This window comes from Streptomyces sp. NPDC051921, from assembly GCF_040680975.1.
Taxonomy (GTDB): domain Bacteria; phylum Actinomycetota; class Actinomycetes; order Streptomycetales; family Streptomycetaceae; genus Streptomyces.
On sequence record NZ_JBFAXU010000008.1, the window covers coordinates 169,323 to 279,184 of the forward strand.

The 109,862-nt window shown below is 71.9% G+C and carries 111 protein-coding genes, 1 other RNA gene and 2 pseudogenes (2 of these 114 cut by a window edge); 53 read left to right on the forward strand and 61 right to left on the reverse strand.

The genetic code is table 11. From position 1 onward, the window contains the following. From AB0M16_RS13415 to AB0M16_RS13435, 5 genes and pseudogenes are all read right to left on the reverse strand, one after another. A protein-coding gene (locus AB0M16_RS13415; protein ID WP_365342114.1) for a DUF6119 family protein crosses the window boundary here: on the reverse strand, positions 1-1,717 show its 5' portion. Its footprint begins 20 nt before the window's first position; 1,717 of the gene's 1,737 nt are visible here — the first part of the coding sequence; the start codon lies at positions 1,715-1,717; its stop codon lies beyond the left edge, outside the window. A 166-nt stretch (positions 1,718-1,883) separates the two neighbouring features. Next, a complete protein-coding gene (locus AB0M16_RS13420; RefSeq protein WP_365342116.1) occupies positions 1,884-2,165 on the reverse strand; it encodes a hypothetical protein in 282 nt (93 codons plus the stop codon). Next, complete coding sequence (locus tag AB0M16_RS13425; protein ID WP_365342118.1) at positions 2,162-2,866, reverse strand: GntR family transcriptional regulator; 705 nt, start codon at positions 2,864-2,866, stop codon at positions 2,162-2,164. The genes AB0M16_RS13420 and AB0M16_RS13425 overlap by 4 nt, the downstream gene beginning before the upstream one ends. Further along, positions 2,863-3,087: a hypothetical protein gene (locus AB0M16_RS13430; RefSeq protein ID WP_365342120.1), complete on the reverse strand. Its 225-nt coding sequence runs from the start codon at positions 3,085-3,087 to the stop codon at positions 2,863-2,865. The genes AB0M16_RS13425 and AB0M16_RS13430 overlap by 4 nt, the downstream gene beginning before the upstream one ends. 382 nt (positions 3,088-3,469) lie before the next feature. Then, positions 3,470-3,744, reverse strand: a pseudogene (locus AB0M16_RS13435) (hypothetical protein); the annotation flags it as partial. Positions 3,745-3,822: 78 nt separating this feature from the next. On the opposite strand from AB0M16_RS13435, the gene AB0M16_RS13440 reads away from it, so the two are divergent. Further along, positions 3,823-4,578, forward strand: coding sequence for a GntR family transcriptional regulator (locus AB0M16_RS13440; RefSeq protein ID WP_365342122.1), 756 nt, complete (start codon positions 3,823-3,825; stop codon positions 4,576-4,578). A gap of 727 nt (positions 4,579-5,305) precedes the next feature. On the opposite strand, the gene AB0M16_RS13445 is transcribed toward AB0M16_RS13440, so the two are convergent. After that, on the reverse strand, positions 5,306-6,241 hold the full coding sequence (locus AB0M16_RS13445; protein ID WP_365342124.1) for a hypothetical protein: 936 nt from the start codon (positions 6,239-6,241) through the stop codon (positions 5,306-5,308). A gap of 253 nt (positions 6,242-6,494) precedes the next feature. Beyond that, entirely contained in the window at positions 6,495-7,238 is a 744-nt protein-coding gene (locus tag AB0M16_RS13450) for a hypothetical protein (RefSeq protein WP_365342126.1), read from the reverse strand. 1,191 nt (positions 7,239-8,429) lie between these two features. On the opposite strand from AB0M16_RS13450, the gene AB0M16_RS13455 reads away from it, so the two are divergent. Continuing rightward, entirely contained in the window at positions 8,430-8,582 is a 153-nt protein-coding gene (locus AB0M16_RS13455; RefSeq protein WP_365342128.1) for a hypothetical protein, read from the forward strand. A 51-nt stretch (positions 8,583-8,633) separates the two neighbouring features. Here AB0M16_RS13455 and AB0M16_RS13460 read toward each other — a convergent pair whose 3' ends face one another. Continuing rightward, a complete protein-coding gene (locus AB0M16_RS13460) occupies positions 8,634-9,158 on the reverse strand; it encodes a hypothetical protein (RefSeq protein WP_365342130.1) in 525 nt (174 codons plus the stop codon). Between the two features lie 299 nt (positions 9,159-9,457). Here AB0M16_RS13460 and AB0M16_RS13465 point away from each other — a divergent pair, with 299 nt between their 5' ends. Next, complete coding sequence (locus AB0M16_RS13465) at positions 9,458-10,324, forward strand: tetratricopeptide repeat protein (protein WP_365342132.1); 867 nt, start codon at positions 9,458-9,460, stop codon at positions 10,322-10,324. Next, a pseudogene (locus tag AB0M16_RS13470) lies at positions 10,273-10,500 on the forward strand (CPCC family cysteine-rich protein); the annotation flags it as partial. The gene AB0M16_RS13465 and the pseudogene AB0M16_RS13470, both read left to right, overlap by 52 nt. Positions 10,501-10,520: 20 nt before the next feature. Here the strand turns inward: AB0M16_RS13470 and AB0M16_RS13475 are convergent. Together AB0M16_RS13475 and AB0M16_RS13480 are read right to left on the reverse strand one after the other, a co-directional pair. Then, positions 10,521-11,072, reverse strand: coding sequence for a GNAT family N-acetyltransferase (locus AB0M16_RS13475; RefSeq protein ID WP_365342347.1), 552 nt, complete (start codon positions 11,070-11,072; stop codon positions 10,521-10,523). Positions 11,073-11,456: 384 nt separating this feature from the next. Beyond that, positions 11,457-12,029, reverse strand: coding sequence for a hypothetical protein (locus AB0M16_RS13480; RefSeq protein ID WP_365342134.1), 573 nt, complete (start codon positions 12,027-12,029; stop codon positions 11,457-11,459). A 335-nt stretch (positions 12,030-12,364) separates the two neighbouring features. On the opposite strand from AB0M16_RS13480, the gene AB0M16_RS13485 reads away from it, so the two are divergent. Next, the gene (locus tag AB0M16_RS13485; protein ID WP_365342136.1) at positions 12,365-12,964 is read left to right on the forward strand and encodes a DUF4231 domain-containing protein; all 600 of its coding nucleotides are present in this window, start codon (positions 12,365-12,367) and stop codon (positions 12,962-12,964) included. A 187-nt stretch (positions 12,965-13,151) separates the two neighbouring features. Then, complete coding sequence (locus AB0M16_RS13490; RefSeq protein WP_365342138.1) at positions 13,152-13,958, forward strand: MBL fold metallo-hydrolase; 807 nt, start codon at positions 13,152-13,154, stop codon at positions 13,956-13,958. Here the strand turns inward: AB0M16_RS13490 and AB0M16_RS13495 are convergent. After that, complete coding sequence (locus AB0M16_RS13495; RefSeq protein ID WP_365342140.1) at positions 13,900-14,664, reverse strand: GntR family transcriptional regulator; 765 nt, start codon at positions 14,662-14,664, stop codon at positions 13,900-13,902. The genes AB0M16_RS13490 and AB0M16_RS13495 overlap by 59 nt on opposite strands. Positions 14,665-14,857: 193 nt before the next feature. On the opposite strand from AB0M16_RS13495, the gene AB0M16_RS13500 reads away from it, so the two are divergent. Together AB0M16_RS13500 and AB0M16_RS13505 are read left to right on the forward strand one after the other, a co-directional pair. Further along, positions 14,858-15,082: a hypothetical protein gene (locus AB0M16_RS13500; RefSeq protein ID WP_365342142.1), complete on the forward strand. Its 225-nt coding sequence runs from the start codon at positions 14,858-14,860 to the stop codon at positions 15,080-15,082. 210 nt (positions 15,083-15,292) lie between these two features. Then, on the forward strand, positions 15,293-15,550 hold the full coding sequence (locus AB0M16_RS13505) for a DUF2277 domain-containing protein (protein ID WP_365342144.1): 258 nt from the start codon (positions 15,293-15,295) through the stop codon (positions 15,548-15,550). Here the strand turns inward: AB0M16_RS13505 and AB0M16_RS13510 are convergent. From AB0M16_RS13510 to AB0M16_RS13520, 3 genes are all read right to left on the reverse strand, one after another. Next, positions 15,510-16,181, reverse strand: coding sequence for a VTT domain-containing protein (locus AB0M16_RS13510; protein ID WP_365342349.1), 672 nt, complete (start codon positions 16,179-16,181; stop codon positions 15,510-15,512). The genes AB0M16_RS13505 and AB0M16_RS13510 overlap by 41 nt on opposite strands. Positions 16,182-16,649: 468 nt before the next feature. After that, complete coding sequence (locus AB0M16_RS13515; protein WP_365342146.1) at positions 16,650-17,120, reverse strand: DoxX family protein; 471 nt, start codon at positions 17,118-17,120, stop codon at positions 16,650-16,652. A 272-nt stretch (positions 17,121-17,392) separates the two neighbouring features. Then, positions 17,393-18,043: an HNH endonuclease family protein gene (locus tag AB0M16_RS13520; protein WP_365342148.1), complete on the reverse strand. Its 651-nt coding sequence runs from the start codon at positions 18,041-18,043 to the stop codon at positions 17,393-17,395. Positions 18,044-18,676: 633 nt separating this feature from the next. On the opposite strand from AB0M16_RS13520, the gene AB0M16_RS13525 reads away from it, so the two are divergent. Next, a complete protein-coding gene (locus AB0M16_RS13525) occupies positions 18,677-19,465 on the forward strand; it encodes an ABC transporter permease (protein WP_365342150.1) in 789 nt (262 codons plus the stop codon). Here the strand turns inward: AB0M16_RS13525 and AB0M16_RS13530 are convergent. Together AB0M16_RS13530 and AB0M16_RS13535 are read right to left on the reverse strand one after the other, a co-directional pair. Next, positions 19,431-20,111: an HAD family hydrolase gene (locus AB0M16_RS13530; protein WP_365342152.1), complete on the reverse strand. Its 681-nt coding sequence runs from the start codon at positions 20,109-20,111 to the stop codon at positions 19,431-19,433. The two genes, AB0M16_RS13525 and AB0M16_RS13530, sit on opposite strands and share 35 nt — an antisense overlap. A gap of 222 nt (positions 20,112-20,333) precedes the next feature. Next, a complete protein-coding gene (locus AB0M16_RS13535) occupies positions 20,334-21,335 on the reverse strand; it encodes a peptidoglycan-binding domain-containing protein (RefSeq protein ID WP_365342154.1) in 1,002 nt (333 codons plus the stop codon). 658 nt (positions 21,336-21,993) lie between these two features. Between AB0M16_RS13535 and AB0M16_RS13540 the strand changes: the two genes are divergently transcribed. Further along, entirely contained in the window at positions 21,994-24,048 is a 2,055-nt protein-coding gene (locus AB0M16_RS13540) for an MFS transporter (protein ID WP_365342156.1), read from the forward strand. A gap of 27 nt (positions 24,049-24,075) precedes the next feature. Here AB0M16_RS13540 and AB0M16_RS13545 read toward each other — a convergent pair whose 3' ends face one another. Next, positions 24,076-24,561 carry a GNAT family N-acetyltransferase gene (locus AB0M16_RS13545; RefSeq protein WP_365342158.1) on the reverse strand — a complete coding sequence of 162 codons (486 nt, stop codon included), beginning with the start codon at positions 24,559-24,561 and terminating at the stop codon, positions 24,076-24,078. 53 nt (positions 24,562-24,614) lie between these two features. Continuing rightward, positions 24,615-24,971, reverse strand: a complete 357-nt coding sequence (locus tag AB0M16_RS13550; protein ID WP_365342160.1) for an antibiotic biosynthesis monooxygenase — start codon at positions 24,969-24,971, stop codon at positions 24,615-24,617. On the opposite strand from AB0M16_RS13550, the gene AB0M16_RS13555 reads away from it, so the two are divergent. From AB0M16_RS13555 to AB0M16_RS13565, 3 genes are all read left to right on the forward strand, one after another. Beyond that, complete coding sequence (locus tag AB0M16_RS13555) at positions 24,972-26,720, forward strand: recombinase family protein (RefSeq protein WP_365342163.1); 1,749 nt, start codon at positions 24,972-24,974, stop codon at positions 26,718-26,720. A 535-nt stretch (positions 26,721-27,255) separates the two neighbouring features. After that, positions 27,256-27,591 (forward strand): recombinase family protein, encoded by a 336-nt coding sequence (locus AB0M16_RS13560; RefSeq protein ID WP_365342165.1) that lies wholly within the window; start codon positions 27,256-27,258, stop codon positions 27,589-27,591. A 20-nt stretch (positions 27,592-27,611) separates the two neighbouring features. After that, positions 27,612-27,833, forward strand: coding sequence for a helix-turn-helix domain-containing protein (locus AB0M16_RS13565; RefSeq protein WP_365342167.1), 222 nt, complete (start codon positions 27,612-27,614; stop codon positions 27,831-27,833). 519 nt (positions 27,834-28,352) lie between these two features. Here AB0M16_RS13565 and AB0M16_RS13570 read toward each other — a convergent pair. After that, positions 28,353-28,946 (reverse strand): XRE family transcriptional regulator, encoded by a 594-nt coding sequence (locus AB0M16_RS13570; protein WP_365342351.1) that lies wholly within the window; start codon positions 28,944-28,946, stop codon positions 28,353-28,355. Positions 28,947-29,232: 286 nt separating this feature from the next. On the opposite strand from AB0M16_RS13570, the gene AB0M16_RS13575 reads away from it, so the two are divergent. Continuing rightward, entirely contained in the window at positions 29,233-29,427 is a 195-nt protein-coding gene (locus AB0M16_RS13575; RefSeq protein ID WP_365342169.1) for a hypothetical protein, read from the forward strand. 583 nt (positions 29,428-30,010) lie between these two features. Here AB0M16_RS13575 and AB0M16_RS13580 read toward each other — a convergent pair. From AB0M16_RS13580 to AB0M16_RS13590, 3 genes are all read right to left on the reverse strand, one after another. Further along, complete coding sequence (locus AB0M16_RS13580) at positions 30,011-30,685, reverse strand: O-methyltransferase (RefSeq protein WP_365342171.1); 675 nt, start codon at positions 30,683-30,685, stop codon at positions 30,011-30,013. Beyond that, positions 30,682-31,779, reverse strand: a complete 1,098-nt coding sequence (locus AB0M16_RS13585; RefSeq protein WP_365342173.1) for a DUF2330 domain-containing protein — start codon at positions 31,777-31,779, stop codon at positions 30,682-30,684. The genes AB0M16_RS13580 and AB0M16_RS13585 overlap by 4 nt, the downstream gene beginning before the upstream one ends. Before the next feature lie 318 nt (positions 31,780-32,097). Beyond that, positions 32,098-33,342 carry a cytochrome P450 gene (locus AB0M16_RS13590; RefSeq protein ID WP_365342175.1) on the reverse strand — a complete coding sequence of 415 codons (1,245 nt, stop codon included), beginning with the start codon at positions 33,340-33,342 and terminating at the stop codon, positions 32,098-32,100. A gap of 228 nt (positions 33,343-33,570) precedes the next feature. Between AB0M16_RS13590 and AB0M16_RS13595 the strand changes: the two genes are divergently transcribed. Then, entirely contained in the window at positions 33,571-34,740 is a 1,170-nt protein-coding gene (locus AB0M16_RS13595; protein WP_365342177.1) for a steroid 3-ketoacyl-CoA thiolase, read from the forward strand. Here AB0M16_RS13595 and AB0M16_RS13600 read toward each other — a convergent pair. Further along, the gene (locus tag AB0M16_RS13600) at positions 34,724-35,947 is read right to left on the reverse strand and encodes a nitronate monooxygenase (protein ID WP_365342179.1); all 1,224 of its coding nucleotides are present in this window, start codon (positions 35,945-35,947) and stop codon (positions 34,724-34,726) included. The genes AB0M16_RS13595 and AB0M16_RS13600 overlap by 17 nt on opposite strands. Continuing rightward, positions 35,944-36,726, reverse strand: coding sequence for a flavodoxin family protein (locus AB0M16_RS13605; protein ID WP_365342181.1), 783 nt, complete (start codon positions 36,724-36,726; stop codon positions 35,944-35,946). The genes AB0M16_RS13600 and AB0M16_RS13605 overlap by 4 nt, the downstream gene beginning before the upstream one ends. 123 nt (positions 36,727-36,849) lie before the next feature. Between AB0M16_RS13605 and AB0M16_RS13610 the strand changes: the two genes are divergently transcribed. Further along, on the forward strand, positions 36,850-37,443 hold the full coding sequence (locus AB0M16_RS13610) for a TetR/AcrR family transcriptional regulator (RefSeq protein WP_365342183.1): 594 nt from the start codon (positions 36,850-36,852) through the stop codon (positions 37,441-37,443). 120 nt (positions 37,444-37,563) lie between these two features. Here AB0M16_RS13610 and AB0M16_RS13615 read toward each other — a convergent pair whose 3' ends face one another. The 7 genes from AB0M16_RS13615 to AB0M16_RS13645 form a co-directional block, all read right to left on the reverse strand. Continuing rightward, positions 37,564-37,965 (reverse strand): transglycosylase SLT domain-containing protein, encoded by a 402-nt coding sequence (locus AB0M16_RS13615; RefSeq protein WP_365342185.1) that lies wholly within the window; start codon positions 37,963-37,965, stop codon positions 37,564-37,566. 287 nt (positions 37,966-38,252) lie between these two features. After that, a complete protein-coding gene (locus AB0M16_RS13620; RefSeq protein ID WP_365342187.1) occupies positions 38,253-39,128 on the reverse strand; it encodes an ECF transporter S component in 876 nt (291 codons plus the stop codon). Continuing rightward, on the reverse strand, positions 39,125-41,014 hold the full coding sequence (locus AB0M16_RS13625; protein ID WP_365342189.1) for an ATP-binding cassette domain-containing protein: 1,890 nt from the start codon (positions 41,012-41,014) through the stop codon (positions 39,125-39,127). Before AB0M16_RS13625 ends, AB0M16_RS13620 begins: the two co-directional genes overlap by 4 nt. Next, positions 41,011-42,105 (reverse strand): energy-coupling factor transporter transmembrane component T, encoded by a 1,095-nt coding sequence (locus AB0M16_RS13630; RefSeq protein WP_365342353.1) that lies wholly within the window; start codon positions 42,103-42,105, stop codon positions 41,011-41,013. Before AB0M16_RS13630 ends, AB0M16_RS13625 begins: the two co-directional genes overlap by 4 nt. A 407-nt stretch (positions 42,106-42,512) precedes the next feature. Beyond that, positions 42,513-43,247 (reverse strand): SCO2322 family protein, encoded by a 735-nt coding sequence (locus AB0M16_RS13635; RefSeq protein ID WP_365342192.1) that lies wholly within the window; start codon positions 43,245-43,247, stop codon positions 42,513-42,515. Continuing rightward, positions 43,244-44,497: a prenyltransferase/squalene oxidase repeat-containing protein gene (locus tag AB0M16_RS13640; RefSeq protein WP_365342193.1), complete on the reverse strand. Its 1,254-nt coding sequence runs from the start codon at positions 44,495-44,497 to the stop codon at positions 43,244-43,246. Before AB0M16_RS13640 ends, AB0M16_RS13635 begins: the two co-directional genes overlap by 4 nt. Positions 44,498-44,976: 479 nt before the next feature. Then, a complete protein-coding gene (locus AB0M16_RS13645) occupies positions 44,977-46,029 on the reverse strand; it encodes an MBL fold metallo-hydrolase (RefSeq protein WP_365342196.1) in 1,053 nt (350 codons plus the stop codon). Between the two features lie 308 nt (positions 46,030-46,337). Between AB0M16_RS13645 and AB0M16_RS13650 the strand changes: the two genes are divergently transcribed. The 3 genes from AB0M16_RS13650 (at position 46,338) to AB0M16_RS13660 (ending at position 48,721) form a co-directional block, all read left to right on the forward strand. Next, positions 46,338-47,807, forward strand: a complete 1,470-nt coding sequence (locus AB0M16_RS13650) for an aldehyde dehydrogenase (RefSeq protein ID WP_365342198.1) — start codon at positions 46,338-46,340, stop codon at positions 47,805-47,807. Continuing rightward, positions 47,807-48,040, forward strand: a complete 234-nt coding sequence (locus tag AB0M16_RS13655; protein ID WP_365342200.1) for a ferredoxin — start codon at positions 47,807-47,809, stop codon at positions 48,038-48,040. Before AB0M16_RS13650 ends, AB0M16_RS13655 begins: the two co-directional genes overlap by 1 nt. Before the next feature lie 159 nt (positions 48,041-48,199). Then, positions 48,200-48,721, forward strand: coding sequence for a hypothetical protein (locus AB0M16_RS13660; protein ID WP_365342202.1), 522 nt, complete (start codon positions 48,200-48,202; stop codon positions 48,719-48,721). Positions 48,722-48,740: 19 nt separating this feature from the next. Here AB0M16_RS13660 and AB0M16_RS13665 read toward each other — a convergent pair whose 3' ends face one another. Then, complete coding sequence (locus AB0M16_RS13665) at positions 48,741-49,415, reverse strand: TetR family transcriptional regulator (protein ID WP_365342204.1); 675 nt, start codon at positions 49,413-49,415, stop codon at positions 48,741-48,743. 227 nt (positions 49,416-49,642) lie between these two features. Between AB0M16_RS13665 and AB0M16_RS13670 the strand changes: the two genes are divergently transcribed. The 4 genes from AB0M16_RS13670 (at position 49,643) to AB0M16_RS13685 (ending at position 53,835) form a co-directional block, all read left to right on the forward strand. Next, positions 49,643-50,986, forward strand: coding sequence for a glycosyltransferase family 4 protein (locus tag AB0M16_RS13670; RefSeq protein ID WP_365342206.1), 1,344 nt, complete (start codon positions 49,643-49,645; stop codon positions 50,984-50,986). Positions 50,987-51,095: 109 nt separating this feature from the next. After that, complete coding sequence (locus AB0M16_RS13675) at positions 51,096-51,830, forward strand: class I SAM-dependent methyltransferase (RefSeq protein WP_365342208.1); 735 nt, start codon at positions 51,096-51,098, stop codon at positions 51,828-51,830. Beyond that, a complete protein-coding gene (locus AB0M16_RS13680) occupies positions 51,827-52,903 on the forward strand; it encodes a prenyltransferase (RefSeq protein WP_365342210.1) in 1,077 nt (358 codons plus the stop codon). Before AB0M16_RS13675 ends, AB0M16_RS13680 begins: the two co-directional genes overlap by 4 nt. A gap of 98 nt (positions 52,904-53,001) precedes the next feature. Next, a complete protein-coding gene (locus tag AB0M16_RS13685) occupies positions 53,002-53,835 on the forward strand; it encodes a DUF2690 domain-containing protein (protein WP_365342212.1) in 834 nt (277 codons plus the stop codon). 27 nt (positions 53,836-53,862) lie between these two features. Here AB0M16_RS13685 and AB0M16_RS13690 read toward each other — a convergent pair whose 3' ends face one another. The 3 genes from AB0M16_RS13690 to AB0M16_RS13700 form a co-directional block, all read right to left on the reverse strand. Beyond that, positions 53,863-54,798: a hypothetical protein gene (locus AB0M16_RS13690; RefSeq protein ID WP_365342214.1), complete on the reverse strand. Its 936-nt coding sequence runs from the start codon at positions 54,796-54,798 to the stop codon at positions 53,863-53,865. A 117-nt stretch (positions 54,799-54,915) separates the two neighbouring features. Beyond that, positions 54,916-55,359: a hypothetical protein gene (locus tag AB0M16_RS13695; RefSeq protein ID WP_365342216.1), complete on the reverse strand. Its 444-nt coding sequence runs from the start codon at positions 55,357-55,359 to the stop codon at positions 54,916-54,918. 113 nt (positions 55,360-55,472) lie between these two features. Continuing rightward, positions 55,473-56,168 (reverse strand): helix-turn-helix domain-containing protein, encoded by a 696-nt coding sequence (locus AB0M16_RS13700; protein WP_365342218.1) that lies wholly within the window; start codon positions 56,166-56,168, stop codon positions 55,473-55,475. 390 nt (positions 56,169-56,558) lie between these two features. Between AB0M16_RS13700 and AB0M16_RS13705 the strand changes: the two genes are divergently transcribed. After that, entirely contained in the window at positions 56,559-57,119 is a 561-nt protein-coding gene (locus AB0M16_RS13705; protein WP_365342220.1) for a hypothetical protein, read from the forward strand. Positions 57,120-57,208: 89 nt separating this feature from the next. On the opposite strand, the gene AB0M16_RS13710 is transcribed toward AB0M16_RS13705, so the two are convergent. The 3 genes from AB0M16_RS13710 to AB0M16_RS13720 form a co-directional block, all read right to left on the reverse strand. After that, complete coding sequence (locus tag AB0M16_RS13710; RefSeq protein WP_365342222.1) at positions 57,209-58,219, reverse strand: LLM class F420-dependent oxidoreductase; 1,011 nt, start codon at positions 58,217-58,219, stop codon at positions 57,209-57,211. Positions 58,220-58,337: 118 nt separating this feature from the next. Further along, positions 58,338-59,186, reverse strand: a complete 849-nt coding sequence (locus AB0M16_RS13715) for a hypothetical protein (protein WP_365342224.1) — start codon at positions 59,184-59,186, stop codon at positions 58,338-58,340. A gap of 113 nt (positions 59,187-59,299) precedes the next feature. After that, positions 59,300-60,157 carry an N-acetylmuramoyl-L-alanine amidase gene (locus AB0M16_RS13720; protein ID WP_365342226.1) on the reverse strand — a complete coding sequence of 286 codons (858 nt, stop codon included), beginning with the start codon at positions 60,155-60,157 and terminating at the stop codon, positions 59,300-59,302. Positions 60,158-60,626: 469 nt separating this feature from the next. Between AB0M16_RS13720 and AB0M16_RS13725 the strand changes: the two genes are divergently transcribed. Further along, positions 60,627-62,243: a hypothetical protein gene (locus tag AB0M16_RS13725; RefSeq protein WP_365342228.1), complete on the forward strand. Its 1,617-nt coding sequence runs from the start codon at positions 60,627-60,629 to the stop codon at positions 62,241-62,243. On the opposite strand, the gene AB0M16_RS13730 is transcribed toward AB0M16_RS13725, so the two are convergent. Next, positions 62,240-62,779 carry a PadR family transcriptional regulator gene (locus AB0M16_RS13730; RefSeq protein WP_365342230.1) on the reverse strand — a complete coding sequence of 180 codons (540 nt, stop codon included), beginning with the start codon at positions 62,777-62,779 and terminating at the stop codon, positions 62,240-62,242. The genes AB0M16_RS13725 and AB0M16_RS13730 overlap by 4 nt on opposite strands. A gap of 171 nt (positions 62,780-62,950) precedes the next feature. Here AB0M16_RS13730 and AB0M16_RS13735 point away from each other — a divergent pair, with 171 nt between their 5' ends. Continuing rightward, a complete protein-coding gene (locus tag AB0M16_RS13735) occupies positions 62,951-63,724 on the forward strand; it encodes an alpha/beta hydrolase (RefSeq protein WP_365342233.1) in 774 nt (257 codons plus the stop codon). On the opposite strand, the gene AB0M16_RS13740 is transcribed toward AB0M16_RS13735, so the two are convergent. After that, complete coding sequence (locus AB0M16_RS13740; protein ID WP_365342235.1) at positions 63,721-64,362, reverse strand: class I SAM-dependent methyltransferase; 642 nt, start codon at positions 64,360-64,362, stop codon at positions 63,721-63,723. The genes AB0M16_RS13735 and AB0M16_RS13740 overlap by 4 nt on opposite strands. A 369-nt stretch (positions 64,363-64,731) precedes the next feature. On the opposite strand from AB0M16_RS13740, the gene AB0M16_RS13745 reads away from it, so the two are divergent. Together AB0M16_RS13745 and AB0M16_RS13750 are read left to right on the forward strand one after the other, a co-directional pair. Beyond that, positions 64,732-65,163 (forward strand): hypothetical protein, encoded by a 432-nt coding sequence (locus AB0M16_RS13745; RefSeq protein WP_365342237.1) that lies wholly within the window; start codon positions 64,732-64,734, stop codon positions 65,161-65,163. Further along, complete coding sequence (locus AB0M16_RS13750; RefSeq protein WP_365342239.1) at positions 65,160-66,146, forward strand: alpha/beta hydrolase; 987 nt, start codon at positions 65,160-65,162, stop codon at positions 66,144-66,146. The genes AB0M16_RS13745 and AB0M16_RS13750 overlap by 4 nt, the downstream gene beginning before the upstream one ends. Here the strand turns inward: AB0M16_RS13750 and AB0M16_RS13755 are convergent. Next, complete coding sequence (locus AB0M16_RS13755; RefSeq protein WP_365342241.1) at positions 66,130-66,582, reverse strand: DUF4259 domain-containing protein; 453 nt, start codon at positions 66,580-66,582, stop codon at positions 66,130-66,132. The two genes, AB0M16_RS13750 and AB0M16_RS13755, sit on opposite strands and share 17 nt — an antisense overlap. A gap of 219 nt (positions 66,583-66,801) precedes the next feature. On the opposite strand from AB0M16_RS13755, the gene AB0M16_RS13760 reads away from it, so the two are divergent. The 3 genes from AB0M16_RS13760 to AB0M16_RS13770 all read left to right on the forward strand — a co-directional run bounded on the left by AB0M16_RS13760 (position 66,802) and on the right by AB0M16_RS13770 (position 71,828). Continuing rightward, the gene (locus AB0M16_RS13760; RefSeq protein ID WP_365342243.1) at positions 66,802-68,970 is read left to right on the forward strand and encodes an acyl-CoA dehydrogenase; all 2,169 of its coding nucleotides are present in this window, start codon (positions 66,802-66,804) and stop codon (positions 68,968-68,970) included. A 108-nt stretch (positions 68,971-69,078) separates the two neighbouring features. After that, complete coding sequence (locus tag AB0M16_RS13765) at positions 69,079-70,269, forward strand: lipid-transfer protein (protein WP_365342246.1); 1,191 nt, start codon at positions 69,079-69,081, stop codon at positions 70,267-70,269. 101 nt (positions 70,270-70,370) lie between these two features. Beyond that, positions 70,371-71,828 carry an MFS transporter gene (locus AB0M16_RS13770; protein ID WP_365342355.1) on the forward strand — a complete coding sequence of 486 codons (1,458 nt, stop codon included), beginning with the start codon at positions 70,371-70,373 and terminating at the stop codon, positions 71,826-71,828. A 10-nt stretch (positions 71,829-71,838) separates the two neighbouring features. Here AB0M16_RS13770 and AB0M16_RS13775 read toward each other — a convergent pair whose 3' ends face one another. Then, on the reverse strand, positions 71,839-72,471 hold the full coding sequence (locus AB0M16_RS13775) for a response regulator transcription factor (RefSeq protein WP_365342357.1): 633 nt from the start codon (positions 72,469-72,471) through the stop codon (positions 71,839-71,841). A 103-nt stretch (positions 72,472-72,574) separates the two neighbouring features. Here AB0M16_RS13775 and AB0M16_RS13780 point away from each other — a divergent pair, with 103 nt between their 5' ends. Further along, a complete protein-coding gene (locus AB0M16_RS13780) occupies positions 72,575-72,769 on the forward strand; it encodes a hypothetical protein (RefSeq protein WP_365342248.1) in 195 nt (64 codons plus the stop codon). A 165-nt stretch (positions 72,770-72,934) separates the two neighbouring features. Here the strand turns inward: AB0M16_RS13780 and AB0M16_RS13785 are convergent, their stop codons facing one another. Beyond that, complete coding sequence (locus tag AB0M16_RS13785; RefSeq protein WP_365342250.1) at positions 72,935-73,600, reverse strand: ATP-binding cassette domain-containing protein; 666 nt, start codon at positions 73,598-73,600, stop codon at positions 72,935-72,937. 300 nt (positions 73,601-73,900) lie between these two features. On the opposite strand from AB0M16_RS13785, the gene AB0M16_RS13790 reads away from it, so the two are divergent. The 3 genes from AB0M16_RS13790 to AB0M16_RS13800 all read left to right on the forward strand — a co-directional run bounded on the left by AB0M16_RS13790 (position 73,901) and on the right by AB0M16_RS13800 (position 77,069). Beyond that, positions 73,901-74,758 carry a MaoC/PaaZ C-terminal domain-containing protein gene (locus tag AB0M16_RS13790; RefSeq protein ID WP_365342253.1) on the forward strand — a complete coding sequence of 286 codons (858 nt, stop codon included), beginning with the start codon at positions 73,901-73,903 and terminating at the stop codon, positions 74,756-74,758. Positions 74,759-74,904: 146 nt separating this feature from the next. Beyond that, complete coding sequence (locus AB0M16_RS13795; protein ID WP_365342255.1) at positions 74,905-75,981, forward strand: Zn-dependent alcohol dehydrogenase; 1,077 nt, start codon at positions 74,905-74,907, stop codon at positions 75,979-75,981. A 143-nt stretch (positions 75,982-76,124) separates the two neighbouring features. Continuing rightward, positions 76,125-77,069, forward strand: coding sequence for a 3-oxoacyl-ACP reductase (locus AB0M16_RS13800; protein WP_365342257.1), 945 nt, complete (start codon positions 76,125-76,127; stop codon positions 77,067-77,069). Positions 77,070-77,186: 117 nt separating this feature from the next. Here AB0M16_RS13800 and AB0M16_RS13805 read toward each other — a convergent pair whose 3' ends face one another. Next, a complete protein-coding gene (locus AB0M16_RS13805; protein ID WP_365342259.1) occupies positions 77,187-77,330 on the reverse strand; it encodes a hypothetical protein in 144 nt (47 codons plus the stop codon). 50 nt (positions 77,331-77,380) lie between these two features. Beyond that, on the reverse strand, positions 77,381-78,541 hold the full coding sequence (locus AB0M16_RS13810) for a hypothetical protein (RefSeq protein ID WP_365342261.1): 1,161 nt from the start codon (positions 78,539-78,541) through the stop codon (positions 77,381-77,383). 359 nt (positions 78,542-78,900) lie between these two features. On the opposite strand from AB0M16_RS13810, the gene AB0M16_RS13815 reads away from it, so the two are divergent. From AB0M16_RS13815 to AB0M16_RS13835, 5 genes are all read left to right on the forward strand, one after another. Next, the gene (locus tag AB0M16_RS13815; RefSeq protein WP_365342263.1) at positions 78,901-79,941 is read left to right on the forward strand and encodes an iron-siderophore ABC transporter substrate-binding protein; all 1,041 of its coding nucleotides are present in this window, start codon (positions 78,901-78,903) and stop codon (positions 79,939-79,941) included. Between the two features lie 126 nt (positions 79,942-80,067). Next, positions 80,068-80,886 (forward strand): Nif3-like dinuclear metal center hexameric protein, encoded by an 819-nt coding sequence (locus tag AB0M16_RS13820; RefSeq protein ID WP_365342265.1) that lies wholly within the window; start codon positions 80,068-80,070, stop codon positions 80,884-80,886. Next, positions 80,883-81,626, forward strand: a complete 744-nt coding sequence (locus AB0M16_RS13825; protein WP_365342359.1) for a C4-type zinc ribbon domain-containing protein — start codon at positions 80,883-80,885, stop codon at positions 81,624-81,626. The genes AB0M16_RS13820 and AB0M16_RS13825 overlap by 4 nt, the downstream gene beginning before the upstream one ends. Next, positions 81,626-83,278 carry a bifunctional RNase H/acid phosphatase gene (locus AB0M16_RS13830; protein WP_365342267.1) on the forward strand — a complete coding sequence of 551 codons (1,653 nt, stop codon included), beginning with the start codon at positions 81,626-81,628 and terminating at the stop codon, positions 83,276-83,278. The genes AB0M16_RS13825 and AB0M16_RS13830 overlap by 1 nt, the downstream gene beginning before the upstream one ends. 57 nt (positions 83,279-83,335) lie before the next feature. Further along, positions 83,336-84,136: a GNAT family N-acetyltransferase gene (locus tag AB0M16_RS13835; protein ID WP_365342269.1), complete on the forward strand. Its 801-nt coding sequence runs from the start codon at positions 83,336-83,338 to the stop codon at positions 84,134-84,136. Positions 84,137-84,159: 23 nt separating this feature from the next. Here AB0M16_RS13835 and eda read toward each other — a convergent pair whose 3' ends face one another. Together eda and yaaA are read right to left on the reverse strand one after the other, a co-directional pair. After that, complete coding sequence (gene eda, locus AB0M16_RS13840; RefSeq protein ID WP_365342271.1) at positions 84,160-84,786, reverse strand: bifunctional 4-hydroxy-2-oxoglutarate aldolase/2-dehydro-3-deoxy-phosphogluconate aldolase; 627 nt, start codon at positions 84,784-84,786, stop codon at positions 84,160-84,162. 527 nt (positions 84,787-85,313) lie between these two features. Continuing rightward, positions 85,314-86,081, reverse strand: a complete 768-nt coding sequence (yaaA, locus tag AB0M16_RS13845) for a peroxide stress protein YaaA (protein WP_365342273.1) — start codon at positions 86,079-86,081, stop codon at positions 85,314-85,316. Positions 86,082-86,177: 96 nt separating this feature from the next. Here yaaA and AB0M16_RS13850 point away from each other — a divergent pair, with 96 nt between their 5' ends. Further along, positions 86,178-87,620 carry an RNB domain-containing ribonuclease gene (locus AB0M16_RS13850; RefSeq protein ID WP_365342275.1) on the forward strand — a complete coding sequence of 481 codons (1,443 nt, stop codon included), beginning with the start codon at positions 86,178-86,180 and terminating at the stop codon, positions 87,618-87,620. Here AB0M16_RS13850 and AB0M16_RS13855 read toward each other — a convergent pair. Then, entirely contained in the window at positions 87,565-88,401 is an 837-nt protein-coding gene (locus AB0M16_RS13855; RefSeq protein ID WP_365342277.1) for a hypothetical protein, read from the reverse strand. The genes AB0M16_RS13850 and AB0M16_RS13855 overlap by 56 nt on opposite strands. Then, positions 88,398-89,138, reverse strand: a complete 741-nt coding sequence (locus AB0M16_RS13860) for a MerR family transcriptional regulator (protein WP_365342361.1) — start codon at positions 89,136-89,138, stop codon at positions 88,398-88,400. Before AB0M16_RS13860 ends, AB0M16_RS13855 begins: the two co-directional genes overlap by 4 nt. Positions 89,139-89,275: 137 nt before the next feature. Here AB0M16_RS13860 and rnpB point away from each other — a divergent pair. Continuing rightward, positions 89,276-89,674, forward strand: an RNA gene (rnpB, locus tag AB0M16_RS13865) — RNase P RNA component class A. A gap of 196 nt (positions 89,675-89,870) precedes the next feature. Here rnpB and AB0M16_RS13870 read toward each other — a convergent pair. Then, entirely contained in the window at positions 89,871-90,035 is a 165-nt protein-coding gene (locus AB0M16_RS13870; protein WP_365342280.1) for a hypothetical protein, read from the reverse strand. Positions 90,036-90,226: 191 nt separating this feature from the next. On the opposite strand from AB0M16_RS13870, the gene AB0M16_RS13875 reads away from it, so the two are divergent. From AB0M16_RS13875 to AB0M16_RS13885, 3 genes are read left to right on the forward strand one after another with little or no spacing between them, the layout of a single operon-like run. Next, positions 90,227-90,667, forward strand: a complete 441-nt coding sequence (locus tag AB0M16_RS13875) for a hypothetical protein (RefSeq protein WP_365342282.1) — start codon at positions 90,227-90,229, stop codon at positions 90,665-90,667. A gap of 50 nt (positions 90,668-90,717) precedes the next feature. Next, on the forward strand, positions 90,718-92,160 hold the full coding sequence (locus AB0M16_RS13880) for a hypothetical protein (protein WP_365342284.1): 1,443 nt from the start codon (positions 90,718-90,720) through the stop codon (positions 92,158-92,160). Positions 92,161-92,162: 2 nt separating this feature from the next. Beyond that, positions 92,163-92,666 (forward strand): hypothetical protein, encoded by a 504-nt coding sequence (locus AB0M16_RS13885; RefSeq protein ID WP_365342286.1) that lies wholly within the window; start codon positions 92,163-92,165, stop codon positions 92,664-92,666. 299 nt (positions 92,667-92,965) lie between these two features. Here the strand turns inward: AB0M16_RS13885 and AB0M16_RS13890 are convergent, their stop codons facing one another. Further along, positions 92,966-93,745: an SDR family oxidoreductase gene (locus tag AB0M16_RS13890; protein ID WP_365342288.1), complete on the reverse strand. Its 780-nt coding sequence runs from the start codon at positions 93,743-93,745 to the stop codon at positions 92,966-92,968. A gap of 102 nt (positions 93,746-93,847) precedes the next feature. Here AB0M16_RS13890 and AB0M16_RS13895 point away from each other — a divergent pair, with 102 nt between their 5' ends. Genes AB0M16_RS13895 through AB0M16_RS13905 form a run of 3 tightly spaced genes read left to right on the forward strand, consistent with a single transcriptional unit; the run spans position 93,848 to position 97,813 of the window. Beyond that, positions 93,848-95,494, forward strand: a complete 1,647-nt coding sequence (locus AB0M16_RS13895) for an alkaline phosphatase D family protein (protein WP_365342290.1) — start codon at positions 93,848-93,850, stop codon at positions 95,492-95,494. A 42-nt stretch (positions 95,495-95,536) separates the two neighbouring features. Further along, complete coding sequence (locus tag AB0M16_RS13900) at positions 95,537-96,826, forward strand: multidrug effflux MFS transporter (protein ID WP_365342292.1); 1,290 nt, start codon at positions 95,537-95,539, stop codon at positions 96,824-96,826. A gap of 9 nt (positions 96,827-96,835) precedes the next feature. Continuing rightward, positions 96,836-97,813 carry a small ribosomal subunit Rsm22 family protein gene (locus tag AB0M16_RS13905; protein WP_365342294.1) on the forward strand — a complete coding sequence of 326 codons (978 nt, stop codon included), beginning with the start codon at positions 96,836-96,838 and terminating at the stop codon, positions 97,811-97,813. A 51-nt stretch (positions 97,814-97,864) separates the two neighbouring features. On the opposite strand, the gene ddaH is transcribed toward AB0M16_RS13905, so the two are convergent. After that, a complete protein-coding gene (ddaH, locus tag AB0M16_RS13910) occupies positions 97,865-98,695 on the reverse strand; it encodes a dimethylargininase (RefSeq protein ID WP_365342296.1) in 831 nt (276 codons plus the stop codon). Positions 98,696-98,845: 150 nt separating this feature from the next. Here ddaH and AB0M16_RS13915 point away from each other — a divergent pair, with 150 nt between their 5' ends. Together AB0M16_RS13915 and AB0M16_RS13920 are read left to right on the forward strand one after the other, a co-directional pair. Continuing rightward, a complete protein-coding gene (locus tag AB0M16_RS13915; RefSeq protein ID WP_365342298.1) occupies positions 98,846-99,472 on the forward strand; it encodes a TetR/AcrR family transcriptional regulator in 627 nt (208 codons plus the stop codon). Between the two features lie 107 nt (positions 99,473-99,579). Beyond that, entirely contained in the window at positions 99,580-100,359 is a 780-nt protein-coding gene (locus AB0M16_RS13920) for a bifunctional DNA primase/polymerase (RefSeq protein ID WP_365342300.1), read from the forward strand. 24 nt (positions 100,360-100,383) lie between these two features. On the opposite strand, the gene AB0M16_RS13925 is transcribed toward AB0M16_RS13920, so the two are convergent. From AB0M16_RS13925 to efeO, 4 genes are read right to left on the reverse strand one after another with little or no spacing between them, the layout of a single operon-like run. Further along, positions 100,384-101,394 (reverse strand): hypothetical protein, encoded by a 1,011-nt coding sequence (locus AB0M16_RS13925; RefSeq protein ID WP_365342302.1) that lies wholly within the window; start codon positions 101,392-101,394, stop codon positions 100,384-100,386. Next, positions 101,354-102,232 carry an iron uptake transporter permease EfeU gene (efeU, locus tag AB0M16_RS13930; protein WP_365342304.1) on the reverse strand — a complete coding sequence of 293 codons (879 nt, stop codon included), beginning with the start codon at positions 102,230-102,232 and terminating at the stop codon, positions 101,354-101,356. The genes AB0M16_RS13925 and efeU overlap by 41 nt, the downstream gene beginning before the upstream one ends. Positions 102,233-102,265: 33 nt before the next feature. Continuing rightward, complete coding sequence (gene efeB, locus AB0M16_RS13935; protein ID WP_365342306.1) at positions 102,266-103,537, reverse strand: iron uptake transporter deferrochelatase/peroxidase subunit; 1,272 nt, start codon at positions 103,535-103,537, stop codon at positions 102,266-102,268. Positions 103,538-103,553: 16 nt separating this feature from the next. Next, the gene (gene efeO, locus AB0M16_RS13940) at positions 103,554-104,711 is read right to left on the reverse strand and encodes an iron uptake system protein EfeO (protein WP_365342308.1); all 1,158 of its coding nucleotides are present in this window, start codon (positions 104,709-104,711) and stop codon (positions 103,554-103,556) included. A gap of 344 nt (positions 104,712-105,055) precedes the next feature. Between efeO and AB0M16_RS13945 the strand changes: the two genes are divergently transcribed. Beyond that, positions 105,056-105,718 (forward strand): PhzF family phenazine biosynthesis protein, encoded by a 663-nt coding sequence (locus AB0M16_RS13945; protein ID WP_365342310.1) that lies wholly within the window; start codon positions 105,056-105,058, stop codon positions 105,716-105,718. Positions 105,719-105,721: 3 nt separating this feature from the next. Here the strand turns inward: AB0M16_RS13945 and AB0M16_RS13950 are convergent, their stop codons facing one another. After that, a complete protein-coding gene (locus AB0M16_RS13950; protein WP_365342312.1) occupies positions 105,722-106,375 on the reverse strand; it encodes a biliverdin-producing heme oxygenase in 654 nt (217 codons plus the stop codon). A 124-nt stretch (positions 106,376-106,499) separates the two neighbouring features. Next, entirely contained in the window at positions 106,500-107,357 is an 858-nt protein-coding gene (gene map, locus AB0M16_RS13955; protein ID WP_365342315.1) for a type I methionyl aminopeptidase, read from the reverse strand. 58 nt (positions 107,358-107,415) lie between these two features. Between map and AB0M16_RS13960 the strand changes: the two genes are divergently transcribed. After that, positions 107,416-107,646, forward strand: a complete 231-nt coding sequence (locus AB0M16_RS13960) for a hypothetical protein (RefSeq protein ID WP_365342317.1) — start codon at positions 107,416-107,418, stop codon at positions 107,644-107,646. A gap of 3 nt (positions 107,647-107,649) precedes the next feature. On the opposite strand, the gene AB0M16_RS13965 is transcribed toward AB0M16_RS13960, so the two are convergent. Beyond that, positions 107,650-108,399 carry a zf-HC2 domain-containing protein gene (locus AB0M16_RS13965; RefSeq protein WP_365342363.1) on the reverse strand — a complete coding sequence of 250 codons (750 nt, stop codon included), beginning with the start codon at positions 108,397-108,399 and terminating at the stop codon, positions 107,650-107,652. 5 nt (positions 108,400-108,404) lie between these two features. After that, positions 108,405-109,016, reverse strand: a complete 612-nt coding sequence (locus AB0M16_RS13970) for a sigma-70 family RNA polymerase sigma factor (RefSeq protein WP_365342319.1) — start codon at positions 109,014-109,016, stop codon at positions 108,405-108,407. Positions 109,017-109,252: 236 nt separating this feature from the next. Here AB0M16_RS13970 and AB0M16_RS13975 point away from each other — a divergent pair, with 236 nt between their 5' ends. After that, positions 109,253-109,693: a plastocyanin/azurin family copper-binding protein gene (locus AB0M16_RS13975; RefSeq protein WP_365342321.1), complete on the forward strand. Its 441-nt coding sequence runs from the start codon at positions 109,253-109,255 to the stop codon at positions 109,691-109,693. Between the two features lie 6 nt (positions 109,694-109,699). On the opposite strand, the gene AB0M16_RS13980 is transcribed toward AB0M16_RS13975, so the two are convergent. After that, a protein-coding gene (locus AB0M16_RS13980; protein WP_365342323.1) for an MFS transporter crosses the window boundary here: on the reverse strand, positions 109,700-109,862 show its final stretch. Its footprint extends 1,127 nt past the window's final position; the window shows 163 of its 1,290 coding nt (coding positions 1,128-1,290); the start codon falls outside the window, past its right edge; it ends in the stop codon at positions 109,700-109,702.

Genomic DNA, 109,862 nt, shown 5'->3' on the forward strand with positions numbered 1-109,862 from the left:
CTTGCTCAACCATCTGCACTCGGGCCAACGACGGGTATACCTGCATCCTCTGTAGCTTTCGAGCGAACCCTCGCAGGTTTACCTTGCTGAAGGTCGGCAGACTCCGGGATATGTCACGATTCCCTTTGACTGCAATTGCATAAGTGACTCTGGTGGGCGCCTTTCGCGCCACCTCCTCCATGGCGGGATTAAGGGCCCTGACTTTTTCGATGAATTCAAGGCGATAGTCCTGGTCTTCCGTTAGGACCTGCGCTGCTACGTAACCCTGAGAGAACAAGTGGCTGAGGGTTTGGCTGTCTGTATATTTCTTTACATGTATCAAATACCCGTCAGAGTGCAGCAAGTCGCATGCCTCGATTTCGCCACCAGCCGATGCGATCGTGTCTCTATCCAGGCATACAATGTCTCCGCGCCCATCGGCCGCCGCCTTATTGAAATCCTTCTCCTCGTATTTCTTACCCTCTGAATTCAGCCCTATGGTCCAAACTCCAAGGTCGAGCAGATCTGTTACGTCATCAAGTTTGGAGATGTCCTCGTCGAGCTGCTTGGCGTAATCTTCGGCAAGGGCGAACCACTTCCCTAGGGTCAATAGGTATCGTCTGTCATCTGATCCGGCCTCAAAGATGAGCCAATTCTTCAGGGGTGTCGATTGGCTTGCCGGGTTACCTTCTGAGTCAACGGCAGTCACCTTGATCTCCTTAAGGGCTGTTCGCCCAAAGGAGCCACGGAAGTCGGCTAGTGCTTGGATTAGCGATGTCGTACTCATGTCATAGAGGGATCCGAGTTCGTCACCCCTCTTGAGGCGAATCTCGTGTACGTTTTCAATTGTCAGATCGTCTGGCGGGGCAAACGATAGAATGTACGGGTCCAGGCTGGCCACATCCTCATCGCGTGGCCTACTTCGCGCGGATGCGCGCTCCTGGAAAAGCTCTCGAACCAACAATCTTTCAAGCTCTTCGGTCAGGTCGGAATTCGACCTCAAAGGCTCAAGGGCATCGATGAATTGAAGGTCCCCCTTTATTTCCGAGTTGTCGACGCTCGTCAGCATGCGTTGCAGAATATCGTGAACCTTGTTAAGGTCGGTCTCTACCTTGAAGGCGACAGAGTCTGTTGCGACGACTGCCCCTAGATCCGGGAAATCTAGGCCCTCGTCTAGCTCCCCCACCATTCGCCTGACGAATTCTCCATCCAGTTCAACGTCAAAATCTCGCAATCCAGTTCGGTTTGGAATCGAGACGGATTGAGTTCGAGCTGAGGGGTCGATGCGGCGGCTGCGGATCTCATTCAAGGCGTCGGTGTCGTAAGACCTCGCCGCGAAACGCAGGCCGAAGTTGGGCTCGATCCACGACCATTCCAGGGTCGAGCTACCGTATCCGAAACATACGGCAAATACTCTCTCCTTGACAGGCAGGAATATTACGAGCCGGTGAGAGATGCTCGTAACCGCTTCGAGGTCAGGGAAGATGGGAGTAAGCGAGCGGGCCCACGGGGGAACATTGTCAGATTTCGTCCCCAGGAAGGCCCGACAGCCCTCGGGTGCGTTGGCGGCGGCAGGTACCTCTGTTAGTTCGGAAATCCCGAATTCCCTGTACGGAGTGCGTAGGGCCTCTTGGAATGATGTGAGGCCCTCTCGCAAAAGGAAGCAGTTGAACCGCAACTTTGGCGAGCCTGACACCTTGCCTCCTTTGGTGGGGTTAGATGGTTTTACCACCAGCATGCCGGTTAGGGGAAGATGGCGCGAGTAGGGGAAAGTTCGCCTCGACCGCCGTGTCAGAGAAGCCCCCGGCAGAGATGCCGGGGGCTTCATGGTCGTGCATGCGGGGCCCTGTGCCCCTTGTCGCTTCGAGGCGGGATGGCCTTGTTGGGGCGGTTGAAGATCCCGTCTATGGGAGGCGCCGGCCGCGGCTCTCCGCAACGCGTAGCACCTGACCCAGGGCTTCCGTGAGGTCTGCGGACGCCGCACGGAGGTCCACCGGGTCAGACTCCGGAAGGCTCAGCAATTCGATGGCGTGGTCCAGTACCTCGGCGGCCTGGTCCAGGTAGGTCGTCTCGAGGGTGTCGGCCAGGCGAGACAGGCGACTGCTGTCGTCGTCGGTGCTCAGGAAGCACGGTTTGCCGTCAGGGCCGGACCACGGGAGGAGTCGCAGTTCGTCACGGGAGGTCATCTGTCCGTCTCCTCCTTGAGGGTCGGATGGGTGGTGAATACCGCGTCTGCGGCGTCGCTGGGGAGGGCCAGGAGCGCGGCTTCGAGTACGCGGCCGGTGGAGTTGAGGGCGATGCGCGTGATGGTGAGGACCGTCCGCGTGGGGCTGATGCGGAGGGCGGTTGCCTCATCCGGGGTGGGGAGGCGGGCGGTGACCGTCTCCTGGGTTTTCGAACGGTCCGCGTCTCGACCGCCGGGCCAGGAGGACGAGGCGAGTTGTGCGGCCGGGGCCAGGTCGCGGGGGATGTAGATGCGGGCCACGCTTCGGGGAGTCTCGCCCTCGTAGGTGGTGCAGTGGAACTCCGTCAGGGGAGTGTTGGACGGGACTTTCAAGAGGGTTCTGATGTAGCCGCGGGCCCGAATGTTGGTCGTGCGGATGGTGGTCTGGAGGTCGGGGGCGAACGGTATGCCGGCGCCGCCTGTATAGGTGATGCGGCGTAGCGGAGTGCGGACGAAGTTGCCCTTGCCGTGGGTCTTCTCGACGAGCCCTTCCGCCTGGAGGAGGGCGAGTGCCTGGCGGATGGTCGGGGTGCTGACCTTGTAGTGGGTGGCCAGTTTGGGTTCCGAGGGGAGGCGGTCTCCGGGCTTGAGGTGGCCGGTGGTGATCTGGTTTCGGAGGTCTTCGGCGATGCTGTCGCGGAGGGTCGGCAAGGTCGTAGTCACCACCTTTTCTGGACTCGGAGGGCGACCAGGCGGGTGCGGGGGTGCATGGTCAGTTGCTCGCCCGTTTCGAAGAGGAGGCGCTTGGCTCCGAGGGGGAGTTGGCGGAGGTCGGCCACTCGGCAGGGCATGCCGCCGATCTGGATGACGTCGCCTCGCTGGACGCTGATCGAGGTGATCTCGATAGGCGCGACCACGGCGCCGGCCGGGGCCCAGGACTTCATGCCGTTGCCTCCGAGTGAGGCGGGGCGGTCGCCGGCATGTGGCAGGGACAGGCGCACGCCTCGTAGATCACCGGGATGTCGACAGGCGCCGTTACCGGGGAGGAGTGGGCGCACTCGTGGTGGGTGCCGATCTGGCACCGGGACGAGCGGTACGGGGTGGGCTTCGTGTGGGGCATCAGGCCGTCTCCGCCTGGGTGAGGTGGGGGCGCTTGATGGTGGGGGCGTACCGACTGACGCAGGGCGTGTTGGCGCCGTGGCCGATGGTCCGCCCCAGTGGAGTGGTACGTCGTAAGGGCTTGTGAGGGTGGGCGGTTCGGGCGGGCCGCGGTCTGGTGAGGTGGAGTGCGCGGCGGATACGGTTGCGCATGCTGATCAGCTCCCATCGCTGATGGCCGGGTCCCCGGACGTCGCGTGTCGCGGGGACCGCTTGTTCACGGCGGCCCAGAGGGTTCGGCCGCCCAAGCTGGTGGCGAGGAGACCGAAGCGGTCTGCCTGTGCCAGGACTTCCAGGACCTCCCGCCACGCCTCGGCGGGGAGGGTTTCCGGTACCTCCGCTTCGATCGACGTGTGCCTGGTGTGAGCGAGCACGCGTGTGGTGAGTCCGAGGGCGGACAACCTGGTGGCGAGAGCCTCCGCGCTTACTTCAGGAGCAGGCACAGGGCAGCCTCCGTTACCGGTGATCACTTTAAGTGAAGCTAGTTAACTAGATTAGAGCTAGTGGACTAGATTTTCCATATGCCTGAGCAGCCGCCATACCTCCGTATCGCCGACGAACTGCGGCGGCGGATCGCGGAGCACGAGTGGAGTCCTGGAGACCGGTTGCCCTCGCGGGCTCAGATCGGCCAGGAGTGCGGGGTGGGCGAGAACGTTGTCCGCCGGGCCCAGGAGCTGTTGATCTCCCAGGGTGTGTTGGAGGGACGGGCCGGGTCTGGGACCTACGTGGCCGAGCCCCGTCAGCGGGTGCGGATGGTGCGGTCTGCGGCGCGCGAGCAGCCTGACGGGTCGCCGTTCCGGGCAGATATGAAGGCCGTCGGGCGGAACGGTGGCTGGGAGAGCCGGACCGATGCGAAGGTGCCCGCGCCGGCGGAGATCGCTGCGCGGCTCGGGGTCGGCGAGGGCGAACTGTGCGTCCGGACCGTCTACGAGTTCCTCGCCGACGGGCGTCCCGTGCAGCTGTCGACGAGCTGGGAGCCGTACGACCTCACCGGCGGGACCCTTGTCGTTCTGCCCGAGGGTGGACCGCATGCCGGGGCCGGCGTTGTGAACCGAATGGCCCAGATCGGCGTCACCATCAGCCACGCCGTCGAGCAGCCCGAGCCGCGGCAGGCGACTGCCGAGGAGGCTTCCCTTCTCGGGATCCAGAAGGCCGCGCTCGTCACGCACATCCGGCGGACGTACTACAGCGACGAGGGTCGCCCCGTCGAGACTGCCGACATCATCGTGCCCGCCGCCCATTGCGAGATCGTCTACGAGATCCCGATCAGCCGCTGAATAGGCTTCGCGCAGGGGGTAGAGTCGCTTGGCTCAGTATCTGCAGCAGCAAATGGAGGCAATGGCCGTCATTATTGCCAGCCTCTCCTGGCCACCAGGCTAGCTTTATGTACCGCTTAGGGGCGATGCGTCGTGGACCCGGACAGCGGATCGCTAGGCGGCTCGCCTGCTAGCCGAATTGCGGGAGACCGTGCGGGCTCGATCGCGTCTCGGTCCGTGACGCCAATTAGTGCGTTGAAAAGCCAAATGAGGCGCATGGAGCGAAGGGAGCCCAGGAGCAGCAAGCCCTCGGCCGGCCAAGCCGAGAATCCCGGTTTGGGGTTCCGGTCGATCAAAAGAAGGATGATGCACCCTCCGGCAATCAAGAGCATGCTGCTCAGGATGCTGGACCAATTCCGTCGCAAGCTAGGCCCGAACCGCTGACGCATGGCTTGAATTGTATCGCCGCGGGAACTTGCGTACTGTGCGATGGCTGCGGTAGCGAATCCGCCAACCAAGGCCGCAACAGAAGCAGTCGTCGTGTAAACATCCTTCCTTCTATCCAGGCTTGGGCTCTCGAAGAAAGCTGGCGTCCCTCCAGCTTTCCACCAGACTGCGTGAATAGCGAGTACGAGCGCTGCGGCCAGCCAATCAAGGCCCGGCGTTTCGCTCCATATATTCTTGATTCTTGTGACGACCCGGAACATAGCTGCCACACCCCCTCGACCCAAGGAGTCCAACACTAGCCCTAGGCACTGACAGCGGCCCTCAGGTCCCTTTCGCGGTCGCGAGCCACCTGTAGGATTGCCTCCACGGCGGACTCGTAGCGAGGACGCGGGTAGTTTGAGCCCACTTCAATGCGGCACTTGACCGTAATGTGGTGCTTTATGAAGTCGAGTGGCTCATCAGTTACTTCGCCATCTTCATCGATCGATGTGATGTTGGCCTGCGCGCGATCGATCCCGCTAGGCTCCTCCAGGTAGCCGAGTTCTGACATCAGGGAGTGGATGTCGCCCTGCAATCTGCGTTGTGCACGGAAGCGTGCTACTGGCCCGGGCCCATTCTTCTTGGGGACTTCCAGCTTCAGTGAAATGCGATGATCCGGGTAGCGTTCGGAGCTAAGTCTTACAAAGCTTGCCAATCCCTCTCCGTCGGGGGGCGGGATGGCGGGGCTCGGACGGTAGCTGAACTCGAAGCTGTGAACGGCGTCTGCCTTTTCGAGCTTCTCCCATACATTCTGCCCGATTACAGGCCAGAGGGCGATTTCCTCACTCGCGACGTTGCATCCGTTGAGCCACCGTTGAATAGAAGACGCTCGGGGGGAACCTGGCTTCCCTTGTAGGACACCGATGATATTTCCGTAGTCCAGGAAGCATACCGTTGTCGTGTCGATGGTTCCTTTGTTTCCCTCAAGTCTCATCTCCTCGATTCGCCCCAAATCGAGATCCACTGTCTGGAGCTCACTGGTTCCTACTCTTCCGACGAGAAGATTGAATCGACCGGAGGCGTGGACAGATTGGCCGATGTAGCTGTGTTGGGTGTGGGACAAAATTCGATCGGAAACTGGTCGATTCTCAATCTCCATGAGAGGTGCCTGCCAATTTGCATGTTCCATGCGGGGGTTAACCCCATCCTTGGCGCGCACGATCTCAAAGAAGGCAACCGTTCCTGTCCTCGTCGCCATGGCCCCCACCTCGTTCGCTGTACAGCTGCGTAGCCACATAGCGTGACGGTCCGTGACGATCTCCGCAAGGAGTTGTCGTAAAGCGAGCTGTAGCCGCGTGCGCGCACGTGTGCTTTGGCTTGATCGGGACGGCCAGGTGGCCTGGTCCTGCCTAGTGGGTGCCAAAGCGTGGGCCCGTCGCCGTCGCTGGCTACGAGAGGGGCACGTAAGTTCAATCGATGGCAGAGTCGGCTTGTGTGCGCTTCCGTCACGGCTAGGAGGGTGGATGGTCCAGGCGCTCCAAGGTGAGCTGGTAGGCGTTCCTCAGCCGCGTGAAGTCGTAGAAGTCCCCCTGCGGCTCGCGCTTGACGGTCAATAGCCCCTGCGCTTCGAGTTCCTTGCGGCCCTTGGTCCACGTGTCCGAGGACAGGTTGTAGCGCTGACGCCTCGCCGTGTGGATGTATCGAGGCTCCGAGTGCCCTCCAAGGGCTTCTCTGAGGGCAAACAGTAGAGCCGTTGCCGTTGGCGACAGCTGGAGGAGCCAGCCCCGTGTCCAGAACTCGACCGGCATGCCGACGTAGCGGCCTTCCTCCCTTGGTTGCGTGTACACCCCTCCATCGCCGGTGGCGCTCCGCAAGGTGATCGCCGAGGGCCGCCCCCACTGCGGCTGGAGGTCGATGAACTGGTTCTCTTCCAGCCACTTCAAGTTGCTGGCCACCCGCCTAGGCCCCGTCCTCGGGGCGAGTGCGAGCATCTGTGTCCAGCCGTTCGGGCCCGGCGGTCTGCGCAGGTCAAAGGGCTCTTTCGTGGCCATCATGGTGATGCACAGGTAAAGCTGGAGACGCACCTTGCCGCCGCGCCCGCCTTGGATGAGCCGAGCAAGCGGCGGAGGTGAGTCGCCGTCCTCAGGTGCGATGACGAACGCCGGCGGGAAAGGGATGTGCCCCCGCCTCTTCGCCTTGTCCGCCGCCCCCTGCAAGTAGGCGAGCGCCTCAGACTGGCGTCCATCGAGCGGCACGACTTTTACCTTCCTGCAGGAGAAACAGGGATATGGGGCTAACAGGGGTACACGGGGGTGCTTGGAGCTTCTCTATGGATCCCGTCACGGGGGTCGAGAGACTACAGCAAGAGCGTAGACCTATACGAGACAAAGGAAGACTACTCATCTGTTGATGTCAGGTGACTCCTGCACAGACGGCAAACACCCCTTTTGACCTGCTGTTTTCTCCCTGCCAACATCGCCTCAGTCAAGCCGGAGATCGTCGCGTGGCCGACCTGGGATGCTGCCGCGATTCCACGGATGAGGGGATTGATAGAGGTTGTCCAACCACGACTCATCGCTCCGAGGCCTCTGGGCGGCGGTCATCGTGCTCGGTGCACTCATGGCCGCCATGCTCAGCACCGCCGCTCTCTGGACGGTGGGAGCGCCTGCGTACGCCGCGCTGGGGGGAGGGGGCGTCACCTTCATCGGTGTAGCCACCCTGGGGTTCACCCTGAGGAAGTTCTTGACCGAGTGAGGAGTAAGGCGTGATGCCGTGAGGCTCTGAGTAGCCGACGTGGGTGCTCAGGGCCGTCCGGTCGGTACGGCGGGAGAAGTCTGAGCTTGTTCTCTGGAGCCTGTGCTGTCGGCGTGCTGCTGTCCGCCGCGGTGCGCCTCCCCGCTCTGCGTCGCGCGCTGGAAGCATTCCAGCGTCCGACGACGACGGGGACAGGATGGTTCAGCCGACGTGCAGTGCTCCTACCCAGAGCGGAGGTCGCTGCCGGAACAAGGCGATGACGGGTACCTCGCGGTGTTCCAAGCACCAGGGGGCGTGGTCCCCGTACGGCGTCGAGCAGCGGAAGAAGAAGGAAGCCGAAGCTAAGATGAAGAAGCTTCGGAAGAAGCGGTAGCGGGCCGTCGAGTGCGGCCGGCTGACATCCAAAACTGACATCAACGGCGGCGGATGACGGTGGTCGCACGCGAACCGCCGTGGCGGTGGTGACCAGCGATCCGCCCTTGGCGAGAGCGCCCCGCACGAGCTTACAAAGCAGATGTCGGCGGTTCGAAACCGTCCGCGCCCACCAGCACAAAGGCCCCTCGCCGATCATGGCGAGGGGCCTTTGGCATCTCCTTCTGACGTCAACGGGGACGTTCGGTCATGACTGGGGGACGCCTCCTGAGGAGCCGGTCGCCCATCGGGGCAGCGGCACCGACCTCGAAGGAGCACCCATGGCCTGCACCGACCCCCAGTGCGACGGCGGCGTCGTCCCCAACCCGTACTCCGACGACCCTGGGGACCTCACCCTCACCCTCACCCTCACCCTCTGCCCAGCCTGCAACCACGGCTGCGACCCCCGCGACCACCACGACTACGCGGGCTGACGCTCCCGGGGACCCGGCGCGAGTCGGGGGCTGTTCGCCGGCCGGATGTGGCTACACGTGGCGGGCGTCCGGGCTGAGGGTGGCTGGATCTTCGGATCGCAGCCGGAACTTTGCATGGACGCCTAGGCTGTTGCGTGCGGCAATGTAGAACTCATCACGCTTATCCTGAAACTCCCGGAACGCCCTCATCCAGTCGTCTGACGTACATGGGCGCATGTCTCGGACGAACTGTTCCAGTACCCAGGCGTGTCGCTGTAGCGATCTGGCTGCCGAGATGGATTCCGCGTCTCCCATGAGGAGCACGGCTTCGAACGCATAGCCGCGCTCGAGCTCAGCTTCGGCCAGCAGCTCCAGGCCGGCCTCCCTGGCGAGTGGCTGAGGCAGGTCGAAGAGTCCCTTGCCTGCAGCCAGGCGACCTGCCAGCGAGGTGAACCTCTTGACCGCGTCGGCAAACCGGAGGTAGCACTCCAGGCGGCGTTCGTCCCACCGTGTGGAAAGTTGGCGCCGCCACCGAGATCTCTCCATCAGGGCTCCACCGACGTACGACGCAACCGCGCCGACGAGCACACCGATCAAGGTGAACAATTGTCCTGACATGCCCCCGCCTATCATGTATCTGTCAGGAGAGAACATATGGCCGGAGGCTCTGACGCGTAAGGGCCTCAGGCTGGTATGAGAGCTGAACGGCCTCTCGGCGGAGCCGGGATCAACGGCCGGATGCCACCGCATCTCCGGAGCCATCTGACTTTGCTGGCCCCGGATCAGGCCGAACCCGTACACCCCTCTCCCGGACGCAACCGTTTCGACACCCCTTTCCAGCGCCCCTTCAGTCGTCGTGCGAAACTCCCGGCCTGGTCAGAGGGAGGGGCAGGGGCGTGGAGAAGTCCGAGGCGAAGCGGTTGCTGGAACGGGCTCGCGAGATGTGGGATGCGGAGGAGTGGCTGCGTTCCGCCGAGCTGTACGAGCAGGTCCTTGCTCACTATCCGGACGAGGGTCCCAGCGCGGAGTGGTGGTACGACGCAGCACTGGCGTACAAGTTTCTTCGTAACTGGGCAAAGGCCTACGAACTCGGCCGTGAGGCTGCTGCCCGCTCGCCGCGCGGCGAGCAGGACCCGGCGTTTTGGAACCTGGGGGTCGCTGCCACGATCCAGCGTGATTGGTCGACCGCCCGTGACGCTTGGGAGGGTTTCGGGATTCCGATGCCAGAGGGCGAGGGGGAGATCAACGGCAGCTTCGGCCCGGCGTGCGTACGGCTGGACACGGGCGGCGAGCGCGAGGTGGTCTGGATCCAGCGGCTCTGCCCGACGCGAGGACGCGTGATGAACGTTCCTGCCACGAAAGGCCGGCGCTTCGGGGAGATCGTCGTGCACGATGGGGAGCCGACTGGCGAGCGGACGTACGACAACCAGAGAGTCGCTGTCTTCGACGAATTGCTGCTCTTCGAGGCCTCTCCGCTGCCGACGCTGCGTGCGACCGTAAACGCAGCGGATGCATCCGACGTCGATGCCTTGGTGGCTTCATTCTTCGCGCAGGACTTCGGTGCCGAACCGGCGAGCAGCTTCCACATGCTGTGCGCATGCTGCAGCGAGGGGCGGGTCGACTGGGATGAGGCGAGCGTGCCGACACATGGTGGCTCACAGACTGTGTGGCTGGCCGCCCCTGAGGCCGAGGCCTCGCGGCTACTGGATGCATGGGCGATGGCCAGCGAACGCAGCTGGAACGGACTGGAGCTCTTTGGTTGAGCCCTGGGAGTGATGGGAAGGCCGAGGCCAGTCCGTACCGATGTCCCTGTCCCTGCTGCAGCTTCCTGACGCTCGATGAGCGTGGCAGCTCCGACATCTGCCCTGTGTGCTTCTGGGAGGACGACGGACAGGACGATCACGATGCCGACCGTGTTCGAGGTGGTCCAAACGGTCGACTGAGCCTCAGGGGGGAGTGCTACGGGGACGGTGGGGTCGAAGGGGGGCGTACGGCGAACCACTGTTCTGCGCCGTATTCCTCGAAGCGGGCCACCTCCGTGAACCCCAGTTTCTTCGCGAGGTGCATCGCGCGGGTGTTGGCGGTCTGGGTGGAGAGGACCACCGGCTCGCCGGGGAGGGTGGCCGTGAACCAGTCGAGTGCCGCGGCGCACGCCTCGGCGGCGTAGCCGTGTCCCCAGGCCTTCGGGAGGAACAGGTAGCCGAGCTCGGCCTCGTCGGCGTTCGGGCGGACGTGGCCCGGGCGCTCCGGGTCGCGTCGTTCGAGCGTGACCATGCCGATCATCGATCCGTCGAGGTCGATCACGAAGACGCCGGGGCGTCGCCCGGGCACCTCGGGCATCGCGCGTTCGAGCTCGTCGCGCGGTTGGGCGCCGCCGATGTAGGTGCCCACCTCCGGCGAGGCGAACAGCTCGATGAACGCCGCGCGGTCCTGGGACTCGGACGCGCGGAGCACGAGCCGTTCGGTCCTGATCGGGGCGGGCGGCCAGGCGTAGGAGCCGAGTTCGGTCATGGCGGGCAACTTATCGCACGAACGTGTGGGGCATCCGAGAGTCTGATCGCTCCCATCCACCCACCCCGGCTTCGTGGTCGCCTGCCAGGTGATCGCGAGTGGACTGCCGGTCATCTCCTCGGCCTTGGCCAGCGCCTGGGCCTCGGCCGGTGCGCTGTCCGCCGGCGGGTGGGGCAAGCAGCCGTCCGCGACGGCGTCAGGGGCCGAGAAGTACGCGGCGTAACGCCATGCGTCCGACGTGCGGTGCAGGACTACCTGCGTCGGCGTGCCCAGACCGTCCCGCCAGCTCCTCCGGCTCTTCTCCATGGCTTCACGCCAGCGTTCGCGGCGGGCCCTGGAACGCGTGCCTCGATGCGGCTGCGCGGGTCGGATCGGGTTTCTCGTTCACCGTCGTGCGACGGTCACCTGCACGGTGTCCTGGCCCGGCGTGGTCGTGAGTCGAAGGATCCGGGCGTCGGGTGGTGACACGACTTCGGCGCCCTGGACCTCGACCTGGTAGCCGTCGGGGTAGTTGCTCTGCGGCAGGTTCACCTCGGTGACGACACCCGGGGCGAAGGGCCGGCCGGAGTCGGCGCGGCGAGTGCTGTACTGGAGCGTGAACGTCCCGGTCGTGGTGTCGTAGTTCCACTGCTGCGGGGTGCCCGCGACCGCCTGGGGACAGGGGCGGACGATCGCCGGGTCCATCAGGTTGGGGCCGGTCGGCGGCTCCTGGGGGTGGTCGGGAGTCTGTTTCTGCGGTTCGGACCAGAACATCCAGGAAGCCATGTGGTCGTCGAATCGATCGGTGAGAGCGGTCAGTCTCGTCGCGTCCGTGGTGGCGCCGAACTCGGTCACCACCCCGACGACGCCCTCGGCGGCGGCGCGGTCCAGTCCGTTGCTCACGCACGTGTCGACCGAGCCGACGCAGTAGTCGTGAAAGCTCATGCCCGCCTTCGCGTCACCGGTCGGGTTCGGCATCCAGTTCGGCGTACCGAAGTCGTTGGTGAGGGACGGTTCTGATCCGCGAAGCGCTGCGCGTCGGTTTCGGCAGCGACATCCCGCGGGGAGATCGAGAGGGCGCCTGTCGGCGTACGGGATGCGGAAAGTCCGATGTCGGCTGACCGGCTGACCGGCCGACCGGCTGATCGGCCAGTCAGCTGATCGGTCGATCAGGTCGGTCATCGCTGGACCAGGGTCTGGGCAGGGCGAAGTCGGAGCCCTTCCGCGCCGACCGCCGGGTCCCGGCGGGCCCCGTCGGGACCCGGCGTGACCTGCCTTGACGTGCCCACGCAGGGGGAGATGTACTCCGGCGTATGGAAGACGTGGGGGACGCGCCCGAAGTCGAGGCGCAGAGTGGTGAGATGACGCCGCAGGCCTACATCGACGGGCGGCTTGCGCAGTACCAGGAGTGGTACGACCGCAAGGCCACCAAGATGAAGGCGATGCATCTGCGGATGCGGACCGTTTCGGTGGTCGGCGGCGCGCTCGTGCCCGTGCTCGTGAACCTGGACCTGGGCTTCGCGCGGATCACTGCGACCGTGCTCAGCCTCGTCGTGGTCGCCTCCGTCTCGCTGGAGAGCGTCTACCGCTATCGCGAGCAGTGGAAGAACTACCGGTCCACCGAACAGCTCCTCGGGCACGAGCGGGTGTACTTCGCGGCCCGCGTCGGGCCGTACCACGGGCTCTCCGAACGGGACTCGTTCACGACGCTCGTCGCGCGCGTGGAGAAGGCCATCGCCAGCGAGAACTCCGCGACGCTCAACGTCATGACCCTCGGCGGGCAGGTCAGCGCCGAACTGCAGCAGTACGGGCTGCCCGCACAGCGGGTCGAGAGCGGAGGGGGAGGGAGGGAGAGCGGGGCGGAGTCGGAGGCCGCGGGGAAGATGCCCTTGGTCCCTGCGCCCCCTTCCTAGAGCCCTGAAGGCCTGAAGGCCTGAAGCCTTGAGGTCCGGAGGTCCGGAGGTCCTGAGGCCTTCAGGCCCTCAGGCCTTTAGGGGCCTGACAGCCCCGGGGCTCCTGGGGGCATCGGGTGGCTCCTCGGGTCCGGGCTCCGGGGGCTCCTCTGGTTCCTCGGGCTCCTCGGGCTCCTAGAGTTGCCCCATGGGTAGTTCGCTTCGCCTGACCGTGCTCGGTTCCGCCACCCCGTACCCCGCCGCCGGCAACCCCTGCTCCGGGTACCTCCTTGAGGGCGGCAGTGTCCGTGTGTGGGTCGACGCCGGCAGCGGCACGCTCGGGGAACTACGGCGGTACGTGGGGCTCGGCGAGATCGACGCCGTGTGGATCTCGCATCTGCACGCGGACCACGCGGCTGATCTGCTGACCGCCTACTACGGGCTGCTCTACGCCGATGTCCGGCGCGACGCGCCGCTCCCGCTGTTCGGGCCGCGCGGCATCGCCGACCGGCTCGCCGGGTTCCTCACCAACGGGCCCGCCCGGAGTCCCGTCGAGAACGCCTTCGAGGTCGTCGAGCTGTACGACGGGCACCACGTGCGCCTCGGCGGGCTCACTCTCGTCAGTCGCGGCGTCGAGCACGGCGGCCTGGACGCCTTCGGGCTTCGTGTCGAAGGTCCCGACGGGGTGGTGCTCGCCTACTCCGGCGACAGTGAATCCTGCGCCTCGCTCGTCGAACTCGCCCTGGACAGTGATCTGTTCCTCTGCGAGGCCGACGGTGACGGGGTCGGTCACCACTCGCCCGAGCAGGCCGGCCGGACCGCCGCCCAGGCCGGGGCCGGGCGGCTGCTCGTGACCCATGTCGGGCCCGCGATCGCGCCCGAGGCGGCCGTCCGGCGGGCGGCCGCGGTGTTCGGCGGACCCGTCGAGTACGCCGGGCCCGGGCGGACGTTCACCGTCACGCGTCGAAGCCGTACTCCAGGACGTACGACGACGAGTCCAGCGTCATCTCGTTGAGTTCCACCGGAACTCCCGTCTCCGACAGGGCCGTTCGCGCGATCAGGATCACCGGGGTGCCGAACCCCAGGTCAAGTCGGGTGGATTCCTCCGCCGTCGGCATCCGGCAGCGGATCTCCTCGCGGAAGTGCACCGGCCGGTGCCCCAGCTCCGTGAGCCGGGCGTAGGTGCCCCCGGGGCCCGTGTCGGGTTCGGTGATCGCGGTCCCCTCGGCGAGGCGCGCCGGCAGGTAGGAGACCGACAGCAGGACCGGCTTCTCGTCCAGTACGAAGCGACGGCTGCGGACGCAGACCGGGTCGTCCGGAGAGGAGAGGTCCAGCACCCGCGCCACCCTCGGGCCCGCGGGCGTGGCCGCGGTCACCTCGATCTGGTCCACGACGAGGGCGCGGTCCTCGATGTCCGCCGACCAGACCGAGCGCCCGTTGCCCCAGTGGTCCCGGGCGAGTCGTGGGATGCCGCGGCGGCGCAGCGGGCGGAACGAGCGGACGAACACCCCGGCGCCCTTACGGGCCTCGGCGAGCCCCTCGTTGCGCAGGACGGACAGGGCCTGGCGGGCGGTCATCCTGGCCACGTCGTACGTGGACATCAGATCGTTCTCGCCCGGGAGCCGGTCGCCCGGCGCGAAGTCGCCCGACTGGATCGCGGTTCTCAACTCGTCGGCGATCCGCTGGTACTTGGGCCGACGACCGCTTTCCTGGTCAGTCATGGGTGGACCACTCCCTTCCGTCTGCGGGACACCCTACGGCGCACTTCTCGGCGGCCGTGCACGCGTGTGCGCCGTCTCGCGGCGCCGATCCATCCTTCGGGGGACATCTCTAGAGATGCGTTGACAGAGGGGGGTCTCGGGGCTTCTCTGGGTGTATCTATCTGATCTCTGTGAAAACGGAACGGAGGGATGCGTGCAGCCAACGCCCGAGGTCGGTGACCTCGTCCGTGACATCGCCACCGGACGGGTCGGCTTCTACGTCGACAGCGTCGCCGGCCGCTTCCTGATCCGGCCCGTGCAGGGCGGCTGCGAGTGGGAGGCCGATCCCGCCGACGTCCAGCTCGCCACCCCCATGCGGGAGCTACGCGCCCGCGCCGCCGAGATCAACGCCCGCAGTCGCCGCAGCCTCGGCCCCTGAGGTCGTCGGGGCCGGGCCTGGGGCGTCGGACTCCAGCAGATTCCGCGGGCTCCGCAGGTCGTGCGGGCCCTCGGCGGCCGGTAGGTCAGTCGGTCGGTCGGTCGGTCCGCCGTTGCCGGGTGTGGTGTGCGCCGTGCTGCCGGTGGTCGCGGTGTCGGTCGCCGTGTCGGTGTCGGTGGCGTTGTCAGTGGGGCGCGTCACACTGGAGGCATGTGCCGCAGCATCAAGACACTCCGACCGCCCGCCCTCCCCCACGAGGCCACCGAGGACGACGTTAACGCCGCCGCGCTGCAGTTCGTCCGCAAGGTCTCCGGCTTCCGCGCGCCCGCCGCGCACAACCGGGAGGTGTTCGACCGGGCCGTGGAGGAGATAGCGGAGGCCACCGCGCGGCTCCTCGGGGGCTTGGAGATCCGCGGGGCCCACCCGGTCAGGACGCCGGAGCCGGAGCCGCAGCCGGACGCCGTATGACGTAGGCCGCCAGTGTGCCCGCCAGGAAGAGCGCCAGGACGGGTACGCAGGCGCCGAGCCAGGTCGCGCCCAGCCAGCGGCCGCTGAGCCAGCCGAGGCCCACGCCGTACGTCGCCCAGATCGCGGCCGCCAGCGCCGACCAGGGCAGGAAGTCGCGCAGTCGGCGCCCGGTGGCGCCTGCGCCCAGGGAGACCACCGAGCGGCCGGCGGGGGCGAAGCGCGCCAGGACGACGAGCAGACCGCCGCCCCTGGCCAGCGTCTCGCCGAGACGTTCCTGCGCCACCGTCAGGCGGCGCGAGCGGGTGACGAAGCGGCCGATCCGGGGTCCGCCGCGCCGGGCCAGGTGGTACGCGGCGAGGTCGCCGAGCACGGAGGCCGTGGCTGCGCAGAGGAGCAGCGGAAGCAGGGAGGGGGCGTAGGCGGCGCCCGTGGCCGCCGTGCCGGCCGAGGTCGTGGCCGCGGCCGACAGGGACGTGGTCGCCGCGGAGGCCGCCGTGGCGGCCGTGACCACGAGGATGCCGCTCGGCAGCACCGGCAGGAAGACGTCGAGAAGGATCGACGTCGTCACCGCCGCGTAGATCCACGGGCCCGCGGTCAGCGACTGCAGTGACCACCCCGTGCTGTCGAGCACGTTCACAGCGCCAGAGCCTACGCGGGGGCCACCGCCGGAACGCCGACCGGGGCCGGAATCCGCTGAATCGCGGGTCCCGGCCCCGGCCTGGGTGGGCGCCGGCACGCTCGCCGAAGCGTCTGCCGAAACGTGTGGGGAAGCGCGCCCGAGGCGTCTGCCGAAGCGTCTGCCGAAACGCGTGGGGAACGCGTCCTCCGAAGCGTCCGCCGACGAGGTGCGTGGGGACGCGCCTCGGAGGCATCTGCCGGCGTCCCTGGGCGCCCGCCCGCCCGAAGCGTCTGCCGACGCGCGGGGCGGGGGTGGAGCGCCCGCGGCCGGCTCGCGCATCATCCGCGGTTCGTCCGCCGCCGGTCCGCCGCCGGCACGCGGCTGGCTCAGCCGGCCCGCGGGACGCCCGCGGAGCGCTCATGGGACGCCCGCGGAGCACTCGCGGGGCGCTCACGGAACGTCCGCGCAGTGGCCCTGCGGTCAGGCGGTGACCGCCGAGGGCCTCTCCTCCGACCGCTCGCCGGAACCGGAGGCCGCGCCGCGCGCGCCGAACAGCCCGTCGAGCCCCAGTGCGCCGGACCCGGTGAAGACCAGCAGCAGGAAGGCCCAGCAGAACATGGCCGCCGCCTCACCGCTGTTCTGCAGCGGGAAGAGCGCCTGCGGCTGGTGGACGTCGAAGTACGCGTACGCCATCGAGCCGGAGGCTATGAACGCCGCGCCGCGCGTGCCCAGGCCCACCAGGACCAGGCCGCCCGCGACGAGCTGGATGACGGCCGCGTACCAGCCCGGCCAGGTGCCGCTCGGGACGGTGGCACCGCTGCCGCCGGCGCCGCCGAGCACCCCGAACAGGGAGGCGGCGCCGTGGCAGAGGAAAAGCAGACCGATCACGATCCGGAAGAGACCGAGCGCGTAGGGCTGGGCCTGATTCAGGCGGCTCGCAAGCGAATTCATGAGGGGGGACTCCTTCGGTCTGGCCGGGCGGTGGGCCCGGACCGTGGGGACGGGAACCGATGAGGCCCACAGGTTAGGCACCCCTCACTATTGCTTGCAAGTTCAACATTCGGCTCTTTCTCGCCGTCCGTTTCCGGCCACCTGTTTCCGGCAGCCCCGTTACGCCCGGCCCTGAGCCCGGACCGAGCCCGGCCCTGAGCCCGGCCTGGGCCCGTACTGGGGCCGGATCGGGTTCGGCCCTGTGCCGGATCCGGTTCGGCCCGCTGTCCGGATCAGCAGCCGTTGAGGATCGACTGCAGGGCGCTCTTCTCGGCCGAGTCGACGCTGAGGTCGTAGTAGTACTTGACCTGCACCCACATCCGGGCGTAGGTGCAGCGGTACGAGGTGACGGAGGGCAGCCACTCCGCCGGGTCCTGGTCGCCCTTGGCCTGGTTGACGTTGTCGGTGACCGCGATGAGCTGCGGGCGGGTCAGGTCGTTGGCGAAGCCCTGACGCCGGCTGGTCGTCCAGGAGTTGGCGCCCGAGCGCCAGGCCTCGGCGAGCGGGACGACGTGGTCGATGTCGAGGTCGGAGGCGACGGTCCACGTGGCGCCGTCGTAGGCGGAGTACCAACTGCCGCTCACCGAAGCGCAGCTGGAGTCGGTCACGACGTTCACGCCGTCGCGCTTGAGGACCACCTCGCGGGTGTTGCACGTGCCGGACTGGGTGATCCAGTGGGGGAAGAGGTCCCGGCTGTAGCCGGTGGAGGAGCCTTCCGCCTTCACGGTGAGGGCGGCGAGGTAGGTGCGGGCGGTGGCGGCGCTCACCGGGGTGGGCGGGGCGGCCTGCGCGGCCGGGGCGGTGGCGAGGAGGCCGGTGACGGTCAGGGCGGCGGAGGCGGCGAGGACGGCTATTCGACGCGCGTAGACACCTGCGGCGGACATGTGAACTCCCTTGATGTGGGGGGACCTTGGCCGTTGCCGACGCCTCGGGGCGCGGCCCCGGGTGCCGGGCGGCCCGGTCATCGTGGTGGCGCCAGGTTTCTGTGCGGGGTGCGCCAGGTAACAGAGTGGCGACATGAACACGTCACATCAAGGGTGTGTGTGTGAAGGACTGTGTGGGGGCGGTGACTTGCCGGTCGGGCGGGAGCGCGTACGGAGGCGGATCGCCGAACTGGAGGGAGGGTGTGGGGGAGTGTCCCGCCCGGTCGGGCAGGAGGGCGCGCGGAGGCGGACCGCCATGGCGGAAGGGGGGCGAAGGGGGAGCGTCCCGTCGGTCGGGCCGGAGGGCGCGCCGGGGTGGATCGCGAACTCGGAAGGGGGGCGTGGGGGAGTGCCTCGCCGACCGGCGTGACCGCGTGCGGAGGGGTTCGCCCATCCGGAAGGAGGGAGGGTGTGGGGGAGTGTCCCGCCCGGTGGGGGTCGGAGGGCGCGCCGGGGTGGATCGCCGGACCGGAAGGGCGCGTGGGGGCCCGCCCGGTCGGGCGGGAGCGCGCCGGGGTGGATCGCCGGACCGGAGCAGGGCGTGAGGGGGTGTCCCGCCGGTCGGGCTGGGCTCGCGGCGCCTAGGGTTGGCGCGTGCTGCTGGACGTGAACGCGACCTTCGGGGCGGTGCTCGCCGTCCTGCTCGCCCTCGCCGCCGGAGTGGTCGCGCTCGCCCGTCTCGGCCGGGCCCGCGACACACTGATCGCCGGAGCCCGCGCCGCCGTCCAGCTCGTCGCCGTCTCGCTGGCCATCGGCTGGGTCGTCCGCGCGCTACCGCTGCTGATCTGCTTCCTGCTGCTGATGTACGCGGTGGCCGTACGGACCGCGGGCCGGCGCGTCGTCCCCGCGCCCGGCCGCGCCTGGCCCTGGGTCGGCGTACCGATCGCCGCCGGTGTCGTCCCGGTCGTCGCGGTGCTCCTGCTCACCGGCATCGTGCCGCCGCGCGGCATCGCGCTCGTCCCGGTCACCGGCATCCTCATCGGCGGCGCGCTCACCGCCACCGTCCTCGGCGGGCGGCGCGCGCTCGACGAGCTCGCGACCCGGAAGGGGGAGGTGGAGGCGGGGCTCGCGATCGGCCTCCCGGAACGGGACGCCCGTCTGGAGGTGGCGCGCGAGGCCGCGTCCGACGCGCTGCTGCCGGGCATGGACCAGACCCGGACGGTCGGGCTCGTCACCCTGCCGGGCGCGTTCGTCGGCATGCTCCTCGGCGGCGCGTCACCGCTGCGGGCGGGCGCGGTGCAGCTGTTCGTCCTGGTCGCGCTGTTGCTCGTGCAGGCGGTGGCGGTCGCCGTCACCCTGGAGCTGGTCGCCCGCGGGCGGCTCGTCCGCGCGGAGCGCGGAGCGGGGACTACGCCTCGGGGGAGGCGGCGAAGGTCAGGGTGATCGTGCCGTCCGTGCCCGGCTCGACCCGCAGCTCGGTCAGGTCGCGTACGTGTACGTCGGGGCCGAACGCGGCCGCCCGCGGACCCACACCGACCACACGCATGCCGGCGGCGCGGCCCGCCTGGATGCCCGCCTCGGAGTCCTCGAAGACGACGCAGTCGCCGGGCGCGAAGCCCAGCTCCGCCGCGCCCTTCAGGAAGCCCTCCGGGTCCGGCTTGCTCGCGCCGACGCACTCCGCGGTGACCCGCGACTCCGGCATCGGCAGCCCCGCCGCGCCCATACGGGCCTGGGCCAGGGCCTCGTCGGCCGACGTCACCAGGGCGTGCGGCAGCCGGCCGAGCGACGCCAGGAACGCGGGCGCGCCCGGCACCGGCACGACCCCGTCGAGGTCGGCGGTCTCCTCGGCCAGCATCACCCGGTTGTCGGCGTGGTTCTCCTCCATCGGGCGGTCCGGCAGGAGGACGGCCATCGTGGCGTACCCCTGGCGTCCGTGCACCACCTTCAGCACCTCGACGGGGTCGAGGCCCTGCCGCTCCGCCCAGCGCCGCCAGCAGCGCTCCACGACGGCGTCGGAGTTGACGAGCGTGCCGTCCATGTCGAGCAGGAGGGCGCGGGCGGTGAACGACGCCGGGGTGGTGGCGGTCATCGGGGATCTCCAGGAGGGGTGTCGGAGATGGGGGCGATGGGGGCGGGACGGTACGAAGCGGCCCGCTCGCCGGTCAGGGGGTGCGAGCGGGACCACTTTGTTCCTCCACGATACAAAACGAGGGGGCGTGCCGCCAACCCCGTCCGCATCGCGGGCGGACGCGCTCCCGTCACCGCCCCGTCGGGGCCCCCGGGCCCGGCTGGTAACGGGGCCCCGGGCCCGCTACCAGCCGCCGTCTCCGCCGCTCCCGCCGTCGCTGCCGTCCGTCTCCGCCTCCAGGGCGAGCCGGGTGTACGGGCCGTAGACCCCCTCCGGGTCCTCGTCGATGTACTTGTACGACTGGTAGACCTCGACCGCGTGCTCGACCTTCCGGGAGTACGAGCCGTTGATCGGGCCGTTGTAGAGCCACAGTTCCCGCAGGCGCACCTGCAGCTCCTCCACCTCCGGACCCGAGGAGCCGAGGCTCAGGGTCGGCCCCTCCGCGGGCTGCGCGGTCGCGGTCGGGGTGCGGGGCGGTCCGGTGGGCTTCGTGGTCGGGGCGGCGGGAGCGCTCGTGGAGGCGGGCGCGCGGGTGCCGGCGGGGGAGGGCGAGGTGGACCTCGGGGTCCGTGAGGGGCTCGCGGAGGTCGGGGGGGAGGAGGGGGTGGTGGTCGGCGCCTCGGAGACGGCGACGTTCTCGGAGGCGCTGGTGGTGACCTCGGGCACGCCGGCCCGGTCGTCGGAGTCGTCACCGCCGATCAGCGCGGCGGCGAGGGCGGCGGTGCCGACCACGGCCGCCGCGACGACGCCCGCGATCACGGCCCCCCGGCCGCGACCCCGGCCGCGCCCCCGCCCCTCGGGGGCGTACGCGATCGTGTGCGCGGGCCCGCCGTCGTAGGGCTCGCCGACCTCGCCCTCGTACCCGGCCGCGGCCTCGGCGCCGTACCCGGCTCCGGTCCCGTACCCGGCTCCGGTCCCGTACCCGGCTCCGGTCCCGTTCGCGTACCCGGCACCGTTCGCCTGCCCGGTCCCGCCCACGTACCCGGTCCCGTCCGTGTCCGCGTATCCGTCCGCGTCCGCGTGCCCGGTCGCGGCCTCGGCGCCGTACGGGGCCCCGGGCTCGGCCCCGGCCCCGTAGGCGTACCCGGCCGGGGCCCCCGTCCCGTGCGCGGCGGTCCCGGACGCGTACGGCGTCCCCTCGTCGTACGCCACCGCCGGGTCGGTCCCGTGCAGGAGCAGCGGCATCGTCGCCGGTCCCCCATCCGGACCATCGGCGCGCGGAACATCCTCGTCCGGGCCTCCGGTGGGCGGCACCGGCGCCTGCGCCACGGGCGGCGTCACGGGCGCCACGGGCATCGGAGCCGGAGCCCCCGGCGCCCGCACCTGTGCAGGCGCATGCGTCGCCCCCTGCGTCGACCCGTGCGTCGCCCCGTATGTCGCCCCCTGCGCCGGTCGCTGCGCCGGTCGCTGCGTCGGCACCTCCGGCGGCAGCGGTCCGGCCGGCGGCCCGGCCGGCTGTCCGGTCGCCACCGGTGGCAGGAGGGCCGTTTCGGCCGCCCCGGCCGCCGAGTCCTCCGTCGCGCCCAGCGTCACGTACGGCCGGATGCGCAGCGGATCGAAGTCCTCCGCCGCCGCCACCTCGGCGGCCTGCGCCTGTGCCCGCTCACAGGCGCAGCCGGGTCTGTGTACACCGCATTCAGGACAGACGTGTCCGGACATCGTTGGGTCCCCTCCCCATTTCAACTGCGAGCGATTATGCAGTCAGCTCGCGGCGACAGGGTGAACACCTGTGCCCCTCCGCAGGCCGGAACGGGACAAACACCCCAGGATGGACCCCAGAACGGACCCAGAACGGACGCAGGACGGCCCCAGAACGGACCTGACGGAGGACGAGGAGGCGCCCATGGCCCAGGAGACACGCGTGCCGCAGGCCGGCGGCGGCCCTGTGCCGGGGGAGGGACAGAGCCGCCGCACCGTGGTCGTGGCGATCGGCGCGCTGCTGCTCGGCATGCTCCTCGCCGCACTCGACCAGACCATCGTCTCCACCGCGCTGCCGACCATCGTCAGCGAACTCGGCGGCATGGAGCACCTCTCCTGGGTCGTCACCGCCTACATGCTGGCCTCGACCGCCGCCACCCCGCTCTGGGGCAAGCTCGGCGACCAGTACGGACGAAAGAAGCTCTTCCAGGGCGCCATCGTCCTCTTCCTCATCGGCTCCGCCCTCTGCGGCATCGCCCAGGACATGCCCCAGCTCATCGCCTTCCGCGCGCTCCAGGGCCTCGGCGGCGGCGGCCTGATGGTCCTCTCGATGGCGATCGTCGGCGACCTCGTATCGCCCCGCGAACGCGGCCGCTACCAGGGCCTCTTCGGCGCGGTGTTCGGCAGCACGAGCGTGCTCGGCCCGCTGCTCGGCGGACTGTTCACCGAGCACCTGTCCTGGCGCTGGGTCTTCTACATCAACCTCCCCATCGGCATCGTGGCGCTGTTCGTCATCGCCGCCGTGCTGCACATCCCGGTCGGCACCACCCGCCACACCATCGACTACCTCGGCACCTTCCTCATCGCCTCGGCCGCCACCTGCCTGGTCCTGGTCGCCTCCCTCGGCGGCACCGCCTGGGCCTGGAACTCGCCGCAGCTCATCGGCCTCGCCGTACTCGGAGCCGTACTCCTCGTCTGGTTCGTCCAGGTCGAGCGACGGGCCGCCGAACCGGTGCTCCCCCTCAAGCTCTTCCGGATCAGGACCTTCACCCTCGTCTCCGTCATCACCTTCGTCGTCGGCTTCGCCATGTTCGGCGCGATGACCTTCCTGCCGACCTTCCTCCAGGTCGTGCAGGGCGTCAGTCCCACCATGTCCGGCGTCCACATGCTGCCGATGGTCGTCGGCGTGTTCCTCATGTCGACCACCACCGGGCAGATCGTCTCCCGCACGGGCCACTGGAAGGTCTTCCCGGTCGCCGGCACCGCCGTCACCGCGCTCGGCCTGCTGCTCCTGCACCGGCTGACCGAGACCAGCTCCACCTGGGAGATGAGCGTCTCCTTCTTCGTCTTCGGCGCCGGACTCGGCCTCGTCATCCAGGTCCTCGTCCTCGTCGTACAGAACGCCGTCCCCTATCAGGACCTCGGCGTCGCCACCTCCGGAGCCACCTTCTTCCGCTCCATCGGCGCGTCCTTCGGCGTCGCCGTCTTCGGCACGATCTTCACCAGCGGCCTCACCGACAAGCTGACGGACGCCCTCGCCGGACAGGAGGTCCCGGCCGGCGCCGGATTCACCCGACTCACCACCGACCCGCGCGCCCTCGCCGAACTCCCGCCCGAACTGCGCCCCGCCGTCCTCCACGCCTACGCCACGTCCATCACCGACGTGTTCCTCTACGCGGCGCCGGTGGTCCTCGTCGCCTTCGTCGTCGCCTGCTTCCTCAAGGAGGACCGGCTGCGCGGCTCCCTCCCCCCGCCCGACACCGGCAGGACCGTGCCCTCCGGCCCCGTCGAGCGGTCCTCGTACGACGCGCACGCCCGCGCCCTGTCCGTCCTCGGCTCCCACGAGGGCCGCAAGAAGTTCTACGAGGCGATCACCCTCCGCGCCGGGCTCGACCTGCTGCCCTCCGCGAGCTGGCTGCTGCTGCGGGTCCGCCACCACGGCGCCGTGGAGCCGGGGCGGCTCGCCGAAGCCACCTCCGTACCCCTGAGGGTGATCACCGAGGGCGCCCGGCAGCTGGAGGAACGGCACCTCGTGGCCCGGGAAGGGCTCCAACTGGCGCTCACCGAGCAGGGGACCGAGACGGCGGTACGGCTCGCCGCGGCGCGCGAGGACTCGCTGTCCGAGCTGCTGGGCGACTGGTGGGGGCCCGACCGGCCCACCGACCTCGTCCACCTGGCCGACGAGCTGACCGCCGAACTCGGCGGCCCGGACGCGGAACACCCCGGCGCACCGGAGCCGCCCCGCGACCACCGGGCCTAGGCAGACCCCGGCGAGCCGGGGCGTCCCCTAGAGCTCCTTCCCGTACCAGATGTCCATGTACGGCCCCGTGCAGTACGCCGGGATCTCCGCGTAACCGTTCCGCGAGTACAGCGCCCGCGCCTCCACCAGGTCCAAGCGCGTGTTCAGCACCATCCGGCGCGCGCCGAGCGCGCGCGCCGCGTCCTCCAGGAGTCCGAGCAGCGCCCCGGCGCCGCCCTTGCCGCGGAAGTCGTGGCGCAGGAACACCCGGGTCAGCTCGGCGCGGTCCTCGTCCAGCAGGAGCACGCCGCCGCAGCCGGCCGCCGCGCCGTCGTACCGGGCCACCAGGAACTGCCCGGTCGGCGGGGTCAGCAGCTCGGCCCCGTCGTCGGTCAGGCCCTCGTCGATCTCCTCCTCGGTCGCGGGGCGCCGCCAGTAGCGGCCCGCGACATCGCCGTAGTAGTCGCGGCGGAGGGCGGTGGCGTCCGGGGTGTCGACGCGCTCGGGGGAGAAGAACCAGGTCATGCGCGCCATTCTCGGCGCGCCCGCCCCGCGCCGCCGCCGAATTTCCGGGGGGCAGCCGCCCGTTACGCGGGGGACGCGGGGGATGCGGGGGACGCCTGCTGGACGACCTCGAAGGACCACAGCGTCGAGCCGGTCGCGGCGGGCTGGGGACGCTCGCCGCCCTCGCCTGATTCACCGCCGGAGGTGCCCTTGTGGGCGGCCTGCATCGAACCCTTCATCCAGTTCTGGAAGTCCTCCTCGCTGCGCCAGCGGGTGTACACCAGGTACTGGTCGGTGCCCTCCACCGGGCGCAGCAGCTCGAACCACTCGAAGCCGTCCGAGCCCTCGACGGCGCCGGCACGGGACGCGAAGCGCTGCTCCAGGACCTCGCGCTGCGCTGCCGGCACGGTCAGTACGTTGATCTTTACCACACTAGGCACATGACACCTCTCAGGAAGCACAGGCCGGGCGCTGCGCCGAGCCTTGATCACGTACGTGCAGTCTCGTACATCCGCCAGTCAAAGCGGCGTGAGGACGACTCGCAGGCGTCGCCCGTGGCGCAGCGCGAACGGTGCTCCTCGCTGATCGCGTCGAAGGGGTGGAGCGACGCGGGCCACTTCGAGGACGTGGGCAAGTCGGGGTGGGACCCGAGCATCCACCGTCCCGGCTTCGAAGAGATGATGACGGCTGTGCGCGGCGGGCACGTGGACGCGGTGGTCGTTTTCTCCCTGTCCCGGCTCACTCGCCGTGGCGCGCTGGAAGCCATGCGGATCATCGAGGAACTGGAGACGCACGGCGTCCGGCTGGTGAGCGTCGAAGAGCCGTACCTCGACACGTCCACCCCGGTCGGGGTCGGCATCCTCGCCATCATCGCGGGTCTGGCGCAGCAGGAGTCCGACATGAAGTCGGCGTACGTGTCCGCCACCAAGGACACGCTCCGGCGGGCCGGTAGCCATGTCTCTGGCGTCGCCCCGTACGGCTTCACTGCGGAGAGGACGACCAGCGGCAAGCTGTCCGTCGTCCGACTCGTCCCGGACCCGGTGGAAGCCCCGCACGTCCGTGACATGGCTAAGTGGGCGGCGGAAGGCATGTCTGCCTCGCAGATCGCCAAGCGATTCAACGAGGACGGCGTGCCCACGAAGGCGGAGTCCCTGGGGGAGTCGGGGGCCAAGCGCCTCGCCTCGCGCCGTGCGCGCGGAGTCTCGGAAGCCGTGGAGCGCCCCGCGTGGGTGTCGTCCACCGTCCTGCGCATCCTGCGGGACCCGCGCCTTGCGGGGTACGCGATCGAGTGGCAGGGACGGGTGCAGGCGACCAAGGACGCCGATGGCAACCCCGTCCCTGGCAAGACGGGGAAGCGCGTCATCCTGCGTGACGACGAAGGGCAGCCGGTCCAGTCGCACGAAGCGCTGATCCCCACGGAGGAGCGGTGGAAGCTTCAGGACGTATTGGACGGCCGGACACAAGTGGTCGTACGAGCGGGCCGACGCGTCCCCACTCTGCTGGCCGGACATGGACTGCTGTTCTGCGACGTCTGCGGATCGGTAATGGTGACCGACCGGCGGGCCGGGAAGTTCTACTACAAGTGCAACCGGGCCGGGGGGGTGGTCCCGGGTCATGGTGGTCTCGTCATCGGCCAGGACGCAGCGGACAGCGAGACGGCGGGGCGGGTGTGGGCTCGTCTCATGGCCATGGACCCCGACGACCCCGAAGACCTCGAATGGCTGGCCGAGGCCTCACGGCGCTTCGCCCGCCAACACGACACGTCCCAGCGAGACGCGGAACGTGCGGCGGTACGAGCCGAGTTGGAGCACGTACGGGAGTCCCGCCGCATCCTTCACGTGGACCGGCTGGCCGGCGTCTACGCCGACGAGACCGGTGCGCAGATGTTCAGGGAGTCCATGGCGCGGTTGGCTGCCCATGAGGAGCGGACGGCCGAACGGCTGGCGGAACTGGAGGCGACCGGCAACCGAAGCATTCAGATCCCCAACGAGTGGACGAGCGTGGACGGAGACCCCATCAGTGAGGGGTCGACATGGGCGGCGTGGGATCTGGAGAAGAAGCGGGAGTTCCTGGCGCTCTTCATCGACTCCGTGAGGATCGCCAAGTCCGTAGGCAGGGGCCGGAACGCGAACACACGGGACCGAGTGATCGTACGGTGGGCTGAGTCGCCGGAACCGGCGGACGCCTGATCCTGCCTGGGTGCGGTTCGCGGCCCGCTGCTGGGGAAACCCGGTGGCGGGCCGTCCGTGCTCTCTGGGGGCGCCGCCGGCTTGCTGCTCTCTCAGCGGCCGAGCGATGACGGAATGACGGTTCTCCCTACTTTTTTGATTGCACATAGAAAAATAAGAGAAAAACAGATCAGGGGCTCCACCCGTCATCCCGTCATCGCGCTATGTGCCGCTGAGGGTGAGCCACGCACACCCGGCTCGTGTGGGAGCGGGCGGTCGGGAGCCGCGACCGCGCCCGTTTGCGTGGGAGGGGTAGGCGGTGGCCCCCCTTCTGCCCTTGGGCTGCGCGTGTGGAAAGGAAAACTCTCGCATGGCTGATTGGGGCTTTTGCGCGGGGAGTTGCTGAGTGTGACGGTCGGCAGGGTGTCTATCAAACGATGGTTATTGAGACGACTCCGTTGGCCGACCCAGACTCTCGAAACCCTGTAGCAAAACCCGTCTCAGAACTCACTCAAACCGCCTGAGGTTCTGAGACGGGTTGTGTGACTGTCTCGTCATGAACACGAATACGGGTCACATGATCGGGTACGCACGCGTCAGCACGGACGACCAGGAGGCGCAGCTTCAGCTTGACGCGCTGACCGAGGCGGGCTGCGCTCGGATCTTCACCGACAAGGCGAGCGGGAAGAATGCGGATCGCCCGGAGCTTGCCGCCGCTCTCGACTATGCGCGCCCCGGTGACACGGTGTGCGTGTGGAAGCTGGACCGGTTCGCCCGTTCGCTGATCGACCTTGTGACGATGGTGGACGCGCTTGCGGCCCGGGGCATTGGCTTCAAGGTCCTCACGGGTGCCCTGGCGAGCGTTGACCCGAACACGCCGGACGTCGGCTGATGCTTCAGGTTGTCGGAGCCATGGCCGAGTTCGAGCGGGACCTGATCGAGGACCGTACGCGCGCTGGTCTGGCTGCCACCCGCGCTCAGGGGCGCACCGGAGGCCGACCGGCCGTCATGGATGCTGACAAGCTCGCTGCGGCCAAGGCGCGCCGCGCCAAGGGTGAGAGCGTCACGGCCATTGCCAAGGCGCTCGGGGTGTCCCGCGCAACGCTGTACCGGGCGCTTGCGGGCGCCGAGTAGCGCGGCTGCGAGACCCCTGCCACTCCCGGTCAGTGTGGCGGAGTGGTCGATGGTGACGTGTCAGGATGCGTTCGTGGATTGTGACGTGTGTGGTGGCGTGATGTGGCGGTGGCCGGCGCCGCCGAGTCAGTGGGAGCAGGAGATCTGGTCCTGCTCGTGGTGTCACGCTGCCACGCATGTGGGTGGCGAGTGGTTCGAGATTGCTCGACCGCCCTATCTGCCCATGGAGACGCGATGGGAGAGAGCCGTCGCGGACGGCCTTGGCGCCGACGTCTCCCACGCGTTTGGCGCCTTCGACAAGACCCTATGCGGCATTCACCTTTCCGGCATGTCTCCGTCCGACTACTTGTGGGTGCCGGACCGGGAGAACGCCTGTGGTGCCTGTCGCGCAGCAGCGGTGATCATCGATGAGCGATGGCCGCAAGCCGTGAGGGGCGAGGACGCTCGGGTGAGCATCGCGCGCTAAAGCGGCCATCCGAGAGAAGACGGTCCGTAAAGGGTCGTCGGCTCGGTGACAGCTCAGACGTGAGGGGTGGGCTCGCGAGGCTCAGCCCGCTCCCATAGTTCCTCGCCGTGCTCCGCGAACCGATCGAACATGCCCCCGCTGTTGTGGCGACGCAGGTGCAGGAGTGGTGAGTCATGGCCCACGAGCCGGGCGAGATGCGGTGTCACCAGGGCCTCGTCATCGAAGCGGAACACGGACAGGCTCACGTGGTTGATGGCGTCCAGCGGCGCGGAGACCCGCACCTCCACTCCGTCCAGCGGGCCGAGCCGGTCAACGTGCTCCAGCGTGATCCTGATGCGGGTGGAGACCGACAGGGCTACGTCCTCGATCGTCTCCCGCTGCCGGGTCACCTCTCCGTCCGGGTCTCCCACAAGGAACCGCACCCGGCATCCGGCCTCAGCTTTGCGCCGGATCGTGTCCGCGAAGTGGGGTACCTGGGTCCAGAAGAAGTAGTTCGTGTAGCCGGCGAGGAAGAGGTCCGTGTGTGCCGACTCGACAAGTTCCGTCCAGACCGTTGACGGGCACGCGGACCGATACGGGTAGCTGTGGACCAACTCGCGGTCGGTGCCGGTCTTCACGCGTTCCTGTACAGCCTTCGGCCACAACATCTCTTCGTCCACTCCCAGCGCCCGACAGGCGCCCGCTCGGTTCCTTGCGTGTGGTGTCAGATCAGCATTGCTCAGCCATCGTTCCACCTGCTTCGCGGATACCCCCACCCGGTACGCTAACTGGCGCGGGGACAAGCCTGCGTCATCCATTGCGGACTGAAGAGCGGCGTTCAAGTCAACCCCCTCGCCGTGGCCTTTTGGGCCTTCTTCGACCCTAGCGTCGAACGTCTCAACTGTCCGCTGTGTGGGCGGAGATACGTCTGCAAGGGTGGGCCACGCTCCCGCCATGACCGAACCCACGCGATACAGCACCCCGCCGATCGAGCTGCCGTTGCCTCTGGACCGGGACCCGGACCCTGTCGACGGGTGCGCGGGATGCATTGAGCTGGCCAACGTACGCTCCCGCGCCCGTGCCGGGGGCGACATGACGACCGTGTCCGACTGCAACGTCTTCATGCGGCGGCATCCCGAGGGGCACTGATGGTCACGGCTAAGGACATCGGGCAGCGCGTGGAAGACGGCGCGGGACGGGTCGGCATCCTGCGTGATGTGATCCCGGACCATGAGGACCCAGCCGCCCCGCCCGGTGAGCGCCGGAAGTGCCCTACGGCCTTCCTGTGTCCTGAAGGTGGGGGCCGCGAGTGGCTGGTCCCGCCCGATTCGGTGAAGCGCGCGTAGTGCCCCCATGCGGCCCCGTCCGGCGATGGCGAGCAAAGCAGCCGGGCGGGGCTTCTACGCTGGTCCGACCCGGGTGGACCAGGGGCAGGGGGCCTATGTGAGTGACTTGACCCATTCGTTGATCTTCACGATGCTCATGGAAGGCAGGATATGACCGGGCGGACGCGGTCACGCGGTCGACGACCCACGCGGCATGGCGGGGCCGGTCACGGGCCGGTGGCCGTACCGGCCGGTGGTGGTACGACTGGTGGTGGCCGTATGGACCGGTGGCCGCGCCCGCCGGCGGGTGACCGCGTCGGCCGGTGACCGCGTCGGCCGGTGGCCGTACGGACCGGTGACCGTGCCGGCCGGTGGCTGCTGGCCGCCCGTCGGACCGGCCGTGCGGGCTAGCTCACCACGCGGGCGATCAGCAGTCCGTCGTAGCCCTTCGTCCCGACGACCTGGAAGGCCGTGGCGTCCAACCGGGTTTCGCGGGCGACCAGTTCGAACATCTCGCGGGTGCCGGTGACCGCCGGGTCGTCCGGGTGCGGCGTGGCCACCTTGCCCGCGCGTCCGACGTTGTCGACCACGATGAGCGTGCCGGGCCGGGAGAGCTTCAGGGCCCAGGAGACGTAGTGCGGGTTGTTGACCTTGTCCGCGTCGATGAAGACGAAGTCGAACGGGCCCGCGCCCTCCTGCTCCAGGAGCGGCAGGGTGTCCAGGGCGGCGCCGGTGCGCACCTCGACGACCTTGTCGAGTCCGGCGCGGGCGAGGTTGCCGCGGGCGACCTCCGCGTGCCTGGGGTCGTACTCCAGGGTGATCAGCCGGCCGTCGGCGGGCAGTGCGCGGGCCAGCCAGATGGTGCTGTAGCCGCCGAGGGTGCCGATCTCCAGGACGTTCCTGGCGCCCTGCGCGGCGACGAGCAGGTGGAGCAGTTTGCCCTGGTTGGGGGCGACGGCGATCTCGGGCAGTCCGGCCGCCGTGGAGTCGGCGAGCGCGGCGGCGAGCGCGTCGTCGGCCGGGGCGAGCAGGTCGGTGAAGTAGCGGTCGACGGTGGTCCATTGCTCTTGGTCGTTGCTCATGGGGCCGAACGTACACCGGCCCGCGCGCGCCGTGCCCGAGCCGCGGCGAAGCCGCCCGCCGTGAGGAGCAGGAGCCCCCCGGTGACGCTGATGAGCCAGACGGGGACCTCGCCGACCGTCCACAGCCGGTCGTCCCAGATGATCTCGCGGTACGGCGTGTCGGTGGCCGCCCGGACGAGTTCGTGGTCGCCGTCGATGCGGGACGGCTCGGGGAAGGACTGGTCGACGGCGGTGAGGAACACCGGTCCCGTGCCGGTGAGTTCGGCGAGTGCGCCGGACGGTTTGCCGATCGTGCCGGCGAAGAGCACCTCGGGTCGGTCGCCGCCGATGCTGTCGCGCGGCTCCATCCGGTGTCCGGAGAGGACGAAGAGACCCAGGGACTGCGGGGTCGTGGCCAGCCGGGAGAGCCGCATCGGGTAGACGGGCCTGTCGTTGGCGAAGCTGATCCGCAGCGGGTCGAGGACGCCGTACAGCGTCTCGCCGGTCTTCTCGGGGGCGAGGCGGACGGCGACGTACTCCCACTTCCGCTCGACGTACGGGCGCAGTTCGGTCGCGAGGCGGTCGGACAGCTCGAAGCCGTTGCGGTGCAGCCAGGTGCTCAGTGCCGTCGGGTCGGTGGCGGTGAGGCGGGCCACGTCGAAGGGGCCGAGGCGCTCGCGGCCGACGACGCCGACACCCGAGCCGGCCCTCGCCGGGGGTGCGGCGGCGGCGCCGTCCACGTCCTCGTCGGCGAACGGCCAGTCGTCGCCGCGCGGCCAGAAGTAGTCGCGGTCCCGGTGCTCGGGAGCGGTGAGCCGGTCGAGCTCGTCGAAGAGCTTCGGGTCGCCGAGGGTGACGTCCGCGCGGTGCGGCACGGGCATGATCCAGGCGGCCTGGTCGGCGTCGCCGTGGACGGTGAAGCGCATGACGATCTGCTCGGTGCCGGTCCGTTCGTCCCAGCGCACGGCTGAGGTCTCCCGGTCGACGCCGATCCGCGCCATCTTGTTGGTGACCATGGCGCCGCAGCCGCAGGCGTAGGCCGGCGCGACGAGCGAGCCGAGCTGGAGCGCGAGCAGCGCGACGATCGTGGTGAGAAGTCTGTGTGTCCCCCGCATGCCTGCTCGGACGCGCAAGGGGAGCACCCGGTTCCACCGGAGGGGCGCCCGCTTCCACGGGGGTGAGCGGCCGGATCCGCCGGGAGTGAGCGCCCGGATCCTCCGGAGTTGAGCACCGGGTTCCACGGGAGGTGAGCCCGGATCCACTGGAGTTGAGCACCGTTTACACGGGAGGTGAGCGCCCGGTTCCACCGGGAGGTGCGTGGGGGGCGTCCGTGCTGGAGGTGCGTGGGGGGGGCGTCCGTGCCGGAGGTGCGTGGGGGCGTCCGTGCGGGAGGCGGGGCGTGGGCGTGGGGGTGGCGCCCCGCCTCCCCGGGCTCAGGCCACTCTGACCTGGAGCTCCTTGATGCCGTTGAGCCAGGCCGCGCGGAGGCGGCGCGGGTCGCCCGCGAGGGAGAGGTCGGGCAGTTCGTCGGCGAGCGCCTCGAAGATCAGCTCGATCTCCTTGATGGCGAGGGACTTGCCGAGGCAGAAGTGCGGTCCGCCGCCGCCGAAGCCGAGGTGCGGGTTGGGGTCGCGGGTGATGTCGAAGGTCCCGGGGTTCTCGAAGACCTCGGGGTCGTTGTTGGCGGAGGAGTAGAAGAGGCCGACGCGATCGCCCCGGCGGATCTTCTGGCCGCCGATCTCGGTGTCCTGGGTGGCGGTGCGCTGGAAGGAGACCACCGGGGTGGCCCAGCGCACGATCTCCTCGGCGGCGGTGGCCGGGCGCTCCCGCTTGTAGAGCTCCCACTGGTCGGGGTGGGTGAGGAAGGCGTGCATGCCGTGGCTGATGGCGTTGCGGGTGGTCTCGTTGCCGGCGACGGCGAGCAGCAGGACGAAGAAGCCGAACTCGTCGGAGGAGAGGTTGCCCTGGCCCTCGGCGGCGACGAGCTGGCTCACGATGTCCTTGGCGGGGCACTCCTTGCGGGTGGCGGCGAGGTTCATGGAGTAGCCGATGAGCTCCATGGCGGCCTCGGCGCCGATCTCCTCGGTGATGGCGTACTCGGGGTCGTCGTACGCGACCATCTTGTTCGACCAGTCGAAGATGCGGGCGCGGTCCTCCTGCGGTACGCCGATGAGTTCGGCGATGGCCTGGAGGGGCAGTTCGACGGCGACCTTGGTGACGAAGTCGAAGGCACCGTCGGGCCCCGCGGCCTCCTTGGCCTCCGTGACGATGGCGCGTGCGCGGTCGCGCAGCGCGGTCTCCAGGCTGCGGATGGCGCGGGGGGTGAAGCCGCGCTGCACGATCTGGCGGACCCGGCTGTGCTCGGGCGGGTCCATGTTGAGCATGATCAGCTTCTGGACCTCGATCTGGTCCCGGGTGATGTGCTCGTTGAAGCGGATGACGGCGGTGTTCTCGTTGGAGGAGAACAGCTCGGGGTGGGTGGAGACGTACTTGACGTCGGCGTGGCGGGTCACCGCCCAGTAGCCCTCGTCGGCGAAGCCGGTGACGCCGGGGGGCTGGGCGCACCACCAGACGGGGGCCGTCTGCCGCAGCTGCGCGAACTCCGGATGGGGGACGCGACTCTGGAGCAGATCGGGGTCGGTGGCGTCGAACCCTTCGGAGAGATGGGGGCAGGGCATCGGCAACACACTCCATATCTGATGGCCCATCAGAAGTTGCCGGGAAAGGTAGTAACGAGTTCTACAAGTAGCAAGGCGCGCGGCGGGAACTGTTGCGTCCCGGACCCTTGCGTACCGGCGGTAGCAGTCATAAGACTGCACTCAGAACTAGAACGCGTACTAGTTCCACGTGACGTCGACCGGCGGGGGTGCCGGGACACCCCCGCCGGGCGAGGAGAGGACGAGCTCATGGCCGCGGAACCCGTCATCGTCGAAGCCGTACGCACTCCGATCGGCAGGCGCGGAGGCGCGCTCGCCAACCTCCACCCCGCCTACCTCCTCGGCGAGACCTACCGCGAACTCCTCGGCCGCACCGGCATCCACGCCGACTGCGTCGAGCAGATCGTCGGCGGCACCGTCACCCACGCCGGCGAGCAGTCCATGAACCCCGCCCGCACCGCCTGGCTCACCATGGGCCTTCCGTACGAGACGGCCGCCACGACCGTCGACTGCCAGTGCGGATCCTCGCAGCAGGCCAGTCACATGGTGGCCAACATGGTCGCCGCCGGTGTGATCGACATCGGCATCTCCTGCGGCGTCGAGGCCATGTCCCGCGTGCCGCTGGGCTCCGGCTCGAAGCACGGCCCGGGCAAGCCGTTCCCCGACGAGTGGAACGTCGACCTGCCCAACCAGTTCGAGGCCGCCGAGCGCATCGCCCGGAAGCGCGGCCTGACCCGCGAACGCGTCGACTCCCTCGGTCTGCTCTCCCAGGAACGCGCCGCCGTCGCCTGGTCCGAGGAGCGGTTCAAGCGCGAGACCTTCGCCGTGCAGGTCCCGACGACCGAGGAGGAGCAGCACGCCGGGCAGGGCATGTGGCGGCTCGTCGACCGTGACGAGGGCCTGCGCGACACCAGCATGGAGGCCCTGGCCCGGCTCAAGCCGGTCATGCCGACGGCGATCCACACCGCCGGGAACTCCTCGCAGATCTCCGACGGCGCCTCCGCCCTCATGTGGGCCTCCAAGCGCATGGCCCGCGCCCTGAAGCTGCGGCCGCGGGCCCGGATCGTCGCCCAGGCCCTGGTCGGCGCCGATCCGCACTACCACCTCGACGGCCCCGTCGACGCGACCCGGGCGGTGCTCGGCAAGGCCGGCATGTCGCTCAAGGACATCGACCTCGTCGAGATCAACGAGGCCTTCGCGTCGGTGGTGCTGAGCTGGGCACAGGTCTTCGACCAGGACCTGGAGAAGGTCAACGTCAACGGCGGCGCCATCGCCCTCGGCCACCCCGTCGGCGCCACCGGCGCCCGGCTCATCACCACGGCCCTCCACGAACTGGAGCGCACGGACAAGGAGTTCGCGCTGATCACCATGTGCGCGGGCGGGGCGCTGGCGACCGGCACGATCATCCAGCGGCTTTAGCCGGGGTCGGGCCCAGGGCCGGGGCCGGGGTCGGGCCCGGGGTCGGGGCCGGGGTCGGGGCCGGCCCCGGGCCGTCGGCGGGGATCGGAGCGGTCTCCGGGGTCGGAGCCGTGGTCGTAGCCATGGCCGCGCAGGCCGCGCCCCCTGTCCGCGCGTCCGCGTCCGCGGCCAGCGCCGCCAGGTACTCCGCCGCCGGTACGCCCGGCCGGCTGAGGGCCGCGGCCTGGCCGGCCCACAGGTTCACGTACTCCGGCCGTTCCTGCTCCGCCGCGGCCCGGCGGATCGGCTGCATCAGTGCGTTCTGCAGCGGATACGGCGGCACGTGCTCCTCGTGAGCCGCCATGTCACGGACGAAGCGGTTCGGGATGCCGCGTGCCGTGCGGCCGGAGAACAGCCTGGTCAGCACGGTCGTGCCGGCCTCCGGGGTGCCGAGTGCGCGGCGGTGCACGGGGCTGGCGCCCGATTCGCGGGTGGCGAGGAAACCGGTGCCGATCTGGACCGCGTCGGCGCCCAGGGCGAGGGCGGCGGCGACGCCCCGCCCGTCGGCGATGCCGCCCGCCGCGATCACCGGCACCGCGACCGCGTCGGCCACCTGCGGGACCAGCGAGAACGTGCCGACCAGGGACTCCCGTACCGGCCGCAGGAACGCTCCCCGGTGCCCACCGGCGTCGCTGCCCGAGGCGACCACCGCGTGCACCCCGGCCGCTTCGAGCGCGACCGCCTCCGCGACCGTGGTCGCCGTGCCGATCAGGACGATCCCGCGCCGCCGCGCCTCCGCCGCGAGGCGGCGCGGCGGCAGCCCCATGACCAGGCTGACGGCCGGTGGGGCGGCGGCGAGGAGCGCGTCGAGCTGCGCGTCGAAGTCCGGCCGGGCCGCCGCCTCGGCGGCGGTCGGGGCGGGGACGCCGAGCTCGTCGTAGTACGGGCGGAGCCGTTCGACGTGGGCGGTGAGGTCCACGGGGGTGACGTCCTCGCCCTCCTGCGGCACCCACAGGTTCACCGCGAAGGGCCGGTCCGTCGCCGCCTTCAGCCGGGCAACGAGGGTCGTGATCGCCACCGGAGACAGGACATGGGCTCCGTACGAGCCGAGCCCGCCGCCCTCCGACACCGCGACGGCCAGCTCGACGGAGGACAGGCCGCCGCCGAACGGGCCCTGCACGACGGGCAGTTCGAGGGGGAGCAGCTCGCCGAGCCGACCGGGCCTCACGCCGCCACCTCCATCGCCGCGCGCCCCAGCGCCTGACGCAGGGCCGCACGGGCGACCCGGGCGCCCCGGTGGTGGGCGGTGCGCAGGTCCGAGTCGGCGGGGGCCTGCTCGGGGCCGAGGTCGGAGGGCGACCGGGCCGTCGCGCCGACGAAGCCGCCGAGCCGGTTGAGCTCCTCGGGGCTGCCGTCGGACGCGTAGATCCAGCCCGGCGCGAGGCCGAGGGGGACCCAGGTCATGCCGTGCTGGGCCGCGAAGACGGTCAGGGACAGGAGCGCGTTGGCCTTGTTGCCGTTGACACCGGCCGAGTTGGTGAAGCCGGCGGCGAGCTCGTCCTGCCGGCCGCGCGCCGCCCAGACCGGCGTGCCGGCCTCGGCGAACCGCTGGAAGGCGGCCGAGGTGGAGCCCATGTGGGTGGGGGAGCCGAAGGTGATCGTCTCGGCGGCGTCGAGCGCGGCCCACAGGGCGTCGTCGAGGACGGTGACGTCCAGGAGATCGGCGAGGACCCCCGGAACGGATTCCGCGCCCTCGGCCAGGGCGGCGGCCTGGCGGGCTGTGTGGCCGTAGCCGCTGTGGTGGGCGACGGCCCCGCGGATCGGGGGGAGCGAGGAGGGCGAAGGGGGCGAGGAGGGCGAAGGGGGCGAGGAGGGCGAAGGGGGCGAGGAGGGCGAAGGGGGCGAGGAGAGCGAAGGGGACGAGGAGAGCGGGGAGCGCGGGGAGAGCGAAGGCGGTGAGGGGTGCGGGGGGCGCGGGGGGCGCGAAGGGGGCGGGGATGCAGCCATGGGGCGGGCCTCCGGGGTCGCGGCGGGCTCGGTGCCCGCCGACGCCGAGGACACTAGACGACCGGTCAACTAAAAATCCAGACCCGACCGCCCCGAATGGTTGACCGCTCGTACAGTGGCGTCATGGGACGCACCAGCACGGCAAGGGAACGGCTCGTCGACGCCACCGGCGAGCTCATGCGCAGCCGCGGCTACGGCAGCCTCGGCGTCGCCGAGATCTGCGCCCGCGCGGACGTGAAGAAGGGCAGCTTCTACTACTTCTTCGAGTCCAAGCAGGCCCTGACCGTGGAGGTCGTCGACGCCTACTGGCGCGAGGAGCGGGCGACCTGGACCGCCGAGCTGGCCGCCTCCGCCCCGGCCCTGGAACGGCTGCGGAGCCTGCTCGAACTGGCCCCGGTCGTGCAGCGGCGGGGCAAGGAGGTCACCGGCACCGTCGACGGCTGCCTCCTCGGCAACCTCGCCCTGGAGCTCAGCACCCAGGAACCGGACGTCCGGGACCGCCTGGACGGGATCTTCGACGAGCAGATCGAGCTGATCGCCGGAGTGCTCGCGGAGGCGGCCGCGGAAGGCGCGATTCCTGCGGACCGGGCCGACCTCGCGGCCGCCCGGGCGGTCGTCGCCCAGCTCGAAGGGCTCGTCCTGCTCGCCAAGCTCAAGAACGACCCGGCGGTCCTGGACGCACTGTGGCCGCAGGTCAGGATGCTGCTCGGGGCGTGAGGGAGTGCGGGCGGACGTCGGAGAACGCCGCAGGCCCCGCCCCTCCGGAAGGAGGGCGGGGCCTTGCGACGTCTGTGGAGCGCTGGAGCGCGCGTCCGGCCTGCCGGCTCGCTGTTCGGCTCAGTACCAGCCGTGGGTCTGCCAGAAGGCCCAGGCGGCGTTCGGGGAGCCGTAGCGCTCGTTCATGTAGTTGAGGCCCCACTTGATCTGGGTGGCGGGGTTCGTCTTCCAGTCGGCACCGGCCGAGGCCATCTTCGAGGCCGGGAGGGCCTGGACGAGGCCGTAGGCGCCGCTGGAGGCGTTGGTCGCGGTGTGGTTCCAGCCGGACTCGTGCTCGACGATCTTGCTGAAGGACGCGAACTGCGCCGGCGGGACGATCTGGCGGGCGATCTCCTGCTCCGTGGCGGCCGAGGCCGTACCCGTCGAGCCGAGCACCGCACCGGAGGCGCCCAGGAGGACGGCGGCGGAGACGGCGAAGGTCTTCTTGCGGGAGTTGACACGAGTGGCGATCGAGCGGAACAAAACGTCATACCTAACGTCGGGGGCAAAGGTCGCGCCAGGCGTTTTCGGCATGCCGGAACCAGGGCCCGGGAGTCCCGGGAACTGGGGGGAACCGGCCTGCCGTGGTGCTGCGCTGAGCACCGGCTGCCTGGCGACGTCCACCAGACAAACAGGCCTGGCGCGGCGACGCAACGACCCCCTGTACGAGGTTGGTTCGGACAGTGCCCGGAGGTCCCGATACCGTCCCGGACCCTGTTTCCGCAGGTCAAATCGCCGTATGGGGTGATTTGACCGCCCTGTCCGGTCTCCTATTTCCCTTCGTAAGTGACCTGGGTCCTATGAGGCGCCTCACCCCGGAGGGCCCTCCCAGGGCCCTCGAATGTGACCTGGGCCTCGAAGTTCGCGCGCCGGGTCGCCCGCCGCAGCGCCTTCAGGAGGGCGCCGCCCACGGTCAGGGTGAGGACAACGGTGAGGACGGCGCGGCCCAGGTCCCAGCCGAGCGACGTCGTCGCCACGAACGCGAGGAAGCGCACCAGGTTCTCGTGCGCCGGATCCCCCGGTACGAAGAAGATCCCGCCCGCCTCGGGCACGCGGCCGCCGCCGACCGTCACCCACCCGTACAGATTGGTGACCGTGCCGTACGCGAACGCCGCCACGAAGCCGTACGCGGACAGCACCAGCAGCTCGGCCCGGCCCCGGAGGCCCGCCGGCAGCAGTCCGGCGCCCATCGCGAACCAGCCCATCGCCAGCATCTGCGTCGGCATCCACGGCCCGACCCCACCCGTGAGCAGGGCGGACGCGAACATCGTCACCGCGCCCAGCACGAAGCCGAAGCCCGGCCCTAGGACCCGGCCGCTCAGCACCATCAGGAAGAACATCGGCTCCAGACCCGCCGTGCCCGCCCCCAGCGGCCGCAGGGCCGCCCCCACGGCGGCCAGCACCCCCAGCATCGCCACCGCCTTCGCGTCCATGCCGCAGTCGGCGATCGTCGCCACGACGACCGCGATGAGGAGAGGAAGGAGAAGGGCGAAGAACCACGGCGCGTCGGCGGCGTGGTCGGTCAGCGCGGAACCGGCGTCGGCGAAGAGGGGCCAGCCGATGGCGACGAGCCCCACGGCGGAGACGAGGACGAGAGCGGCGACGGAGCGGGGCCCCAGCCGGATCGGCCGGCCGGCCGCCCTCACAGCGCGCCCTCCCGTGCCTTCGCCACCTGCTCGACGGTCAGCCACGGCTCCGGCGCGAGGATCTTCGCCACCTGAGGGGAGAAGGCGGGCGAGGACACGACCACCTCGGCCGTCGGGCCGTCCGCGACGACCTCACCGCCCGCGACGATCACCACACGGTGCGCGAGCTCCGCCGCCAGCTCCACGTCGTGCGTGGCGAGCACGATGGCGTGCCCGTCGGCGGCGAGGCCGCGCAGGTGGGTGACCAGGCGGGCCTTCGCCGCGTAGTCCAGACCGCGGGTCGGCTCGTCGAGCAGGAGCAGCGGCGGGCGGGCGGTCAGGACCACGGCGAGCGCGAGCGCGAGCCGCTGCCCCTCCGACAGGTCGCGGGGGTGCGTCTCGTCCGCGACCCCCGGCAGCAGCTGCGACACCAGCGCCCGGCAGCTCCCCGGCTCGGCCCCCGCGTCCGCGTCCGCCGCGGCGCACTCGGCCGCGACGGTGTCCGCGTACAGCAGGTCCCGCGGTTCCTGCGGCACGAGCCCGACCTGGCGGATCAGCGCGCGCGGATCCGTGTCGTGCGGCACGAGACCGGCGACGCGCACCGTTCCGGACGTGGGCGCGATCATGCCGACCAGCGTGCCGAGCAAGGTCGACTTGCCGGCCCCGTTGCGTCCCATGAGGGCGACCGTCTCCCCGGCCTCGACCCGCAGGTCGACATGCCGCAGCGCCTCGACGCGGCCGCGACGGACGGCCAGGCGGTCGGCGTGGACGAGGGGGGCGGTGACGGACGCGGGCCCGGGGGAGGTGCGGCGCCGTCGGAAGAGGGACCTTCCCCCGCCCCGCCCCTTCCCGGGACCGGGACTCCGCCCCGGACCCCGTACGGCGGAGGGCTCGGGGCCCGGGACGGGCGCGAGCGCGGGGCAGGCGGCGGCGTCCGCGACACCCGGTGCGAAGGCCGGGCCCCCGGACCCTGCGCCGGGCGTGGCTCCGGGGGCGGCGCCCCCGGTTTCCGCGTACGCGCCCTCGGGCCCCGGAGCGGGTGTGGTGCCGGCGCGCGTGCCCCCGGTTCGTGGGGGCGGCGGCAGGTGTGCCGCCGGGGTCCGACCGGCCAGTCGCTCCTTCAGCGGGCCCGCCGCGCGTCGCGCGTCGCGGACCGTCAGCGGAAGGGGACGCCAGTCGGCCAGCCGCCCCAGGGCGACCACCGGAGGGTGGACGGGGGACACGGCCATCACGTCGGCGGGCGGGCCCATCGTCGCCTCCGGCAGGAGCAGGACCTGGTCCGCGTACTGGACCACCCGCTCCAGGCGGTGCTCCGCCATGAGGACCGTCGTGCCCAGGTCGTGGACCAGACGCTGCAGGACGGCCAGGACGTCCTCCGCGGCCGAGGGGTCGAGCGCCGACGTCGGCTCGTCGAGGACGAGGACCTTGGGGTGCGGGGTGAGGACCGAGCCGATCGCGACGCGTTGCTGCTGACCGCCGGACAGGGTGGCGATCGGGCGGTCGCGCAGTTCGGCGAGACCGAGGAGGTCCAGCGTCTCCTCGACCCGGCGGCGCATCACGGAGGGCGCGAGCCCCAGCGACTCCATGCCGTACGCGAGCTCGTCCTCGACCGTGTCGGTGACGAAGTGGGCGAGCGGGTCCTGCCCCACCGTGCCCACCAGGTCGGCGAGCTCGCGCGGCGGGTGGCTGCGCGTGTCCCGCCCGTCGACCGTGACCCGGCCCCTCAGCGTGCCGCCCGTGAAGTGCGGGACGAGCCCGGACACGGCGCCGAGCAGGGTCGACTTGCCGACACCGGACGGCCCGACGAGCAGCACCAGCTCGCCCTCGGGCACGGTCAGGTCGACGTCCTTCAGCGTGGGCCCGGCCGCGCCGTCGTACGTCACCGACACGTTCTCGAAGCGGATCACGGGCGGTGACTCTCCTTGGGTACGGGGGCCACGAAGGCCGGCAGCAGCCCCAGCAGCACGGACGCCGCCGGCCACACCGGCAGCTCGGGCGCCTCCAGGGGGACGACTCCGGGGTGCATCGCCCCGGGCACGGTCGCGCCCGTCAGGATCACCAGCACGGCCACCGCCACTCCCGAACCGGCGACCAGCCACGCCCGCACGCCCCACCGGTCCGGCCGGTAGCGGGTACGCACCGTCCGCCGGCCGCCCAGCCGCAGCCCACCGACGGCCGCGAGGACACCGGCCACGAGCAGCGGCAGCCCGTAACCCGCGCCCTGCGCGGCGAGCAGCCCGTACGAGCCGGCGCACACCCCGAGCAGGCCGCCGAGGGTCAGGACGTCCGTCGTACGCCGCACCGCGGGCGGCACCTGCGCCGTGCGCCCGTAACCGCGGGCGTCCATCGAGGCGGCCACCGCCACCGAGCGCTCCAGGGCGCCCTCCAGGACCGGCAGGCCGATCTGGAGCACGGCCCGCACGCCGCCCGTGGGACGCCCGCGGAGCCGGCGGGCCGTGCGCAGCCGCACCACGTCGGCGACGAGGTTCGGCGCGAAGGTCATCGCGACGACGACCGCGACCCCGGCCTCGTACAGCGCGCCCGGCAGCGACTTGAGCAGCCGCGCCGGGTTGGCGAGGGCGTTCGCCGCGCCCACGCAGATGAGGAGCGCCGCCAGCTTCAGTCCGTCGTACAGCGCGAAGACCAGCTGCTCCGCGGTGACGCGCCCGCCGATCCGGATGCCCTGCATCCAGTCGGGCAGCGGCACCTCGGGCAGCGTGAAGAGCACGTGGAAGCCGGGGATCGGCGAGCCGAGGAGCAGCGAGAACACGACGCGCAGGGCGACGACGAACAGCCCGAGCTTCACGAACGCGCCGTACGAGCGGGCCCAGGGCGCGTCGGTACGGCGGGCCGCGACGACGTAACCGGCGACGCCGACGACCAGCCCGAGGAGGAGGGGGTTGGTGGTGCGCGAGGCGGCCACGGCGAGCCCCAGCGCCCAGAGCCACCAGGCGCCGGGGTGCAGGGCGTTGGACCGGTTCGCCTCGGGCGCGCGCAGGCGGGAGACGCGGCGCCCGGCACCGCCGGCCCCGGCGGGGCGGTCGGCCCTGACGGGCCGGTCATCCCTGGGGGGTCGGCCGGCACCGCCGGGACGGGCGGGGCGGTGCCGCGCCGCGGTCGGGCCCGGTGCCGAGGTCCGCCCCGCCGTGGTCGGCGCGTCGTGCAGGGCCGTCCGGCCCCGCGTGGTGGGCGTGCCGGGTTCGGCTTCCCGGCCTCGTACGGTCGCCGCGACGCCGCAGGCGCCCACGCGGTCTCGCGGGGTCGGCGCGTCGGGCCCGGTTTCCGTGCCTTGCCCGGGCGTCGTGCCGTGTCCGGCCGTCGTGTCGTGGTCCGTCGCCGGGACCGCCGCCGTCGCCGCCTCGCGGGCGTGCGGTCCGGCCCCCGGGTTCGGTCGGTCCTCCGTCGTCATCCGCGACGGCGGCGGGCCTGCACGACGCCGGCCGTGCCGAGGAGGAGCACCGCGGCGCCGCCCACGACGAGGCCCACGGACGGGCCGTCCGAACCAGAGCCGGAGTCCGAGGCGGTGCCCGTCCCGGCCGCGCGCGTCGCCGACGGCTTCGCCGTAGCGCTCGGCTGCTCCTCCGGCAGGGCGACCTGCTCCCCGCAACCCTTCGCCGGGTAGCCCGCGATGCCGCAGAGCAGCGCGTTGCTGTCGTAGCGCAGCGGCTTGGCGACGGCCGCCAGCGCCTCCGCGGCGGTGGCGTCCTCGCGGACCTCGGGGCAGCCGACCTCGAGGACCGGCTTCGGCGGGGTCTCGCCGGGCGGGGCGTCCGTCGGGCCGCCGAAGTCGACGACGACCGCGACCCGCTTCGTCCCGTCCTTCTTCGCCACGCCCGTGCAGATCGTCGCGAAGTCCGGCGCCGTGGACGGCCGGCTCGCGTCGCTGGAGTCCTTGCTGACCGCGAAGCGGAAGCCGATGACGTCGCCGTCGGCGGGCCGGGCCGTCGCCGGACCCTGGGTGGCGTAACCCCACTCCTTGCCCTGGTTCTCCCAGAAGGACCAGTAGCGGTAGCCCGCGGCCTCGGCCGGCGCCGCCACGGCGAGCGTCAGGAACGCGGCGCCCAGGCCGGCGGCGAGCCCGCTCGGGGCGAGCCTGCTCGGCGCGCGCCCGCCCGACGCCGGCCTGCGCAGCGGGCTCACTTCTTGCGGCCGCTCAGGAGGAAGCCGATGCCGACGCCGACGACCATGCCGATGCCGATGATCCACCACACGTCGAAGCCGGACTCGTCGTCGGCGGCGCCGGCGGAGGCCTGCGAGTTGTCGGGCGCCTTGGGGGCGGGGCCGGTGGCGTTCAGCTGCTCCAGGAGGTCGGCCTTGCCGAAGCTGCGCGGGTCGGTGTCCATGGCGTGGGCGGCGAACACCAGCTGGGCGTAGGCGGCGGGCCCGCTGGACCTGGCCCAGGTGGCGGAGTTGTTCTCCAGCCAGGTGAGCGCGCCGGTGGCCTCCTTCCTCGCCCCGGCGGCGGCGAGCGCCACGACCGCGTCGGCGGTGTTGCCGTAGTCGGGCAGCTCGGCGGTCTCGGCCGCGCCGGGCATCGGCGGGGCGGTGAGGTGGCCGGTCCCGGCGAGCTGCGCCGCGAGGTAGGAGGCGCCGTTGAGGGCGGCCCGCTCGGCGGTCGGCTTCGGCAGGTCGGTGCAGGCCGGCGGCTGCTGGGGCTGCGCGCCGCGGGCGGTGATGCCCTTGCCGAGCCCGGCGAGGGTCGCCGCGGCGGTGGCGTCGGCGTTCGCGAGGAGCTTGCCGTTCTTGTCGGGCTGGTAGGCGAAGGCGCCGGCGCCGCCGTCCTTCTCGGTGCAGGGCAGGGCGAAGGTGAGCAGCGCGTCGTACGGGGTCTTGCCGCCGGCGGACGTCACGGCGCCGGGCCGGACGCCGGCGGAGGCGAAGGAGCCGACCACGATCGCGGTGGAGTTCGCGTCGCTGGGGCCGCCGGGTACGTAGCTCCAGCCGCCGTCCTTGTTCTGGACGCTCTTCAGCCAGTCGGCGCCCGCCTTGGCGGCCTTCTCGGTCTTCGCCGGGTCGGCGGACTGGCGCTTCACCGCGGTGAGCGCCTGCACGGCGACGGCGGTGGCGTTGCTGTCGAGCATCGTCCTGGCGTCGCAGGCCTTGGCCGGGTCGGGTCGGTAGGAGGCGAAGGCGCCGTTGGCGCACTGCTGGCCGAGCAGCCAGTCGACGGCCTGGTCGGCGGGCTGGATGCCGGAGCTGCGCTGGGCGAGGAAGGCCAGCGACTGGCGCCAGACGCCGTCGTAGGTCGGGTCCGTGGTGCCGTACAGCCCGGCCGGGATCTTGGCCGGCGAGGGGGTCGGCGAGGGCGCGGCGGCGGCCACTCCGGCGGCGGTGGTGCTGAGCACGGCACCGGCCGCGAGTGCGGCGGCGGCGCGGCGAACGCTGATCATGGGTCCCTCTCCTGCGGGCACCGGAAACCGGCACCCCGGGGGGCCGGCCTCCGGCGCCGTATTCCTCGACGGTGCCGGCGCTCACGTCCCGTACCGGGCGTTCCGACTCGCCGCCCGGCAGGGCGGCTCACGGCTTGGGGCGTCCCCTGCTCGGGCGAAGCCGAGAGCTTGGGGAAGGGGCAGTGCCGGATTCCCACCGGCTTCCCCCCCGTACGGGCATGACGACGACCGCCGAGTCTACCGGCCGGTCCCTCCCCACTCCCGGAGCCGTACGTCACACCGCCCGCACCGCACCGCTCGCACCGCACCGCCCGCGCCGCACCGCTCGCTCAGACCGCCGTATCGCGCGGCCCACGCGAACGCCCCGCGTCCCACCGCCGCGCCTCACGCCCGCGTCGCAACCGTCCACGTCGCACCGCCCGCGCCTCAGGCCCGCGTCGCAACCGCCCGCGCCGCACCGCCCGCGTCGCACCGTCGCGTCAGACCGCCACGTACGCCACCGGGTCCGTCCCCGCCACCGGCTCCGCGCGGCCCAGTTTCACCAGGCGGCGGACGTGCGCCTCCGCCTCGCTGACGGCGATGTTGCGGGAGCCGTGCGGGATGCGGTCCCAGGGGCGGTTCCACTCCATCCGTTCGGCGAGCTGCCACGGGGTGAGCGGCGTCGCGAGGAGGGCGAGGAGTCCGGTGAGGCGCTCCTCGTGGTGGGCGAGCAGTTCGCGGACCCGGCCGCCCGCGTCGGCGAAGGCGTGCTGGTGGGCGGGGAGCACCTCGGCGACGCCGAGCCGGCCGATGCGTTCGAGGGAGTCCAGGTAGTCGCCGAGGGGGTCGGTGACCGTGGCGTCGTCCGGGTCCTCGTACAGGCCGATGTGCGGGCTGATGCCGGGCAGCAGGTGGTCTCCGGAGAAGAGCCGGCCGTGCCCGGGCAGCCCGGCCGGGTGGGCCTCCTCCAGGTGGAGACAGACGTGGCCGGGCGTGTGGCCGGGCGTCCACACCCCACGCAGGCGGCGCCCGGCGAGGTCGAGCAGCTCGCCGGGGACGATCTCCCGGTCGGGCAGGGCGGAGCGCAGCCCGGGCAGGGTCCGCATCCGCCCGCCGGCGGCGCGGGCGGCGAGCAGCGGGGCGGTGTGCTCGTCGGGGGCGCCGACGGCGGCGAGCTTGCGGGCCAGGTAGTCGAGCCAGGTGCCGGGCTCGGCCTCGCGGGTGCGGCGGACGACGGCGATGTCGGCGGCGTGCATGGCGATCCAGGCGCCGGACTCCTCCCGCACCCGGCCGGAGAGGCCGTGGTGGTCGGGATGGTGGTGGGTGACGACGACTCCGTGGACGTCCTGCACGCCGATGCCCAGTACGCCGAGTCCGGCGGTGAGTTCGGCCCACGAGCCGGGGTCGTCCCAGCCGGTGTCGACGAGGACGGGGCCGCGGTCGGTGTCGACGACGTGCACCAGGGTGTGGCCGAGGGGGTTGTCGGGAATGGGTACGCGCAGCGACCAGACGCCTCCGCCGTGGTCGGTCACCGTGTCGGTCAGCTGCGTCATGAGCACCCTCGTCTCTGCGTACCGATACGGCCGCCGTTCACTATAACGAGAACTGACGCTCCGTCAGAGTGCTGTGTGTCGCATTGTCTTCAGGCTGCCCGCCCCGCCGGTGCACGGTCATCACCCCCCGTCGCCCCCCGTTGCCCGGCAGGCTCGCCATCGCCCACCGCCCATCGCCCGCCGCCACCCGGCGTCGCCGCCGTCGCCCGGGGGTGCGGAAGTCTGGCCAAGCCAAACTAGAACTGGTATCAGTTCTGAAACACAGTCAGATATCGGAGTCGACGCGTCGTTCCGGGAGGCAGTCGGTCATGACCGAGCTTGTGGAGCACGGAAAGCTGTTCATCGGGGGCGAGTTGACCGACCCGCTCGGCAACGGGGTCATCGAGGTGATCTCGCCGCACACCGAGCAGGTCATCGGCCGCGTCCCGCACGCCGCCGAGGCGGACGTCGACCGGGCCGTCGCCGCCGCCCGACGGGCCTTCGACGAGGGGCCGTGGCCGCGGATGACGCTGGAGCAGCGGATCGAGGTCGTCGGGCGGATCAAGGACGCGATCGCCGTACGGCACGAGGAGATCGCCCGCTCCATCAGCTCCCAGAACGGCTCCCCCTACTCCTGGTCGGTGCTCGCCCAGGCGCTCGGCGCCATGATGGTCTGGGACTCGGCGATCACCGTCGCGCGGGAGTACGCGTACGAGGAGCGGCGCTCCGGCGTCCTCGGCCCGCTGCTCGTGCGGCGCGAGCCGGTCGGCGTCGTGGCGGCCGTCGTACCGTGGAACGTCCCGCAGTTCACCGCCGCCGCCAAGCTCGGCCCGGCCCTGCTCGCCGGCTGCACGGTGATCCTCAAGCCCTCGCCCGAGTCGCCCCTCGACTCGTACATCCTCGGCGGGATCGCGGCCGAGGCCGGGCTGCCGGAGGGCGTGCTGTCGATCCTGCCCGCCGACCGCGAGGTCAGCGAGTACCTGGTCGGGCACCCGGGGGTCGACAAGGTCTCCTTCACCGGTTCGGTCGCCGCCGGCAAGCGGGTCATGGAGGTCGCGTCCCGCAACCTCACCCGCGTCACCCTCGAACTCGGCGGCAAGTCCGCCGCCGTGATCCTGCCCGACGCCGACCTCGAGGCGGCCGTCGCCGGGATCGTCCCCGCCGCCTGGATGAACAACGGCCAGGCCTGCGTGGCCCAGACCCGCATCCTCGCGCCGCGCTCCCGGTACGAGGAGATCGCCGAGGCCTTCGCGGCGGCGGCCGGCGCGCTCGTGGTCGGTGACCCGCTCGACCCGGCCACCCAGGTCGGCCCGCTGGTCGCCCGGCGCCAGCAGCAGCGCTCCCTCGACTACATCGGCATCGGCCAGGCCGAGGGCGCCAAGGTCCTCACCGGCGGCGGCCGTCCGGCGGGCCTGGACCGCGGCTGGTACGTCGAGCCGACCCTCTTCGGCGGCGTCGACAACTCGATGCGGATCGCCCGCGAGGAGATCTTCGGCCCGGTCATCTGCCTCCTCCCGTACGGGGACGAGGGCGAGGCGCTGCGGATCGCCAACGACTCCGACTACGGCCTGTCCGGCAGCGTCTGGACCGGCGACGTCGAGCACGGCGTCGACTTCGCCCGCGGTGTCCGCACCGGCACCTTCAACGTCAACACCTTCAGCCTCGACATGCTCGGCCCCTTCGGCGGCTACAAGAGCTCCGGAGTGGGACGGGAGTTCGGCCCCGAGGGCCTCTCCGAGTACCTGGAGCACAAGATGATCCACCTGCCGGCCGGCTACGAGGGGCCCGGGGGCAACTGATGGGCGACCGTTGGCACGTGGAGGTCGACCGGGGCGTCTGCATCGGCTCCGGCATGTGCGTGAACCACGCCCCGGACGGCTTCCGCCTGGACTCGGCCCGCCAGTCCCACCCGCGCGACCCGGAGTCGGACGCCAACGAACGCGTCCTCGCGGCGGCGGAGGGCTGCCCGGTGGAGGCGATCTCGATCGCCCTGGCGGGCGGCGGCGAGCAGGTGTTCCCTCCCGAGGAGTAGCGGCCGGTCGGACCCGCGGCCCGCGGTGTGCGGAGTCACCCACGGGCCCGGACGCCGACGGGCGCACCGGTTCCCTTGTGCAAAACTACTCCCTTGGTCACGGGGGCAAGAGGCCTTCGTGCGCACGTATTTGGGAGTGTTGTGCGCAAGGCGACGTGGGTGGCTGCGGCTGCCGGTGTGGTGTTCCTGGTCGCGGGCTGCGGAAGCAACGGCGGTTCGGACAAGGGTGGTTCGTCCGCCACGACCGGCGGTTCGGCTTCGGCCGGTTCCGGCGGGGGCTCGGAGGCCGGGGGTGAGGACCTCACCGCCGACGCCGTGAAGACGGAGATCGAGACCGCGGCGACCGGTGCCGGCTTCGTCCAGGACGCCACCGGCGACCCGGTTCCGGCCGGTCTGGAGACGTGCATGGTCTCCTGGACCGCCGACGCCGAGAAGGCCGCCGACCCGAAGAAGTCGTACAACGACACGGTCGGGTCCCTGGGCAAGGGCGGCTGGAAGACCGGCCAGACCTTCTCCCAGGGCGGCTCCACCGTCCAGACCCTCACCAAGGGCACCTGGCAGCTGAAGGCCAGCGACCACAGCATGGGCGCGCTCAAGATGGTGATGTTCATCGCCAGCGACGCCACGCCCGAGTGCGAGGCGCTGTTCAAGGCAGACCTGGAGAAGAACAAGAAGTCGTGACGTCAGCCACGTCCTGACGTCAGCGGCGTCCGGCCCCCGCGCCGCGTCCGGCCCCCGCGCCGGGCGCGGCACCCGTACCGGCCCCGGGCGCGGCCCCCGGCGCGGTCAGCTCGATCAGCCGGCAGACCATCTCGATGTCGATCTTCACCTGTGCGATCGACGCCCGCCCCGACAGCCAGGTGATCAGCGCCGAGTGCCAGGTGTGCTCGATCACCCGCACCGCCGACAGCTGCTCCGGCGTCGGCTGCTCCGCCCCCATCGCGTCCAGGATGATCGCGGTCGTCAGCCGTGACACCGTGTCCACCTCGGGGCTCACGCTGCGGTCCGCGAAGGTCAGCGCCCGCACCATCGCGTCCGCGAGCTGCGGCTCGCGCTGCAGCGCCCGGAAGGCCCGCATCAGCGTCTCCGCGACCCGGTCCGCCGGCTCCGCGCCCGCCGGCGGACGCTTGCGCAGTGTCGTGTGCATGTGCTGGAGCTGGTCCTGCATGGTGGCGACCAGCAGATGGATCTTGGACGGGAAGTAGCGGTAGAGCGTGCCGAGCGCGACCCCGGCCGCCTCGGCGACCTCCCGCATCTGTACGGCGTCGAAACCGCCCCGCCCCGCGAGCTGCGCACTGGCGTGCAGGATGCGCCGGCGGCGTGCCTCCTGGCGCTCTGTCAGAGGCGGTGACGCAGGTCTGTCTTCCGCGGTCATGAGGTCCCGTTCCGTGCGGTGGCGGAGCGACAGTATGGCGGGGCTCCCGCCGTGGCGCGAATCACCTGTTCCGGATCTCGCGGCGGGGCTACCTGCCGGTAGATTCTGTGCTCCTTGAGGATCAAGAGCATGGTCAAGAAGATCATGAACGATCAAGTCTGTAACTTGTTCTAGATTAGCGCGGGCGGATACGCTCGCGCGAAAAGCACGCTCGAAGGGGGTCGCAATTGACCGCGGAGGCCATAGAGGCAAGCCCCCGACAGGGTGCCGGCCCAGGCGGTGACCGTCCGTTGCGGATCGCTCTCCTCACGTACAAGGGGAACCCGTTCTGCGGCGGTCAGGGCGTCTACGTCCGCCACCTCTCGCGCGAGCTCGCGCGCCTCGGCCACAGCGTCGAGGTCATCGGCTCCCAGCCGTACCCCGTCCTCGACGAGGCCGTCGACGGCGCGGACCTGAAGGGCCTCACGCTCACCGAGATCGCCAGCCTCGACCTCTACCGCCAGCCCGACCCCTTCCGCACGCCGAAGCGCGAGGAGTACCGGGACTGGATCGACGCCCTCGAGGTCGCCACCATGTGGACCGGCGGCTTCCCCGAGCCGCTCACCTTCTCCCTGCGGGCCCGGCGCATGCTCGCCGCCCGCCGCGGCGAGTTCGACGTCGTCCACGACAACCAGACCCTCGGCTACGGGCTCCTCGGCGGCCCCCGCGCGATCGGCGCGCCGCTGGTCACCACGATCCACCACCCCATCACCGTTGACCGGCAGCTCGAACTCGACGCCGCCGCCGACTGGAAGCGCCGCGCGTCCGTCCGCCGCTGGTACGCCTTCACCCGCATGCAGAAGCGGGTCGCCCGCCGGCTGCCGTCCGTCCTCACCGTCTCCGGCACCTCCCGTCAGGAGATCGTCGAGCACCTCGGCGTCCGCCAGGACCGCATCCGTGTCGTCCACATCGGCGCCGACACCGACCTGTGGTCACCGGACCCGTCCGTCGCCGAGGTCCCCGGCCGGATCGTCACCACCTCCAGCGCCGACGTCCCGCTCAAGGGCCTGGTCTTCCTGGTCGAGGCGCTCGCCAAGCTCCGCACCGAGCACCCCGCCGCGCACCTCGTCGTCGTCGGCAAGCGCGCCGAGGACGGGCCGGTCGCCCAGGCCATCGAGCGGTACGGACTCGAAGGCGCCGTCCAGTTCGTCAAGGGCGTCACGGACGCCGAGCTGGTCGACCTCTACCGCTCCGCCCAGGTCGCCTGCGTGCCCTCCCTCTACGAGGGCTTCTCGCTGCCCGCCGCGGAGGGCATGGCGACCGGCACGCCGCTCGTCGCCACCACCGGCGGGGCGATCCCCGAGGTCGCCGGGGCCGACGGCGAGACGTGTCTGGCGGTGCCCACGGGGGACGCGGGGGCGCTCGCGGTGGCCCTCGGCCGGATGCTGGGCGACCCCGACCTGCGGGCCCGACTCGGCGCGGCGGGCCGTGAGCGGGTCCTGGCCAACTTCACCTGGGCCCGTGCCGCCCAGGGGACCGCGGAGCTGTACCGCGAGGCGGTGGCCCGTCAGGGCGCCGGAGCCCGCCGGTGACGCTCAGCTCCGTGCGCCGGGCGCGGCCCGGTGGTGCGGTCGTGCCCACCCGTTCCGCCCCACCGGAACGACTGCCCGCAACCTCCGTCAACCCCGAAAGGCAGACCCCGTGCTGACCGTCGACTTCACCCGCTTCCCGCTCGCCCCCGGCGACCGCGTGCTCGATCTGGGCTGCGGTGGGGGCCGGCACGCCTTCGAGTGCTACCGGCGCGGCGCCCAGGTCGTCGCCCTCGACCAGAACGGCGAGGAGATCCGCGAGGTCGCCAAGTGGTTCGCCGCCATGAAGGAGGCCGGTGAGGCCCCGGCCGGCGCCAGCGCCACCGCCATGGAGGGCGACGCGCTCAACCTGCCCTTCCCCGACGAGTCCTTCGACGTCGTCATCATCTCGGAGGTCATGGAGCACATCCCGGACGACAAGGGCGTGCTCGCCGAGATGGTCCGGGTCCTGAAGCCGGGCGGCCGCATCGCCGTCACCGTGCCGCGCTACGGCCCCGAGAAGATCTGCTGGGCGCTCTCCGACGAGTACCACGAGGTCGAGGGCGGCCACATCCGCATCTACAAGGCGGACGAACTGCTCGCCAAGATGCGCGGGGCCGGCCTCAAGCCGTACGGCACGCACCACGCGCACGCGCTGCACGCCCCGTACTGGTGGCTCAAGTGCGCCTTCGGCGTGGACAACGACAAGGCGCTGCCGGTCCGCGCGTACCACAAGCTCCTCGTCTGGGACATCATGAAGAAGCCCGCCGTGACCCGGGTCGCCGAGCAGCTGCTCAACCCGGTCGTCGGCAAGAGCTTCGTGGCCTACGCGACCAAGCCCCACCTGCCGAAGGCCGACGCCCAGTGACCTCTCCCGAGCGGATGGCGGAACACCTCGTCCTGCCGGGGGTCCTGACCGCCGAGCAGGCCGCCGCCACGGTCGCCGGAATCCTCGCCGTGCAGCGCGAGGACGGCGCCATACCGTGGTTCCGGGGCCACCACCTCGACCCGTGGGACCACACCGAGGCCGCCATGGCCCTCGACACCGCGGGCGAGCACGAGGCCGCGGCCCGCGCCTACGCGTGGCTGGCCCGGCACCAGAACGGTGACGGCTCCTGGTACGCGGCCTACCACGACGGCGAACCCGAGAACGTCACCGACCGCGGCCTGGAGTCCAACTTCGTCGCGTACATCGCCGTCGGCGTCTGGCACCACTACCTGTCGACCGGCGACGACGCCTTCCTCGACCGCATGTGGCCCGTCGTCTACGCGGCGGTCGAGTTCGTCCTCGGCCTCCAGGAGCCCGGCGGCCAGATCGGCTGGAAGCGCGAGGCGGACGGCACGCCCGTCCGCGACGCGCTGCTGACCGGCAGCTCCTCCATCCACCAGGCGCTGCGCTGCGCCCTCGCCATCGCCGAGGCGCGCGAGGAGCCGCAGCCCGACTGGGAGCTGGCGGCCGGCGCGCTCGGCCACGCGATCCGCAGCCACCCCGAGCGTTTCCTCGACAAGTCCCGCTACTCGATGGACTGGTACTACCCGGTCCTCGGCGGCGCCGTCACCGGCCCCGCGGCCAAGGCCCGCATCGACGAGAAGTGGGACGACTTCGTCGTGCCGGGGCTCGGTGTGCGCTGCGTGCTGCCCAACCCCTGGGTCACGGGCGGCGAGAGCTGCGAACTCGCCCTCACGCTGTGGGCGATGGGGGAGTCGGACCGGGCGCTGGAGATCCTGAAGTCCGTCCGTCACCTGCGGGCCGAGAACGGCAACTACTGGACCGGCTACGTCTTCGAGGGCGACCGGGCCGTGTGGCCGGAGGAGCAGACCACCTGGACCGCCGGTTCGCTGCTGCTCGCGGTGGCGGCGCTCGGGGGTGACGAGGCGACGGTCGCGGTCTTCGGCGGCGAGCGTCTGCCGAGCGGTCTGGAGCCGGACTGCTGCGGTTGATTCGTGCCCGATGCACGTAAAACCGGCTGCTCAGCCCGCCCTAGGATGTGCACGTTCATGACTGGCATGGACATGCATAACAGGGGGAATCGGTCAAGATGGACCGTGCGGGGTCGGTCAAGGACCTTGCGGGCGAGCTGCTCGCGCTGAAGAAGGCGTCGGGAGCGAGCTTCGCCCAGCTCAGCGAGAAGACCCACTACGCCAAGTCGTCCTGGGAACGGTGGGTCAACGGAAAGCAGTTCCCGCCGCGCGACGCGGTCGAGAGCCTCGCGAAACTCTGCGAGACCGACCCGGCCCCCCTCCTCGCCCTCTGGGACGAGGAGGACGCCCGGCGCACGGCCCCCGGTGCGGAGGCGCCGCCGGCCGGGACGGACGAGGGCGCGGACGCGACGGCAGCCGAAGAGGCCGGCCCCGCACCCCGCCGCCGGCGCACCCTCTGGGGCGCTCTGGCGATCGCCGCGCTCCTGGTGGCGGGCGCCGTCACGTACGGCGTCGTCGCCCTGTCCGGCTCGGGCGAAGAGCCGGCCGCCCGCCCGAAGCCCACGGCGAAGGTCCCGGCGGCGCGGACCGGCTGCACGCTCACCGGTTGCGAGGGCCGCGACCCGAAGAAGATGAACTGCGGCGCCGACGCGGTCACCGTGCGCACCGGCTCCATCCCCAAGGACCTCGTCATCGAGCTCCGCTACAGCCGCGCCTGCAAGGCCGCCTGGGGGCGGATCTCCTTCGCCGAGGTCGGCGCCACCGTGGTCGTCAACAACTCGGACGGTGCCGCCCAGGCCGACGTCGTGCACTTCGACCGTGACGTCTACACGCCCCTGATCGCCGCCCCGGACGACAGCTCCGTCTGGGCCTGCGCGTCCCTGCCGAAGAGCGGAGAGCCCAGCTGCACGGGCGATTTCGTGCCGAGCCGGGAGAAGGCGCAGCAGCCGTAGCGGCCCGCCCGCCTTCCGGGGCGGGTGTCAGCCCTTGGCCGCCAGCACCTCGCGCGCCGCCCCGTCCTGACGGGCCAGCAGGGCCGTCCAGTCCTTGGCCACGGCCGGGTTGGCGTCCAGCCAGCGCTGCTGGACGGCGGCGAGCCGGGTGTACGCGACGGTGAGGTAGCCGGTCTCGCTCTTGCAGCGAAGATCCGCCTTCAGGATGTCCCGTCCGTTCAGTCGGGCCTTCTGGCTGGGCAGCGTCTTCAGCAGCACCTGCGGATCACGCTGCCCGGAGAAGCCGGCCCGTTCCATGCACTGCTGCCAACGCGCGGTCGCGTTGCGGAAAGCCGGGTCCTTCTCCACGTCCGTACGGGCCTGTTCCTGGCCCTCGAAGAGTTCGATGCGCACCTGGAGCCAGCGCAGCCGGCCGTCACCGAGGACCCGGGTCTCGGCCTCGGCGAGGCACCCGTTTCCGGGCCGGGACACGCTCATGCCGCGGGTTCCCTTGACCGTCACCCGCTTGCTCTCGTCGCCGAACAGGGCCTTCGCGTACGCCGGGGAGGCCTCGGGACTTCCGGGCTTCGGGGGCGTCTCACCGGCGAACGACGGTGTGGTCGTGGTCGCGGAAGGGGCGGTCTCCAGGCCGAAGGGCCGGGGCCGCTCGTCCTCGCCGGAGCCTGCCGGGGGAGTGGCCTTCGGAGCGTAGCGGAAACCCTTGCGGGCCATGCAGTCGATGGCGTGCCGCCGCTGGGCCTCGGCGCTGCGGGCCTGGACGGCGTCCCAGCTGAAGACCTTGTCGGTGACGGGCGGCAACTCGTGCAGCCGCTCGAGTCCCGCCGTCGTGGCGAGAGGCTCGTCGGACCGCGCGGGTGCGCCGCCGGCGGTGGCCAGCAGCGTTCCGCCGACGACGGCCGCTCCGCCCGTCAGGACTGCGGTGAGCGTGAGCAGGGCGCGGCGGGGACGTCGGGTCCCGGGCATGGTGACGGATGCCTTTCGTCGGTGTACGAGGAGCGGGGGAGAGGGACGTGGCCCGGTGCACCCCTGTAGCACCGGGCCACGTTCACGCGCGAGGCGCTCGGACCGGCAGGTGCCGGATCAGAAGCATTTGATCGTCGTCGACGGGCGCAGCAGGAGAGAGCTGGCCTGGGCCTCCTGCCAGCTCTCGAGGCCGCCGTACCAGATCTGGCTGCCGGGGTTCACGCAGAACAGCAGGCCCCCCTTGTAGTCGATGTCGCGGTAGTAGTGGCTCTCGTAGCCGCCCGTGCTCGAGTTGCTGGCGGCGCGGACGTTGTCGTTGACGTTCTCGTCGCTGCCCGGCTCGGGGCGGGCGGCGTCGAAGTAGTCGTTGGTGAAGTCGCGGTCGCTGTTGTAATAGTCGTGCTGGCCGCTGTCGCCGATCGTGGCCCAGTACACGCAGTGGTAGCCGGCGCCGCACATGTAGCCGGCCGACGCCGAGGTCGCGGCGGCGACGCCACCGCCGACGAGCAGCGCGGTGGAGACGGCCACGGCCGCCGCCCTCTTGCGGAGCCCCATGCTCATGCTCATTCCGTTCCTTGTCTCTCGACAGTGCGTACGCCATCGCACGCGTGCGTCAGACTCACATCCACCGCACGCCCGCGTATTGGAGAAAACCGCAGTGGTCCGAAGCGCCGTCAGCCCGCGATCCAGGCGCTCGACGTCGCCCGGTCCGCGAGGAAGCGCCCCGGCGCCAGTCCCGTCATCGACGTGAACTCGCGGCTCAGATGGGACTGGTCGTAGAAGCCGCACCGCGCGGCCGTGTCGGCGGCCCCCGTGCCCGCCGTGAGTTCGCGGATCGCCCGGTTCAGGCGCAGGATCCGGGCCAGCCGCTTCGGTGTGAGGCCGATCTCTGTGCGGAAGCGGGCCTCCAGGTGCCGCAGGCTCCAGCCGGTGGCGGCGGCGACCTCACGGATCGGCAGGGTGCCGGCGGACCGCTCCAGGAGGTGCCACGCCTCCAGGACGGGAGACGCAGGACCGGCGGTGCCCTCGGCCGTCCAGCGCAGCAGCGTCTCGTCGAGGAGCGCGAAGCGCTCGGGCCAGGCGGCGGCCGCTGCCAGCCGCTCGGCCAGGTCCCGGGCACGGGGGCCCAGGACGTCCGCCGGATCGGTCAGGGTGTCGGCGAGCTCGGCGAGGGAGGCGGCGCCGAAGAGCCGATGGGCCGCCCACGGCGCCAGGGTGAGCTCCACCCCGTGCACGTCACCGCCGTGTTCCAGCACCCGGGAGCGGGTGTGGAGACCCGACACCAGCGAGGCGTGCCGACCGGCGCCCCCGCGGACCCGCATCTCGCCGCCGAAGCCGATGAGCAGCGACACCCGCCCGCTCGGCACCACGAGCCGCTCCTGCCGCACGCCCGCCGTCGAGCGGAACCCGCGATACGTGCCGACGCCCGCCCGCAGCCGGGCGTCCGGCCTCCCGTAGAACCACTGACACCGACCGCCACCAGTACACACACGGCCTCTGACCATCGCTCTTCGAACCTCCCGCGCCCGGATCCGTCCCGGGCCGGTGATCCACTGTCGGACGCGTCCCCAGCGGAGGCCAGGGGCGTCGGCGTCCCAGGGACGCCGTGGGACGTCCCACGGCTCTGACCTGCGGAGATGACGGGAACGAGGGACGGTGGAACCCGTACGGACTCACTGCGCTGGCGCACTCCCGCGCCCCGGGCGAGGCTGGCGCCACCGTCCCCGGAGCAGTCTCCGGGGCTCCAGGGAGGTCCCACCGTGCCCAGCCTCGTACGCGCGCGTCGCGCCGTCGTCGCCCTGTTCCTCTCCGGCGCGCTGCTCGTGACGACCGCGGCCTGCGGCGGCGACAGCTCGCAGAGCATGACGACGAGCTCGGACAGCACCCCGACGGCCTCGGCGAGCTTCGAGCGGCAGAAGCTGGCCAAGACCCGGTTCGTCGCCAACGCGGGGCTGGCGGCGGGCGCCACGTACCAGTGGATCATCAAGCCGTACCGCGAGGGCAAGTTCAAGAAGGGCGCGGACGGGCGGACCTTCGCTCTGGTCAAGGCGGGCCTCGCGGGTGCCTTCACCTACAACCGGCTCAAGGCGGCCGTGAACAACGCCAAGGGCGATCCGTTGCTCTCCAAGGCGGTGGCGCCGCTCACGGCGGGCATCGAGTCTTTGAAGGAGCTCGGGACGAAGCTCCGCAAGGGCGAGGCGACCGCCGGCGACGTCGGGGCCTTCGAGAACGTGATCACCGGCATCAAGGACGCGGGGAAGAGCGCGGGCGCCGAGGTCGTCGACAAGGTGCCGAGCGCGGCGCAGCTCGGCGGCGGCTGACCCGCCGCGCGGGCTGATGCCGCGAGAGCCGATCGCGGCGGCGGCCGATCGCTACGAAGGCCGACCGTCGCGGCGGCCGATCGCCGTCGTCAGGCGACGAGCTCCGCGAGCGTACGGAGCGTGGCGGGGTCCGGTGCGGTGACCAGGAGGTCCGTCACGGGGCCCTTCCGCCATTCCGTCAGGCGTTCGGCGATCCGCTCCCTCGGCCCGACGAGGGAGATCTCGTCGGCGAACGCGTCCGGCACGGCGAGCACCGCCTCCTCGCGCCGCCCGGCGGCGAACAGCTCCTGGATGTGCCGGGCCTCGGACTCGTAGCCCATGCGTGCCATGAGGTCGGCGTGGAAGTTGCGGGCCGCGTGCCCCATGCCGCCGATGTAGAAGCCGAGCATCGCCTTGACGGGCAGCAGCCCCGCGGCGACGTCGTCGCACACCTGGGCGCGGACCATCGGCGCGACCAGGAAGCCCTCGGGCAGGGCGTCGGGGAGGGCGTAGACCTCGGCCCAGCGGGTCGGCGACCAGTAGAGCGGCAGCCAGCCGTCGGCGATGCGGAGGGTCTGCGCGATGTTCTTGGGGCCCTCGGCGCCGAGGAGGAGGGGCAGATCGGCGCGCAGCGGGTGGGTGATCGGCTTCAGCGGTCTGCCGAGGCCGGTGCCGTCGGGGCCGGTGTACGGGTGGGGGTGGTAGCGCCCGTCGAGCGCGACCGGCCCCTCGCGGCGCAGCACCTGCCGGATCACGTCCACGTACTCGCGGGTCGCCGTGAGGGGCGAGCGCGGGAACGGGCGCCCGTACCAGCCCTCGACGACCTGCGGCCCGGACAGCCCGAGCCCGAGCATCATCCGGCCGCCGGAGAGGTGGTCGAGGGTGAGCGCGTGCATGGCGGTGGCGGTCGGCGTGCGGGCCGCCATCTGCGCGACGCCCGTGCCGAGCCGGATCCGGGAGGTGTGGGCGGCGATCCAGGTGAGCGCGGTGAAGGCGTCGGAGCCCCAGGCCTCGGCGGTCCACACGGAGTGGTAGCCGAGCCGCTCGGCCTCGCGGGCGAGGTCGAGGTGGGCGGGGGAGGGGCCGCGGCCCCAGTAGCCGAGGGCGAGTCCGAGTCGCATGCCGTGCAGCCTTTCTGACGAGATGTCAGTTACGACAGGCTGGGACTGTACGGCAACGGCCCCCCGCCCGGAAGGGATCCGGGCGGGGGGCCGTCGGGAAGAGCGCGCGTCCTGCGGATCAGCCGCGCTGGATGCCGGTGGTGTCCTGGAGGACACCGCGGCGGCCGTCCTGGGTCTGCGCGACCAGGGCCTGACCCCGCTGCTCGACCGCCAGGTACCAGGTGCCGGGCGCCAGCTCGGCGATCGGCGCGGCGGAGCCGTCCTCGCCGTACAGCGGGCGGGCCACCGGAACGGCGAACCAGAACGGAGTGAAGTCCCCGGCCGGCGCCGGGGCGGCCTGCGCGGTCTGCGGCTGGGCGTCGTGCGGGGCGTGCGGCTGCTGGGCCTGCTGCGGCTGGCCGCCGTAGGGCTGGCCGCCGAGCGACGGGTCGGGCTGGGCGCCGTACGGCTGCTGCTGGGCGCCCGGGTAGCCGTAACCGCCGGGGACGCCCGGCTGGCCCGGCTGCATGCCGTACGGCTGCGGGGTCTGCGGCTTCGGGGCCCCGAGGAGCGGGCCCTGCAGGGCCGGGACCAGCGGGCCGGCCACCGCGGCGGCGGCCAGGACCAGCGCGGCGATGAGGCCGAGGATCAGACCGGCGCCGGCGTTCGCCGCCTCGAAGACCCACATCAGCAGGGTCCAGGCGGAGGCGATGGCGAACGCGGCGCCCACCTGGCCGAGGTCGAGGCCGACGACCTTGCGCGGCTGGGGCAGCGCGCGCGAGGCGACCACGAGCGCGGCGCCGGCGATGCCCAGGAAGAAGGACCCCCAGCCGAGCGGCGACATCTCCCACGAGTACGCCGAGTCGACCTGGTCACAGATGTTGGCCGGCGCGTCGCAGCCGGAGATGCCGAGGAACGAGGCGATGAACAGCACCACCGCCGCGCCGATCAGCACGCCATCGCCTCGGGTGAGGGAGCGGATATTCACGTAAGAGTCCTTCGTCGGGTCGTCTCGTCGGGGTGGCGCGAAGCACGGGGGCGGCCCCATCGTACGGAGCGAATCTATCGTTCGCCCGATCGCCGCTCGGTCCGACCCCTTGCCTACCCCTTGAGGTAGGCGCCGATGCCGTTCGCGATCCCCTGTGCCGCCTTCTGGCGCCACGTGGCGTCGGTCAGGAGCGCGGCGTCCTTCGGATCACGCATATTGCCGCATTCGAGGAACACCTTGGGGACGGTTGAGAGATTGAGTCCCCCGAGATCGTCACGCACGTCCAACCCGGTGCCGGATCCGATGTAGTTGGCGGGTTTTGAGCCGGTCGCGCGGGCGAACTGTGTGACGAGTTTCTCGCCGAGGGTACGGGAGGGGCCCATGATCTTCGCGGTGTCGGCGGAGCCGCCGCTCACCCGCGCCGGCAGGATGACGTGGAAGCCCCGGTTCCCGGCCGCCGAGCCGTCCGCGTGCACGGACACGACGGCGTCGGCCCTCGCGCCGTTGCCGATCCGGGCCCGCTCGTCGATGCACGGCCCGTAGGGGCGCTCGGCGTCGTGGACGAGCACCACCTTCGCGCCCTGCTTCTTGAGGAGATCGCGAAGGCGGTGTGAAACATCGAGGGTGAAGGCCGCCTCGGTGTAGCCCGCGTTCGTGGAGGTGCCGGTGGTGTCGCACTCCTTGCGGTTCGTTCCGATATCGACCTTCTTGTTGATTTCCGTTGAATGCCGGAAATTACCCGGATTGTGCCCGGGGTCGATGACGATCGTCCGCCCGGCGAGCGGCAGCCCGCCGGTGCGTACGGCGCTCGGGCTCGCGCCGGTCGTCGCGGCCGGGCTCGGGAGGGCGTTCGAGGCGGTGGCCTTGGCGTCCGCGGTACGGGAGGACTGGGGGACCGCCTCACCGGCGCAGCCCGTCAGGGCGAGCGGCAGGGCGAGGGCGGCGAGGAGCTTCCGGTGGGCGTACGGCACCCCGCGACTGTAGGCGTTCCGCGGCGCGAATGCGCGCAGCGGAGCCGTGAACGCGGAACGTGTGTGAGGGGACGGTGAAGGGTAAGTCGGAGGCACCGTCGCGACGACCAGAGGGGGATCGGTGTCGGGGGAACACGAGAATCGCACCAACGATCCACGCAATCCATCGCCTTGGGAGTGGACCGGCCCCGGGGCGCAGGGGAGCGGTACGCAGGGATCCGGCCCGCCCGGGTCGGGTACGGCGGGGTCTGCCATGCCCGGGTCGGGTACGGCGGGGGGAGACGCGCAGGCACCGACGCCCGGAGGTCCGGCGCCCGGAGGTCCGGCGCCCGCGGGCCCGACGGCCGAGGTTCCCGTTTCCCCGGGGCGGCCGCCCGGGGAGCCGACTCCAGCCGGCCCGCCTCCGCCGCCCGCGCACCCGCCCGTCCACGACGCGGTGCCGACCGGCCCCGCACCCGCGCCCGATCCGGTGCCGGGATTCGGACCCGCGCCCGGATTCGGGCCCGCCCAAGGATCCCAAGGATTCGCGGGCGCGCAGGGATTCGGACCGCCGCCGCCCGGACCCGTACCCGCACCCGCGCCGCCGCCCGGACCGGCGAACCCGGCACAGGCCGCCGCCGTAGGCCTCCTGAACCTGTCCTGCCTGGGACTGGGCTACGTCCTGCTCAAGCACGGGAAGTCCGCGGCCGTCTGCTGGGTCGCCACCGTGGCGCTGCTCGTCGTCGCGCTGCCCGCCGACCCGGACGGCGTCCCGCTCTGGGCGCTCCTCGCCTACGGCCTCTTCCTGCTCGCCGTCGCGGCCGACGGCGCGCGGCGCGGTCTGCGCGCCGCACCCGAGACCCTCGCCCTGCCGGGCCGGCGCGGCCTGGTGCTGCCCGCCGCGCTCGCGCTGCTGCTCGTCGTCCCCGGCGGCGGCACCTTCGCCTACGGCGCGGCGCGCGACGAGGCCGTCGAACGGTTGCTCCTCGACCGGCTGGCCGCCGCCGACGCCCAGGTGAAGCAGAGCGAGGGCCAGTCCTTCACGAGCGTCGAGTCGACCTACGAGCGGGCCCTCGCCACCTACCAGGACCTCGGCACGAAGCACGCCGGCTCGCGGGCGGGCAAGCAGGTGCCGGACCGGCTGGCCACGTACTACAGGACCGTCGCGGCGCCGTACGACAAGAAGGACTACTGCTCCGCCGTCCCCGCCCTCGAGCACCTGCGGGCACTGCCCGACGCCGTCGACCGCGAGCTGCTGGGCAGCCTCGTCGGCAAGGCCGACGAACCGCTCGCCGAGTCGTTGTTCGAGTGCGGGACGAAGACGATCGGCTCGGCCGGCCAGGAGACCTCGTCGGGCGACCACCTGAACGCCCTGCTCAGCACCTTCCCGCAGTCACCGTTCACGCAGAAGGTCGAGCCGACGCTCCGCGAGGGCCTGCGCACCCGCGACAAGGCGCTGGCCACCGCGCCCTGTGACGGGATCGCCGAGCTGCGCCGCTTCGACACGACGGTGGGTCTGCTGCCGAACGCGACCTTCGCGCCCCTCGGGGCGGACACGAAGCGCGCGATCCAGCGGGGCGACTTCGCCTGCGGGATCGACCACTTCAAGAAGAAGGAGTACAGCGAGGCCGTCTCGACGATGGACGACTACGTCAAGGCGTATCCGTCGAGCCCGCAGACCGCGCAGGCCCGCAACGTCGCCATCGCCGCCGAGATCGCCCAGGAGAGCCCGGCCGCCGGCAACAGGGTTCCCTCGGGTGCCACGGCGAACGGATCCGGCATGGTCATGGTCGTCAGCAACGACGGCCCGGGCGAGGTCGAACTCCTCTACACGGGCCCGGTGACCGGCCGCATCACGATCCCGGCCTGCGCCGGCTGCCGGACGTACTCGACGCTCATCATCCCCAAGGGCGGCGGCCCCAAGCCCTGTTCCGGCCCGTCGTCGAAGTACCCGAAGCGGACCCTGGCACTGCCCCCGGGCAACTACCAGATGCTGCAGAAGCGGGACGGGACGGGCTCCTCGGCGGGCATGAAGAAGCCGAGTACGGCCAAGATCGAGTCCGGCTACAGCTACACCAACTGCCTCTACGTGACCTCGGGGTTCTAGGGGGCGTCGGAAGCACGCTCCAGTTCGGCGAGGGTGGCCCGGAGCCACGCCAGCTCCGCCTCGGTGGTGGCCCGGGCCACGGTCAGCACGCCGCGCCGGAAGGGGTCGTCCAACTCCTCGGCGCGCAGCGGCCGGTCGCCGTCGTAGAAGAAGCTCGCGGGCTCCTCCAGGAACTGCAGCCTGCGCCGCAGCACCCCGGCCTGAGCGGCCGGGTCGTCGAGGTGGCGCAGGAAGGTCAGCAGGGCGAACCAGCGGTTCTCGTCCGTGATGTCCGTGCCCTCGGGCTCGGCGAGCCGCCGGCGCAGTTCCAGCCTGCCGGCGGCGGTGAGGCTGAGGACGTGCCGGGGCGCGGCGGCCGGCCCCTGCTGGGTCTCGCGCACGAGGAGGCCGGCCTTCTCCAGCCGCTTGATCGCGGGGTACAGAGTGGACTCGCCGACCGGGCGCACGTGGCCGGTGAGGGCGGTGATGCGCTTGCGCAGCTCGTAGCCGTGCAGCGGGGCTTCGTAGAGGAATCCGAGGATCGACAGTTCCAGCACGGGGACATTCTCCCGCATCAGCCATGCCTCTCGTAGTACCTCGTTGACGTAGTACTACGTTGTCGATGTATGGTCGGGGTGTCGGTGGCCCCGAGCGCGGATGCGCGGGGTCCGGGCGGCCGCGTGCGCGGCCGGCGAACGGCCCCACGGGGGCGGACGGGGGAGTGGGCGGTGCGTGAGGCACGAATCGACGCGCGGGGCAGCGTGGTCCGGTGGACCGAGGCGCCCGGAGACGGGCCGGCGACGGTGTTCGTGCACGGCCTGGGCGCCGCCTCGACCGTCTACCACGCCCACATCGCCGCCCGCCCCGAGCTGGCGGGCCGCCGGGTCCTCTTCGTGGACCTGCCGGGCCACGGCATCAGCGACCGGCCCGCGGACTTCGGCTACACCCTGGAGGACCACGCGGACGCGCTGGCCGCCGTGCTCGACGCGTCGGGAGTGCGCGGAGGCGTCCTCGCGGGGCACAGCATGGGTGGCGCGGTGGTCATCGTCCTCGCGGACCGCAGGCCCGACCTCGTGTCCCGCCTGGTCGTCACCGAGGCCAACCTCGACCCGTTCCCGCATCCCGGGGCGGGCAGCAGGGGCATCGCCTCGTACACGGAGGACGAGTTCGTCCGGGGCGACGGTTTCGCCCGGGTGCTGGAGCGCGTCGGGCCCACCTGGGCGGCGACCATGCGCCTCGCGGACCCGCTGGCGCTGCACCGTACGGCCACCCACCTGGTCCGGGGCACCGAACCCGCCATGCGGGAACTGCTGATCCGGAACACGCGCGTCGAGCGCGTCTACCTCCAGGGCGAGCTGAGCGGCGAACTGCCCGGAGCCGACGGCCTCAGGGCCGCCGGCGTGGAGGTGGTGAACGTCCCCGGCGCCGGGCACAACATCATGTTCGACGACCCCGACGCCTTCACGCGCGCGGTCGCGGGCACGGGGACGGCGCCCGCCTAGGCGGCCGTGCGGCGCAGCACCCGCATCGAGTCGGTGACGGAGATCTCCTCGAAGTCGCCGGACTCCAGGGCGCGCCGGTAGATGCGGTACGGGGCCTGGCCGCCGTCCTCCGGGTTCGGGAAGACGTCGTGGATGACGAGGACGCCCCCGGGAGCGACCTTGAGGGCCCAGCCCTCGTAGTCGTTGGTGGCGTGCTCGTCGGTGTGCCCGCCGTCGATGAACACGAAGCCGAGCTGCCCGGCCCACACCTTCGCGACCTGCGGGGACCGTCCGACGACCGCGATCACGTGGTCTTCCAGACCGGCCTTGCGGAGGGTGCGCCGGAACGTCGGCAGGGTGTCCATGACACCGACCTCAGGGTCGACCACGGTCGGGTCGTGGTACTCCCACCCCGGCTGCTGCTCCTCGCTGCCCCGGTGGTGGTCCACGGTGACGGCGACCGTCCCGGCCGCGCGGGCCACATCCGCGAGCAGGATCGTCGAGCGCCCGCAGTACGTACCGACCTCCAGCAGCGGCAGCCCGAGCTCCGCGGCCCCGGCGGCGGCCTCGTACAGTGCGAGCCCTTCCTTCACCGGCATGAATCCCTTCGCGGCCTCGAAGGCGGCAAGGATCTCGGGAGTGGGCTCGACGGCGGCCATGGGCGGATCTCCTACTGGCTGGTACGGGTGTACGGGCGCCCATCGTGCCCTACGCGTCGCACGCGAACCACACCGTCTTCCCGTCGGCGCTCTCCGCGCCCCCAGCGGTCGGTCTTCCCCGTGCCGGTATCCGCGCGCGGCGGTCATGTCGCCGCCCGTCCGCAAGAGATCGGGAAACGCACCGTCAGTTACGCTCGACCGCAGGCCGCGACCCTCTCCCGAGAGGACTCGGCGGCGCTGATCACCCGCGTGACGGAGGAACGGTTTGGGCAGCAGCCAGGTCTCGCGGTGGCGTACGTCCCCCCGCCCGGCCGCCTTCGCGGCCTTCGGGACGGCCGCGGCCGAGGGCCGCACCGGGCGCTGAGCGCCGTGGCCACGCTCGTCGGGATGGTCGTCCTCGCCGTGGCCCTGCCGGCCTGGGCGGGGATCGCCGTCGTCGGATGGGTGCGGCGCCGCAGGGGTGACCGGCACCGGCCGGTCCGTACCGCGCCCTCACCCGCCGGACTCGCCGCCTGGACCGCCGTGCTCGCGCTCGCCGCGGGCGGCGCGGTGCACCTCTACGGGCTGTCGTACCTCCCCTTCCTCTTCCCCGAGGACGCGTGCTGGTTCAACGCCGGGGTGAAGGCCTCGCCCGACTCCTCCGGTGCGCTGCCCGTCAGCCTGGTGTGCGACGGCGTCGAGGTCGTCCCGGCCTGGCTCAATCCGACGCTCCTCGTGCTCGCGGTCACCGCGGTCGTGGCGACGGCCGCGGCCGTGGTCCTCGGAGTGCGCGCACGGGGCGCGCGTCGGGTGGCCCGATGAGTGGGCCGCCGACCCCGTTCGACCCCGAGGTGGCGGCGGTCCTCGCCGGCTCGGAGCGCGCCGGCAGGGAGCCCATGACGCCGGAGAACCTGGCGGAGCGGCAGCGGCGGGACGCCGCTTCCCGGCCCCGGCCCTCGGTCGACGTGCTGCGGGACGGCGGCCGGTTCGAGGTGGCCGGGCTGCGGGTGCCGGGGCCGCCGGGCGGGCCGGACCTGACGCTGGTGAGCGCGCGGCCGGCCGGGGTCGAGGAGCCCCTGCCGCTGCTGTACTACCTGCACGGCGGCGCGATGGTCATGGGGAACGCGTGGTCCGTCCTGCCGACGGTGCTGCGTGAGTGGGCCGAGCCGCTGGGCCTCGCCGTCCTCTCCGTCGAGTACCGGCTCGCGCCCCGGGCGCGCTACCCGGAACCGCTGGAGGACTGCTACGCCGGGCTCGCCTGGGCGGCCGGTCACGCGGCCGAACTCCGCGTCGACCCCGACCGTGTCGTGATCGGCGGCAAGAGCGCCGGCGGCGGGCTCGCCGCGGCCCTCGCCCTGCTGGCCCGGGACCGCGGCGGCCCCGGCGTGCTGGGGCAACTACTCCTCTCCCCGATGCTCGACGACCGCTGCGACACGTACTCCGCCCGTCAGATGTCGGGCGTCGACGTGTGGGACCTCACCTCGCACGAGACCGCCTGGCGGGCGTACCTCGGGGAGCGGCACGGATCGGCCGACCTGCCGCCGTACGCGGCCCCCGCCCGCGCCACCGACCTGTCCGGGCTGCCCCCGGCCTACCTCGAGGTCGGGTCGGCCGAGATGTTCCGGGACGAGGGCGTGGCCTACGCGAACGCCCTCTGGCGGGCCGGCGGCCGGGCCGAACTCCATGTCTGGCCCGGAGCCTGCCACGGCTTCGACGGCCTGGCCCGCCACGCGGCCGTCACCCGGGACGCCCGCGCCGCCCGCACCCGGTGGCTCCGCCGCCTGCTGCTCACTCCGGCCGACTAGCCACCGCAGGTCCGCCCGGCTCCGTCGCTCCAGCCGGTCCCGCCAGGACCGCCCGCAGCCGCTGCACCCCCGCCTTCCACTCGGTGCCGTCCGACTCCTCCCACAGCTCAAGGAGTTCGGAGTCCGGGCCGAGCACCCGGTCGAGGGCGGCGACGGCCGCCGGCCGGAGCTCGACCGGGAGCGGCGGTACGGCCTCGTCCGGGCCGTACGAGGTGGTGACCGGGTCGCCGCCGGGGCACTGCGCGGCGACGAGGGCCGCCGCCGCGACGGCCTTGGCCGCGAAGTCCGAGTCGAGGAAGTCCTCGCCGGTCTCGGTCACCTCGCGGAACGCCGCCAGCAGCACCTCCGCCTTCCTGTCCCCCTGAGCCTCGTCGACCGCGTACGTGAAGTCGGCGGCGGCGTCGTTGTCGAAGGGGCCGATGTCCCAGGTGCCCATGGTGTGCTCGCTTCCTGACTGGCTCTCGGGCGTTCACCCTTTCCGGCATCGTGTCAGGAGCCACTGACAACGGCCTCCGTCGCGGCCCGGAGAAGGCGAGGGCTGCGGCCCCGGAGGTCCGGAACGCGGCGTCCGTGAGGCCGGCCGAAGAATCCGCGTCCGCATCCGCAACGCTTCTGACCTTCCGTCAGATTGGAACGTGTTCTAGTCTGCCGTGCCATGGGCATCGCCATCACGCACGAACAGCGGGAGCTCGCCCGATCCGTCCGCGGCTGGCTCACCCGCGCCGTACCGCCGGAAGCCGTACGGAAGCTGCTCGACGCACCGGACGCCGGCCGCCCGGCCCACTGGGACGGGGCCGCCCGGCAGGGCCTGCTCGGGATCCATCTGCCGGAGGAGTGCGGCGGCGGGGGCGGCGACCTCGTCGACCTGGCCGTCGTCCTGGAGGAGGCCGGGCGGGCGCTGCTGCCCGGGCCCTACCTGCCGAGCGTGCTCGCCGCCGAGCTGCTGCACCGCGCGGGGCGGGGCGAGGAGGCCGCCGCCGTCGCCGCGGGCGAGCGGATCGCGGCCGTCGCGCTCGGCCCGGGCACGCTGACCGCGCTCCGCACCGACGGGGGGTACGTGCTCGACGGCGCCGCCCCACCCGTCCTCGGCGGCGCCGGGGCCGAGCTGCTGGTCCTCGCCGCCGCCACCGCCGACGGCACCGTCTGGCTCGCGGTGGACGCCGACACCCTCGCCGTGCGCCCGCACGACAGCGCCGACCCCACCCGGCCGACCGCCGAGGTCACCGCCGCCGACGTCCTCGTGCCCGCCGGGCGCCACCTGGACGCCCTCAACTCCGTCCTCGTCCGCGACCTCGCCGCCGTCCTCCTCGCCGCCGACGCCTGCGGCACCGCCGCCCGCGCCGTCGAGGTCGCCGCTGAACACGCCCGCACCCGCGTGCAGTTCGGCAAGCCCATCGGTCAGTTCCAGGGCGTCAAACACCTGTGCGCCGACATGCTCGTCCGCCTCGAACAGGCCCGCGCCCTCACCTGGGACGCGGCGCGCGCCGCCCGCGAGGCCACCCCCGACGTACGGGCGCTGACCGCCGCCCTCGCCGCCGCGACCGCCCTGGACACCGCCTACGGCTGCGCCAAGGACTGCATCCAGATCCTCGGCGGCATCGGCTTCACCTGGGAGCACGACGCCCACCTCCACCTGCGCCGCGCCCTCGTCGCCCGCCAGCTCCTCGGCACCGGCGACACCCACCGCGCCACCGCCGTACGCCACGCCGCCGGCGGCACCCGTCGCGAACTGCACCTCGAACTGCCCGAGGAAGCGGCGGAGTTCCGCGCGGCAGCCCGCGAGGCACTCGCTCCCGCCGCCGGCCTCGACCCGTCCGCCGCCCGTCGCGCGCTCGCCGGCACCGGCTACGCCGCGCCGCACCTCCCGGAGCCGTACGGACTCGGTGCCGGGCCGGTGCAACAGCTCGCCGTGCAGCGGGAGATGCAGGCACTGGGCATCGTGCTCAGTCCGCTGTCCATCGCCACCTGGGTGATCCCCTCCCTCCTCGCGTACGGGACCCCGGAGCAGCGGGAGCGCCACCTCGGCCCCACCCTGCGCGGCGAACAGCAGTGGTGCCAGCTCTTCTCCGAGCCCGAGGCCGGCTCGGACCTGGCCTCGCTCCGCACGCGGGCCGAGCGGACGGACGACGGAACGGGCTGGCGGATCAACGGCCAGAAGGTGTGGACGAGCGCCGCCCAATGGGCCGACCACGGCATCCTGCTCGCTCGCACGGACCCCGACGCGCCCAAGCATCGCGGCCTCACCTACTTCGTCGTCGACATGAAGAACACCCCCGGCATCGACATCCGCCCGCTCAAGGAGATCACCGGGGAGTCCCTCTTCAACGAGGTGTGGTTCGACGACGCCGTCCTGCCCGCCGACGCGGTCGTCGGCGACGTGGACGACGGTTGGCGGGTCGCCCGCAACACCCTGGGCAACGAACGCGTCCACATGGCCGACCAGGTCGCCTTCGACACCGGCCTCGAAGCGCTCATCGACGCCGCCGTGACGGCCGACAGCTCCGTACGCGTCCGGATCGGCGCCCTCCTCGCGGAGGCGCACGCCCTCGCCTGCATCGGCCTGCGGACCACCCTCCTCCAGGTGTCCGGACTCGAACCGGGCCCGGGTGCGAGCGTCCGCAAGCTCGTCCAGACCCTGCACCAGCAGAAGGTCGCCGAGCTCGCCCTCGAACTCCTCGGCCCGGCGGGCGCGGTGGGGGAGGGGCCGGGGCGCCGGGCCGTGCACGGACTGCTGATGTCGCGCTGCCTGACGATCGCGGGCGGAACGACCCAGGTACAGCTGAACGTGGTGGCCGAGCGCCTGCTCGGCCTCCCGAGGGATTGACCGGAGAGCGACCGGAGAGCGACCGGAGAGCGACCGGTGACCGACCGGTGACCGACCGGTGACCGACCGGTGACCGACCGGACTGACCAGAGACGGAGAGGCCCTGCCGTGAAGAGCTACATCGTCGGCGTCGGCATGACGAAGTTCGAGAAGCCGGAGACCCGGGACTGGCAGTACTGGGACATGGCGAAGGAGGCCGGCACCGCCGCCCTGGCCGACGCCGGCATCCCGTACGGCCTGGTCGAACAGGTCCCGGTCGGCTACTGCTTCCAGCCCTCGACGGCCGGCCAGCGCGCCGCGTACGAGCTGGGCCTGACCGGCGTTCCCGTCTACAACGTCAACAACAACTGCGCGACCGCGTCGACGGCGCTGATGATGGCGCGGCAGTTCGTGGCGGGCGGCATCGCGGACTGCGTCCTGGCGCTCGGCTTCGAGAAGATGGCGCGGGGCGCGCTGGGCGGCGGCTCGGACGGCGGGGACTTCAAGACGTCACCCGTCGCCCGCCACTACGGGATCATGGCGGCGGGCCACGGCTTCGAGATGACCCCGCCGACCGCGCAGATCTTCGGCAACGCGGCCCGGGAGCACATGGACCGCCACGGCACGACGGAGGTCCAGCTCGCGGCGGTCGCGGCCAAGAACCACCGCCATTCGTCCCGCAACCCGAACGCGCAGTTCCAGGACGTCTACACGGTCGAGGAGATCCTCGCGGCCAAGACCATCCACCGGCCGCTGACCAAGCTCCAGTGCTCCCCGACCTCGGACGGCGCGGCGGCCGCGGTGGTGGTGTCGGAGCGCTTCGTCGCCGAACACGGCCTGGCGGACCGGGCGGTGGAGATCGCCGCCCAGGCCATGACGACGGACACGAACGAGTCCTTCGCCTCGGGCTCCTGCATCGACGTCGTCGGCCGCCCGATGTCGCGAGCGGCGGCGAGGCAGGTGTACGAGACCTCGGGCCTCGGCATCGAGGACGTCGACGTGATCGAACTGCACGACTGCTTCTCCATCAACGAGCTGCTGACGTACGAGGCCCTGGGCATGTGCGAGGAGGGCGCGTCCGGCAAGCTCGTGGAGTCGGGCGCCACCACGTACGGCGGCCGCTGGGTCGTGAACCCCTCCGGCGGCCTGATCTCGAAGGGCCACCCGCTGGGCGCCACGGGACTCGCGCAGGCGGCCGAGCTGGTCTGGCAGCTGCGCGGCGAGGCGGGCCCGCGCCAGGTGACGGGCGCCCGGGTGGGCCTGGCGCACAACATCGGCCTCGGCGGGGCAGCGGTGGTGACGATGCTGCGGAGGCGGTAGGAGCGGCGCGCGGATCCGGGGAACGCCCGGCGGTGGACGGGTCGGCGAGGTACAGATCACGGTGATGTACGGGTCGGTCAAGGTCTGCGACCATGACACGCATGCCGCGCCCCGAGATCACCCGGAACCCCACCGACCCCACCAACCCCGCCGCCCCCTCCATACCCACCCCCGGCCGCGTGTGGCCGGTGGTCCTGGTCGCCTGTGCGGGCCAGTTCCTCGTCATCCTCGACGTGTCCGTCGTGAACGTGGCACTGCCGTCGATGCGGACGGAGCTGGGGCTCACGGCGACGGGCCTGCAGTGGGTGGTCAGCGTGTACTCGATCGCGTTCGCGGGCTTCATGCTGCTGGGCGGACGGGCGGCGGACCTCTTCGGCCGCAAGCGCATGTTCGTGACCGGCCTCACCCTCTTCACCCTGGCCTCGGTGGTCGGCGGCCTGGCGCAGGAGGGCTGGCAACTGCTCGCGGCCCGCGCGGTCCAGGGCCTCGGCGCGGCCGTCCTGTCCCCGTCGACCCTCACGCTGGTCACCGCCACGGTCCCGGACGGCCCGGCCCGCAGCCGGGCCGTCGGCACCTGGACGGCGGTCGGCGCGGCCGGCGGCGCGGCGGGCGGCTTCATCGGCGGAGCCCTGGTGGACCTCCTGTCCTGGCGCTGGGTCCTCCTCATCAACGTCCCCGTCGGCGCCGTGGTCCTCGCGGCCGCCCTGCTGTGGCTCACCGAGAGCCGCGTCGAGGGCGGCCGACGCCTCGACCTGCCGGGCGCGGTCCTGGTGACGGGGGGCCTGGCGACCCTGGCGTACGGCATCGTGCAGACCGAGGAGTCGGGCTGGACGTCCCCGGCCACCCTGATCCCGCTGGCCGCCGGCGCCCTCCTCCTGACCGCCTTCGTCCTGGTCGAACGCCGAACGCCCGCCCCCCTGATGCCCCTGCGCATCTTCCGCACGCGCGCGGTGTCGGCGGCGAACGTGACGATGCTGCTGTGCGGTTCGTCGTCCTTCGGCATGTGGTTCTTCATGACGCTGTACGCCCAGAACGTCCTGGGCTACCCGCCGCTGCAGGCCGGCCTGGCCCTGATCCCCAGCTCGGCCAGCGTCATCGCCGGCTCGAAGCTGGCCCCCCGACTCCTCCCCGTCCTCGGCCCCCGCGCGGTCGCGGTGGCGGGCGCCCTGGTCGCGGCGGCGGGCTTCGCCGGGCAGTCCACGATGACGCCCGACGGCACCTACCTCACCGCGATCCTCTTCCCGGGCATCTTGATGATGTTCGGCATCGGCATGGCCTCCACGCCCCTCGCCGTCCTCGCCACCACCCAGGCACCCCCTTCCGAAGCCGGCCTCGCCTCCGGCCTCATCAACACCTCACGCACCATGGGCGGCGCCTTGGGCCTGGCCACCCTCTCCACCGTGGCCGCCACGGTCACCGCCGGCGCCACCTCCGCGGAGGCCCTGACCTCCGGCTACGCGGCGGCCTTCCGCACAGCGGCATGCGTGCTGGTGGGGACGGCGGTGGTGATGGCCGTGTGGCTGCCGAAGGGGGAGCGTCGGCAGACACGGAAAGGCTGACGGGGACCGCTCACAACCACCCCTGCCGGCGGGCCGCCCGGACCGCCTCCATCCTGTTCCGGGTGCCCGTCTTGCAGATGGCCGAGGACAGGTAGTTGCGGACCGTCGACTCCGAGAGGTGGAGGGTGGCCGCGATGTCCGCGATCGTCGCGCCGTCCACCGAGGCGCCCAGGGCGTCGCGTTCGCGGGCCGTCAGGGGGTTCGGGCCGGCGCTGAGGGCGGCGGCCGCGAGGGCCGGGTCGATGACCGTCTCCCCGCGGAGGGCCTTGCGGATGGCCTCGGCCAGCTCCTCGACCGGGCCGTCCTTGACCAGGAAGCCCGCCGCGCCGGCCTCCATCGCGCGGCGCAGGTAGCCGGGGCGGCCGAAGGTCGTGAGGATCAGGACCCGGCAGTCGGGGACCTCGTCACGCAGGTCCGCCGCCGCCTCCAGGCCCGAGCGGCCCGGCAGTTCGATGTCCAGCAGGGCCACGTCGGGGCGGGCCGTCAGGGCCGTGCCCACGATCTCGTCGCCGCGGCCGACCTGCGCGACGACCTCCAGGTCCGGCTCCATCCCGAGGAGCAGCGCCAGCGCGCCCCGCATCACGCCCTGGTCCTCGGCGAGGAGGACCCGGACGGACTTCGAGGGGCGCTGGTCCCGCGGCATCTCGTTCACGGGATCAGCGTAGGGCGGGGGGCGTTGGGGCGCGCGTTGGCATGTCCGCTTCCCCTCGACGCATCCCGCCGCGGGGGCCCGTCGTTGGGTGGGCGTGAACGACATCAAGCGCACCCTCGCCATCTTCTTCCTCGCCGGTGCCGCACTCTCCGGGGCCGGCGCCGCGCCGGCCGCGGCCGAGGACGGACTCGGGCTCGTCGGACTGCTCGGGCTCCACGACGGCAGCAAGGGGGGTGACGGGAGCTCCGTGACCATCGGCGGCAACGACTCCGTGTCCGAGATCGGCTAGCAGGCAGGAGGAGGCAGCAGCTCGGATCGCGTCCGCCGCTCCGGCACGGCGTCCGTCCGCGTGCGGTCCTCCACCGGGATTTCCGCCGTCACGCGGAAGCCGCCCTCGGGGCCGGGCCCGAGGACAGCGCGCCGCCCGCCGCAGCGACGCGTTCGGCCAGGCCCTTCAGACCGCTGCCCCCATGGATACCGCGGCGTGCGCGGGCTCGCGGGTGAGGGCGAGGAAGGCGTCGTTGAGGGAGACCGGAGCGACCTCCAGGCTCCGTACGGCGTCCCTCGCGGCCAGCGCGAGGACGGTCGCGTCGGAGTCGTCGCTGCGCAGGTGGGCGCGGCTGCCGCGGATCTCCACGGAGGTGACCCCGGGCAGCCCGGTCAGGCCCTCGGTCGGCATCCCGGCCAGGTCGAAGGAGACCACGTTGCCGCCGGTCGCCCGCTTGAGCTGCTCGCTCGTGCCGTCGGCCACGATCCGCCCGGCGTCCAGGACGACGATCCGGTCGGCGTGGGTGTCGGCCTCCTCCAGGTAGTGGGTGGAGAAGAGGACGGCGTCGCCGCGCCGGGCGTAGCCGCGCATCGAGTCCCAGAAGGCCTCGCGGGCCTCGACGTCGAGGGCGGCGGTCGGCTCGTCCAGGACGATCAGCTCGGGGTTGCCGATGGTGGTCGACTTGCCGGCGCCGTTGCGGCCGAGCAGGGCGACGGTCTCGCCGCGGCGGATGGTGAGGTCGACGCCGTCTACGGCACGGACCTGGCCGAAGGCCCGGGCGACCCCGGTGAAGGCGACCGCGGTCCCGTCGGCGACCGCCTGCCCGGCGGTCCTTGCTGCTGCTGTCTTCATGCCCTCGAAACTACGGAGCGGGGGCGGGGGCCTGGCAGGCTCAGGTGTACGGACCTGGCCGTGACAAATGTCCTGGGTCCGGCCTGCCCCGCGAGACGCGACACCACTTCTGACGTTCCGTCAGGAGGGTTCACAACCACCGGGCCCTCCGCTATACATGGGTCACCGAACTGGAACGCGTTTCACTTTCGCGATCCTCCTTCGGTCCCGCACGGCCTCGGCGCGGTCGACGGTGCGGACGGCCGCGCCGAGGTCTTCACCTGCCAGGGCCCCCTCAGGCCACCAAGGAGCAGCAACGCGATGCCCATTGACGCCGCCAAGGCCGTCGCCGCCGAGCCCCGCAGCGCGGAGATCGGCTGGGACCACAAGGACGTCCAGCTCTACCACCTCGGCCTCGGCGCGGGCGTCCCGGCGACCGACCCCGACGAGCTGCGCTACACCCTCGAATCCCGGCTCCACGTCCTGCCCAGCTTCGCCACCGTCGCCGGCGCCGGCATGGGCGTCGTCGGCGGTCTGTCCGCTCCTGGCATCGACATCGACCTCGCCGCCGTCCTGCACGGCGGGCAGTCGATCACCCTGCACCGCCCCCTGCCGGTCTCCAGCAGGGCCGTCTCCACCTCCCGCGTCGCCGCCGTCTACGACAAGGGCAAGGCCGCCGTCCTGGTCCTCCGTTCCGAGGCCGCCGACGCCGACGGGCCGCTGTGGACCAGCGACGCCCAGATCTTCGTCCGCGGCGAGGGCGGCTGGGGCGGCGACCGCGGCCCCTCCGAGCGCCTCGACGTCCCCGACCGCGCGCCCGACGCCACCGCCGAACGGCCCATCCGCGAGGAGCAGGCCCTGCTCTACCGCCTCTCGGGCGACTGGAACCCGCTCCACGCCGACCCCGAGTTCGCCAAGCTCGCGGGCTTCGACCGGCCGATCCTGCACGGCCTGTGCTCGTACGGTATGACCCTCAAGGCGGTCGTCGACACCCTCCTCGACGGCGACGTCACCCGCGTCCGCTCCTACCGCACCCGCTTCGCCGGAGTCGTCTTCCCCGGCGAGACCCTGCGGATCCGGATGTGGCGCCAGGGCGAGGGCCGGATCCAGGTCGCGGTCAGCGCCGTCGAGCGCGACGACGCCCCCGTACTCGCCGACACCGTCGTGGACCACGCCTGACGCCCGACGCCGTCGAACGGCACGACGCACGACGCCCGGCGCCCGACGTACGACGCGACGTCCGGCGCCTGACCGTCGGGGCCTGACCGTCCGGCGCCCGCCGCCTCACCGCACCGATCGCCAGATCGTCTGATTGGAGCCGCACCATGCGCGCAGCCGTACTGCACGAGATCGGCCAGGACAAGCTCGAAGTCCTCGACGACGTCGAGGCGGTGGGCTTCGGCCCCGGCAAGGTGAAGATCCGGGTGCGGGCCACCGGCCTGTGCCACTCCGACGTGTCCGCCATGAGCGGCGTCCTGCCGCAGCCCGCGCCCTTCGTCCCCGGGCACGAGGGCGCCGGCGAGATCGTGGACATCGGCGACGGCGTCGCCGGGCTGAGCGAGGGGCAGCGGGTGCTGCTGTGCTGGCTGCCCGCCTGCGGCAGCTGTCCGTCCTGCAAGCGCGGCCAGACCCAGCTGTGCCTGGCCGGCTTCATGAACGCCAGCATCCCCAACTTCAAGCGCCCCGGCGGTGACGTCTTCGGCTTCGCCGGGACCGGCACCTTCGCCGAGGAGGTCGTGGTCGACGCCGGCTGCGCCGTCCCGATCCCCGACGACGTGCCCTTCGACATCGCCGCACTCATCGGCTGCGGCGTGACCACCGGACTGGGCGCGGCCATCAACACGGCCAAGGTGGAGGCCGGTTCGTCGGTCGCCGTCATCGGCTGCGGCGGCGTCGGCATCTCCGCCATCCAGGGCGCCAAGCTCCAGGGCGCCGCCCAGATCGTCGCCGTCGACCCGGTCGAGTCCCGGCGCGAGGCCGCCCTCCGCTTCGGCGCCACCGAGGCCGTCGCCCCCGACGCGCTCGCCGACGCCAAGCAGCGGGTCACCGGCGGCGAGGGCTTCGACTACGTCTTCGAGGTCGTCGGCAGGTCCGCCACCGCGCGCACGGCGTACGAGACGACCCGGCGCGGCGGCACCCTCTGCGTCGTCGGCGCGGGCGCCCTCGACGACCACCTCCAGCTCAACATGTTCGAGCTGTTCTTCGACGAGAAGCGGATCCTGCCGTCCATGTACGGCGGCGGGGACGTGCTCCGCTCGTACGAACGGGCCATCGCGCTGTGGCGGGCCGGCCGCATCGACCTGGCGTCCCTCATCACCCACCGGGTGCCGCTCGCGGGGATCAACGAGGCGCTGGAGCAGATGCGGACGGGTGTGGCGCTGCGCACCTGCATCGAGATCTGACCACTGGATCCGATCTCCGGGATCCGATCTCCGGGATCCGATCTCCGGGATCCGATCTCCGGGATCCGGCCTCCGGGATCAGATGTCCGGATGTGGGATCCAACATTGTGGATCCAAGAGTCGCTGAGAGGACTTGATCTTCCATGTCACTCCCTCTTGAGGGCCTGAGCGCGATCGTCACCGGCGCCGGTCGCGGTCTGGGCCGGGCCGAGGCCCTGGAACTGGCCCGGCTCGGCGCGGCCGTGGTCGTCAACGACTACGGGCAGCCCGGGCGCGACGGCTCCGGCGAGGCGTCCGCGGCCCCGGCCGAGGAGGTCGCCGCCGAGATCCGCGCCGCCGGCGGCAGGGCCGTCGCCCACCTCGGCGACGTCTCCGACTTCGAGACCGCCCGCGGTCTGGTCGACCTGGCCGTCACCGAGTTCGGGAAGCTGGACGTCCTGGTCAACAACGCGGGCATCCTGCGCGACCGGATGGTCTTCTCGATGAGCGAGGAGGAGTGGGACTCGGTGATCCGGGTCCACCTCAAGGGGCACTTCAACACGACCCACTTCGCGGCCGTGCACTGGCGTGGCCGGGCCAAGGCGGGCGAGGGCGGCGTCTACGGCAGGATCGTCAACACCTCCTCCGAGGCCTTCCTCGCCGGCTCGGCCGGACAGCCCAACTACGCGGCGGCCAAGGGCGGGATCGTCGGTCTCACGACCTCCACCGCGCTGGCCCTCGCCAAGTACGGGGTCACCGCCAACGCCATCTGTCCGCGGGCCCGCACCCGGATGACCGAGGACGTCTTCGCCGGCTTCGCCGAGCCGACCGCCGAGGACGAGCTCGACCCGCTGTCGCCGGAGCACGTGGCGCCGCTCGTCGGCTATCTCGCCTCCCCGGCGGCGGCCGGCGTCAACGGGCAGCTCCTCGTCGTCCACGGCGGCATGGTGGCGATCGTGGACCGGCCCAAGGTGGCCGCCAAGTTCGACACGGCGAAGGACGCCTTCACGTACGAGGAGCTGGACGGGCTGCTCACCCCGCACTACGCGGCCCGGCCGGCGGGGGAGACCTTCGCGGCCGCCGAGGTCCTCGGCCTCAAGAAGGGCTGACGGACCGCGGCCCGAGGCCCGAGGGGGCTCACCGATCGACCACATGGGGGTGTGGTGGGGAAGGCGAACGGCCCCCGGACTGCTCGTCCGGGGGCCGTTCGCCTGTACACAGGAGTCTTACTGCGCTTCGGGCTCGCGCCGGTGGCGGCCGTGCGGGGAGGACGAGGAGTCCTCCGCCGGCGCGGCCGGACCGCGGTGCTTGCCGGAGCCGTTCGGCTCCTCAACGTTCGTCCTGCTGTCCGACATGGCCGTCGTGGTCATGGTGGAACTCACCCCGTAGTCGTCGCTCTTGCTTGTGCGGCCCGGAGAGTCTAACCAGCAGGTTTACGGTCCGTCAGCGGAGCCTGTTGCAACGGCACCGGCCGGCACACCTTGGGCTCCTGAGCGGTCGCTTCCGCCTCCGCCGGAGGGAGCTCGTCCGGCTCCTCCAGGGCGGCGAGTCCACAGGGCGCGTCGGCCGTCGCGTACGGCAGGCGCAGCACCCCGGCGGCCGTCCACAGGCCCGCGCCGGCCAGCCAGCCGGCGGGGACGGCCAGGTGGCGCATCCGGCGCCGGGCGGGCCGCCACACGCCCACCCAGCTGCCGGCCGCCGCGTCGATCCGCAGGGCGACCGCGCAGCTCTCCGGCATCAGCACCTGCCCCGGCTGCACCGCGAACGGCGTCACGGCCGCGTCGTCCAGCCGCAGGCAGTCCGGGAAGCGCACCGGCAGCAGGCTCCCGAGGACCCCCCAGCCCAGCCGGTCGTGCCCCGGAGACGGCGCGTCGGAGCGGATGAGGAGCAGCCCGCTGTCCGGGTCCGCGAGCAGCAGCCGGTCGTGGCTGTCCTCGGTGATCTGGAGCAGGGGCGTGGCCTCCCCGCCGCGCTCCAGGTCGATCGCGACCGCCTTCACGGGGCCGTCGTCGAGCTGCCGGTCGAGGGCCAGTATCCGCCCCGTCCGGTCGAGCCAGACCCCGCCCGTGCAGCGGCCCTTGATCTCGGCCACCTGCTCCGGGCCGAAGGCCCCGCCCGCCACCAGCCACAGCGTGGTCGTGTCCGCGCCGACGCACATGGCGTACGCGCAGATGCCGTCCGGCGACGGCGGGAGCAGCACCAGCCGGCCGGGGCCGGGGGCCTCGACGGCGCCCAGGGTGAGCTCGCCGGTCTCCGGGCCGGTCGGGTAGAGCAGCGAGAACGTGTACCGGTGCCCGTCCACCGCGCGGCCGATCAGAACCCGGCCGTCGGCCAGCGGGCACAGCAGCGCGCCCGGCTCCTCGGGCTGGGCGAGGGGGAGCGGTACGGCGTACGGCTCGGGGCCGTCCAGCGTCCAGCGCTCCACGTACAGGGCGTCCCCCGAACCGGCGAGCCGCGCCGCGTAGGCGCCGTTCGCGGTGATCGTGAAGCCTTCCGGGCCTTGCGGGCCTCCCCGTCCGGCCGGCGTCGGCCACAGGGCGTCGCCGTCCCCGGTGGCCGTCTCGATGGCACAGGCTGTCATCAGCTCGTCACCTCCGGCCACGAAGCTAGTTTTCGCACTTCCAGCCGAACAACACGAGCCATCCCACTTCACCCCAAAGGGTGGCCGTCCGGCGGTTCTCCACAGGGGTGGGGGCGGGTTGTGCTGGTGGGGCGCAGGGTAGGTAAGGTAAGGCGACCCTAAGTGGAACCTGTGGCTCCGCTGACCGGTCGCCAGCTGCCGTTTTCCCGAACCCGGCCGCGCCCGCCCGCCCCGTCACCGCCTCCGGTCGCTCGTCCGACCGGTCCGGCCGGGCGGGTGACGGGCCGGCCGGCCGCCGCGCATTCGGCCGCACGCACGCTTGTCCGAACGCCCGACCCGTACGCGTACAGGAGACCCGCATGTCCCTCCGCCGCCGCGGCACCGCTGCCGCCGCCCTCAGCCTCGCCGCCGCGCTCACCCTCGCGGCCTGCGGAGGCGGTGACGGCTCCTCGGACGGTGCCAAGAAGGACGAGGGCGGAAAGAAGAAGGACGTCGCCGTCGGCGGCAAGGACTTCGGTGACGCCGCCGCCAAGACGGCCGCCATGGGCACGGACGCCAAGCCCGGTCAGTTCCCGCGCACCCTCACCCACGCCCTCGGCAGGACCGAGATCCCGGCCGCCCCCAAGCGCGTCGTGGTCCTCGACGTCGGCGAGCTCGACAACGTCGTCTCGCTCGGCATCAAGCCCGTCGGCTACGCACCCTCCGAGGCCGACGACGGCATCCCCGGCTACCTGAAGAAGGACGCCGGCGACCCGAAGTCCGTCGGCACCATCAACAACCTCAACCTGGAGGCGATCGCCAACCTCCAGCCCGACCTCATCCTCGGCAGCCAGCTGCGCGCCGCCGACAAGTACGACGAGCTGTCGAAGATCGCCCCCACCGTGTTCTCCATCCGTCCGGGCTTCACCTGGAAGGAGAACTACCTCCTCAACGCCGCGGCCCTCGACCGGACGGGCGAGGCCAGGTCCAAGCTCGCCGCGTACGAGACGAAGGCCGAGCAGCTCGGCAAGGACATCGGCCCGAACAAGCCGACCGTCTCCATGGTCCGCTACCTCCCGGGCAAGATCCGCCTCTACGCGAAGGCCTCCTTCATCGGCACGATCCTCGAGGACGCGGGCCTGCCCCGGCCCGCGAACCAGCAGGTGAACGACCTCGCCGTCGAGGTCAGCCCGGAGAAGATCGACCAGGCCGACGGGGACTGGATCTTCACCGGCGTCTACGGCGACGCCAAGGCCACCAAGCGCGACACGGCCCAGGCCAACCCGCTCTGGAAGAACCTCAAGGCCGTCAAGGCGGGCCGGGCGAAGGACGTCCCGGACGAGACCTGGTACCTGGGACTCGGCGTCACGGCGGCGAACAGCGTCCTGGACGACCTGCGCGCGGACCTCGTGAAGAAGTAGGGCACGTCACCCGCCCGGGGGCGTCCCGCAGGGGGGTTGTCCACAGGGGCGGCCCCGTGGTGGCGGCGCCCGGCGTCGTCCACAGGCCAGGGCGGCGGGGCACGGAGGACAGGTAGCCTTTCCTCCGTGCCCCGTCTGTCTGAAGTCATCGCCGAGCTCGACGCCCTCTGGCCGCCCGAGCGGGCCGAGCAGTGGGACGCCGTCGGCACCGTCTGCGGCGACCCCGACGCCGAGGTCCGCCGCGTGCTCCTCGCCGTCGACCCCGTCCAGGAGATCGCCGACGAGGCGATCGCCCTCGGCGCCGACCTGATCGTCACCCACCACCCGCTCTATCTGCGCGGGACGACGACCGTCGCCGCCTCGCACTTCAAGGGCCGCGTCGTGCACACGCTGATCAAGCACGACATCGCCCTCCACGTGGCGCACACCAACGCCGACACCGCCGACCCGGGCGTCTCCGACGCCCTCGCCGGCGCCCTCGACCTCCGGGTCACCGGACCGCTCGTCCCCGAGAACAACCTCGGCCGGATCTGCGAGCTCGACCACCCGGAGACCCTCGCCGAGTTCGCCGCCCGCGCCGCCAAGCGGCTGCCCGCCACCGCGCAGGGCATCCGGGTGGCCGGCGACCCCGACATGGTGCTGCGCCGGGTCGCCGTCAGCGGCGGCTCGGGCGACAGCCTCTTCGACGCCGTGCGGGCGGCCGGCGTGGACGCCTTCCTCACCGCCGACCTGCGCCACCACCCCGTCTCCGAGGCCACCCAGCACTCACCGCTCGGGCTCGTCGACGCCGCTCACTGGGCCACCGAATGGCCCTGGTGCGAGCAGGCCGCCGCGCAGCTCGACACGATCTCCGACCGTCACGGCTGGGACCTCCGCGTCCACGTCTCGAAGACGGTCACCGACCCCTGGTCCTCCCACCACACCTCTTCTGGAGCCCCCAACTGAACGCCGCGCCCGCCGACCAGATCCGACTCCTCGACGTCCAGGCCCTGGACGTGCGCCTCCAGCAGCTCGCGCACAAGCGCAAGTCGCTGCCCGAGCACGCCGAGATCGAGTCGCTGAACAAGGACCTCACCCAGCTGCGCGACCTGCTCGTCGCCGCGCAGACCGAGGAGAGCGACTGCGCCCGCGAGCAGACCAAGGCCGAGCAGGACGTCGACCAGGTGCGCCAGCGCGCCGCCCGCGACCAGCAGCGCCTCGACTCCGGTGCCGTCTCCTCCCCGAAGGACCTCGAGAACCTGCAGCGCGAGATCACCTCGCTCGCCAAGCGCCAGGGCGACCTGGAGGAGATCGTCCTGGAGGTCATGGAGCGCCGCGAGTCCGCCCAGGAGCGGGTCGCCGAGCTGACCGAGCGGGTCTCCGCCGTCCAGGCCAAGGCCGACGACGCGACCGCCCGCCGGGACTCCGCCCAGGCCGAGCTGGACGCCGAGAGCGCCTCGGTCGCCAAGGAGCGCGGGCTGGTGGCGGGCTCCGTCCCCGCCGACCTGATGAAGCTGTACGAGAAGCTGCGCGAGCAGCAGGGCGGGGTCGGCGCGGCGCGGCTGTACCAGCGCAAGTGCGAGGGCTGCCACATCGAGCTGAACATCACCGAGCTCAACGAGGTCCGCGCGGCCGCGGCCGACACGGTCGTGCGCTGCGAGAACTGCCGCCGGATCCTGGTCCGTACCTCGGAGTCCGGCCTGTAATGACGACGTCGAGGGAGCTGATCGTCGAGGCCGACGGCGGCTCCCGGGGCAACCCGGGACCCGCCGGCTACGGCGCCGTGGTCCTGGACCCCGCGACGGGGGAGACCCTGGCGGAGCGGGCCGAGTTCATCGGTGTGGCCACGAACAACGTGGCCGAGTACAAGGGCCTGGTGGCCGGCCTGCGGGCGGCCTTCGAGCTCTTCCCGGACGCCATGGTCCACGTCCGCATGGACTCCAAGCTGGTCGTCGAGCAGATGTCCGGCCGCTGGAAGATCAAGCACCCCGACATGAAGCCGCTGGCCGCGGAGGCCGGCCGGGTCTTCCCGGCGGGCCGGGTCCGCTACGAGTGGATCCCGCGTGAGCGCAACAAGCACGCGGACCGACTGGCCAACGAGGCGATGGACGCCGGGCGGCGGGGCGAGCAGTGGTCGCCGTCCGCCTCGACGGCGGCCGTCGACCACACCGCCGCACGCGCCGCCGCCCGCAGCGCCGCCGGCGACGCGACGGCGGGCGCGGCCAAGGCCCGCGCGGCCCTGGCGGGCGCGGGCGCGCCGACCCCGGGTGCCGCGACCGGGGGCGCGTCGACCGCGGGTCCCTCGTCCGCCGGTGCGGACGACGCCCTCTTCACGCCCGACGAGGCGCTCGGCGCCCGGGCGCGCGCGTCGCTCGCCGCCGCGGCGGCGGCCGACCGCGAGGCCGCGACGGGTGACTTCGAGGCGGAGGCGGGCCGAAACGCCCCCACGGGCCACGCCGCCCGCGCCAGGGCCGGCACGAGCGCTGCGGCGCCGGCCCCGGCTTCCTCCCCGGCCCTGGCACCGGCCCCGGACTCGACCCTGGCCGGCGCCGGCGCCGCGGCCCCGGTGGCGAGCGGCGCGGGTGCCCCGGCCGCGACCGCGACGGGCGTTGCGGCTCCGGCCCGTACGGCGCCCGCAGGCACGTCCGCGGCCACGGCCGGAGCGGGTGCCCCGGCCGCGGCCCCGCTCACCGCCCCCGCCCGGCCCGCCCAGGGCTGGGCCGGGCCGGACATGGGTGCGCCGGCGACGTTCGTGCTGCTGCGGCACGGCGAGACGGCGCTGACTCCCGAGAAGCGCTTCTCGGGGAGCGGCGGCGCCGACCCCGAGCTGTCGCCGGCCGGGCGCCGGCAGGCCGAGGCCGTGGCCGCGGCGCTCGCCGCGCGCGGCACGATCCAGGAGATCGTCAGCTCGCCGCTCACCCGCTGCCGCCAGACCGCCGAGGCCGTCGCCGCCCGCCTCGGCCTCGACGTGCGGATCGAGAACGGGCTCCGCGAGACCGACTTCGGCGCCTGGGAGGGCCTGACCTTCGGGGAGGTCCGCGAGCGGTACAAGGACGACCTCGACGCCTGGCTGGCCTCCCCGAAGGCCGAACCGACCGGCGGCGGCGAGAGCTTCGCGACCGTGGCCCGCCGCGTCGCGGCCACGCGCGACCGCCTCACCACCGCGTACGCGGGCCGCACCGTCCTCCTGGTCACGCACGTGACCCCCATCAAGACCCTGATCCGCCTCGCCCTCGGCGCCCCGCCGGAGTCCCTCTTCCGCATGGAGCTGTCGGCGGCGTCGGTCTCGGCCGTCGCCTACTACGCGGACGGCAACGCGTCCGTACGGCTCCTCAACGACACCTCGCACCTGCGCTAGCCGGGTCCACGCCGAAATCGGCTGGATCAGGGCGGGCGAGCGTACCAACATCGTTGTATGAGCTGGCACTTCACCGAGGACCCGGCGGTCTTCCGGGATGTCGTCCACGATCGCCTGGCCGCCGATCCGGCGCGGAACACCACGCTGCTCGGCATGCTGGAAACCACCGGGCCGCGAGGCTGGTGGGGCGAGCACGGGGACGTGGGCGGGGCCTTCGTCGTCGGGGCGCCCGCGGGCGTGCTGCTGCTCGGGGTGATGCCGGACGCCGCCGCACGCGCGCCGGCCGCCGAGCCGCTGTGGGACGGCGGCGAAGTGACCGAGGTGCGGGGCGAGTCCCGGACCGTCGAGGCGTACGCGCGGGCAACCGGCCGGTCCTGGCGGACCACTCGCCGACTGCGCCTGTTCCGGCTGGGCGAGCTCACTCCGCCGCACCCCGCGCCGCCGGGCGCTCCGCGCGTGGCAGGGCCGGGGGACGTGCCGCTCGCCCTCACCTGGATGCGGGAGTTCGCCCGGGACGTCGGGGAGGACCCCGACGCCGACTACACCGCGAACGTCGAGGCCCGCGTCAAGGAGGGCCGGCTCCACCTCTGGGAGGTGGACGGGCGGGCCGTGGCGATGGCCAGTGTGTCGCGGCTCGTCGCGGGCCAGGCCCGCGTCTCGCCCGTCTGCACCCCGCCCGCCCACCGCGCCCGGGGCTACGGCGGAGCCGTGACCAGTGCGGTCAGCCGGTCCGCCCTCGACGGAGGCGCCGCACAGGTGCTGCTCTTCACCGACGTGGCGAACCCGACGAGCAACGCGCTGCACCAGCGCCTCGGCTACCGCCCCATCGGCGACCACTCCTCCGTGGCGCTCGACTGATCGGAGGTCAGCGGGCCGGCGGCTCAGCCGGCCAGCCCCGCGGCCTCCCTCGCCAGTGCCTCCACCCGGCCCCAGTCGCGGGCCGCGAGCGCGTCCGCCGGGAGCATCCAGGTGCCGCCGACGCACGAGACGTTCGGGAGGGCGAGGTAGGCCGGGGCCGAGGCGAGGGTGATGCCGCCGGTGGGACAGAAGCGGGCCTGGGGCAGCGGGCCGGCGAGCGACTTCAGGTACGGGATGCCGCCCGCGGCCTGGGCCGGGAAGAACTTCATGTCCGTCACGCCGCGTTCGAGCAGGGCCACCACCTCCGAGGTCGTCGACACGCCCGGCAGGAAGGGGACGCCCGAGCCGCGCATCGCGTCGAGCAGTCCGTCCGTCCAGCCGGGGCTCACGAGGAAGCGCGCCCCCGCGCCGACCGCGTCCGCGACGCCGGCCGGCGAGACGACCGTACCCGCGCCGACGAGCGCCTCCGGGACCTCGTCCGTGATGGCCCGGATCGCGGCCGGGGCGGCCGGGGTGCGCAGGGTCACCTCGATCGCGGGCAGCCCTCCGGCCACGAGGGCGCGGGCCAGCGGCACGGCGTCGGCGACGTCCTCGATCACGACGACCGGGACGACGGGGGCGGCGGGGGCGAGGTCGAGCACGCTCGTCATGCCGCCCATCCTGCCGACGGTGAGCGGCACCTGCAACGAGCGTTGCGCATGCTGCAATGCGCCGTCCGTCGCTCGCGGGGCCGCCCGCAGCGTCGAGTGCCGGATGCGGTGCCAGGGGCCGGGCGCCGGTTGCCTCGTGACAGGTGCCCCGGCGCGCGGCCCCGGATCCCGTCCGCGGTGCCGGGATCCGGGATCCGGGATCCGGGATACGAGATCCGGGGCCGTATGCGGTGAGAGGTGCCTGGTGGCGCAGAGGCCGGGATCCCGGATCCCGGATCCCGGATCCCGGATCCCGGATCCGGAGCCAGGTGCCCGGGGCGCCGGGACCAAGTGCCTGGCGCCCGGGATGCTCGGCACCACCCCGTGCACCGCGCGCGGCACCGGGCCTCAGGACTCGGATGTCAGGTCCCGGGTGTCAGGTCGCGGGTGTCAGGTCCCGGGTGTCAGGACTCGGATGTCAGGTCCCGGGTGTCACGTCCCGGGTGTCACGTCCCGGATGTCAGGCCCCGGGTGTCAGGGCCCGTCGGTCAGTGGATCTCGTCCACCAGGACGTCCAGCATTCCCGCCTTCGCCCCGTCCTCCACCACGTACCCCAGGTCCCGCAGCGCCTCCGCCAGCTCCGCGCGGCCCGCCGGCCGTGCCCCGGCCTCCAGGAGGCTGCGGACGATGCGGCCCTTCGTCGCCTTGTTGAAGTGGCTGACGACCTTGCGGGTCGGCGCGTGGAGGACCCGTACCGTCGCCGTCCGCTCCGCGAGCTCCCCCTTCGGCTTCCACGCCGCCGCGTACGCCGACGAGCGCAGATCGAGGACCGGACCGTCCCCCGCCGCCTCGGGGAGCACCGAGGCCATCGCCGTGCGCCAGTGCGCCCCGAGCGCCCCGAGGCCGGGCAGCTTCACCCCCATCGAGCAGCGGTAGGAGGGGATCCGGTCGGTCACCCGGACGGCTCCCCACAGGCCCGAGAAGACGAGCAGGGAGCGGGCGGCCCGCTGCTTCGCGGCCGTGTCGAGGGTGGCCAGGCCGAGGGCGTCGTACAGGACGCCGGTGTAGATCTCCCCGGCGGGCCGCGCCCCCGCGGTCCGCAGCTCGGTGTTCTTGGCGACCTCGCCGCGCAGGCCCTCGCTCAGGCCCAGCACCTCGCGCGCCTTCTCCTCGTCGGCGACGCACAGCTCGACCAGCTCGTCGAGGACCGCCGCCCGCGCCTCCGCCAGCCCGGGCAGCGACAGCGACTCCGGCTTGAGCGGCGCCCCGCGCCCCGAGGAGGCCTTTCCTTCGGAGGGCGGCAACAGGACGAGCACGGCGGTTCTCCTTCGTACGTACGGGGGGTGGGGGTGCGGCCCCAGAGAGCCAGCGTACGAGGTGCCGGGCACCGGGCCCCGCCATACGCTCGGTCCATGCCCCGCCGCCACGTTCACGTGACCGCCGCAGCGGACACTCCGCTGCGGGCCGCCCTGCGCGCGCTCCGCACCGAGCTGGGGATCCCCGAGGCCTTCCCGCCCGCCGTCATCGTCGAGGCCGAGCAGGCGGCCAGGGAGCCCGACCTCCCCGACCACGACGTGACCGACATCCCCTTCTTCACCATCGACCCGCCGGCCTCCCGCGACCTCGACCAGGCCATGCACCTGGCCCGCCGCGCCGACGGCGGCTACCGCGTCCACTACGCCATCGCCGACGTCGCCGCCTTCGTCAGGCCCGGCGGCGCGATCGACGCCGAGGCGCACCGGCGGGCGACGACCCTGTACCTGCCCGACGGCAAGGTGCCGCTGCACCCCGCCGTGCTCTCCGAGGGCGCCGCGAGCCTGCTGCCCGGCAACACCGCGCCCGCCCTGGTGTGGCGCTTCGACCTGGACGCCGAGGGGCGCACGGTCGACACCGACGTGCGCCGCGCCCTCGTCCGCAGCCGCGCCAAGCTGGACTACGCGGGCGCCCAGGCCCAGATCGACGGCGGCACCGCCGAGGAGCCGCTCGCCCTCCTCCCGTACGTCGGCCGGCTCCGCGAGGCGCTGGAGGTCGAGCGCGGCGGAGTCTCCCTCAACGTGCCCGAACAGGAGGTCGTCGAGGCCGACGGCACCTTCACCCTCGCGTACCGCGCCCCGCACCCCGTCGACGGCTGGAACGCGCAGATCTCCCTGCTCACCGGCATGGCCGCGGCCGACCTGATGATCGCCGCAGGCACCGGCATCCTGCGCACGCTGCCGCCCGCCCCGGACGGTGCCGTCGCCCGGCTGCGACTCTCCGCGAAGGCCCTCGGCATCGACTGGCCCCACCACGTCTCGTACGCGGAGCTCATCCGCGGCCTCGATCCGCACAACAGCCGCCACGCCGCCTTCCTCCAGGACGCGACGGCCCTCCTGAAGGGCTCCGGCTACACCCCCTTCACCGGCGGGCACACCCCCTCGCCCGCCGTCCACGCCGCCGTCGCCGACGAGTACACCCACTGCACCGCGCCGCTGCGCCGGCTCGTCGACCGGTACGCGGGCGAACTGTGCCTGGCGGCCGTCGCCGGCACGGCGCCGCCCGAGTGGGTGCTGAGCGCCCTCGACGGTCTGCCCCGGGACATGGAGAAGGGCGCGAAGCTCGCCAACAAGGCCGAGCGGGAGAGCGTCGACATCGTCGAGGAGGCGCTGCTCAGCAACCGCGTCGGCGAGACCTTCGACTCGGTCGTCATCGACGTCAAGGAGCACGAACCGGATGTCGGCACCGTGCACCTGGAGGATCCCGCGGTGATCGGCCGCGTGCTCGCCGACGGGGCGCCGCTGCCGCTCGGCGACCGGCTGCGGGTCAGACTGACGCAGGCGGATCCGGGACGGGCGAAGGTGCAGTTCGCGCCCGCGTGAGGGCCTGGGTCAGGGCGCGGTGGAGCGCCTTGGCGTCGTCGGCGTGCAGCCGTACCGTCCGCACGGGGCGGGGCGCGCCGAGCAGCCGGGGTGCGTCGACCGGTTCGGTGAGCTCCAGGGTGAGGGAGGTCTGCGAGCCGACGGTCAGATCGAGCTCGTCGTCCTTCTTCTCGTGCGTGAAGAGCGACTCGTGCCGGACGGCGGCGATCCGGTCCAGCGGGATCCGCACGTCCACGTGCGCCGCCTGCCGCACCCGCAGCGCGTCAGCCGTCAGTACGTGCGGGCGGGTCGCGGAGGCGGCGTGCAGTCCGAGCACGAAGAGCACGGTGTACACGTCGAGGACGAGCACGATCGCGTGGACGACGGGCCAGTCGGCCAGCAGGTACGACATCCCGATGGTCTCGACGCCGCACACGAAGGCGAAGCCGTACATGAGGGCGGCCTGGTCCCGCGCGTGCGGGAACGCCTCGGCCCCCGGCTCGCCCACCCCGTGCGGCCGCCGCGCGACCCACCGGCCGAGGCCGCCCATCAGCCGCAGCTCATGGCGGACGAGCCGCAGCGCGGGCTCCGGCGCGAGCGCGCACAGGGCCTGCCGGCCGGACAGCCCCCGCCGCCGCAGCCGCAGGTACGCGAGGCCGTTGGCGAGCAGCAGCAGGCCCACGGCCGCCTCGGCACCGGCGAGGACGGCCGGCGGTATCCGCACCCCCGCCACCAGGCACACCACGAGCACGAACTCGAAGGGCAGCAGGGCGTACGCGAACCAGGTCGACGCCCGCCTCACCGCGCACGCTCCGCCACGAGACGCAGGGCGTGCCGCACGGCGGCGGCCTGCGCGGGGGCCAGGTCGCCGAAGAACACGTCGGCGAGACCGCCCTCGGGAACCTCGATCCCTGCCTCGCCGGGCAGCACGGCGGCGAGTGCCGCGGCCGCCTCCGCGACCCGTGGGTCGTCCACCGCGGCCTCGGCCAGGTCGTCGAGGCGCCCGTAGATCTCGGAGGCCTGCCCGGCGGCCCCGCGCATCAGCTCGATCAGCCTGTCCCGCTCCTCGTCCGCCACGACGGTGTCGAGCAGCGTCAGCAGCTCCCGGTCCTTCGCGGCCATCGGCGACGCGGCCGCCGTCGCGAGGTCGCCCAGTTCGGCGAACAGCCCGGCCAGCTCCGGCGACACGGGCCCGTCGGCCGTCAGCCGTCCGGCCCGTGCCTCCCCGAGCAGCTCCGCGAGCCGCGCCCGCCGCTCCCGGATCACCCGCTCCTGCCGCCCCAGGTCCGCGTCCAGCTCCTCCAGCACCTCCACGAGTTCCCGCCCCTCGTCGTCCGCGAGCACGTCCCCGACCTCGTCGAGCCCGAGCCCCAGCTCGGTCAGCCGCCGGATCCGAGCGAGCAGCACGGCGTCCCGGACCCCGTACTCCCGGTACCCGTTCGCCCGCCGCGCCGGCTCGGGCAGCAGCCCCAGCCGGTGGTAGTGCCGCACGGCCCGCGGGGTCACCCCGACGAGCCCGGCGACCTCGCCGATCCGCATGCCCCTGGTCATGCCTCCAGTAGAAACCTTGACGCTGCGACAAGGTCAAGGGAGCTCTTCGGCTTCGGCCTGAAGACGGCGGACTTCCTCCGACCAGCTCCGCCCGGTTCGGCAGGTAGCATGGTCGGCACGGCAGACGAGCCGGGCGGGCGGCCGCGTGGGGATCTTCGGATCCTCCCGAGGAACGTCCGGGCTCCACAGGGCAAGGTGGTGGCTAACGGCCACCCGGGGTGACCCGCGGGACAGTGCCACAGAAAACAGACCGCCGGGGACCTCGGTCCTCGGTAAGGGTGAAACGGTGGTGTAAGAGACCACCAGCGCCTGAGGTGACTCAGGCGGCTCGGTAAACCCCACCAGGAGCAAGGTCAAAAGGGGACACCTCGGTGTCCCTGCGCGGACGATCGAGGGCTGCCCGCCCGAGTTCGCGGGTAGACCGCACGAGGCCGGCGGCAACGCCGGTCCTAGATGGATGGCCGTCACCCCGACGACCGCGAGGTCCCGGGGTACAGAACCCGGCGTACAGCCCGACTCGTCTGCCCCCACCTGGGGCTTTGCCTCGGAAAGGGCCTCTGACCTGCGTCGGAGGCCCTTTCCGGTCTTTCGGTGGCTTGCCGCGTTGGGCGGCGGAAAGACCCTCGGAAGTCCCTCGGACAACACTGAAAGTCCCTGAAAAATCCCTGGCGCGGGGGCGCGGAGGGCGCCTCGGACCTGGGTAATCAGGTTCCTCTGGCCTCAGCGCGCGGCCTGCGGGCGCTCGGTGGGAATGTACCCATGATGCGGCGGGTCGCAACGCTCGTCGTCGAGATCACCGAGACCCCCGGAGTCCTCGCGCCGGCCGAGCTCGTCCAGAGCGAACAGGGTGATGACGCTCTTTGAAATGATTTCAAAGATTCCCATCAAGGGTGGCCAGGTCCGATCTCCAGGAACAAGAGCCACTCGGTCCTGACCCCGCGAACCCGCACAGTTCCAGGAGCGTGCACCAGCCGCGGCGCGATTCAGCCACTCCAACGCCCTCTGTCCCGATCTAACTTTCTGTGCGCGGCCCCCGTTCCGTAAGTTACTTAAGGGACTACCAACGGGGGAGATCCATGGCTTGGGGCGAATGGGAGCAGATCAAGGCAGGCGCGGCAGCAGGGCCGTCCGCGTCGATGCGGCTGAACCAGCTCGCGCCGACTGCGGGAGGTGGCGGTGCCGGCGAGCCGGACATGGCCTCCAGCCCAGCGGCTAAGAAGGCGGCGGCGAAGGCGATCGACGACGACCTGGAGCCTGGGGTCGCGAGGGACGGCAAGCACGCGGCCGAGACCACGAATGCTGCGGTCAGGGCTTTCGGGGCGAAGGACGGCCACGGATGGGACACCTCCGGTGCGCTGAAGAGAGCCCACGAGGCGTGGGAGAAGCAGGTCAAGATGCTGCTCGGGCGCCTGTCCTCGGAGAAGCAGGCCCTCAGCGCGACCGGCATCAGCGTACAGAACAACGAACTCGACATCGCCGCCCGGCTGGCCCGCCAGTCGCGGATCCAGGGCATCTGACGGGCCGGTAGACCGGTCTCAGGGGAGTCATGCCGAGCTATCACGAAGCCATGAGCACCGACCTGTCCACGCTGACCGCCGCCGCAGGCACGTGGGAGGAGATGGCCGCCAAGTTCAAGACGCTCGAGGACCAGTACGAGAAGGACGTCCACGGCGTCTCGCTCGGCGAGTCCTGGATCGGACTGAGCGCGAACGCCGCCAACGCCAGGTTCACCATCACCCTCAAGGAACTCCAAGGAGCGCAGAAAGAGGCGAAGGCAGTCGCACGCATCCTGCGTGACGCGCACACCCAGCTCACCGACCTGCGCAACCGCCTCAAGGCGATCCGTGACGAGGCGGTCAAGGCGGGCATGCGCGTCTCCGACCAGGGCACGGTCGCCTTCGACACGGAGCGGCTCAATCAGGACGAGCGCACGGCCTACGTCCACGACCCCGACTTTCAGCAGGCCGCCCGTACCCAGGCGAACGAGTGGGCCGAACGGCTCGTCAAGGCGGTCAAGGCGGTCACCGACGCCGACGACGGCATCCACCTCGCCCTCGACGCCGCCGTCCTCGACTCCGACCCCATGGACGGAACCTTCAACGGCTTCAACCGGAGCCACCAGGTCAGCCCCTACCCGTCCCTGGAGGAGGCCGGCAAGGCCGCGAACATGCCCAAGGACCGCAAGGACGTCCCCGCGTGGTGGCGCAGCCTCGACCCGGTCACCCGCGGCATCCTGCTGAAGGAGAAGGGCGACGAACTCCGAGCGGCCGGCGTCATGGATTCGCTGTACCAGTGGCACTCCCCCGACCCCGGATCAGGCGAGTTCGACGTGGAAGATCCCACGCCCCAGGACCTGTGGTTCCACGCCAGGGCCCTGGCCATCGCGACGGCCGGTGACGCCGCCGGAGAGAACGCGGCCTCCCGCAACATGCTGCACTACCTGCATGCCTCTGGTGAGCCACTGAACCTCGACGTGGACAGAATCCTGCACGACGACCCCCACTTCAGGGCTGAGATCGAAGCGAACCACATCGCCGACAACCAGGAGGCGTGGCGCAAGCAGGCGCTCGACGCGTTCGCGAAGGCCGGGGGCGACAAGACGGTCGTCATCCCGGTCGAGAGTGACCACGAGGGAACCGACTTCACGAACGACGAGTGGTACCACGCGGTCGGCGCACACGAACAGAACATCTCCGGAATGGTTACCGTCAGCCCAGGCGCGGACGGCAAGCCCACCGTCTCCCTCGACTACCAGGTCAACGTCTGGGACCGCTACAACTGGGACAAGGGCAAGTCCACGCCCTTCGCCGACGGTCTCATCAGCATCTCGGACGACGAGATGGGCCGGTTGCACAAGGTGGGCTTCGCTCAGGAATTCGACATGCGAGGCAGCAGCTCAAAGTTCAGCCACGACATGAACAGCGGCACACCGCCTACGGTGAACCCCTCGGACCCCGGTCGCGATGGCGGACGCGGGGACGTCTCGCGAGGCGATGAAGAGAACAGGTGAAGATGTCGGACAAGACCACTCGACGCCTACTGATGGTGTTGGCCGCCTCGTTGCTCTTGAGCTCCTGCTCCACATCCGACCGAGACCGCGCCACACGCGACCCCTACCCGTACTGGGAGCAGGGAGCCGGCGCGCCCGAGGCCGCCGACTTCATGAAGGTCGGCGTGCCGGCGGGCGCGACGGAAGTGAACGGCGCGGTTCAGGCGAACCCGCAGGAGGACGTCTACCTCCTCTCCTTCGTCACCGACGCGAACACGGCCGTCCAGATCGCGGAAGACCTTCGCACAGAGAAGCCGCTCCGCACCAAGGCAGCGGATCTCCCTCCGGATCAGGAACTCTTCGGGCACTTGGGGCTGCCAGAGCCGCAGACGCTGAAGGGTGCCCGTTGGGCAGGGGTGTGCCCGCCATGCGTGAAGGACCATCGCCGTAACAGCGTCCAGTGGATCGACGTCTACGTGTACGACACGGCAGGCGGCAAAGCGAGGGTGTACCTCCACGCCTTCTGATCGCCTTCCCGGCCCGGAGCTCTCGGCGCGAAGGTACGGTTCAGACATGAGTGAGTGTACGTCCGGAGCGTGAACGCCGGGTCGGAGTGCCCCACCCGCTCACGACCCGACCTCCCACGCCGGGAGAGGCGAGGAGGTGACCGGCAGATCGCCCCTGGGCGGAACAGAACCCGGCGTACAGCCCGACTCGTCTGTCACTCGACATCGAAGCCCCCGCCTCGGGGGGGCTTCGCCGTTCCGGCCCCGGCTCGCGCGTCCCGGCGGGCGCGGCCCCCGCCGACGCGGCCTCCGCGGGGCCCTCAGCCCCGCCCGATGTACGGCATCGTCGTCGCCATCACCGTCGCGAACTGCACGTTCGCCTCCAGCGGCAGGCCCGCCATGTGCACCACCGTCGCGGCCACGTCCGCCGCGTCCATCACCGGCTCCACCGCGAGTTCGCCGTTGGCCTGGAGGATGCCGGTCTGCATGCGGGCCGTCATGTCCGTGGCCGCGTTGCCGATGTCGATCTGACCGCAGGCGATCCGGTACGGGCGCCCGTCCAGGGACAGGGACTTGGTCAGGCCCGTCATCGCGTGCTTGGTCGCCGTGTACGCGATGGAGTGCGGGCGCGGCACGTGCGCCGAGATCGAGCCGTTGTTGATGATGCGGCCGCCCTGCGGGGACTGGTCCTTCATCGTGCGGAAGGCGGCCTGCGCGCACAGGAACGAGCCGGTCAGGTTGACGTCGACGACGGCGCGCCAGGTCCCGGGGTCGAGGTCCTCGACGGGGACGCCGCCGCCGGCGAAAGTGCCGGCGTTGTTGAAGAGCAGGTCGACCCGGCCCCACCGGCCCCGTACCGCCTCGAACAGGGACGCGACCTGGTCGGCGGACGTCACGTCCGTCGGGACGCACAGGGAGGCGTCCCGGTCGGGGAAGGCCGCGGCCGTCTCCTCCAGTGCCTCCCCGCGGCGGCCCGCGAGGGCCACCCGCCAGCCCGCCTCCGCCAGGGCCCGTGCCACGCCCCGGCCGATGCCCGATCCGGCTCCCGTCACCACTGCGATGCTCATGGGCGCGCAGCGTACGGCAGACGTGTGCCCCATGAACTCATCCGTCCGACACGTGGATGTTCTGTACCCGACAACGTGAGGTCGTCCCGCCCCCCTCGAATACCCGACGGACAACAACCGTCTGGGGAGGGGTACATGACTCGCACACCGGCCCGCACCGACGCGTACGCCCATGAACTGCGCGCAGTCGCAAGGCACTTGGGGCGCCGCAGGTTCCTCACCGGCACCGGCGCGGCGGCGGCGCTCGCCTTCGCCGTGAACCTGCCGTCCGCCGGCACGGCCGCCGCCGCGGAGCTCGACGGCCGCAAGATCACCGAGAACCCGTTCACCCTGGGGGTGGCCTCCGGTGACCCCCAGCCCGGCTCCGCGCTCCTGTGGACCCGGCTCGCGCCGCGCCCGTACGAGGCCGGTGGCGGCCTGCCCGGGGACGCGCGCCTCGCCGTCCGGTGGGAGCTCGCCCACGACGAGCGGTTCACGCGGGGCGTGCGGCGCGGTACCGCCCTCGCGCATCCCGAGTTCGACCACACCGTCCACGTCGAGGCCGACGGCCTCGCGCCCGGCCGCGCCTACTTCTACCGCTTCCTCGTCGGCGACTGGAGCAGCCCCGTCGGCCGTACCCGCACCGCGCCCGCGCCCGGCGCCCGCCCGGCGGGCCTGAAGCTCGCCGCCGTGTCCTGCCAGGCCTACCACGACGGCTATTTCACGGCCCACCGCCACCTCGCCGACGAGGACCTCGACGTCGTCTTCCACCTCGGCGACTACCTCTACGAGTACGCCGTGAACGCCACCGGCGGCGCCCGCGCCTACACCGACCGCCGGCTGCCCGACGTGTTCGACCGGGAGACCCTCACCCTGGAGGACTACCGGCTGCGCTACGCCCTCTACAAGTCCGACCCGGACCTGATGGCCGCGCACGCCGCCCACCCGTTCGCCGTCACCTGGGACGACCACGAGACCGAGAACAACTACGCCGGCGACGTCCCCGAGAACGGCGTCCCGCCGGAGGAGTTCCTGATCCGCCGGGCCGCCGCCTACCGCGCCTACTGGGAGAACCAGCCGCTGCGCCGGCCCCAGCGGCCCGCCGGCCCCGACATGAAGCTCTACCGGCGGCTGCGCTTCGGGCGGCTCGCCCAGTTCGACATCCTCGACACCCGCCAGTACCGCTCCGACCAGGCGTACGGCGACGGCTGGCAGACGCCGGGGCCCGAGTCGGAGGACCCGGCCCGCACCCTGACCGGCGCCACCCAGGAGCGCTGGCTGCTCGACGGCTGGCGCGCCTCGCGCGCCACCTGGAACGTCGTGCCGCAGCAGGTCGTGTTCTCCGAGCGCCGCAGCGTGCCCACCGCCGCGTACAAGCTCTCCATGGACTCCTGGGACGGCTACCCGGCCTCCCGGCGGCGGGTCCTCGCCGGGGCGGCGGCGGCCGGCGTCGAGAACCTGATGGTCCTCACCGGAGACGTCCACGTCGCCTACGGCCTCGACATCAAGGACGACTTCCGCGACCCGTCCTCCCGGACCGTCGGCACCGAGATCGTCGCCACCTCCGTCAGCAGCGGCAAGAACGGCTCCGAGCGCCCCTCGAACCACGACGCCCTCACCCGGGCCAACCCGCACCTGCGCTTCTACGACGGCCGACGCGGCTACGTGACGGTCGCCCTCGGCGAGGACAGCGCCCGCGCCGACTTCCGTACGGTCGCCTCGGTGACCACGCCGGGCGCGCCGGTCGTCACGGCCGCCTCGTTCGTCACAGAGGCCGGCAGGCCGGGGCTCACGCCCGCCTGACACGCGTAATCTAGGAAAGGTTTCAACGAAACGGAGTACTCGATGCCGATACCGGAGAGCGGCCGGGCCACCAGCACCGTCGATAACACAGCCAACGCACCGGTCGCCTCCGCACGGAGGGCGGGACTGCTCGTCACCCTCGTCCTCGGCGGGCTCACCGCCCTGCCGCCGCTCTCCATGGACATGTACCTGCCGGCCCTGCCGGAGGTCACCGAGGCGCTGCGCTCACCCGCCGCCACCGTCCAGCTCACCCTGACCGCGTGCCTCGCCGGCATGGCCCTCGGTCAGCTCGTCGTCGGCCCCATGAGCGACAAGTGGGGCCGACGGCGGCCGCTGCTCGTCGGCATGGTCGTGTACGTCCTCGCCACCGCCGTCTGCGCGCTCGCCCCCTCCGCCGGACTCCTCGTCGGCTTCCGGCTGCTGCAGGGCCTCGCGGGCGCGGCCGGCATCGTCATCGCCCGTGCCGTCGTCCGCGACCTGTACGACGGCGTCGAGATGGCCCGGTTCTTCTCCACGCTCATGCTGATCTCCGGCGTCGCGCCGATCGTCGCCCCGCTCATCGGCGGCCAGATCCTGCGGATCACCGACTGGCGGGGCGTCTTCCACGTCCTCACCGGCGTCGGACTCGTCCTCACCTTCTTCGTCTGGCGCTTCCTGCACGAGACCCTGCCGCCCGGGCGACGTCACGCGGGCGGCGTCGGCGAGGCCCTGCGCACCATGCGCGGCCTGCTCGCCGACCGCGTCTTCACCGGCTACATGCTGGCCGGCGGCCTGGCGTTCGCCGCCCTCTTCGCGTACATCTCCGCCTCGCCCTTCGTCGTCCAGGAGATCTACGGCGCCTCCCCGCAGACCTTCAGCCTGCTCTTCGGCCTCAACTCGATCGGGCTCGTGGCCGTCGGTCAGATCAACGGCAAGCTCCTCGTGGGCCGGGTCAGCCTCGACAAGGCGCTCGGCTGGGGCCTCGGCACCATCCTGCTCGCCTCCGTCGCGCTGCTCCTGATGACCAGTGGCGTGTTCGGCGAGCCGGGGCTCGCACCGGTCGCCGCCGGACTCTTCGTCCTGATGTCGGCGATGGGCCTCGCGATGCCCAACACCAACGCCCAGGCCCTGATGCGCACCCCGCACGCCGCCGGATCCGCCTCCGCCCTGCTCGGCACCTCCTCCTTCCTCGTCGGCGCCGTCGTCTCGCCGCTGGTCGGCATCGCGGGCGAGGCCACCGCCGTCCCCATGGCCGTGGTCCAGGTGAGCTGCGCGGTCGCCGCCCTCGCCTGTTTCCTGCTGCTCTGCCGGCCCTGGCAGAGGCACGCCGAGCAGAGCGCGGAAGCCGCCTAAAATGGGCCGGTGAACGCCTCCCACCCCTCCGCCGACACCCTGCGCGCCGCCCTCGCCGCCGTCCTCGACGGGCTGCCCCCGCGGCAGGCCACGCAGGCCGTCGAGCGGCTGATCGCCAACTACCGGGGGGCCACCCCGACCGACGCGCCCGTGCTGCGCGACCGGTCCGACGTCGCCGCCTACGCCGCGTACCGGATGCCCGCCACCTTCGAGGCGGTGAGCGCCGCCCTGTACGCCCTCGCCGACGCCGCGCCCGACTGGGCGCCCGCCACGCACACGGACGTCGGCGGCGGGACCGGCGCGGCGAGCTGGGCGGTCGCGGAGACCTGGGAGGGCGCGGCCCGCACCACCGTCCTGGACTGGGCCGAGCCGGCCCTCGCGATCGGCCGGGAGCTCGCCCGGGACGTCTTCGAGGCCGAGTGGCGCCGGGAGCGGATCGGCGGGGCGCTGAAGCTCCCCGAGACCGACCTCGTGACCGTCTCGTACGTGCTCAACGAGCTGACCGAGGCCGACCGCACCGCGCTCGTCACCGAGGCCGCGCGCGTCGCGCAGGCCGTCGTCGTCGTCGAGCCGGGCACGCCCGACGGCTACGAGCGGATCATCGCCGCCCGCACCCTGCTCGTCGAGGCCGACTTCACCGTCGCCGCGCCCTGCCCGCACAGCGGCGCCTGCCCGATCGTGCCGGGCACCGACTGGTGCCACTTCGCGGCCAGGGTCAGCCGCTCCTCGCTGCACCGGCGGGTGAAGGGCGGCTCGCTGCCGTACGAGGACGAGAAGTACAGCTACGTCGCCGCGACCCGGTTCCCCGTGACTCCGGTCGCCGCCCGCATCACCCGCAAGCCGCAGATCCGCAAGGGTCAGGTCCTGCTCGACCTGTGCGGCCCCGACGGGCTCGCCCGCGAGACCGTCACGAAGCGCCACGGGCCCCTGTACAAGCAGGCCCGTGACGCCGACTGGGGAGACTCCTGGCCGACGGCGGAGGGCTGACGGCGGAGGGCTGCCGGCGGAGGGCTGCCGGAGGAGTACTGGCCGGGGGGCCTAGGGTCGCAACTCCTGGGTGCAGCACTTCACGCTGCCACCGCCCTTGAGCAGCTCGCCCAGGTCCATCCCGATCGGTTCGAAGCCGCGCTCCCGCAGCGGGTCGTAGAGGCCCACCGCCGCCTGCGGGAGCAGGACGTGCCGTCCGTCGCTCACCGCGTTCAGGCCGAGCGCGGCGGCGTCCGGCTCGCCGGCGGTCAGCGCGTCCGGGAAGAGCCGCTTCAGGACGGCCCGGCTGCCGGGGGAGAAGGCGTCGGGGAAGTACATGATCTCGTCGGCCGCGTCGTCCAGGACGCACAGCGCCGTGTCCAGGTGGTAGTAGCGGGGGTCCACCAGTTCCAGGCCGATCACCGGCCGGCCGAAGAACTCCTGGGCCTCGTCGTGCGAGAGCGGGCTGGAGCGGAAGCCCCGGCCGGCCAGGATCCAGGAGGCGGTCACGGCGAAGTCGCCCTCGCCCTCGTTCACGTGCTCAGGCACCCGTACGTCCGCGTCCGGATAACCGTTCCTGCGGAACCAGTCCAGGTGCGCCGAGGCCTCGGCCGAGCGCTCCGGGTGGGCGAACCTGGCGCCGAGGACCCGGCCGTCCACCACCGTGGCGCCGTTCGCGGCGAAGACCATGTCCGGCAGGCCCGGGGCCGGGTCGAGCAGTTCGACGGTGTGGCCGAGTGCGCGGTAGCGGTCGCGCAGGTCCTCCCACTGCGCGAGGGCGAGCGGCAGGTCGACCGGCTTCGTGGGGTCCATCCAGGGGTTGATGGAGTACGTCACCTCGAAGTGCGTGGGTGCGCACATCAGATAACGGCGGGGCGAGGCCTCGCGCGGAGTGTTGCGCAAAGAGGGCTCCTCTACGGTCGCTGATCGTCGATGCTGATCGTTGAGCCCATGGTCCGCTTTCCGAGGGCCGTGCGCAGTGGACCGTTCGGGTGATTCGGATGAAGAACAGGCGGCGAGACGGGGCGTCTCGTCTGCTGGTAGCGTGGGTCCATGTCCGACACCAAGGCGCCCGACTCCTCCCGTCGCAGCGAACGCTCCCGCCGCGCCATCTACGCCGCCGCCCTCGACCTCGTCTCCGAGGCCGGCTACGCGAAGACCACCGTCGAGGGCATCGCCGCCCGGGCCGGTGTCGGCAAGCAGACCATCTACCGCTGGTGGCCCGCCAACTCCAAGGCCGCCGTCCTCATGGAGGCCTTCCTCGACCTCGCCGAGCAGGCCCGCGAGGCGGTGGACGCCACCGCCGGGAGTGAGATCCCCGACACCGGCGACCTCGGCGCCGACCTCAAGCTCGTGCTGCGCGCCACCGTCGACGAGCTCAACGCCCCGACCTTCGACCGGCCCACCCGCGCCCTCGCCGCCGAGGGGATCGTCGACCCCGCGCTCGGCGCCGAGTTCACCGCCAAGCTGCTCGAACCCCAGCTCCGGCTCTACGTCCGCCGCATCGAGGCCGCTCAGGCCGCCGGCGAGGTCGACCCCGACGTCGATCCGTGGATCGCCGTCGAGCTCCTCGTCGGCCCCCTCCACCACCGCTGGCTGCACCGCACCCGGCCCCTCACCCACGCCTACGCGGACGCCCTCGTCGAGCACGCGTTGCGGGGCCTCGCCGTCCGGCCGTGACCCAGGGCACGGACCCCGGTTCCCGACTCCGGTCACCCGGGGCGCAGGATGGTGGGACCATGGAGAGCCCGTAGGACCGAACGGGCGGGCATGAGGTGAGGGGATAGATGGGCGACGGCATCGGCCGCTACCGCGGCACGGAGAGCAAACTCGCGAAATTCGTGCAGCGGCTGCGTGGGCGCCCCGAGCGGAGCGCGGCCGACGTCGAGAACGACCGCGAGAAGACGCTCCTGGCCGTCGCCGCCGCGGGCATGCCCCTCGCCCCCGCCGCGTACCCCGTCGGCTACCGCTGTTCCTGTGAGCGGATCGGCTGCCCCACCCCCGCCCGGCACCCGGTCTCCTTCGCCTGGCAGACCCAGTCGACCACCGACCGCGCCCAGATCGAGCGCTGGGCCCGCAACCAGCCCGAGGCCAACTTCATCACCGCCACCGGCATGGTCCACGACGTCCTCGACGTGCCCCTCGCCGCCGGCCGGGCCGCCCTGGACCGGCTGCTCGCCGAGGGCGTCGAGGTCGGCCCGGTCGCCGTCTCCGGCGCGGCCGAGGACCGGGACGACGAGGGCCGCATGCTGTTCTTCACCGCCACCCGCGGCACCCCCGAGGACGAGGACGAGTGGTGGCCCTGCGAGCTGGACTGCCATCCCGAGACCATGGACGAGCATCCGGGCCTGCGCTGGCACTGCCGCGGCAGCTACGTGCTCGTACCGCCCTCCCGGCTCCCCGGTGACGAGGGCACGCAGCCGGTGCTCGGCTGGCTCCGCGGCCCCGAGCACCCCCTGCCCGAGCCGCTCGGCCTCATCGAGGCCCTCACCGACGCCTGCGCCCGCCACGCGGCCGAGCAGGGCGGGTCCGTGGACCACGAGGTCGCCTGGCCGCTCAGCCGCTGAGCGCGCCCGGAGGCGGGGGAGGGGTCACGACCCCTCCGCCGCCGTCACACCCTGGAGCCGGCCCACGACCACGACCCCGTCGGCCGCCGTGCCCGCCGGCTTCACCAGGACCGCCTGGCTCGACACCCACCGCTTGGTGACCGTGTTCTTGAGCTGGCCGGTCATCAGGGCCTTCACGTCCGCGCCCACCTTCGGCCGGTAGCCCGGGGCGGCCGTCTGCCGCTCGAAGTAGCGGGTGGCGAAGAAGACCAGGGCTCCGCCGTCCTCCGTGGCCAGGCCCAGGGGCGCGAAGTCCCCGCGGTTCTCCGGCTGGTCGACGTACTGGGTGGCGAGCCCGGGCCGGCTGGCCGCCTTCTTCCGCTCGGCCCGCCACTCGGTGGTGTGCGGGCCGGCGGCGAACGGCCCCTGCTGCCCGTCCTTGAGGAACGACACGTACCGCTCGCCGAGCGCCGCCGGCGCGACGGCGAGGTCCTTCGCGTCGGCGGCGACCGGCACGGCGTACCCGGCCTCGGTCCTGAAGGCGGGGATCTCGTCCGGGGTCAGGATCGACAGATAGGCGACCTGCCACGGCTGCGCCGCGGCGGCGCGCACGAAGACCAGGACCCAGCGGTTGTCCCCGGGGCCCTGGTCTTCGTCCCGGTTGGAGTCGGTGTCGGCGACGAACCAGCGCGGCCAGCCGGCCTTGCGGGGTATGACGTACCTGGCGTCGGTGAGCTCCAGCGGCTGGTGGTCCTTGTTGCCGCCGGGGCTGGTGACCTGACGCGACCTCAGACCCGCCTGGTTGATCTCCCCGAGCGGGCCGGTGACCCGGCCCGCGTCGAGCGTCGGGTCGTAGGCCTTGTCGGCCTTGTTGAAGGCTTCGGTGAAGTCCTTGAGGGCCTGCGCGGCCTCGGTCCGGTTCGTCGCGGGAATCAGCTCCCGCTCGCCGTGCACCGTCACACAGCCACTCGCGGTCAGTGCCAGGCCGGTGGCCGTCACCGCCGCGAGGAGCGTGTCAGCCGGCCGCTTCCGCCCGGTTCGCCTCAGCCTTCTCATCGGTCGCCTTCTGCTTCTCCACCCGCTTGGACGGACCCGACCCTACCGGGGCCAGGAAGATGGCGAGCGTGGGGATCAGATACAGCGCCCACACCGTGACCTGAAGGACCGTCGGGTCGGGCTGGAAGTTGAACACGCCCTTCAGGAGCGTGCCGAGCCAGCCGTCCGGCGCGATCGTCCCGGAGATGTCGAAGGCCTTGTTCTCCAGACCGCCGAGGAACCGCGCCTCCTGCAGGTCGTGCACGCCGTACGCGAGGACGCCCGCGGCCACCACGACCAGCATGCCGCCGGTCCAGGTGAAGAACTTCGCCAGGTTGATCCTCAGCGCGCCCTGGTAGAACAGCCAGCCCAGGAACACCGCGGTGAGCAGGCCGAGGACCACGCCGACCAGCGGCGCGTACGTGCCGTCCGACGAGGCGCGCACGGACGCCCACACGAACAGCGCCGTCTCCAGGCCCTCGCGGCCCACCGCCAGGAACGCGGTCGCGACCAGCGCGCCCGTACCCATCTGGAGGGCCGCGTCCAGCTTGCCGTGCAGCTCCGCCTTCAGGTGGCGGGCGGTCCGGCGCATCCAGAAGACCATCCAGGTCACCAGACCCACGGCCAGGATCGACAGCGAGCCGCCGAGCGCCTCCTGCGCCTCGAAGGTCAGCTCCTGCGAGCCGAACTCGAGGCCGGCGCCGAAGGCGAGCGCGAGCCCGACCGCGACGCCGATGCCGATCCAGATCGGCCGCAGGGCGTCACGGCGCCCCGTCTTCACCAGGTAGGCGATGAGGATGCAGACGACCAGGCTGGCCTCGAGACCCTCACGCAGGCCGATCAGATAGTTCCCGAACACGTCGGAATCCTCCTTCGATGACGAGAACGGCGGTTACGCGAACAGCGCCCGGCCCCACCAGTCGTCCCTGTCACGGACGCCCGGCGGGATCGCGAACATCGCCGAACCCACGTGCTGGATGTACTCGTTGAGGACGTCCGCCCGGGCCAGCGAGGTCTGCACCGGGATGAAGCCCTTGCGGACGTCCCGCTGGTACGCGAGGAAGAACAGGCCCGCGTCGAGACGGCCGAGGCCGTCCGTGCCGTCCGTGAAGGAGTAGCCGCGGCGCAGGATCGTCGCCCCGCCGTTGGAGTCCGGGTGCGCGAGGCGCACGTGCGCCTCCGGCTTCATCGCCTTCAGGAAGGGCTCGTCGTGCTCCTTGGCCTTGCCGACGGGCGCGCCTTCCTTCTTGTCGCGGCCGAAGATGTCCTCCTGCTCCTGGAGCGGAGTACGGTCCCAGGTCTCGATGTTCATCCGGATCCGGCGGGCGACGAGGTACGAGCCGCCCGCCATCCAGGCCGCCTGCTGCGGCACGTCCTTGGCAGCGACCCACACGTGCTTGTCCAGCGCGGCGGTGTCGGTGCCCGCGATGTTCCGCGTGCCGTCCTTGAAGCCCATCATGTTGCGCGGGGTCTGCGCGTCCGGGGTCGTCGAGGACGTCTTGCCGAAGCCCAGCTGCGACCAGCGCACCGCGACCTTGCCGAAGCCGATCCGGGCCAGGTTGCGGATGGCGTGCACGGCGACCTGGGGGTCGTCCGCGCAGGCCTGGACGCACAGGTCACCGCCGCTGCGGGCCGGGTCCAGGTTGTCGCCCGGGAACTTGGGGAGGTCCACCAGGGCGCCGGGCCGCTTGCCGGCGAGGCCGAAGCGGCCGTCGAAGAGCGAGGGGCCGAAGCCGATGGTGAGGGTGAGCCGGGAGGGCTTGAGGCCGAGGGCTTCGCCCGTGTCGTCCGGCGGGGCCTCCGCCAGGCCGCCGTAGGCGCCCTCGCCGACTTCCTGGCCGGCCGTCATGCGCTCGGCCGCCCGGGTCCAGTCCTTCAGGAGCTGGACGAGCTCGGCGCGGTCCGTGGTCTTCACGTCGAAGGCCGCGAAGTGCAGACGGTCCTGGACGGCGGTGGCTATCCCGGCCTGGTGCTCGCCGTGGAAGGGGACGGCCCCGCCGGTCTCGGCGACCGGGACGGCGACGTCGCCGCTCCGGGTGAGGGCGACGGCGCCACCCGCCGCGGCGGCGCCGAGCGCGAGCCCGGCACCGCCCCAGCCGATCACGGAACGGCGGGAGGGAGCGGAGCCGGTCTGCTCCACGGAGTTCTCGAGGTCGTCGGTCATGCTGGTGTCCCCCTGCTTACTTCACGACCGCGGCGGCGAGCTTGGAGAGCGGCTCGGCCAGGGCGTTGACGCCGTCCGAGAGCTCCTTGCGCTGCGCCTCGGAGACCTTCTCGTACGAGGTGAAGACGTAGCTCGCCTTGTCCGTGCGGTACTTGTCGAGCAGCGCGTTCAGGGCGGCGAACTGCTTGTCGAGCTCGGCGACCAGCTTCGGGTCGTTCTTCGAGGCGACCGGCTTGAGCAGCTCGAAGGACTTCTGCGCGCCCTCGACGTTGGCCTTGAAGTCGACCAGGTCGGTGTGCGAGTAGCGCTCCTCCTCGCCGGTGACCTTGCCGGTGGCGACCTCGTCCAGGAGCTCCTTGGCGCCGTTGGCCATGGAGGTCGGGGTGATCTCGGCCTTGCCGACCCGCTTCTGCCAGTCGGCCAGGTCCTTGTCGAGGAGGTCGGCGAGCTGCTTCTCGCGGTCGCCGATCTTCTTGTCCTGCCACAGCGCCTTCTCCAGGCGGTGCCAGCCGGTCCAGTCCGTGGCCGGGTTCTGGCCGGCCTCCAGGCCGTCCTCGCGGACGTCGACCTTCGGGTCGATGTCGCCGAAGGACTCGGCGACCGGCTCGGTGCGCTCCCAGCCGATGCGGGAGTCGGCGTAGGCCTTCTTGGCGGCCTCGACGTCACCGGCGCGGACGGCGTCGGTGAAGACCTTCACCTTCGGCAGGGTCTCGTCGGCCTGGGCCTGCACGTACTGGCGGTAGGCGGCGACGGCCGCGTCCATCTCGGGGGAGCGCTCGGCGCCGCCCGCGCCGCCGCCGGTGACCTTGACCTGCTGGCGGATGCCGTCGCCCTTCATGCCGGGCTTGCAGGCGATCGCGTAGTCGCCGGCCTTGATCTCGGCGGTGATGGTGGCCTTGGTGCCGGGGCCGATGTTCTCGCGCTCGGTGACGATGCGGTCGTCCGGGAAGAGGACGTAGACCTCGGTGACCTTGCTGCCGCGGTTCTCCACGTTCAGCTTCACGTGGCCGGCCGGGAACTGCTTCTTCGAGACCTCGCAGGAGTCGTCCTTCGCGATCACCTGGATCGCGCCGTCGTCGGCCTTGGAGTCGCTTTTCTGGGTGCAGCCCGTGACGGCGGCCAGAGTCGCCGCGGTGGCGGCGGCGGTGACGACGGAGAGGCGGACGGCTCGCATGAGTGCTCCACTCGGGGACGAACGGCGGGGACGGGGGTGAGGCGGACCTAACTTAACCGAGGCTTACCTCAGCCATACCCGCCCGTCCAGTGATTCAGCTCTCAGGTCCGGCGGACCGGACACGGCTCGGTCACGGCGAACTCATGGGGATTCCACGGCGAGGTCAAGGGCTGGCAAAGGCGCGTGAATTGTCCTGATTCGGGTTACGGGTCGGTAGGACCGGCGGGGAGCCGGTCCGCGGAGGCGGGAACACCTCCACCGGCTGCCGGTGCGGCCCTGCCGCGTATCCCGGCCGATTCCCGGCGGACCCGCGGAGGGGGACGGCTGGATGGTTGAATTCCGGCATGAACACGACTGACATCGACGTCCTGCGGGTCTTCTGTGCGGGCGACGGCCGCCACGGCAACGCGCTCGGGGTCGTGCGGGATGCGCGCGGGTACCCCGAGGAGGCGTCGCGGCAGGCGCTCGCGAAGGAACTCGGGTTCAGCGAGACGGTGTTCGTCGACGACCCCGAGCACGGGATCGTCGACATCTACACGCCCGGACTCCGGCTGCCCTTCGCCGGACACCCGCTCGTCGGCGCGGCCTGGCTGCTCGACCTGGAGGTCGTCCGTCCGCAGGCCGGCGAGGTGTGGGTGCGCGGCGACGGGGAGTTCACCTGGATCGAGGCGCGCGCCGAATGGGCGCCGCCGCGCACGCTGCGGCAGTACGGGTCCGCCGCCGAGGTCGATGCCCTGGAGGTGCCCGAGCCGGGGGAGTGGGTCTACGCCTGGGCCTGGGAGGAGGAGGCGGCGGGCCGGGTCAGGGCGCGCGGTTTCCCCGGGCGTGGCGACGGCATCGACGAGGATGAGGCGACCGGCGCGGCGGCGCTGCTGCTCACCGCCGAACTGGACCGGGCGCTCAACATCACCCAGGGCCGTGGCTCGCAGCTGCTCACCGCCCCCGGCCCCGACGGCATCGTGGAACTCGGCGGCCGGGTCCGCCTGGAGCGGACCCTGACCGTCTGAGCCTCAGGCGGCGCTGAGCGGGAACTCGCCCGCCAGCTCCCGGAACACCGCGCCGTTGAAGTCGAAGGCGCGCTTGCACTCGTCGACGATCCGCTGCTTCTCCAGGTCGTCGGCGTTCACGCCGTCCAGCAGCTCCCGGTACGCCCGCTTGAAGGCGGCCGGGTTGGAGATCCCGTCGAAGACGTAGAACCGCACGCCGTCGCCCTTGCGCGCGAAGCCCCAGGTGCGCTCGGCCTTGTCGCGGATGATCTGACCGCCCGACAGGTCGCCCAGATAGCGCGTGTAGTGGTGCGCCACGTATCCGGCGGGCCAGTCGCGGGCGCACTCGGCGACCCGCGCGGCGTACGCCTCGGTGGCCGGCAGGGCCGTGGCCCCGGTGCGCCAGCCGGGGCCGCGCAGATGCGCCAGGTCCTGCTCCAGGGCGGCCGTCCGGAACAGCTCCGGCTGTATGAAGGGCCCGGCGACCGGGTCGGCCTTCAGTGCCTCCGCAGCGTCCTCCAGGGCGCGGTACACGAACCAGAGCTGCTCCGTGTAGCGCGCGTACGCGTCCACGGCGAGTCGTCCGCCGAGGAGGTCGCTCATGAACGTCGACGACTCCGCCTCGGTGTGCTGCTCGTGCGAGGCGGTGCGGATGAGCGTCGAGAAGGGGGTGTCCAAGGCATGCCTCCGGGACCGTCGGGACCGTAGGGGTCGGGAACACTGCCGATCGTGCCAACTTAGGCTTACCTAAGTCAACTGGTTCCCGACGTCCTGTCGGTAAAAACGCTACCCCTCGGACGGGTCAGGGCAACGTAAGAATGTCCGCCCCGGTCTCCGTCACCACGAGCGTGTGCTCGAACTGCGCCGTCCGCTTCCGGTCCTTGGTGACCACGGTCCAGCCGTCCTCCCACATGTCGTACTCGTGCGTGCCGAGCGTCAGCATCGGCTCGATCGTGAACGTCATGCCCGGCTGGATGACCGTGGTGTGGTGCGGGGAGTCGTAGTGCGGAATGATCAGCCCGGAGTGGAAGGACGAGTTGATGCCGTGCCCCGTGAAGTCCCGGACGACGCCGTAGCCGAAGCGCTTGGCGTACGACTCGATGACCCGGCCGATGATGTTGACCTGGCGGCCCGGCTTGACCGCCTTGATCGCCCGGTTCAGGGACTCCCGGGTCCGCTCGACGAGCAGCCGGGACTCCTCGTCCACGTCGCCGCAGAGATAGGTGGCGTTGTTGTCTCCGTGGACGCCGTTGATGTACGCGGTCACGTCCAGGTTCACGATGTCGCCGTCCTTCAGGACGGTGGAGTCCGGGATGCCGTGGCAGATGACCTCGTTGATCGACGCGCACAGCGACTTGGGGAAGCCGCGGTAGCCGAGCGTGGACGGGTAGGCCCCGTGGTCGCACATGAACTCGTGGGCGACCCGGTCCAGCTCGTCCGTGGTCACGCCCGGCGCGATGTGCTTGGCGGCCTCCTCCATCGCCTGCGCGGCGATGCGGCCGGCGATCCGCATCCGCTCGACGGTGTCGGAGTCCTGCACCTCCGGACCGGAGTACGGGGTGGGGGCGGGCTTTCCGACGTATTCGGGGCGGCGGATGGACCCCGGAACGGAACGGTGGGGGGACAGCTCCCCCGGTACGAGAAGCGACTGGCCAGACATGTCAGCGAGTCTAACGACCGCGTCTGGGGCAGCATGGTGACGGAGGAAGGAGCCGAGGATGGCCCTGTTCAAGAAGCGCACGGCCGGCAAGCCGGGCGAGTGGTACTACTGCCTGCAGCACAAGAAGGTCGAGGAGGGCCCCGACTGCCCGGCGAAGGACCGCTTCGGCCCCTACGCCAGCCGTGAGGAGGCCGCCCACGCGATGGAGACCGCGCAGGAGCGGAACCTGGAGTGGGACACCGACCCGAAGTGGCACGACAAGGCGGGCAAGGACGAGTCCGAGGGTTGACGGTCAGCGCGCCGCCCGAGGGGCCGGGGCGAGGGCCGGGCCCGACGGGCCCTGACCCGCCCCCGCCGGCGCCGGGAAGCGCGCCGTCGCCAGGACCGTGCCGTCCGCGGCCACCAGCCGGGCTCCGGTCACCGTCGCCGGGTCGACGTCGGCCGGCGCACCCCAGTACCCGTAGCCGTCCCCGAGCGGGAACGAGCCCACCGGCACCACGGAGCCGTCGGACCGTACGAGCAGGCACCGCACCGGCCCCGGGCCCACCCCCTCCAGGTCCACGGACATGTACACCCAGCCGCGCGTCCCCGCTCCCGCTCCCGGGTCCGAGCCCGTCGCCGGGTGGGCGTAGATCCGCCCGACCTGGTGCCCATGGGAGACCAACGCCGCCTCCAGGAGCCCCGACTGCCGCTCGACGGCCGGCGGCGCGCCCTCCACCACCGTGCCGACCGCCCACCCCCCGAAGCCGCACGCGAGCGCGGCCGCCGCCCCCGCCACCGCGAGCCGCACCCTCCCGCGGCGCCGTCCCGGCCGGACCGGCGGCGGATCCAGCGCCTGCGCCACCCGCGTCTCGAAGCCGACCGGCGGCTCGGCGTCCGGCAGCAGCCCGAGCAGTCCGTCCCCCACCACGGTCAGCCGCTCGACGTACTCCCGGCAGTCCGCGCAGCGGTCCAGATGGGCGACCGCCTCGGCCCGCTCCCGGGCCGGGAGGACCCCCAGCGCCAGCTCGGCCCCCAGCTCCCGCAGCCGCGCGCACTCCATGCCGCTCACCGCCCCTCCTCCGTACCGGTCCGGCCCTCGCCGCCGCGGTCGGCCTCGCCCCCCAGCAGCGCCCGCACCTTGATCGTCGCCGTACGGATCCGCGTCTTGGCCGTGCCCAGCGGAATGTCCTCGAAGCCGGCGATCTCGCGCGCCGTCATCCCGTAGATCCCCGCCATCACCAGGGCCCGCGCCTGCTCCCGCGGCAGCGTCGCCACCGCGCGCCGGACCCGTTCCGAGCCCTCCTCGGCGAGCGCCCGCCGCTCGGGCGTCTCCGTCACGGCCCCGAGCAGCGCTTCCAGGTCCTCGGGCGCGACGGGACTCGCCCGCCGGGCCCGTACCGCGTCGATCGCCAGACGGTGGGCGATGGTCGTCAGCCAGGTCCGCACGGAGCCGCGCCGGGAGTCGTAGACCTGGGCGTGCCGCCAGGCCCGCTCGAACGTCTGCTGGGCGATGTCCTCGGCCAGCCCGGGATCGCCGACGACGGCCACCGCCACCCCGAAGACCGTGCGCTGGAAACGGCGCACGAAGGCCACCGCGATCTCCGGATCGCCCGTGGCCAGACCGGAGAGCAGTGCCTCGTCGGACACCCGTCCCAGAGACGGGCCCATGCTCCGCATACCCGTGGATACGTTCCGTCGCCCCGAGGGGATTGCCGCGGGATCGCCGCCCCGCAAGGGACGGCCCCGCGCAAGGGACGGCCCCGCGCAAGGGACGGCCCCGTCAGGACGTCCCCCGTGAGACGGCTCCTTCAAGGGGAGTGCCTGCGGCCATTGTCCGCCGCAATCCGCTGCCGGGGCCCGGCCGTATTCCCTGCGGAGGACCCCGCGGACGACCGGACCATGAGGGCCGAACCATGACGAACCGACGAACCCGGAACCGCGTGGCGCTCGGTCTGGCGGCCGGCGCCCTGACCGCCCTGCTCGCCGCCTGCGGCGACGGCGGCGAAGACGGCGGAGGTGCGACCACCCCGCCCCCGAAGCCGACGACGGCGGGAGCGACCCAGGTGGACGCGGACCTCGCCGACTTCCGCATCACCCTGTCGAAGCAGACCTTCGAGCCCGGCGCCCACGAATTCGTCGTGAAGAACACCGGGCAGCACGAGCACGCCCTGGAGATCGAGGGCCCCGGCGGCGAGCAGAAGACGGACCCGCTCGCACCGGGTGAGTCCGCCACGCTCCAAGTGACCCTGAAGTCCGGCACGTACGAGATCTACTGCCCGGTCGACGGCCACAAGGACCTCGGTATGAAGACGGAGATCACGGTCGGCGGCGCATCACCGAACACCGGCTACTGACGGCTGTCAGGCGCTGCCGCCCGCCGCGGCGGGCGTCTCCCGCCGGGCCTTGCGGGCCAGTGCGTCCTCGTCCGTCGCGGCGTCGTACGAGAGCAGCTTCGGCAGCGCGAGGCACAGCAGGCCGACCGAGGCGACGCACGCGACACCGCCCGACCAGACCGCCGCCCGG

Excerpts from the sequence above, each read along its gene's own strand:
- AB0M16_RS13690 (WP_365342214.1), bottom strand. The coding sequence starts at position 54,798 with ATGCCCGGGACCCGACGTCCCCGCCGCGCCCTGCTCACGCTCACCGCA.
- AB0M16_RS13570 (WP_365342351.1), bottom strand. The coding sequence starts at position 28,946 with ATGTTGTGGCCGAAGGCTGTACAGGAACGCGTGAAGACCGGCACCGAC.
- AB0M16_RS13830 (WP_365342267.1), top strand. The coding sequence starts at position 81,626 with ATGACGACGTCGAGGGAGCTGATCGTCGAGGCCGACGGCGGCTCCCGG.
- AB0M16_RS13835 (WP_365342269.1), top strand. The coding sequence starts at position 83,336 with ATGAGCTGGCACTTCACCGAGGACCCGGCGGTCTTCCGGGATGTCGTC.
- AB0M16_RS13445 (WP_365342124.1), bottom strand. The coding sequence starts at position 6,241 with ATGGCGACGAGGACAGGAACGGTTGCCTTCTTTGAGATCGTGCGCGCC.
- AB0M16_RS13920 (WP_365342300.1), top strand. The coding sequence starts at position 99,580 with ATGGGCGACGGCATCGGCCGCTACCGCGGCACGGAGAGCAAACTCGCG.
- AB0M16_RS13965 (WP_365342363.1), bottom strand. The coding sequence starts at position 108,399 with ATGGAGTGCGCGCGGCTGCGGGAGCTGGGGGCCGAGCTGGCGCTGGGG.
- AB0M16_RS13565 (WP_365342167.1), top strand. The coding sequence starts at position 27,612 with ATGGCCGAGTTCGAGCGGGACCTGATCGAGGACCGTACGCGCGCTGGT.
- AB0M16_RS13710 (WP_365342222.1), bottom strand. The coding sequence starts at position 58,219 with ATGCGACTCGGACTCGCCCTCGGCTACTGGGGCCGCGGCCCCTCCCCC.
- AB0M16_RS13890 (WP_365342288.1), bottom strand. The coding sequence starts at position 93,745 with ATGGGGCACACGTCTGCCGTACGCTGCGCGCCCATGAGCATCGCAGTG.
- AB0M16_RS13420 (WP_365342116.1), bottom strand. The coding sequence starts at position 2,165 with ATGACCTCCCGTGACGAACTGCGACTCCTCCCGTGGTCCGGCCCTGAC.
- AB0M16_RS13485 (WP_365342136.1), top strand. The coding sequence starts at position 12,365 with ATGGAAGACGTGGGGGACGCGCCCGAAGTCGAGGCGCAGAGTGGTGAG.
- AB0M16_RS13895 (WP_365342290.1), top strand. The coding sequence starts at position 93,848 with ATGACTCGCACACCGGCCCGCACCGACGCGTACGCCCATGAACTGCGC.
- AB0M16_RS13925 (WP_365342302.1), bottom strand. The coding sequence starts at position 101,394 with ATGAGAAGGCTGAGGCGAACCGGGCGGAAGCGGCCGGCTGACACGCTC.
- AB0M16_RS13870 (WP_365342280.1), bottom strand. The coding sequence starts at position 90,035 with ATGGGAATCTTTGAAATCATTTCAAAGAGCGTCATCACCCTGTTCGCT.
- AB0M16_RS13760 (WP_365342243.1), top strand. The coding sequence starts at position 66,802 with ATGGGCATCGCCATCACGCACGAACAGCGGGAGCTCGCCCGATCCGTC.
- efeO (WP_365342308.1), bottom strand. The coding sequence starts at position 104,711 with ATGCGAGCCGTCCGCCTCTCCGTCGTCACCGCCGCCGCCACCGCGGCG.
- AB0M16_RS13475 (WP_365342347.1), bottom strand. The coding sequence starts at position 11,072 with ATGACCGAACTCGGCTCCTACGCCTGGCCGCCCGCCCCGATCAGGACC.
- AB0M16_RS13815 (WP_365342263.1), top strand. The coding sequence starts at position 78,901 with ATGTCCCTCCGCCGCCGCGGCACCGCTGCCGCCGCCCTCAGCCTCGCC.
- AB0M16_RS13580 (WP_365342171.1), bottom strand. The coding sequence starts at position 30,685 with ATGAGCAACGACCAAGAGCAATGGACCACCGTCGACCGCTACTTCACC.
- AB0M16_RS13685 (WP_365342212.1), top strand. The coding sequence starts at position 53,002 with ATGGACCGTGCGGGGTCGGTCAAGGACCTTGCGGGCGAGCTGCTCGCG.
- AB0M16_RS13535 (WP_365342154.1), bottom strand. The coding sequence starts at position 21,335 with ATGCCGCTGCTCCTGCACGGGACCGACCCGGCGGTGGCGTACGACGAG.
- AB0M16_RS13515 (WP_365342146.1), bottom strand. The coding sequence starts at position 17,120 with ATGAATTCGCTTGCGAGCCGCCTGAATCAGGCCCAGCCCTACGCGCTC.
- AB0M16_RS13810 (WP_365342261.1), bottom strand. The coding sequence starts at position 78,541 with ATGACAGCCTGTGCCATCGAGACGGCCACCGGGGACGGCGACGCCCTG.
- map (WP_365342315.1), bottom strand. The coding sequence starts at position 107,357 with ATGTCTGGCCAGTCGCTTCTCGTACCGGGGGAGCTGTCCCCCCACCGT.
- AB0M16_RS13960 (WP_365342317.1), top strand. The coding sequence starts at position 107,416 with ATGGCCCTGTTCAAGAAGCGCACGGCCGGCAAGCCGGGCGAGTGGTAC.
- AB0M16_RS13755 (WP_365342241.1), bottom strand. The coding sequence starts at position 66,582 with ATGGGCACCTGGGACATCGGCCCCTTCGACAACGACGCCGCCGCCGAC.
- AB0M16_RS13805 (WP_365342259.1), bottom strand. The coding sequence starts at position 77,330 with ATGACCACGACGGCCATGTCGGACAGCAGGACGAACGTTGAGGAGCCG.
- AB0M16_RS13455 (WP_365342128.1), top strand. The coding sequence starts at position 8,430 with ATGGCCTGCACCGACCCCCAGTGCGACGGCGGCGTCGTCCCCAACCCG.
- AB0M16_RS13885 (WP_365342286.1), top strand. The coding sequence starts at position 92,163 with ATGTCGGACAAGACCACTCGACGCCTACTGATGGTGTTGGCCGCCTCG.
- AB0M16_RS13800 (WP_365342257.1), top strand. The coding sequence starts at position 76,125 with ATGTCACTCCCTCTTGAGGGCCTGAGCGCGATCGTCACCGGCGCCGGT.
- AB0M16_RS13585 (WP_365342173.1), bottom strand. The coding sequence starts at position 31,779 with ATGCGGGGGACACACAGACTTCTCACCACGATCGTCGCGCTGCTCGCG.
- AB0M16_RS13495 (WP_365342140.1), bottom strand. The coding sequence starts at position 14,664 with ATGACTGACCAGGAAAGCGGTCGTCGGCCCAAGTACCAGCGGATCGCC.
- AB0M16_RS13970 (WP_365342319.1), bottom strand. The coding sequence starts at position 109,016 with ATGCGGAGCATGGGCCCGTCTCTGGGACGGGTGTCCGACGAGGCACTG.
- AB0M16_RS13575 (WP_365342169.1), top strand. The coding sequence starts at position 29,233 with ATGACCGAACCCACGCGATACAGCACCCCGCCGATCGAGCTGCCGTTG.
- AB0M16_RS13650 (WP_365342198.1), top strand. The coding sequence starts at position 46,338 with ATGACCGAGCTTGTGGAGCACGGAAAGCTGTTCATCGGGGGCGAGTTG.
- AB0M16_RS13775 (WP_365342357.1), bottom strand. The coding sequence starts at position 72,471 with ATGCCGCGGGACCAGCGCCCCTCGAAGTCCGTCCGGGTCCTCCTCGCC.
- AB0M16_RS13750 (WP_365342239.1), top strand. The coding sequence starts at position 65,160 with ATGAGTGGGCCGCCGACCCCGTTCGACCCCGAGGTGGCGGCGGTCCTC.
- AB0M16_RS13645 (WP_365342196.1), bottom strand. The coding sequence starts at position 46,029 with ATGACGCAGCTGACCGACACGGTGACCGACCACGGCGGAGGCGTCTGG.
- AB0M16_RS13695 (WP_365342216.1), bottom strand. The coding sequence starts at position 55,359 with ATGAGCATGGGGCTCCGCAAGAGGGCGGCGGCCGTGGCCGTCTCCACC.
- AB0M16_RS13975 (WP_365342321.1), top strand. The coding sequence starts at position 109,253 with ATGACGAACCGACGAACCCGGAACCGCGTGGCGCTCGGTCTGGCGGCC.
- AB0M16_RS13595 (WP_365342177.1), top strand. The coding sequence starts at position 33,571 with ATGGCCGCGGAACCCGTCATCGTCGAAGCCGTACGCACTCCGATCGGC.
- AB0M16_RS13545 (WP_365342158.1), bottom strand. The coding sequence starts at position 24,561 with ATGGCGCGCATGACCTGGTTCTTCTCCCCCGAGCGCGTCGACACCCCG.
- AB0M16_RS13850 (WP_365342275.1), top strand. The coding sequence starts at position 86,178 with ATGCCCCGCCGCCACGTTCACGTGACCGCCGCAGCGGACACTCCGCTG.
- AB0M16_RS13530 (WP_365342152.1), bottom strand. The coding sequence starts at position 20,111 with ATGACCGCCACCACCCCGGCGTCGTTCACCGCCCGCGCCCTCCTGCTC.
- AB0M16_RS13945 (WP_365342310.1), top strand. The coding sequence starts at position 105,056 with ATGAACACGACTGACATCGACGTCCTGCGGGTCTTCTGTGCGGGCGAC.
- AB0M16_RS13860 (WP_365342361.1), bottom strand. The coding sequence starts at position 89,138 with ATGCGGATCGGCGAGGTCGCCGGGCTCGTCGGGGTGACCCCGCGGGCC.
- AB0M16_RS13490 (WP_365342138.1), top strand. The coding sequence starts at position 13,152 with ATGGGTAGTTCGCTTCGCCTGACCGTGCTCGGTTCCGCCACCCCGTAC.
- AB0M16_RS13740 (WP_365342235.1), bottom strand. The coding sequence starts at position 64,362 with ATGGCCGCCGTCGAGCCCACTCCCGAGATCCTTGCCGCCTTCGAGGCC.
- AB0M16_RS13790 (WP_365342253.1), top strand. The coding sequence starts at position 73,901 with ATGCCCATTGACGCCGCCAAGGCCGTCGCCGCCGAGCCCCGCAGCGCG.
- AB0M16_RS13440 (WP_365342122.1), top strand. The coding sequence starts at position 3,823 with ATGCCTGAGCAGCCGCCATACCTCCGTATCGCCGACGAACTGCGGCGG.
- AB0M16_RS13795 (WP_365342255.1), top strand. The coding sequence starts at position 74,905 with ATGCGCGCAGCCGTACTGCACGAGATCGGCCAGGACAAGCTCGAAGTC.
- AB0M16_RS13540 (WP_365342156.1), top strand. The coding sequence starts at position 21,994 with ATGGCCCAGGAGACACGCGTGCCGCAGGCCGGCGGCGGCCCTGTGCCG.
- AB0M16_RS13640 (WP_365342193.1), bottom strand. The coding sequence starts at position 44,497 with ATGATCAGCGTTCGCCGCGCCGCCGCCGCACTCGCGGCCGGTGCCGTG.
- AB0M16_RS13605 (WP_365342181.1), bottom strand. The coding sequence starts at position 36,726 with ATGGCTGCATCCCCGCCCCCTTCGCGCCCCCCGCGCCCCCCGCACCCC.
- AB0M16_RS13560 (WP_365342165.1), top strand. The coding sequence starts at position 27,256 with ATGAACACGAATACGGGTCACATGATCGGGTACGCACGCGTCAGCACG.
- AB0M16_RS13770 (WP_365342355.1), top strand. The coding sequence starts at position 70,371 with ATGCCGCGCCCCGAGATCACCCGGAACCCCACCGACCCCACCAACCCC.
- AB0M16_RS13555 (WP_365342163.1), top strand. The coding sequence starts at position 24,972 with ATGACACCTCTCAGGAAGCACAGGCCGGGCGCTGCGCCGAGCCTTGAT.
- AB0M16_RS13655 (WP_365342200.1), top strand. The coding sequence starts at position 47,807 with ATGGGCGACCGTTGGCACGTGGAGGTCGACCGGGGCGTCTGCATCGGC.
- AB0M16_RS13665 (WP_365342204.1), bottom strand. The coding sequence starts at position 49,415 with ATGACCGCGGAAGACAGACCTGCGTCACCGCCTCTGACAGAGCGCCAG.
- AB0M16_RS13785 (WP_365342250.1), bottom strand. The coding sequence starts at position 73,600 with ATGAAGACAGCAGCAGCAAGGACCGCCGGGCAGGCGGTCGCCGACGGG.
- AB0M16_RS13875 (WP_365342282.1), top strand. The coding sequence starts at position 90,227 with ATGGCTTGGGGCGAATGGGAGCAGATCAAGGCAGGCGCGGCAGCAGGG.
- AB0M16_RS13480 (WP_365342134.1), bottom strand. The coding sequence starts at position 12,029 with ATGCCGAACCCGACCGGTGACGCGAAGGCGGGCATGAGCTTTCACGAC.
- AB0M16_RS13505 (WP_365342144.1), top strand. The coding sequence starts at position 15,293 with ATGTGCCGCAGCATCAAGACACTCCGACCGCCCGCCCTCCCCCACGAG.
- AB0M16_RS13520 (WP_365342148.1), bottom strand. The coding sequence starts at position 18,043 with ATGTCCGCCGCAGGTGTCTACGCGCGTCGAATAGCCGTCCTCGCCGCC.
- AB0M16_RS13610 (WP_365342183.1), top strand. The coding sequence starts at position 36,850 with ATGGGACGCACCAGCACGGCAAGGGAACGGCTCGTCGACGCCACCGGC.
- AB0M16_RS13590 (WP_365342175.1), bottom strand. The coding sequence starts at position 33,342 with ATGCCCTGCCCCCATCTCTCCGAAGGGTTCGACGCCACCGACCCCGAT.
- AB0M16_RS13900 (WP_365342292.1), top strand. The coding sequence starts at position 95,537 with ATGCCGATACCGGAGAGCGGCCGGGCCACCAGCACCGTCGATAACACA.
- AB0M16_RS13430 (WP_365342120.1), bottom strand. The coding sequence starts at position 3,087 with ATGAAGTCCTGGGCCCCGGCCGGCGCCGTGGTCGCGCCTATCGAGATC.
- AB0M16_RS13915 (WP_365342298.1), top strand. The coding sequence starts at position 98,846 with ATGTCCGACACCAAGGCGCCCGACTCCTCCCGTCGCAGCGAACGCTCC.
- eda (WP_365342271.1), bottom strand. The coding sequence starts at position 84,786 with ATGACGAGCGTGCTCGACCTCGCCCCCGCCGCCCCCGTCGTCCCGGTC.
- AB0M16_RS13880 (WP_365342284.1), top strand. The coding sequence starts at position 90,718 with ATGAGCACCGACCTGTCCACGCTGACCGCCGCCGCAGGCACGTGGGAG.
- efeB (WP_365342306.1), bottom strand. The coding sequence starts at position 103,537 with ATGACCGACGACCTCGAGAACTCCGTGGAGCAGACCGGCTCCGCTCCC.